The organism is Mitsuaria sp. GD03876, from assembly GCF_029840635.1.
Taxonomy (GTDB): domain Bacteria; phylum Pseudomonadota; class Gammaproteobacteria; order Burkholderiales; family Burkholderiaceae_C; genus Roseateles.
The window spans coordinates 55085-159157 of record NZ_JAOCCU010000007.1 but is presented as its reverse complement, the minus strand read 5'-3'; the positions used below and the strand labels follow the sequence as shown (position 1 = coordinate 159157).

Below are 104073 nucleotides of genomic sequence, written 5' to 3'. Positions count from 1 at the left end.
GCAGCGCGGCGCTCAGCAGCGCGGCCGCGAGGTCGGTCCGGCCGCGAGGGCCGGCCGTCGAGGTCATGGTCATTGCTTCTCTCCCGAGGCCGGCACCGAGGAGGCGTCGGCCGCCTTGTTATAGAGGAACTGGCCGATCAGGTTCTCCAGCACCACCGCCGACTGCGTCTGCGTGATGATGTCGCCCGTGGCGAGGTTCTTTTCCGCCCCGCCCGGTTCCAGTCCGATGTATTGCTCGCCCAGCAGCCCGGACGTGAGGATCTTGGCCGAGCTGTCCTTGGGGAAGGCCACGCCCTGGTTCATGTTCAGGATCACGCGCGCCTGGAAGCTCTTGTCGTCGAACGAGATCGTGCCGACCCGGCCCACGACCACGCCGGCGCTCTTGACCGCGGCGCCCGGCTTCAGGCCGCCGATGTTGTCGAACTTGGCGGTGACCGTGTACGTGTCCTGGAAGTTCAGCGTCAGCAGGTTGCCGGCCTTCAGGGCCAGGAACAGCAGGGCCGCGCCGCCCAGCAGCACGAAGAACCCGACCAGCGCGTCATAACGAGAGGATTGCATCAGGCAACTCCGAGGTATCTCTTGAATTCGGTTGTCGTTCCAGCGGTCCGCGCGCGGGGCGTCAGATCGAGAACATCATGGCGGTCAGGATGAAGTCCAGGCCCAGCACGGCGAGCGAGGACAGCACCACGGTGCGGGTGGTCGCCTGCGACACGCCCTCGGGCGTGGGCTTGCAGGCATAACCTTGCAGCAGCGCGACGAAGCTGACGGTGATGCCGAAAACGACGCTCTTGACGAAGCCGTTGCCGACATCCTTGAACACGTCCACGCCGCCTTGCATCTGCGACCAGAACGAGCCCGCGTCGATGCCGATCAGCGGCACCGCCACCAGCCAGCCGCCCATGATCCCGACCGCCGAGAACACCGCCGCCAGCAAGGGCATCGCGATGAAGCCGGCCCAGAAGCGCGGCGCGAGCACGCGCTGCACCGGGTCGACCGCCATCATCTCCATCGCGCTGAGCTGCTCGCCGGCCTTCATCAGGCCGATTTCCGCGGTCAGCGAGGTACCGGCGCGTCCGGCGAACAGCAGCGCCGCCACGACCGGGCCGAGCTCGCGCACCAGGCTCAGCGCGACCAGCAGGCCGACGGCCTCGGCCGAGCCATAGCGCTGCAGCGTGTAGTAGCCCTGCAGCGCCAGCACGAAACCGACGAACAGGCCCGACACGCCAATGATCGACAGCGAGCGGTTGCCCAGGAAGTAGATCTGCTCGCGCACCAGCGCGAAGCGGCGCAGGCAGGCGCCCAGGTGCAGCAGCAGCGCGCCCAGCAGCCGGGCCGACCAGCCCCAGTCGCCGAGCTTCAGGCGCAGGCCGCGCCCGATCGAAGTGGCCAGGCCGATCATGCGGAGGCCTCCTGCGGCAGGCCGAAGTCCTCGCGGACCGGCTTGGCGGGCTGGTGGAAGCGCACCGGGCCGTCGGACTCGGCGTTGACGAACTGGTGCACCAGCGGGTCGCGGCTCTCGCGCAGTTCCTGGGGCGTGCCCTGGGCGACGACGCCGCCGTTGGCCACCATCACGACGTGGTCGGCGATGCCGAAGGTCTCGTGGATGTCGTGCGACACGATCACGCTGGTCAGGCCGAGCGCGTCGTTGAGGTCGCGGATCAGGCGGGCGGTCACGCCCAGCGAGATCGGATCCAGGCCGGCGAAGGGCTCGTCGTACAGCACGAGGTCGGGATCCAGCGCGATCGCGCGGGCCAGCGCGACGCGGCGGGCCATGCCGCCGGAGACCTCGTTGGGCATCAGGTCGCGGGCGCCGCGCAGGCCGACCGCGTTGAGCTTCATCAGCACCAGGTCGCGGATCATCGCCTCGGGCAGCCGGGTGTGCTCGCGCAGCGGGAAGGCGACGTTCTCGAACACGCTCAGGTCGGTGAACAGCGCGCCGAACTGGAACAGCATGCCCATGCGGCGACGCTGCGCGTACAGCTGGGCCTGGTCCATCGGCGCCAGGTCCTGCCCGTCGAACAGCACCTGTCCCGACTGCGGCCGCAGCTGGCGCGTCAGCAGGCGCAGCAGCGTCGTCTTGCCGCCGCCGGAGGACCCGATCAGCGCCATCACCTTGCCGCGCGGCAACGTCACGTTGACATCCTTGAGGATGACCCGGTCGCCATAACCGACGGTCACATCCCTCACTTCAATCAGTGGACGGACGTTTTTGGATGAATTGGGATCAGAGAATGCCATTTCCTTGGGATTGATCCAGGACGTTGCCGGGCGGCAGGCGTCCGGGAGCCGGGATCATAGGGTAAAGCCCGAATTGATGCCGGAGGGTCCCTGGGGCGGGGTGGCGATATGCGACAGCCCGATCAAGGGGGATTGACGGCGGGGGTTCGCTCCCCCGCTCATCGAATCGTGACGGACGTCACGACTGGAGGCCGCGGCGAGACGGGCGGAATGCGAGGCACGACGAGCGGCCTCGCCTTCCGCGGGCCGCTGCCGATAATTTCCGCAACAAGGAGCACAACATGTCTGGGATTCTCGGGAACCGTTCGCGGCTGGGCCGCCACCTCGTCGCGCGGGGCTTCACGCTGATCGAGCTGATGGTGGTGGTCGCCATCGTCGGCATCCTGGCGGGCATCGCCTATCCGGCCTACCGGGACTACGCGATGCGGGGTTCGCTGACCGACGCCGCCACCGGGCTGACCCAGGGACGGGCGGACATGGAGGCCTACTTCCAGAACTTCCGCACCTATGCCGCGTCCGGCGGCGCCTCGCCCCCGTGCGCGACGCCGCAGACCTACGGCAAGTTCGTCGTCACCTGCGCGGTCGCGCCGACGGCCACCACCTACCAGCTGGTCGCGACCAGCTCCGACACGGTGCTCAGCGGCTTCCGCTACACGATCACCCAGGCCGACGTGCGCGCCACCACCTCGGCGCCCACCGGCTGGAACACGTGCAACGTGAAGTGGCTGATGCGCAAGGGGGACACGTGCTGAGCGTGCGCCGCGCCGGCCGCGGGGTCACGCTCATCGAGCTGCTGATCGTCATCGCGATCATCGGCCTGAGCACCGCGCTGGCCGCGCCGGCGATCCGCTCCTGGTCCGCCAACGCGCAGGTCCGCACCGTCGGCAGCACGCTGTCGACCGGGCTGCGCCTGGCGCAGGCCGAGGCCGTCAAGAGCTTCCAGCCGGTGGTGTTCTACCGCACCGACCAGGCGACCTGCGTGGGCAACGAGCCCGCGGTGGCCGACGGCGCGTACTGGATCGTCAAGACCATCCCCAACCTCGTGCTGACCCTGCCGGGCGGCGGCAACGTGATCGCGCCGGCGCAGTGCGGCGCGATCTCGGACACGACCGCCAACCTGACGATCAAGGGCCCGCTGGCGGTGTGCTTCGGCCCGAGCGGCCGCCCGCTGGCGCTGAACAACCCGGTCGCGGGCGCCGCCGCCTGCAACATGCCGGCGTCCGGCCAGATCGTCTACTGGGTCGACACCACCGTCGACGTGCGCAACATGAAGCGGCTGTCCGTCTGGGTGACCCTGGGTGGCGGCGTGCGGCTGTGCGACCGGGACCGCCTCGAGGCCGATGTGCCCGACGGCTGCCCGCGGACCAACGTCGGCTGGACCGTGTGACGCCATGAAACCCTTCCAAAACGCCCGCTCCACCCCGCGCCGCCGCGCGCGCGGCATGACGCTGATCGAGTTGATGGTCGCGATGATGGTCATGACGGTCGGCATCGTCGGCCTGGTGACGCTGATGGCGCGTGCCTCGCAGACCTCCTCGGCGACCGAGGACAACCTGCGCGCGTCGCTGCTGGCCAGCGACATGGTCAACGCGATGTGGCTGGCCAACTCGCCCAACGTCGACTCGGCGGCCTGGTCCGCCCGGGTGGCCGATGCGTCGCAGTCGGGCCTGCAGAACGCGGCCGGCGCCGTCGCCGTCGCCGCCGACCGCACCGCCACGATCACCATCACCTGGACCACGCCCACGGGTGCCGCGCGCCGCTACACCACCGACGTGCGCCTGAACTGATCATGACGATGACCCGACACCTCCCCCCTCGCCCGGTCCGCCGGGCGCAGGGCTTCACGCTGGTCGAGCTGCTCATCTCGATGACGATCGGCCTGGTGCTGATCGCCGCGCTGGGCGTCATCATGACGCGCTACGAGACCTCCAAGCGCCGCAACTCCACCACCTCCGACCTGGCGCTGAACGTGGGCTACATCGCCTACGACCTGGACCGCCAGCTGCGCAGCGCCGGCTCGGGCCTGTCGCAGAACACTGGCTCGCTGGGCTGCCGGATCAACGCCTCGCTCAACGGCACGGTGATCCTGCCGGGCCCCGGCGCCTTCCCGGCGCCGTTCGCCGGCGTCGACACGGCGGTGCGCGCGCTGCCGGTGCTCGTGTACCCGGGCCAGGGCAACAACGGCTCGGACGTGATCCAGGTGATGACCGCCTCGGCGGGCCTGAGCGAGGCGCCGATGGAGGTGCTGCTGGGCAGCGTCACGGCCAACTCGCTACAGCTGAACAACACGCTGGGCATCCGGGGCAGCGACATCATGCTGCTGACCGACCCGGCCCCGCGCGACTGCCTGGTGGTGCAGGCCAATCCGACCTATGCCGGCGGCGCCGGCAATCCGCAGGTCAACTTCGCCGGGCCGTACTTCAACGGCGCCGCCGGTCCCGGCATCACGAGCTTCGGCACGGCCGGCAGCGCGCTGATCAACATGGGCAACCAGACGGGCAACATCCCGCGGCTGCAACTGCTGGGCATCAATGGCTCGCGGCAGCTGGTCGCCTACGACCTGCTCCGGCTGAACAACATGCCGGGCGCCCCGACGACGCCGGTGCCGCTGGCCGACAACGTCATGGACATGCGGGTGCGCTACGGCATCAGCGGCGGCCAGGACGGCATCGTGAGCGCCTGGATCGCGCCCAACACCGGCGCCTTCACGACCTTGGCGATGAATGCCGCGACGGGCAATGCCTCGCCGGCGGTGAACATCGTGGCGTTGCGCGTCGCGCTGCTGCTGCGCGGCGACCGCATCGAGGACAGCGGCCCGGTGTCGCCGACGTCGTTCACGATGTTCCAGTCGCTGGGCGCCGGCGCGCAGGTGATCGTCGGCCTGCCCGCGGGCGAGGAGAAGCGCAACTACAAGGTCGTCGAGTTCACGGTCCCGTTGCGCAATCCCATCATGGCGTCGCCGTTCCGCACGCCGCCCCCCTGAACGAGCGCCCCTGTCTCCACAAGGACCCCGACGATGCGTCCCCTTCCCCCGCCCTCCCGAGCCGCGCGAGCGGCGCGCCGACAGCGCGGCGTGATCATGGTGATCGCGCTGGTCACGCTGGCCATCCTGCTGATCGGCGCGGCCGCGACGATGCGCTCGATGAGCGTGTCGATGCTGAACTCCGGCAACTTCGGCTTCAAGCGCGACATGACCAACCAGGCCGAGCGCGCGGTGCGCGCCGCCTTCACGTCGCTGACCACCGGCGGGCTCGCCGATCCGCTGAACCGCCAGGTCAGCAGCCCGACGCTGAACTACAGCGCGACGCTGCTGCCCAGCGACGCCTCCGGCATTCCGCTGGCGATGCTGAACCTGAACGACATCGACGGCCTGAACGGCCTGGGCGTCGGCGGCAACGCGATCAAGGACCAGGCCGACGGCATCGAGCTCCATTACCTGATCGACCGCCTGTGCACGACGGGCGGCACCTACACGGTGAACAACTGCCAGGTGCTCGGTCGCTCCGACAACTCGGGCTACAACCCGCGCAATCCGAAGGTCGTGCCGCAACCGACCTACCGCATCACGGTGCGTGTCCGCGGCCCGCACGATTCCTACGCGTTCTATCAGACGACCTACACGTCGACCAACTGATCGAGGTCATGATGTCCCTTTCCACACTTCGCCGGTGCCTGCTGGGCGCCGCTGCCGCGAGCGCGCTGTGCGCCGCCGGTTCCGGTGCCCTGGCCCAGACGCTGCTGGCCGACAAGCCGGTCTTCGCCTCCGTGTCCGTGCCGGGCAACCTGGCGCTGGCGCTGTCGGTCGAATTCCCGACCGCGGTCGGCAACGCCCACCTGGACACGGTCTACAACCCGGCGTCGACCTACCTGGGCTACTTCGACCCGTACAAGTGCTACGACTATGTGCTGGCGAACTCGTTGGCGGCGGGGGGTGTCGATGTCGACCACTTCGCGCCGACAGCCACGAACACGACGCGCACCTGCACCGGCAAGTGGAGCGGCAACTTCCTGAACTGGGCGACGACGCAGACGATCGACCCGTTCCGCTGGGCGCTGACCGGCGGCCAGCGCGTCGTCGACACGGCCACCGCCACAGTGATCGAGAAAGCGTGGGCCAGCGGCCAGGGCAGCACCTCCAACTTCCCGGACCGCACGCTGAGCGACATGCAGAGCGTCATCCGGGGCGCGACGCCATTCAACTGGACCGACCTGCGGCTGCGCATCCAGGGCATGGGCAACCTGCTGCGCTTCACCAGCACCGGCAACAACAACAGCAGCACGGCGCCCACGCCGTACACGCCGGGCGCCACCGTGGCCGTCGGCACGTCTTACACAGTGGCGGTGCGCGCGCGCGTCTGCGACGCGCGGCTGGGCATCGGTTTCCTCGAGGGCCGGTGCAAGCAGTACGGCACCAACTACAAGCCCGAGGGCCTGATCCAGCAGTACGCGGACCAGATCCGCTTCAGCGCGTTCGGCTATCTGAACGACGGGACCGTGAGCCGCGACGGCGGCGTGCTGCGCGCGCGCCAGAAGTTCGTGGGGCCGAGCAAGCCGGTCCCCGGCGGCGATCCGGTCGACAACGCGGCGAAGGAATGGGACTCGGCCACCGGCATCATGGTGACCAACCCCGACTCGACCGATGCCGCGGCGACCTCGACCGCCTTCAGCACGACGATCTCCAACAGCGGGGTGATGAACTACCTGAACAAGTTCGGCGCCTCGAAGACCTACAAGACCTATGACCCGGTCGGCGAGCTGTACTACACGGCGCTGCGCTACTTCCGCAACATCGGCAACGTGTCGTCGTACACCGACACCTCGGGCGCGAATGCGACGACCAAGGCGACGTGGGCCGACGGCTTCCCGGTGATCACCAGCTGGGACGACCCGATCCAGTACTACTGCCAGAAGAACTTCATCCTGGGCATCGGCGACGTCAACACCCACGCTGACCGCAACCTGCCCGGCGCCAGTGGCGCGTCCGAGCCGACCAAGCCGGGCGAGGTCTCCGCCGACACCGGCTTCAACGCCACGACCTGGACCAACATGGTCGGCACGATGGCGGGCATCAACAACCTGGCGTCGATCTCGCCCTACAACAACCCGGCCTGCTGCACCAACAACGGTGCGCTGATGGCCGGCATGGCGTACTGGGCCAACACCAACGACATCCGTCCGACGCCGGGCAACGACATTAAGACCACCGGCAAGCAGACGGTCCAGACCTACTGGCTGGACGTGCTGGAGGCCTCGACCTACAAGACCAACAACCAGTACTACCTGGCCACGAAGTACGGCGGCGCGGTGCTGCCCACCGACTTCGACCCGACCGGCCGCACGACCGACCTGCCGCAGGCGTACTGGCACACCGGCCCGTCGACCGACACCGTGGGCAGCCAACTGCGCCCGGACACCTACTACACCGCCGCGCGTCCCGACCTGATGGTCAGCGGCCTGACGTCGGCGTTCGCGAGCATCGCGTCGCGGATGAAGGCGCTGTCGACCTCGTTCACCAACGCGCAGCAGTCGGTGGCGGCGGGCACGGCCAACTACGCCTCGCAGTTCGACGCCGCGACCTGGTCCGGCGACGTGATCGCGAGCTCGCTCAACGTCAGCGGCACCAGCATCTCGGCGACCGACGTCTGGCGCTTCTCGACCAAGCTGGACGCGCAGGCCAGCGGCACCGGCTGGAAGACCAACCGCCTCATGGTGACCGTCAACGATTCGACCAAGGCGGCGGTGCCGTTCCTCCTGGGCAATCTCAGCAACGCGCAGTCGACCTCGCTGAACACCAGTTACCGCGGCGGTGACGCGCAGGACTATCTGAATTACCTGCGCGGCGACCGCACCCAGGAACAGAGCTCGACCGTCAACGGCAGCTCGAAGAAGTACCGCGACCGCTCGTCCCTGGTCGGCGACATCGTCAACGCCAAGCTGATCGTCGTGGGTCCGCCCTCGCTGAACCTGTCCGAGGTCAGCAATCCGGGCTACAGCGCCTACAAGGCCGCAAAGTCCAGGCGCCCCAACGTCGTCATCGCCGGCACCAACCAAGGCGTCGTGCATGTGATCGACGGCAGCTTGTCCGGTGCGACGGCGGGTCGTGAACTCTTCGCCTACATCCCCAGCGCGGTCTTCGCCGGCCCGACCAACACGCCGGCGGTCAACGGCCTGCAATCGCTGGGCAATCCGAACTTCAACCACTACTTCATGGTCGACGCGCCGCCGGTGACGATGGACGTGGACTTCGGCAACACCGTCGGGGGCTCCGGCTCCGACTGGCGTTCGATCGTCGTGGGCGGCCTGGGCAAGGGCGGCAAGATGATCTACGCCCTGGATGTGACCGACTTGGACCCGACCGCGATGACGACTGAAACCATCGCGGCAACCAAGGTCCTCTGGGAGTTCACCGAAGCCGACATGGGCTACACCTTCGGCCAGCCGCTGGTCACGCGGACCGCGGCCCATGGCTGGGTGGTCATCGTGCCGGCCGGTCACAACAACGGCAGCGGCAAGAACCACCTGTACATCATCAACGCCCGCACCGGCACGCTGATCACCCGCATCGACACGCCGGCCGGCGTGACCGTGACCGACGACGACGGTTCCGGCGCCAGCCCGTCGGGCATGACCCAGGTGACGGCCTTCTATCCGGACCTGACCTCGCTGGTGGCCGAGTCGGTCTACGCCGGCGACCTGCGTGGCTCGGTGTGGCGCTTCGACCTGCGCAACACGCCTTTCCCGCAAGGCATCAAGGTGGCGCGCGCGACCGACCAGGCCAACGCGACGCAGCCCATCACGACGCGCGTGCTGCCGGTCATCCAGCCGGAGACGGGCCGCCGCTTCATGGTGTTCGGCACCGGCAAGATGCTGTCCGCCAACGACATCAACAGCACGCAGCTGCAGCGCATGTACGCCATCGCCGACGGCTCGGCGGGCAAGTTCAACGTCGCCTCCGACCTGCCGGCGTCGGTCAGTTATCCGATCGGCAACGCCAAGCTGCGCCAGCTGACGGACGTGACGCAGCCGATCACGATCGACTACACGCAGCAGATGGGCTGGTACCTGAACGTCGCCAACGGCTACCGCGTCGTGACCGACCCGACGTACTTCGGCGGCATCGTGGTGTTCACCGCGACGGTGCCGAACAACAGCAACCCGTGCTCGCCGTCGGGCAGCAGCATCGTGTACGCGTTGAGCCTGGGCACCGGCCAGACGCAGTTCACGAACAACGCGGCCTACTTCGACCCGGGCTTCGGCGTGATCGACGCGCAGTTCATCTACACGCCCAATGGGCCGAAGCTGCTGATCAGCGGCACGACGCCCAGCGCGACCTGCGGAGGCGGCACGCTGTGCCTGCCGCCGACGAACGATCCGAAGGGCATCGGCAACAAGCTGCTGAACTGGCGCGAGATCCCGCTGCGCAACGCGACGGGCGGCATCCAGTAAGACGAGCGACGCTCCCAATGAAAAGCCCGGCGGTTGCCGGGCTTTTTCTTTTGTCGGGTGCGGTGAGGATCCCGCGAACCTAGCGGATCCTCACGCGCGGGATCAACGCGGCAGCGCGCTGTCTCCCATCAGGAACTCGTCGATCGACCGGGCGGCCTGGCGGCCTTCGCGGATGGCCCAGACGACCAGCGACTGGCCGCGGCGCATGTCGCCAGCGGCGAACACCTTCGCCGCGTTGGTCTTGTAGCCGCCGTTGAAGTCCGTCGTCGCCTTGGCGTTGCCCCGCGCGTCCTTGCTGACGCCGAAGGCCTCGACGATCGACGCCACCGGGCTCACGAAACCCATCGCCAGCAGCACCAGGTCGGCCTTGAGCACCTGCTCGCTGCCCGGCACCTCGGCCATCTTGCCGTTGACCCACTCGACCCGGACCGTCTTCACGCCGACGACCTTGCCCTTGTCCTTGCCCTCGCCGCCGACGAACTCCTTCGTGGCGATCGCGAACTCGCGCTCGCAGCCCTCCTCGTGGCTCGACGAGGTGCGCAGCTTGATCGGCCAGTAGGGCCAGGTCAGCGGCCGGTCCTCGACCTCGGGCGGCTGCGGCATCAGCTCGAACTGGGTGACGCTCTTGGCGCCGTGGCGGTTGCTGGTGCCGACGCAATCGCTGCCGGTGTCGCCGCCGCCGATCACGATCACATGCTTGCCGTCCGCGCGGATCTGGCTCTTGAGCTTGTCGCCGGCGTTGATCTTGTTCTGCTGCGGCAGGAACTCCATCGCGAAATGCACGCCCGCCAGGTCACGGCCCGGCACCGGCAGGTCGCGCGACTGCTCCGCGCCGCCGGCCAGCAGCACCGCGTCGAACTGCTGCGACAACTCGTCGGCCGTCACCACGTCCTTGGCCCAGTTGGTGACCTTCGAGCCCTCGGGCAGGTGCGCCACCATCACGCCGGTGCGGAACACCACGCCCTCCGCCTCCATCTGCTGGACGCGGCGGTCGATGTGGCTCTTCTCCATCTTGAAGTCGGGAATGCCGTATCTCAGCAGGCCGCCGACCCGGTCGTTCTTCTCGAACACCGTCACGTCGTGGCCGGCGCGCGCCAGCTGCTGCGCCGCCGCCAGCCCGGCCGGGCCGGAACCGACGACCGCCACCTTCTTGCCGGTTCTCAGCTTGGCCGGTCTGGGCGTCACCCAGCCCTCGGCCCAGGCGCGGTCGATGATCGCGTGCTCGATCGACTTGATGCCGACCGCGTCGTCATTGACGTTGAGCGTGCAGGCCGCCTCGCAGGGCGCGGGGCAGATGCGGCCGGTGAACTCGGGGAAGTTGTTGGTCGAGTGCAGCACCGCGATGGCGCTCTTCCAGTCCGTCTCGCCGCCCCGGTACACCAGGTCGTTGAAGTCCGGAATGATGTTGTTGACCGGGCAGCCGCTGTTGCAGAACGGCGTGCCGCAGTCCATGCATCGCGCGCCCTGCTGCTTCGCCTGCTCGACGTTCAGGCCGATGACGAATTCCTTGTAATGGCCGAGCCGCGTCTCGACGGGCGCGTAGCCCTCTTCCAGACGCTCGTACTCCATGAAGCCGGTGACTTTTCCCATGTCGGCTTTCTCCTGAATGCCTGAATCCTGATTCCTGTGATCCCGGGCGGCGGACCGCTCAGACCTTGGCCTTGGCGGCCGGCGCCTTGGCGTGCGCGATCGTGGCGGCCGTCTCCTTCGCGGCACCCAGCTCGCCGAGCGCGCGGCGGTACTCGGTCGGGAACACCTTGACGAACTTGGCGCGCGACTCGGCCCAGTGGTCCAGGATGTCCCGCGCGCGCTGGCTGCCGGTCCAGCGGTGGTGGTCCTCGATCAGCTTCTTGAGGATGGCCTCGTCGGTGCGCACCTCGCCGTCGCCGAGCTTGTGCCAGATAGCCTTGTCGACCGTGGCCTCCTGCTCGTGCGCCGGCAGCAGCTTGTCCAGCGACACCATGCTGGTGTTGCAGCGCTTGGCGAACTGGCCGTCCTCGTCGAAGACGTAGGCGATGCCGCCGCTCATGCCGGCGGCGAAGTTGCGGCCGGTCTTGCCCAGCACCGCGACGGTGCCGCCGGTCATGTACTCGCAGCCGTGGTCGCCGGTGCCTTCGACGACCGCCGTCGCGCCCGACAGGCGCACCGCGAAGCGCTCGCCGGCCACGCCGCGGAAGAAGGCCTCGCCCTTGGTCGCGCCGTACAGCACGGTGTTGCCGACGATGATGTTCTTCGTCGCGTCGCCGCGGAAGTCGATCGAAGGACGCACCACCACGCGGCCACCCGACAGGCCCTTGCCGGTGTAGTCGTTGGCGTCGCCGATCAGGTAGAAGGTGATGCCCGAGGCCAGGAAGGCGCCGAAGCTCTGGCCGCCGGTACCCTCCATCTGGATGAAGATCGTGTGATCGGGCAGCCCTTCGGGATGACGGCGGACCAGTTCGCCGGAGAGCATCGCGCCCACCGTTCTGCGGACGTTGGTCACCTCCTGCATGAACTGCACCTTCTCGCCCTTGTCGAAGGCGGGCAGGCACTTCTCGATCAGCTTGACGTCGAGCGCGCGTTCCAGGCCATGGTCCTGGCGGTCGTTGTGCAGGCGGGCGACGTCGGCCGGCAGTTCCGGACGATGGAAGACGCGGCCGAAGTCCAGGCCCTTGGCCTTCCAGTGGCTGATGCCCTTCTTGGTGTCGAGCAGGTCGGCGCGGCCGATCAGCTCGTCGAACTTGCGCAGGCCCAGCTGCGCCATGATCTGGCGCGCCTCTTCCGCGACGAAGAAGAAGTAGTTCACCACGTGCTCGGGCTTGCCGCTGAACTTGCGGCGCAGCACCGGGTCCTGCGTGGCCACGCCCACGGGGCACGTGTTCAGGTGGCACTTGCGCATCATGATGCAGCCCTCGACCACCAGCGGCGCGGTCGCGAAGCCGAACTCGTCGGCGCCCAGCAGCGCGCCGATCACGACATCGCGGCCGGTCTTCATCTGGCCGTCGGCCTGCACGCGGACGCGGCCGCGCAACCGGTTCAGCACCAGCGTCTGCTGCGCCTCCGCCAGGCCGAGCTCCCACGGCGTGCCCGCATGCTTGATCGACGACCACGGCGAGGCGCCGGTGCCGCCGTCATGGCCGGCGATCACGATGTGATCGGCCTTGGCCTTGGCCACGCCCGCGGCGATCGTGCCGACGCCGACTTCCGACACCAGCTTCACCGAGATGTCGGCGCGCTGGTTGACGTTCTTCAGGTCGTGGATCAGCTGGGCCAGGTCCTCGATCGAGTAGATGTCGTGGTGCGGCGGCGGAGAGATCAGGCCGACGCCCGGCACGGAGTGGCGCAGGAAACCGATGTACTCGGTCACCTTGCCGCCGGGCAGCTGGCCGCCCTCGCCGGGCTTGGCGCCCTGCGCCATCTTGATCTGGATCTGGTCGGCGCTGACCAGGTACTCGGCGGTGACGCCGAAGCGGCCCGACGCGACCTGCTTGATGCGCGAGCGCATCGAGTCGCCGTCCTGCAGCTCGTAGTCGACCTCGATGACGTTCCCGCCGATCACGTCGGACACCTTCGTGCCCTGCACGATCTTGATGCCCTTGAGCTCGTTGCGGTAGCGGGCCGGATCCTCGCCGCCCTCGCCGGTGTTGCTCTTGCCGCCGATGCGGTTCATCGCGACGGCCAGCGTCGCGTGCGCCTCGGTGGAGATCGAGCCCAGCGACATCGCGCCGGTGGCGAAGCGCTTGACGATCTCGGCGGCCGGCTCGACCTCCTCGAGCGGGATCGCCTTGGCCGGATCGAACTTGAACTCGAACAGGCCGCGCAGCGTCATGTGGCGCTTGCTCTGGTCGTTGATCAGCTGGGCGTATTCCTTGTACGTGTCGAACTTGCCCGAGCGCGTGCTGTGCTGCAGCTTCGCGATCGCGTCGGGGGTCCACATGTGTTCCTCGCCGCGGGTGCGCCAGGCGTATTCACCGCCGGCGTCGAGCATGTGCTCCAGCACCGGGTCGTCGCCGAAGGCGGCGCGGTGCAGGCGCAGCGCCTCTTCCGCGACCTCGAACACGCCGATGCCGCCGACCTGCGTCGGCGTGCCGCGGAAGTACTTCTGCACGAAGTCCGACTTCAGGCCGATGGCTTCGAAGATCTGCGCGCCGCAGTAGGACATGTAGGTCGAGATGCCCATCTTGGACATGATCTTCGACAGCCCCTTGCCCACCGCCTTGATGTAGTTGTAGATCGCCTTGTCGGCCGAGAGCGCCGCGGGCAGCTCGGCACTCATCGCCTGCAGCGTCTCCAGCGCCAGGTAGGGGTGGACCGCCTCGGCGCCGAAGCCGGCCAGCACGGCGAAGTGGTGCACCTCGCGCGCGGTGCCGGTCTCGACCACGAGGCCGGCGGTCGTGCGCAGGCCCTCGCGCACCAGGTGGTGGTGGACGGCCGACAGCGCCAGCAGCGCCGGGATCGCCACGCGGTTCGCGCTCAGGTGGCGGTCGGTGATGATCAGGATGTTGTGGCCGCTCTTGATCGCGTCGACGGTCTCGGCGCACAGCGAGGCCAGTTGCGCCTCGACGCCCTCGCGGCCCCAATCCAGCGGATAGGTGATGTCGAGCTCATAGGGCTTGAACTTGCCGTTGGTGTGCGGCTCGATCGCGCGCAGGCGGGCCATCGACTCGAAGTCCAGCACCGGCTGCGTCACTTCGAGACGCATCGGCGGGTTGACCGCGTTGATGTCGAGCAGGTTGGGCTTGGGCCCGATGAAGCTGTTCAGCGACATCACGATCGCTTCGCGGATCGGGTCGATCGGCGGGTTGGTGACCTGCGCGAACAGCTGCTTGAAGTAGTTGTAGAGCGGCTTGTCCTTGTCGGACAGCACGGCCAGCGGGCTGTCGTTGCCCATCGAGCCGATGCCCTCCTCGCCATTGGCGGCCATCGGCGCGAGCAGGAACTTGATGTCCTCCTGCGTGAAGCCGAAGGCCTGCTGGCGGTCCAGCAGCGACGCGGGGAAGACCGGGGCGACCGCTTCCGGCGCCGGCACCTCGTCGAGCTTGACGCGGACGTTCTCGATCCACTGGCGGTACGGACGCGCGTTCGCGTACTGCGTCTTCAGCTCCTCGTCATCGATGATGCGGCCCTGCTCCAGGTCGATCAGGAACATCTTGCCGGGCTGCAGCCGCCACTTCTTGACGACGCGGGATTCGGGGATCGGCAGCACGCCGGACTCGGAGGCCAGCACGACCAGGTCGTCGTCGGTGACCCAGTAGCGGGCGGGGCGCAGGCCGTTGCGGTCCAGCGCGGCGCAGACCTGGCGGCCGTCGGTGAAGACCATCGCGGCCGGGCCGTCCCACGGTTCCATCATCGCGGCGTGGTACTCGTAGAACGCGCGGCGGCGCTCGTCCATCCACTCGTGCTGTTCCCAGGCCTCCGGGATCATCATCATCGCGGCGTGCGCGAGCGGGTAGCCCGACATCGTCAGCAGCTCGATGGCGTTGTCGAAGGTCGCCGTGTCGGACTGATGCTCGAAGCTGATCGGGTACAGCTTCTTCAGGTCGTCGCCCAGCACCGGGGACTTCATGACGCCCTCGCGGGCGCGCATCCAGTTGAAGTTGCCCTTGACGGTGTTGATCTCGCCGTTGTGCGCGACCATCCGGTACGGGTGGGCCAGCGGCCACTCGGGGAAGGTGTTGGTCGAGAAGCGCTGGTGCACCAGCGCGATCGCGGAGACGACCCGCGGATCGGCCAGGTCCCGGTAGTACTTGCCGACCTGGTCCGCCAGCAGCAGGCCCTTGTAGATGACGGTGCGGCAGCTCATCGACGGCACGTAGTACTCGCGGCTGTGCGTCAGCTGCAGCGCCTGGATCGCGCTGGAGGCGGTCTTGCGGATCACGTACAGCTTCCGCTCGAGCGCGTCGGGGACGATGATGTCCGGGCCGCGTCCGATGAAGATCTGCCGGATGATCGGTTCCTTCTCGCGCACCGTCGGCGACATCGGCATGTCGCGGTCGACCGGCACGTCGCGCCAGCCCAGCAGCACCTGGCCCTCGGCCTTGATCGCGCGGGCGAGTTCCTGCTCGCAGGCCAGCCGCGACGCGTGTTCCTTGGGCAGGAAGATCATGCCGACGCCGTACTCCCCGGGCGGCGGCAGCGTGACGCCCTGCGTCGCCATCTCGGCGCGATAGAACTCGTCGGGGATCTGGATCAGGATGCCGGCGCCGTCGCCCATCAGCTTGTCCGCGCCGACCGCGCCGCGGTGATCCAGGTTCTCCAGGATCTTCAGGCCCTGCTGGACGATGTGATGCGCCTTCTGGCCCTTGATGTGGGCGACGAAGCCCAGGCCGCAGGCGTCCTTCTCGTTCTTGCCGTCGTACAGGCCGTGGGCGGCGAGCTCGCGGATCTCGTTCGGGGACGTGGGGGACGACGCTTGCGCGGGGCGCGGATCTTGAGCTGCCGACATCGGTGGCCTCCTGGACTCTCGGGAAAACGAAACCCGCGCAGGTTAAGGCGCGTGCCGGAACGGCACAAGCAGAACTAAATAGGGTCAGGCTCGCTTTAACGAATGCGTTGTACGCCGATGTCGATTAAATGGGGACAGATTCAACTTCAATCCGTCTGGGGTGGCGTCTTGCGTGGCCGGCCGCGGGGACGCGGGCTCATCGGGCGGGCGCTGAGTTCGCCAAGCGACTGCAGGAAACGTGCCGATCCGAGCGGCCATCCCTTCAAGGCGGAATCGATCATCTGCTGGCGCTCGGCCTCGGATTCGCCCTCCTCCAGCCAGCGGCGCCAGGCCAGTTCGCGCTCGAACGGGGTGTTGCCGAGCGCCCAGAAACCGGGCGGATCGCTGACCAGCGGGTCGCGCCGGCGTCCGAGGTGGTGCGCCGCCGAGGACCAGGCGTAGTCGCCCGGCTCGGCGCTCAAGCCGGCACGCAGGGGATTGAGCTCGATGCTGCGCATGACGGCGAGCAGGTGGTTCTCCGCCTCCAGCGGCGCGGCGCGGAAGCGCCCTTCCCAGAGCGTGCCGACGCGGCCATGGCGGAGGTTGAAGGCGCTGACGTAGCGCCGCCCGAGCGCCTGCATCATGCGGCTCAGCCCATCGTCGGCGGAGGGCGTCGCGAGCAGGTGCAGGTGGTTGGGCATGACCACGTAGGCGTGGATCGCCACCTTGTGGGTGACGGCGCTGTCCTGCAGCGCGGCCAGCAGCGTGCGGCGGTCCTCGTCGTCGACGACGATCGGCTGCAGGTTGTGGCCGCGGTGGATCAGGTGATGCAGGTGGCCGGCCAGCGCCAGCCGGGGAAGTCGTGCCATGAGGGGTCCGCCATGAGTCTGACCCCAATTATGCGATGAGCTTCTTCCCCGTCAGCCGCTCGTGTTCCTTGAGCGCGAACCGGTCCGTCATGCCGGCGATGTAGTCGGCGCAGGCGCGCGCGTGATCGTCGCTGTCGGCGAAGTCGGCGGGGAGCCGGGACGGGTCGGTCAGGTAGAGGTGGAACAGTTCCCGCAACACCTGCTCGGCGCGGTCGCGCTGCTCCTGGACGACGGGATGCCGGTACAGGTTGGCGAACAGGAAACGCTTGAGCTCGGTGCTCGCATGGCGCATCTCGGGGCTGAAGCGCACGAGCGGCCCCTTGGCGCGGGCCTCGTCGGCGTCGGCCGGCGCGGCGGACCGGATCGCGGCGCCGGTGGCGTCGATGATGTCGTAGACCTGCTGCGACAGCATGCGGCGGATCGTTTCCGCCAGCAGCCGCTTGCCGGTCAGATGCGGGTAGTCGGCCAGCGTCTCGCGCAGGTAGCGGTGCACCAGCGGCACCTGCTCCAGTTGCTCCAGCGTGACCAGCCCCGAGCGCACGCCGTCGTCGACGTCATGCGCGTTGTAGGCCACCTCATCGGCCAGGTTGCACAGCTGCGCTTCCAGGCTCGGTTGCCCGCCGGCGAGGAAACGCGCCGCGACGCCGCCCGGCTCGCGGAGCTCGATCCGCTCGGCATCCCGCCGCGTGCAGTGCTTGAGGATGCCTTCGCGGCTTTCGAAGCTCAGGTTGAGCCCGTCGAAGGCCGGATAGCGCTGCTCGAGCTTGTCCACGACGCGCAGCGACTGCAGGTTGTGCTCGAAGCCGCCATGCGTCTTCATGCAGTCGTCCAGCACGTCCTGCCCGGCATGGCCGAAGGGGGTGTGGCCCAGGTCGTGCGCCAGGGCGATGGTCTCGATCAGGTCCTCGTCCAGGCCCAAGCTGCGGCCGATCGAGCGTCCGAGTTGCGCCACTTCCAGCGAATGCGTCAGCCGCGTGCGGAACAGGTCGCCCTCATGGTTCAGGAACACCTGGGTCTTGTAGACCAGCCGCCGGAACGCGGTGCTGTGGACGATGCGGTCGCGGTCGCGCTGGTACTCGCTGCGCGTCGGGGCCGGCGCCTCGGGATGACGGCGACCGCGGCTGCGCGCGGGATCGGAGGCATAGGGCGCGCGCAGCATCGTCATCGTCGGTTCAGGGGCTCAGGGTTGTCCGGGCGCCGTGTGGGCGGCGATCACCTCGGCCACCATCGCATCGGGCGCTCCCCGCATGCCGGCCTGGCCGAGGCCCTCGATGACGACGAACCGGATCTCGCCGCCTTCATTCTTCTTGTCGACCCGCATCAGCTCGAGCCAGCGATCGATCGGCATCGGCGGCGCCAGGATCGGCAGGCGCGCGCGCTCGATCAGCCGCGTCATCCGGTCGACGAAGGCGGCCGGCACCAAACCCAGCCGGGCGGACAGCTCGGACGCCAGGACCATGCCGCAGCCCACGCCCTCGCCATGCAGCCACTCGCCATAACCCAGCCCGGTCTCGATCGCGTGGCCGAAGGTGTGGCCGAAATTCAGGATGGCGCGCAGGCCGGCCTCGCGCTCGTCCTGGCCCACGACCCAGGCCTTGATCTCGCAGCTGCGCTTCACCGCGTAAGCCAGCGCTGACTTGTCGCGCGCCAGCAAGGCATCCAGGCTGGCCTCGATCCAGTCGAGGAAGGCGGTGTCGGCGATCGGGCCGTACTTGATGATCTCGGCCAAGCCGGCCGAGAGCTCCCGATCGGGCAGCGTGTCCAGCGTGTCCAGGTCGGCGATCACGCGGACCGGCTGGTAGAACGCGCCGACCATGTTCTTGCCGCGCGGGTGGTTGATCGCCGTCTTGCCACCGACCGAGGAGTCGACCTGCGCCAGCAGCGTCGTCGGCACCTGCACGAAGGGCACGCCGCGCATGTAGATCGCCGCGGCGAAGCCGGTCAGGTCGCCGATCACGCCGCCGCCCAGCGCAAACAGCACCGTCTTGCGGTCGGCCGCGCCGGCCAGCAGGTGGTCGATGACCGTGTCCAGCGAGGCCCAGCTCTTGTGCTGCTCGCCGTCGGGCAGGACGACCGCGTCGACCTGCCGGTAATGAGGCGCGAGCTGGCGCTTGAGCCGCTCCAGGTACAGCGGCGCGACCCGGTCGTTGGTGACGATCAGCGCCGTCGCGGCGCGCGGCAGAGCGGCCCAGGACGACGGGGCGTCGAACAGGCCGGAACCGATGAGGATGTCGTAGCGGCGATCGCCGAGATCGATGGCGACCGTGGAGGCGTCGGCGGGCGTGGCCGCCGCGGAGGACGTCGGATCAGGGAGCGGAGCGGTCATTCCCGGAAGTGTACGGGGCCTCGCTCGCCCCCACGGTGGCCGCGACCCGTGCCGGATCGATCAGCCCCGCCAGCTCCAGCTGCATCAGGATCATGTTGGCCAGCCCATGCACCGACGGTCGGCTCGACTCGAGCACGAAGTGCGCGCAGCGCCGGTACAGCGGATCGCGCTGCCCATAGAGCTCGCGCAGCTTCGCCTGCGGATTGGCCACCTGCAGCAGCGGGCGTTGCGTGTCGTGCCGGAGGCGCCTGAAGAGTTCTTCTGGCGACGACCTCAGGTACACGACCGTCGAAGCCGCCTTGAGCCGGTCCCGATTGATCTCGCGCAACACGGCCCCCCCGCCGGTCGCCAGGATCATTTCCTGGCCTGCGGCCGAGCGCTCGAGCAGCCGCGCGATGACCTGCGATTCGAGGTCCCGAAACGACGATTCGCCCTCACGGGCGAAGTAGTCCTTGATCGACTCGCCGCCGAGATCCTTCTCGATCTCGGCGTCGGAGTCGATGAACGGCATGTCCAGTTGCCGCGCCAGCAGGCGCCCGACGGTGGATTTCCCCCCGCCAGGCATGCCGACCAACGCGATCACCAGCGACAAGCGTTCTCCAGTCCCGGGACTCAGTCCTGGTTGGTGCACCAGCCGATGTCCGACGTCTTGCGCACGCGGCCATACGGGCTGATCGTGAAGGCCGGGGCCACCGCCGACTGGTTGACGATCGACTGCGGGAACGGCAGCGAGTCGCTCAGCGTCGCCGGCGGGCTCAGCACGCCGAACGCATTCGCGCTGATCGTGAAGTTCACCCAGCCCGCCAGGCTGCGCGGGTACTGCAGGATGATCTCCGCCAGGCCGTTGGCGTTCGTCCGCGTCGAACCGCTCATGCTGATCGAGGCATCCGACTTGCGGGGATCCAGCTGGCTGTTGCCGTTGCGATCTTCCGTGCCGTCGATCAGGCCGTTGCGGTTGATGTCTTCGTTCAGGCACGACGGCGGCGGGTTGCTGGCATCCCACGCGACACGATTGTTGAACACGTCGCGGTCGTAGGCGCGCGACCAGGCAGTGGCGCCTTGCGGCAGGACCCAGTAGCCCTTGTAGTAGCTAGTCAGGTCGATCGACGGCGTGATCTGCACGTCGCCCTTGGGCTGGCCGGCAGCGTCGACGACCAACACGACGTACTTCTTCGTGTAGATCACCTCACCCTCCTTCGCGGTGATCTCCTCGTTCGTACCGATCGAGATTGACAGCGGGTCCGACACGACAGTCAGCGTGGTCACGACCGAGTTCGGGCAGGTGTTGATCGCGAAGTCATCCGCGGCCCAGCAGGCGCGGATCTGCACGCCCGAGGTCGGGCTGGCGCGGTTGCCCGGCACATAGCTGGTCGCGGCCGTGCCGTTCGCGTCCGAATACACCAGCGAGGTGCCCGACGAGATCGCGCCGCCGATGCTGTTCGGATCGCCGTTCAGGTCGAAGCGCACGCGGACGTTCTTCACCGGGGCGTTGCCCGCGGCCAGGAAGATCGCGCGCAGTTCGGAACGGTTGCTCGTGGCTTCGGTGTTCACCGCGACCACCGAGGGCGACGCCTGCACCGAGGCCGACACCACCGCCGGCGTGGCCGGCGGCACCGCGGAACTGCTCGACGGCACCGTCACCGTCACGACGGTGCTGACGCCGCCGGACGTGGCCGTGATGTCGATCGGGCCGGCCGTGGTCGGCGCGGTGTAGACATACGAATAGGCGCCGCTGCCGTCCGTCGTGCTGGTCGCCGTGGGCAGGCCAGGCGCGGACACGGTGATCGGCTGCGCGGTCATCGGGTTCTGGTTGACGTCGCTGACGCGGAAGTCGACGCGATTGTTCGTCGAGCCCGCCGCGGGCTGCGTCGGCACCGCGGTGCCCTGGATCTTCGCGCCGGTGACCTGGAACGAGGCCGAGCGCGTCAACGTGTTGGTCTTGGCCGTCACCGTGATCAGGCGGTTGGACTTGTCCGCGCCGCTGGTGATCTGCGCCACGGCGATGCCGGACGCGTTGGTCGTGCCGTTCACGACGGTGATGTTCGCGCCCTTGTCGTCGCCAACGCTGAACTGCACCGGCACGCCGGCCACCACGTTGCGCTGAGTGTCCACCGCGGTGACGGTCGCGGTCACGCGATCGCCGCCGGTGTTGCCGATGCTCAGCTTGTCCAGCACGATCGACATGTCATTGGCCGTCGGCACGGTGACCACCGGCGGAACAACATTCAATGAGATCGAGCGTTCCACCGTGCCGCTGGTGGCGGTGACGGTGATCGTGCGGTTCGTGTGATTGGCGCCGAGCGAGATCGTGGCGATCAACTGGCCGCTCGTGTCCGTGGTCGGGCCGGCCGTGACAAAGGCCGTTCCGCCCGGGTCGGACGTCGCGAACTTGACTGCGGAGCCGCCGACCGCGTTGCGCGCGGCGTCCAGCGACGTCACGGTCAGGCGACCGGTCTGCGAGCCGTCATTGACGATGGACGGGTTGTCCAGCACCAGCGACAGGTCGGCGACCTTGCCGCCGCTGATGCTGTCGACGATGTCGAACTTCGCGTTCTTGACGATGGAACCGGCCTTCACCGCGACGGTGATCGAGCGGTTGGTGCGGTCCGCGCCGATCGAGACGGTGGCCGTCTGCTGGCCGGTCGTCCCGTCGGTCATCGTGCCCGCGGGGGTGATGACCGCGTTGTTGTCGACGGCGAAAGTCACCGGCACGTTGCCGACCGCCGAGCGGTTGGCATCGACGGTGGTGACGGTCACCTTGACGGTGTCCGAGCCGTTGTTGCTCATCGTGGACTTGTCCAGCACCAGGGACACGTCGGCCACGTTGGCGGGCGTCGAGCCGCCGTTGTTGCCGCCGTTGACCGGCGCTCCGGCGCTGCCGCCACCGCCGCCGCAGGCGGTCAGCGTCGCGGCCAGGAAGGCCCCGAGCGTCGCGGTCGTCATCCACCGCCCGTACTTCGCGAATATCGTCATTTGCTTGCTACTCCAACCGCGCCGCGCTCAGGCGCGCGGCCTTCCCTGTACTCGGATTGCCTGGAAAGTAGGCCGCCCATCAACGGGTCGACACCCGGTCGCTGACCACCTTCGGGGTGATGAAGATCAGCAGTTCCGTTTTAGCCGTGCTTCGCGACTTGTTCTTGAACAAGTTGCCGAGCAACGGGATATCGCCCAGATACGGGACCTTGTTCTCGCTTTCCAGGTCCTCTTGCGTGTAGATGCCGCCGATCACCACGGTGCCGCCGTTCTCGACCAGCACCAGCGTCTGCACATGCTTGTTGTTGATCGCGTAACCCTGCGGGGTCAGCGTGCCGCGGCTGTCCTTGTTGACGTCGACCGTTAGGATCACGTTGCCTTCGGGCGTGATCTGCGGCGTCACTTCCAGCTTCAGCACGGCCTTCTTGAAGGTGATCGAGGTCGCGCCGCTGGAGGTCGACTGCTGGTAAGGAATTTCCTCGCCCTGCTCGATCAGCGCCTTGGTCTGGTCCGCCGTGACGACGCGCGGGCTGGACACCACCTTGCCGCGGCCGTCGGCCTCCAGCGCGGAGATTTCCAGGTTCAGGAACCGGTTGGCGGTGGCCGAGAACAGCGACAGCGCGAAGTTCGCCGCGGTCGCGCCGCCGAACACGTCGCCCGACACGTTGGCCGGCAGGCTCACGAACTGCGAGTCGTTGTAGTTGTAGGTCGACTGCTGGTTGGTCGCCGAACCGACGGCCGAGTAGTTGCCGCCGACCGTCACGTAGTTGCTGCCGCCGACGTTGTAGCCCGGGATGCCGCCCTGGCGGCCGCGCAGGTCGGTCGCGCCCAGCTTGACGCCCAGCGCGCGGCCGAACTTGTCGTCGGCCTCGACGATGCGGGCCTCGATCAGCACCTGGCGCACCGGCACGTCGATCTTGGCGATCAGCGCCTGGATCTCCTCGAGCTTGGACGGGATGTCGCTGACGAACAGCTGGTTCGTGCGGGTCTCCCAGATCACGCTGCCGCGCGGCGACAGGATGCGCGAGGTCGTCGTGTTCGAGTTCGCGCCCGGGTTGTTCTGGCCGGTCAGGCCCTTGGCGACTTCCTCGGCCTTCGTGTAGTTCATCTGGAAGGACTGCGTGCGCAGCGGTTCCAGTTGCGCCACGGCCTGCTTGGCCTCGAGCTCCGCCTTCTCCTTGTTGGCCAGCTCCTCCTTGGGCGCGATCCACAGCACGTTGCCGGACTTGCGCATGCCCAGGCCCTTGGCCTGCAGGATGATGTCCAACGCCTGGTCCCAGGGCACGTCCTTCAGGCGCAGCGTCACGTTGCCGCTGACGGTGTCGCTGGTGACGACGTTGAAGTTGGTGAAGTCCGCGATGACTTGCAGCAGCGCCCGCACGTCGATGTTCTGGAAGTTCAGGCTCAGCTTGTCGCCGCTGTAGCCCGGGCCTTGCGTCAGCTTGTTCGGGTCGACCTTCTGCGGACGCACTTCCAGCACGAACTGGTTGTCGCTCTGGTAGGCGCTGTGCTCCCAGTTGCCCTTGGGCGTGACGACCAGGCGGACGCGGTCGCCCTGCTGGGTGGCGGTCACCGTCTGCACCGGCGTGCCGAAGTCGGTCACGTCGAGCTTGCGGCGCAGGCGTTCCGGCAGCGTGCTGCGCAGGAACTCGACCACCAGGTTCTGGCCCTGCTGCTGGATGTCGACGCCGACCTGGCTGCTGGGCAGGTTCACGACGACACGGCCCGCGCCGTCGTTGCCGCGGCGGAAGTCGATGTCCTGCAGCGATTGCGCGGCGGCGTTCTGGCTGGGGGCGAAGTGCACCGGCTCGCTCGCCGCGGCGGCGGTGGCCGCCGGCGCGTTGGCGGCAGGGGCGCCGTCCAGGAAGATCAGCAACGCGTTGTCCTGCAGCTGGGCGCGATAGGTGCTCGCCTGGCGCAGGTTCAGCACGACGCGGGTGCGGTCGCCCGCTTGCGCAACGTTGGCCGAGCGCATGTTGCCCGAGTTCAGCTCGACCGCGTTCCGGCCCAGGCCGTTGGACACGCCCGGCAGGTCCAGCGCGATGCGCGGCGGCACCTGCACGGCGAAGCCGCGCGGCACTTCGGTCAGCGGTTTCGCCAGCTCGATGCGGATGATGTCCGCACCCGCCTGCTGGGTCGCGCTGATCGACCGGATCATGTTCTGGGCGAATGCCTGCACCGGCAGCAGCATGGCCAGGCCGATCGCGCAAGCCAGCGCCTTCCAGCGCGTGGCGCGCCCTTCTTCCCTCGTACGGACGCTCATCGCAGCGTTCTCCACAACCGTGTTCTTCATCGTCCCTGCTCCTGAAGCTGGAGAGTACTGGTGCGTTCGATCCATTCGCCCGCAGCGTCCTGGACGACTTCTCGCAACGTGATCTCTGTCTCGTTGATCTTGGTGATGCGGCCGAAGTTCTGTCCCAGGTAGTCGCCGACCCGTGCCTGATACAGCAGGTTGTCCACCCGCAGCAGCGCGGACGGACGACCGTCACGCGAGACGCTACCCACCATCGCCATGCTGTCCAGCGGGAAGGCCTCCAGCGGCTCGCGGCGGCGCTTCATCTCGGCGGCCAACAGCGAACTGGGCTGGGCCGCCTCGCGGCGCAGCGCGACGGTCAGCTTCTGCGTGCTGAACGGATCCACCACCGCCTGCGCCTCATAGGGCTGCGGCTGGAAGGTCTTGGGCGGCGTCAGTGGCTTGACGGTCGGGCGCGTCTGCTGGCGCTGCTCGTCCATCCACTGCTGCAGCTCGTCGGTGCCGCCGGTGCAGCCCGCCAGCATCGCGCCGGCGAGCGCCAGCCCGAGCCAGCCGAGCGCGCGGCCCGGGGCCGCCGGAGATCGGAGGACGCGCATCATTTCTTCTTCTCCGCGGCCGCGGCGGCCTTCTTCTGTTCCTCGACCTCGTTGGGGTCGAGATAACGGTAGGTCCGCGCAGTGGCCTCCATCGACAACGTGGTGTTCGTGTCGGTGCGCGGGGGCGTGTTCTGGTTGTTGCTCGTCGTGCCGGGCACGACGATCGCCAGGTCGTGCAGCGTGACGATGCGCGACAGGTTGGACACGTCCGCGGTGAAGGCGCCGATGTCGTGATAACGGCCCGAGACCTTGATCGCGATCGGCTGCTCGGCGTAATAGTCGCGCATCACGATCGCGCCGGGGCGGAACAACTCGAACTGCAGGCCGCGGCCCAGGCCGGACTGGTTGATGTCCGACAGCAGCGCGTCCATCTCGGCCTTGCCAGGCAGTTGCTTCTCGAGCTGCAGGACGTATTCCTCGACCTGGCTCTTCTGCTTGCGCAGCTCGGGCAGGTTGACCGCCTGGGTCAGCTTGTTGTTGAAGTCTTCCTTGAGCTGCGGTTCCTTGTCGCGCTCGGCGTCCAGCGCCGACTGCTCGTCGGAGAGCACCGCGACCCAGCCCAGGCCCACCGTCAGCAGCGCCACCACCACGAACGCGGCGTATCGCGGCGCCGGCGGCCACTGGCCCGGCTCCTGCATGTTCAGGTTCTGGAACTGGCTCGAGAAGTCCGCGAACCAGGCGTTGAGGTCCAGGTTTTTCAAGCTTGCCATGGGGTCCTCACGACTTCTTCGCCGGCTTGCCGCCGGGGCCGCTGGCCGCGCCCGGCGGGGGCTCGGGCGTGGCGCTCTTGATGCCGACCTTGACCGAGAAGTCGTACAGGCGGCGCGGATCGCGCGGGTTCACCGGCGCGGCCTTGATCTCGACCAGGTCCGGGTTCTCCAGCCATTCGGCGCGGCTCAGGTTGCGCAGCATCTCGGACACGCGCTCGTTGGACGCGGCCACGCCGGCGATCACCACGACCTTGTTGGTCTGGCGCACCGACTGCAGGAACACGCCTTCCGGCGTGAACTTGGCCATTTCATTGAGCAGGTGCACCGGCGTGTTGCGGTCGCTCTGCAGGTTCTCGACCGCGCGCTGGCGCGAACGCAGCGCCTCGATCTCGGCGCGCAGCGTCGCGATGTCCTTGATCTGGACGTCGAGCTTGGCGATCTCGGCCTTCAGATAGTCGTTGCGTTGCGCCTGGGCGCCGGTGAGCTGCTGCAGCAGCAGGTAGATGAACGCGGCGATCAGCGCGCCGACGGCGAAGGACATCCCCAGTCCGACGAAGAACGCGGCCTTGCGGCGCTTGCGCTTCTCTTCGCGGTGCGGGAGCAGGTTGATCAGAATCACTGAAAGAACCTCCGCATGGCGAGGCCGCAGGCCGTCAGGTATGCCGGGGCTTCACGGCGCAGCTTGGACTCGCGCACCGCCGAGCCGAGCACCATGTTCTCGAATGGGTTCACGACCATGCAGGCGAAGCCAGTCAGTTCGGTCACGCGTTCCTTGAGGCCGGGCAGCGTGGCGGTGCCGCCGGCGAGCATCACGTAATGGACCTTGTGATGCGGCGTGCTGGTGAAGAAGTACTGCAGCGCGCGCCCGATCTCCTGCGACAGCGAGTCGACGAACGGGTTCAGCACCTGCGTCTCATAGTCGTCGGGCAGTTCGCCGCTCAGCTTCTTGAGCTCGGCCTCCTCGAACGAGAAGCCGTACTGGCGCGAGATCAGCTGCGTCAGCTGCGAGCCGCCGAAGGCCTGGTCGCGGTCGTAGAGCATCTCGTCGTCGCGCAGGACCTTCAGCGAGGTCGTGTCGGCGCCGATCTCGAACAGCGCGACCAGCGCGTCCTTGCCCTCGTTGGGCAGCGTCTCGACCAGCCGGCCGACGGCCATGCGCGAGGCGTGCGACTCGATGTCGAGCACGACCGGTCGCAGGCCCGCGGCCTCGGCCAGCGCCTGGCGATCCTGCACGCGGTCCTTGCGCGAGGCGGCGATCAGCACCTCGACGTCGCCGACCGAGGTCGGGCTCGGGCCGATGACGCAGAAGTCGAGCGAGACCTCGTCGAGCGAGAACGGGATGTACTGGTTGGCCTCGGCCTCGACCTGCAGCTCGAGCTCTTCCTCGCGCAGGCCGGCCGGCAACATGATCTTCTTGGTGATCACCGAGCTTTGCGGCATGGCCAGCGCGGCCTGCCGCGTGCGGCTGCCGCTGCGGGTGACCACCCGCCGGACCGCGTCCGCGACCTCGTCGAACTTCTCGATCTGGCCGTCGGTAATCCAGCCTTTTTCAAATGGCTCGGTGGCGAAACGTTCCAGGACGTATTCGCCGCTCGAGTTTTGACTCAATTCCACAAGCTTGACGCTGGACGATGAAATGTCCAGGCCAATCATGGGTGGATGCGCGCGACCGCGCAGTAGGTCCAACAGCCCCATGATGCGTTCCCCCAACGCGCCGCTCATGCGCCGGTTTGTTAATAAGTTACTTGAATGCTATCAGCAAAGCCCTTGTCACCCCAAGGCAAAGCGGTCACAGCAAGTAACGCCGCGTTGCGTAACATACACGCCACCGTGGGGTGGTAAAGGCTCGAAAAATAGCGCTCTGACTCCCCAATCCGGGCGGTATCGCGACGGATTCCCGAAGCGTTTAATTGCCCGCCGGACATCTTCGTGAGGGATGTCTCGGGGGGTCGAAAACGCCGCCGCGGAGTGTCTGCGAAGTTCCCGACATCACCTGTAACAGTCAAGGCCGGCGATCCGGGCCCGCGGGTCCCGTCTTCGGTGCCCTTCCTATAATCGCCGCTCGCGGCCCGCATCGTCACCCGTACAGGCCCTGATAGGGGGCGGCCAGCCAAGCAAGATTGCACACTCCGTCCGGCCCATGCCCTCGAAGAAAACCCCCGAGCCCTCCGAACCCTCCTTCGATGCCCCGTCCACCCCGGACAAGGGCGCCAAGAAAGACAAAGGCGACGCGTCGCGCAAGAAGTCCAAGGGCGACGGCAAGGCGCCGCGGCCCTGGTTCGCGCGGGCGCTGGGCTGGCTCTTCGGCCTGTTGCTGGCCGGCATCGGGGCGGTGGTGCTGCTGGTCGGCATGGCGTTGGCGATGGCCTACCCGCAACTGCCCGACATCTCCGGCCTGACCGATTACCGGCCCAAGCTGCCGCTGCGCGTGATGTCCAGCGAGGGCCAGTTGCTGGCCGAGTACGGCGAGGAGCGCCGCAGCTACTCCGACATCCGCGAGATTCCCAAGGTGATGCAGGACGCGATCCTGGCCATTGAGGACGCGCGCTTCTATCAGCATGGCGGCGTCGACTACCTGGGCGTGATCCGGGCCGGCCTGGCCAACGTCAGCGAGTCCAAGAGCCAGGGCGCGTCGACGATCACGATGCAGGTGGCGCGCAACTTCTACCTGTCGACCGAGAAGACCTTCACCCGCAAGATCTACGAGATCCTGCTGGCGCTGAAGATCGAGAGCGCGCTGCCCAAGGAGAAGATCCTCGAGATCTACATGAACCAGATCTTCCTGGGTCACCGGGCCTACGGGTTCGCGGCGGCCAGCGAGGTCTATTTCGGCAAGCCGCTCAAGGACATCTCGATCGCGGAGGCCGCGATGCTGGCCGGGTTGCCGAAAGCACCATCTGCTTACAACCCGATCAACAATCCGCGCCGGGCAGTGTTGCGTCAGCAATACATCATCGACCGGATGCTGGAAATGGGCTTCATCACGCCCGAGCAGCATGCCCAGGCCAAGGCCGAGAAGCTGCGCATCCGCCCGCCGCAGGAGGCGGCGAGCCATGCCGAGTACGTGGCCGAGCTGGCCCGCCAGCTGATCTTCAGCCAGTACGGCGACGAGGCCTACACCCGCGGCCTGAACGTCTACCTGACGCTGCACGCGGACGAGCAGGAGCGGGCCTACCGCGCGCTGCGCCGCGGGATCATGGATTACGAGCGACGCCAGGTGTACCGGGGCCCCGAGGCTTACGTCGACCTGCCGGCCGACCCCAAGGAGCTGGACACCCGCATCGCCGAGGCCCTCTCCGACCACCCGGCCAACGACGAACTGCTGGCGGCGGTGGTGCTGGAAGCCAGTCCGAAGCAGGTCGTCGCGGCCCTGCAGAGCGGCGAATCGGTGACGATCACCGGCGACGGGCTGAAGCCGGCGACCTCGGGCCTGGCGGAGAAGGGCAATCCGAAGACGCGCATCCGCCGCGGCGCGGTGATCCGCGTCATCAAGCTGGTCAAGAACAACAAGGACGAGTGGACGATCACGCAACTGCCGGAGGTCGAGGGCGCGATGGTGGCGCTCAGCCCGAAGGACGGCAGCGTGCGGGCGCTGGTGGGCGGCTTCGACTACAACAAGAACAAGTTCAACCACGTCACCCAGGCGTGGCGCCAGCCGGGCTCGAGCTTCAAGCCCTTCATTTATTCAGCGGCGCTGGAGAAGGGTTTCAACGGCGCGACGGTGGTCAATGACGGTCCGCTGTTCTTCGACGCGACGACGACGGGCAGCCAACCGTGGGAGCCGAAGAACTACGACGGCAACTTCGACGGGCCGATGCCCTTGCGCCGCGCGCTGGCCAAGTCCAAGAACATGGTGTCGATCCGGGTGCTGCAGTCGGTCGGCGTGAAGTACGCGCAGGACTGGATCACGCGTTTCGGTTTCGATGCGGACAAGCATCCGGCCTACCTGACGATGGCACTGGGGGCGGGCTCGGTGACGCCGATGCAGATGGCGCAGGCGTATTCGGTCTTCGCCAACGGGGGTTACCGGGTCGCGCCGCAACTGGTGCAGCGGATCACCGATCACGCGGGCCGCCTGCTGTACCAGCAGCAGCCCAAGCAGTTCGAGGACGCGCAACGGGCGATCGAACCGCGCAATGCCTACCTGATGGACAGCCTGCTGCAGGAGGTGGCGCGCAGCGGCACGGCGGCGCGGACGCAGGCAACGCTGAAGCGTCCGGACATCTACGGCAAGACGGGGACGACGAACGACTCGATGGACGCCTGGTTCGCGGGTTTCCAGCCGGAGCTGGTGTCGGTGGTCTGGATCGGCTATGACCAGCCGCGCAAGCTGGGCGACCGCGAGACGGGTGGTGGCTTGGCGCTGCCGGTGTGGATCGAGTTCATGCAGTACGCGCTGCGCAACACGCCGGTCCAGGAGATTCAGCCACCCGAAGGTGTCGTGAACATTGGCGGCGAGTGGTACTACGACGAGTTCGCCAACAACAACGGCGTGAAGGCGCTGGGCAACGAGGAGCGCGTGCCAACGACCGGCTCCGAGGAAGAGAAGAAGAGCATCCTCGACCTCTTCAAACGCTGACGTCTCTGCCCTGCCGTCACGCCCGAATACAAAGGCCTCCCGAAGGATCAACCCGACCGGGGGCCCTTTTCGAAGGTATTAGGAGGAATTTGGCACCCGGGAGGGTGCCAAAGGGGGACACGGAGAAAAGGGCCCCCGGTTGGGTTGATCGTGCTCGGTGAGCGCAGTCAAACGCCGGAAAAGGCGAGCGCCTTCCCCCCGTGATGGGAGGCTTCTTCGGACAGCCGGGCAAAGAACTCCTTGCCGTCCTTGGTATCGACCCACTGGCCGTCGACGAACTTGAAGTGATACCCCCCGCGCCGCGACGCCAGCCACAGCTCGTGCAGCGGTGGCTGGGTATTGACGACGATCTTGCTGCGGTCCGGGAACTGCAGTTCCAGCAAACCCCCGGTGCGATGCTGGTCGACGTCGATCAGATAGCTGTCGAGCCAGGCGTCGATGTCGGATTCGATGCTGGCCAGCACGGCGTCGGTGCGGGCGTCGTAGTCGGCATCGGTCAGCGGGGTGGCGGTCATGGGCAGTCGGGGGTGGACTCGCTAGACTGCGAGCCCATGAAAAACGTGAAGACGCGAAGTGTAGGCGGTGCCTCCACGCCGACCCGCCGCTTGGCCGCCAAGGCCATGACGACCCTGATGTTGTGCGCGTTCGCGCTGGGTGCCGCGGGCTGCGGTCAGAAGCGTCCGTTGCAGTTGCCGGCCAAGCGCACGGCGCCGGCCTCGACGGCGGCGACCCCGGCGGTGGCTCCTGCCGCCTCTGCCGCGAGCGCGGCGAACTGACGGCCGGGGCCGGTTCTCAGATCCGGCCTTCCTCCACCGCGTGGCAGGCCACGCGAACGCCTTTCAGCGCGAGCAACTGCGGCCGCTCCGTGCTGCAACGCGCGTTCGCATGCGGGCAGCGGGGGTGGAAGCTGCACCCGCTCGGGGGATTCAGCGGATTGGGCACTTCCCCTTGCACGGGCGTGCGCGCACGTCCGGTCATGTGGATGTCGGGGATCGCATCGAGCAGCATCCGCGTGTACGGATGCCGCGGCGTGGCGAACAGCGTGCGCTTGTCCGCCTGCTCCACGAGTCGGCCGAGGTACATCACCCCGACCTGATCGGCGACATGCCGCACCACCGCCAGGTTGTGCGAGATGAACAGGTAGGTCAGCCCTTGCTTGCGCTGCAGGTCCTTCATGATGTTGAGGACCTGCGCCTGCACCGACACGTCGAGCGCCGAGGTTGGCTCGTCGCAGACCAGGAATTCCGGTTCGGTCGCCAGCGCGCGGGCGATCGAGATACGCTGGCGCTGGCCGCCGGAGAACTGGTGCGGGAATTTTTCGGCGTCCGCCGGCGACAGCCCCACCGACTGCAGCAGCTCGCCGACGCGCCGTTTCAGGCCGGCGGCATCGCGCACCAAACCATGTTCGCGCAGCGGTTCGGCGACGATCTCCTGCACCTTCCAACGGGGGTTCAGGCTCGCATACGGGTCTTGGAAGATCATCTGCATCCGGCGCCGCAACGCCAGCGCCTTCGGCCCCTTCAGCGTCGACGCGATGTCCTCGCCATCGAAGCGCACCTCGCCTTGGGTGGGCGCGTACAGACCGACCAGCAGCCGCGCCACGGTGCTCTTGCCGCAACCCGACTCGCCGACCAGCGCCAGCGTGCGGCCCTTCTCGATCGCGAAGCTGACGCCATCCACCGCATGGACGAATTGCTTGGGCTTGCGCTCGACGACGCGGTTCAGCCACGGCGCCGACACGTCGAAGGTCTTGGCCAGATCCCGCACCTCGACCAGCACGGCGCCGGAGCCAGCGCTCGCCGCGCCCTCGCCCGCCAGGCCGCGCGCGTCCGTCTTCTCGCTCAACACCGTCATGCCACCGCTCCCGGCACGACGGCGACATCGGCCGCATGCAACCAGCACGCCGCGTCGGTCGCGACGGCCTTCATCAATTCCGGACGCTGCGCGTGGCAGCGGTCGAACGCCCGCGGGCAGCGCGGGTGAAAGGCGCAGCCGCTCGGGATCGCGTTGAGCCGCGGCATCGCGCCGTCGATCTGGACGAGCCGTTCGCGGTCCTCGTCCATCGCGGGGATCGACCCCATCAGCCCCGCGGTGTACGGATGCCCCGGTCGATGGATCACCTCCTGCACCGGCCCGATCTCCGCCACCCGTCCGGCATACATCACCGCGACGCGATCGCAGGTCTCGGCGATCACGCCCATGTCGTGCGTGACCAGCATCACCGCCGCGCCCTGCTCGCGGCAGACGCGCTTGAGCAACGCGATGATCTGCGCCTGGATCGACACGTCGAGCGCCGTCGTCGGTTCGTCGGCGACGATCAGTTTCGGATCCGCCGCGAGCGCCAGCGCGATCACCACGCGCTGCCGCATGCCCCCGGAGAACTGGTGCGGGTACTGGTCCACCCGCGTCTCGGGCGCCGGGATGCCGGTGGCCGCGAGCAGTTCGATCGCCCGGGCGCGGGCCTGCTTTTGCGTCAGGCCCAGGTGCGTCGTGATCGTCTCCACCAGTTGCCGGCCGACGGTGTACAGCGGATTCAGCGAGGTCAGCGGGTCCTGGAAGATCGCGCCGATCTGGCGGCCGCGGATGCGGCGCATCTGGTCCGCGGGCAGGTTGTCGATGCGGCGGCCTTCCAGCAGGACCTCGCCGCCGGCGATCCGGCCGGGCGGCTCGAGCAGGCCGATGATGGCGGCGCCGGTCAGCGACTTGCCGGCGCCGGACTCGCCGACGACGCCGAGCACCTCGCCCGGCGCGATGTCGAAGGACACGTCGTCCAACGCCAGCAGCGTGCCGCGGCGGGTCGGGAACTCCACGCGCAGATGGCGGACTTGCAGCAAGGGTGCGGTCATGGGTCGGTCCGTCATGTCAGCGCAGTCGCGGGTTGAGCGCATCGCGCAGCCAGTCGCCCAGCAGGTTCACCGACAGCGCGATCAGCACCAGCATCGCGCTGGGCCAGATGGTGATCCACCATTCGCCGGAGAACAGGAAGTCGTTGCCGATGCGGATCAGCGTGCCCAGCGACGGGCTGGTCGGCGGCACGCCGACGCCGAGGAAGGACAGCGTCGCCTCGGTCAGGATGGCCGAGGCGACCTGCAGCGTCGCCAGCACCAGCACCGGCCCGGTGACGTTGGGCAGCACGTGGCGCCACATGATCGCCATCGGCTTGACGCCGATCACGCGCGCGGCCTGGACGTATTCCTTGTTGCGCTCGACCAGCGTCGAGCCGCGCACCGTGCGCGCGTACTGCACCCAGCCGGTCAGCGCGATCGCCAGGATCAGCACCGCGAAGGCGAGCGTGTCGTGCGCGTCCTTGAAGACGACGCGGCCGATGCCGTCGATCAGCAGCGCGATCAGGATCGACGGGAAGGACAGCATCACGTCGCAGATGCGCATGATGAAGGCGTCGATCCGGCCGCCGACGAAACCGGCCAGCAGTCCCAGCCCGACGCCGATGATCATCGACAGGATCACCGACGCGACCCCCACCAGCAGCGAGATGCGCGCGCCGTACATGATGGCCGACAGCAGGTCGCGGCCCTGGTCGTCGGTGCCGAGCAGGTACTTGGACGAGCCGCCCTCGATCCAGGCCGGCGGCAGGCGCGAGTCCATCAGCTCCAGCGCCGACAGGTCGAACGGGTCGTGCGGCGCGATCCAGGTCGCGAAGAGCGCGCAGACCAGGCAGCACAGCGCGACGAAGGCCGCGACCATCGCGGTCGGCGAATGGGTGAACGAGTGCCAGACGTCGCCGTCGAAGAAGCGCCGGAGCGCGTTCGGCGCGGGCGCGGCGGACACCGGGGGAGGAGGAACGGAAGCGGTCATGCGGCGTGGAGCTCGGCGTGGAGGCGGTCGATCGATGGCGGGCGGCGGCCGGCGCCGCTCAATGGGGCGCCAGGGGCAGGCCCTGCTCGACGAGCGCCGCGAACAGCGCGGAGCCCAGCGGCAGGATCTCGTCGTTGAAGTCGTAGCGGGGCTGGTGCAGGCCGCACGGGCCGCCCTGCCCCAGTCGCAGGTAGGCGCCGGGCCGCGCCTGCAGCATGAAGGCGAAGTCCTCGGACCCCATGCTGGGCACGAGCTTGTCGTCGACGTTCTCGGCGCCGACCAGCGAGCGCGCGACGTTGACGGCGAAGTCGGCCTGCGCGGCGCTGTTGACGGTGGCCGGGTACAGGCGCTGGTAGTCGACCTTGGCGCTGGCGCCGAAGCCCAGCGCGACCGATTCGACCAGGCGCGTCATCCGTTCCTCGAGCAGTTGCTGCACCTCGGGCTTGAAGCTGCGCACGGTGCCGGTGAGCTGCGCCATCTCGGGGATCACGCTGAAGGCGCTGGGCTCGCCGGCCTGCATCGAGCACAGGCTGACCACCGCCTGCTCGATCGGCGCGATGTTGCGCGACACCAGGCTCTGCACCGCGGTGATCACGTGGCCGGCGATCAGCACCGGATCGACGCTCAGGTGGGGATGCGCGCCGTGCCCGCCGCGGCCCATGATGGTGATGTTCACGCGGTCGGCGGCGGCCATCATCGCGCCGCGGTTCAGGCCGATCTTGCCGGGCGGCAGGTGCGGCCAGTTGTGCATCGCGTAGATCGATTCGACCGGGAAGCGCTCGAACAGGCCGTCGGCGATCATCTCGCGGGCGCCGCCGTAGCCTTCCTCGCCGGGCTGGAACACCAGCACCGCGGTGCCGCTGAAGCGCCGCGTCTGCGCCAGGTGGCGCGCCGCGCCGACCAGCATCGCGCAGTGGCCGTCGTGCCCGCAGGCATGCATCAGCCCCGGTGTCGACGAGCGCCAGGCGAAGTCGTTCTGCTCGCGCAGCGGGAGGGCGTCCATGTCGGCGCGCAGGCCGATCAGCCGGGGCGCGGCGCCCGGCGCGCCCGCCGGCGCGGGCTGGCCGTGGATCGTCGCGACGACGCCGGTGCGGCCCATGCCCTGGTGGATCTCGTCGACGCCGCACGCCTTGAGCGCCTGCACGATGCGGGAGGCGGTGCGGTGCTCCTCGAACCCCAGCTCCGGCATCGTGTGCAGCTCGCGGCGCAGCGCGACGAGCTCGCCGCGCGACTCGAACAGCCGTTGGTAGGTGCCTGCCGCCGGAGCGGCCAGGTGCTGGGGATCGCTCATGTCAATGCGCACCGCCGCTCACGCGCAGGCGCGGGTCGACGGCGAAGTACAGCAGATCGACGACAAGGTTGATCACGACGAAGATCAGCGAGATCAGGCACAGGTAGGCGGCCATCACCGGAATGTCGGCGAACTGCACCGCCTGGATGAACAGCAGACCCATGCCGGGCCATTGAAACACGGTCTCGGTGATGATCGCAAAGGCAATCAGCGATCCCAGCTGCAGGCCGGTGATCGTGATGACCGGCACCAGCGTGTTCTTCAGCGCGTGGCCGAAGTAGATCGTGCGGTCGCTCAGGCCGCGGGCGCGGGCGAACTTGATGTAGTCCGCGCGCAGCACCTCCAGCATCTCGGCGCGCACGATGCGCATGATCAGCGTCAGCTGGAACACCGCCAGCGTGATCCCGGGCAGCAGCAGGTGCCGCAGGCCGTCGGCGGTCAGCAGTCCGGTGCTCCAGGTGCCAAGCATCACGACGTCGCCCCGGCCGTAGCTCGGCAACCAGGCCAGTTGCACCGCGAAGACCAGGATCAGCAGGATGCCGATCAGGAAGGTCGGCAGCGCCACGCCGAGCAGCGACAGCGTCATCAGCACCTGCGAGCCGAAGCTGCCGCGCCGCAAGGCCGCGTAGACCCCGAGCGGGATGCCGAAGACCAGCGCGATCAACGCCGCCGTCGCCGACAGCTCGAGCGTCGCCGGGAAACGCTCGGCGATCAGCGCGGAGACCTTGCGGCCCTGCTTCAGGCTGACGCCGAACTCGCCCTGTGCCGCGTTGGCCGCGAAGTGGGCGAACTGCACCGCGAAGGATTGATCCAGGCCCAGGTCCTTGCGGAGTTGCTCGCGCTGTTCCGGCGTGGCGTCCTGGCCGAGCAGGTTGTTGACCGGGTCGCCGACGTACTGGAACAGCATGAAGGCGATGAAGGCCACCGTCAGCATGACGACGACGGCCTGCGCCAGGCGGCGAAGAATGAAAACCAGCATGGACGAAGGCCTCCGGCGACGGCTTGGGCGTTGGGGCTCGTGGCCCGGGCCCTGGCACGACCTGACCCCGGAGGCGAGGCACTTCAGAAGTGAACGATCATCGAGGAGCGTCCCGCCCCCGGCAAGTGGGTTACTCCTTAACGAAGCTTGAACGCGACGTCGCCGGGACCGTCGTCCGGAAACGAAAAAACCGCCCGAAGGCGGTTTCGCGGGAGAGGACGCGAGCGCGATGCCGCGCCGACTCCCCTGGCCGAGGCCGATCAGAAGCGGTGACGCATGCCGACGATGGCACCGCCGCGCTTTTCGGCGTTGTTGGCGAAGCGGACCGCGCCGTTGTGCTTCGTGTAGTCCAGCTCGACGTAGGCGTCGGTACGCTTGGAGAAGGCGTAGTCGGCGACGAAGGCGAGGTAGTGGCCCTTGCTCTTCGTGTTGGACAGCGCGGCGCTGTAATGCGTCTGCGTCGCGTACCAGTAGTGGCCGCCGAGGTTCAACTGCGGCGTGAGCTGGTAGGTGGCGCCGACCGAGATCATGTCGCGCTTCTTCACGTCGTTCGCCGCGGCGTTCAGCACGTTGCCCAGCAGGCCGGAGGTGTAGGCCGCGCCGAGCAGGCCGCCCTGGTCGAACTTGTTGCTCGCCCAGGACAGGTTCACGTACAGCGGACCGGCGGTGTAGCCGCCACCGGCCGTGTAGCCCTTGACCTTCTTGCCCAGGGTGTCCTCGACCTGCAGGTAGGCGCCGCCCACCGCGAAGGGGCCGTCGGCGTAGCGCAGCAGGCCGCCGTAGGACTTGTTCTGCGAGTTGCCTTCGCCGGCGGAGATCTGCAGTTCGCCGCGGATCGGGCCGGACTCGATCAGGTACTTGACCATGTTGTCCTGGCGCGCGCCCATGGACAGGCCGATCTCGGGCTTGTAGGCCTCGATGTAGGGCGAGTACTTGAAGGAGGCGTAGGTCGACGTGTAGATGTCGAACAGGATGTTGTACTGGCGGCCCAGCGTGATGCGGCCGAAGTCGGCCGACTGCAGGCCGACCCACGACTGGCGCCAGAACTCGGTGGCGGATTGCGCGCCGGTGTCGGAGTTCAGGCGATGTTCCAGGTTGGCGATCGCCTTGAGGCCGCCGCCCATGTCCTCGGTCACGTTGATGCCGAGACGGCTTTGCGACATGCCGCCGGGGATCACCTGCTTCTCGGAGGATCCGGCGTTGGCGTTGCTGGTCCAGCGCAGACCGACGTCCACGATGCCGTACAGCTGCACGGTCGACTGGGCCCAGGCGGCGCTGGTGCTGGCTGCCAGGATGCCCAGCGCCAAGGCGGCTTTCTTCATGTGATGTCTCCTTTGTTTGGTTTGATCGCCGAGATCGATTCTCAGCGAAGGCCCCCGACGGAGACGCTTTGTGTTGCACATCGCCCACGCGAGCAAACCCTGTCAAGTTCGTGACGACCCGTCAGAGGGAAAACCCGCAATCACTCTCTACAAAATCAACAACAGTGCGTTGCGATGACAGTGCTTGATTCGGCGTCGGGCAAGGCCCGGCACCGGCCTGTGGCGCGGTGGGCGAAAGGCGGCGGTTGCCTGCGTGGACCGGAATGAAAAAAGCCGCCCCGAAGGGCGGCTTTCTACGCAGAGCGTGTGATCCGGAGGGATCAGAAGCTGTGCTTGATGCCGACGTCGATGCCGCCCGACTTCATGCCGTACAGGGCCGGGACGGCATTGTTGGCAACGCGGAAGGTCGAGTTGTCGTTGTCGATCAGCGAAGCCGTCGTGTACAGCGCGGTGCGCTTGGACAGGTTGTGCTGATAACCGATGGTGAACGCTTGGGCATCGCCGCGGGCAGCAACCACCGAGTCGGCGGTACCGTTGGTCTCAGCCTTGGTGTACTGAGCCGTGACCGAACCTGCAGCCGTCACCGGGACGATGGCGCCGATCGTGTAGATGTTCTGCTTGCGCGAACCGAACTTCAGTTGCGAGAACAGGCCTTGCACCTTCACGATCTTGAAGTCGTAGCTGGCGCCCAGCGACAGTTGCTTGAACTTGGAGTTCAGCGAGTCCGTCGTCTGATAGCCACCGGCCACGTTCAGGTCGCCCTGCTTGTAGCCCAGACGGCCGCCGAACGACTTCTTGCCGTCGGTGCCTTCACCAGCGGCCACGTCGAACGAGCCGTACACGCCACCCAGGTCGGCCGGCAGGAAGTACTGAACCAGGTTGTCGGCACGGTTGAACGTGTCGAGGTTCGAACCCAGCATGCTGTACGTGCGGGTCACGTCGCCCAGGCCGGTGGTGGTGTAGACGTCGAAGTCGTCCACGACCAGGCGGGTCGAGGTCTTGCCACGGCCCAGACGGACTTCACCGAAGTCGCCCATCAGGCTCACCGAGGCGCGACGGCCCCAGAAGCGCGAGCTGTCGGCGGTGCCGGTGTCGGCGGACAGGGCGCCTTCCAGCCAGAAGCCAGCCTTCAGGCCGCCGCCCAGGTCTTCAACACCGCGCACGCCGATACGGCTGGAGCTGCTGCCGTCGTTGGAGAGCTGCTTGGTGTCCTGGCCGTTGGCCTTGGTGTAACGAGCTGCGACGTCGATCACGCCGAACAGGGTGACCGACGATTGAGCGGAAGCGGCACCGGCGAAACCAGCCAGCACAGCCAGCGCGACGAGAGATTTCTTCATTAGAGACTCCTAGATCTTCAATGAGGCTGCGGTCGGTACATCGTCCGCAAACCAAGCTCCTGCAATGAAGCTGTGGCGTATTGCAACAGGTCCGATCACACCTGACCAGCAGCCACCCCGTAAAAGTCCTGATTTCGTTGGATCGAAGCAACGCGTATGAGATTAAAAAATTGTGTCATCACGCATTCGCACAAAGGATCAGCCGAGGCGGTCGAACTGCTTGACCACGCCCTTCTAAACTGCGTCGCCATTGCCACGGCTCGCGCTCAAGATGCCATTTCAGCCCACGCGCCCGACGCGCATTCTTTCCCGTGCGGACTTCTGGATATCGACGCTGGACCAGAGCCTGAAGACATTGGCCGGCGTCGCGCCAATGGCGCGACCGGCGCCCGCGGCCTCGGCGCCCGACGACGCCTTGGACGAGTCGCAGCGCCGGCAGTCGGCGGCGCTGATGCGCGTCAATCACGTCGGCGAGGTCTGCGCCCAGGCGCTTTATCGCGCCCAGGCGCTGAGCACGCGTGACGACGAATTGCGCCTGCACCTCGAGCACGCCGCCCAGGAGGAGATCGATCATCTCGCCTGGTGCGCGGGCCGGCTGCGCGAGCTGAACGACCGCCCGAGCCTGCTGAACCCGCTCTGGTACGGGGGCGCTTTCGCGATCGGGGCGGTCGCCGGGCTCGTCGGGGACAAGGTCAGCCTGGGTTTTGTCATCGAGACCGAACGCCAGGTCGAAGCGCACCTTGCGAGCCATCTGGACCGACTGCCCGAAGGCGACCGGCAGTCGCGCGCGATCGTTGCTCAGATGAAGGAAGAGGAAGCGCGCCATGCGGAGGAGGCGCGAGCTCGTGGCGGCATCGACCTGCCCGCACCCGTGCGTGGCCTGATGCGCCTCGCGGCCAAGGTGATGACGCGCACCGCGCATCACCTCTGAAATCGCCAAGCCGACATGGACGTGAGGGCGCCCTCGGCGCCCCCTTCTTCCCCATCCATTGGGTGGTTCAGCCTTCCACGATCTCCACCGAAGTGGTGATTTCAGCGGTTTTTGCCAGCATGATGCTGGCCGAACAGTATTTCTCGTGCGACAGCTGCACAGCGCGCTCGACCGCGACCTGAGCCAGGCCCTTGCCGGTCACGACGAAGTGCATGTGGATCTTCGTGAACACTTTCGGATCGGACTCCGCGCGGTCCGCGCTGAGCTTCACCTGGCAGCCCCGGACGTCATGGCGCCCCCGCTTCAGGATGAGCACGACGTCGTAGGCCGTGCAGCCGCCCGTTCCGGCGAGCACGGTTTCCATCGGCCGGGGCGCCAGGTTGCGACCGCCGCCATCGGGCGAACCATCCATGTTGATCATGTGTCCGCTGCCGGTCTCGGCGACGAAGCTCATGCCGTCGGCGCCCATCCAGTTGATCGTGCATTCCATTCGTGGTTCCTCGTCATCGCGGCGCCAGCCGCCAGGGCCATGGACGGCACCTCGCCAACCACTCCGACCCCAATTCTTTCGCTCTCGGATGGGCAAGCCACCCACTCTGGCGGTGATTTTGCGCATTAGAGACCAGACTCCAGCGTCCGGCGCCCGAAAAATATTGCAGCGCAACATGCATCGCCCTAGAATTCTAGGCATGCGATAGCGCTACCCCGGCAGTGGGGTCAGCCCTCGCGCCGATTGTCTCCTCCACCGCCTCCATGGTGGATTCAGCCCGAGGCCACAAGCCTCGGGCTTTTTTTCGTCCGAACGCTCGCTCCTCCAATCGCGAACACGCGGCCGCGCACCGCGCCCCGGCCTGCATCGCGGCCCCGGCGAACCCTGGCATGATCGTCCGCCCCGGCTTCCGGCGCGTCCCGCGCGGAAGGGGGAATTGGAGGGAATTCCATGGCCGGCACCCGCCGCGCATCGCGCAAATCCACCTCGACGCGCCCATCGGCGCAAGCCCCGGCGTTACTCCCTGCGGATCAAAGCTATCTGCAACGGATTCTTAACGCGAAGGTGTATGAGGTCGCGCAGGAAACCTCCCTCGACGCCGCCCGCAATCTCTCCAAGCGCATTGGCAACAAGGTCTGGCTGAAACGCGAGGACCAGCAACCGGTATTCAGCTTCAAACTGCGGGGCGCATATAACAAGATGGCAAATCTCGTGCCCGAGCAATTGGCTCGGGGAGTGATTTGCGCGTCGGCCGGCAATCACGCGCAAGGGGTGGCGCTGTCGGCCAGGAAACTGGGCTGCCGCGCCGTCATCGTGATGCCGGTGACCACGCCCAAGGTCAAGATCGACGCGGTCCAGGCGCTCGGCGGCGAAGTGGTGCTCGCCGGGGAATCGTTCACCGACGCCTACGGGCACGCCCTGGAGCTCGAACGCGAACAGGGCCTGAGTTTCGTCCATCCGTTCGACGACCCGGACGTCATCGCGGGACAAGGGACGATCGCCATGGAGCTGCTGCGCCAGCATCCGGGCCCGATCGACGCGATCTTTGTCGCCATCGGCGGTGGCGGGCTGATCTCCGGGGTGGCGGCCTACATCAAGGCGGTGCGCCCGGAGATCAAGATCATCGGCGTCCAGACCAAGGACTCGGACGCGATGGTGCGCTCGGTGCGCGCTGGCAAGCGCGTGGCGCTGACCGACGTCGGCCTGTTCTCGGACGGCACCGCGGTCAAGCTGGTCGGCGAAGAAACCTTCCGCATCTGCCGCGAGCTCGTCGACGACTACGTGCTGGTCGACACCGATGCCGTCTGCGCGGCGATCAAGGACGTCTTCGTCGACACGCGCAGCATCCTCGAGCCGGCCGGCGGCCTGGGCGTGGCGGCGATCAAGCAGTACGCGGCGCAGCACGGCACGAAGGGCCAGACCTACATCGCCATCACCTGCGGCGCCAACATGAACTTCGACCGGCTGCGCTTCGTCGCCGAGCGCGCTGAAGTCGGCGAGGAACGCGAGGCGCTGTTCGCCGTCACCATCCCCGAGGAGCGCGGCAGTTTCCGGCGCTTCTGCGAACTGGTCGGCGGTCGCAGCGTCACCGAATTCAATTACCGCATCTCCGACCGGGACGACGCCCATGTGTTCGTCGGCGTCTCCATCTCCAGGCGCGAGGAGGTGGACAAGCTGGCTCGCAGCTTCGAGAAACATCGCTTCCCGACCGTCGACCTGACCGACGACGAACTGGCCAAGCAGCATGTCCGGCACATGGTCGGCGGGCGGACCGAGCTCGCCGAGAACGAACGCCTGTTCCGATTCATCTTCCCGGAGCGGCCCGGCGCGCTGATGCGCTTCCTCTCCAGCATGAATCCGGAATGGAACATCAGCCTGTTCCACTACCGCAACCAGGGCGCCGACTACGGTCGCATCCTCGTCGGGCTACAGGTTCCCAAGGGCGACGGCAAGGCGTTCAAGACCTTCCTCGACCAGTTGAACTACCCGTACACCGAGGAAACCGACAACCCGGTCTACCGCCTGTTCCTGCGCTGACCGCGGCGCGGTGCGGCGGCGGTGAGGCGCCGGTGACGATGCGGTCGCCGCCGTTACCGATCGTCACCAGCGACTGCCCCCGGGACAAGGGGCAGACGCCGGCCGACGGGGCAATTGCCAATGGCCGTCGCGCGGCACGGGCCCAGAATGGCGATCCCCATGTCGATTCATCAGTCCCTCATCTCGCCGACCGCCAATCCGGAGCTGGAACGCGCCCTGCGCCAGCGCCTGGAACGCCGCTGCGCATTGGCCGGCCGGCTGGGCGAGCTGGAACCGCTCGCGGTGCGGCTGGGCCTGATCCAGAACACGCAGACGCCGCGATTCCGCGACCCGACGCTGGTGCTCTTCGCCGCCGACCACGGCCTGGCCGTCGACGGCATCGCGCTGCCCAACGGCCGCAGCACGCGCGAGCAGGCCCTGCTCGCCCTTCAGCACCGGCTGCCGTCCACGGTCTTCGCGCGCAGCCAGGGCATGCATGTCACGGTGGTCGACTGCGGCATCGCCGAGCCGCTGAGCCCGCAGCAACGGCTGCTCGCGCGCAAGATCGCGCACGGCACGCGCAACTCGCGCGCCGGTCCGGCGATGACGCTGGAGCAGGCGCACGCCGGCGTGCGGGTGGGCATGGAGATCTCCGACAACCTGGCCGGTAACGTCATCGCGTGCGCCGGCCTGGGGCAAGGCTCGATGGAGGCGTCGGCGCTGGTGCTGTCGCGCCTGATGGACATGCCGGTGCAGGACTTCGTCATCTCCGGTCCCGACATGCCGCATGAGGACCTGTCGCACCTGATGCTGGTGCTCCAGGGCGCCCAGTCCCGGCATCGCGACGTCGAGGAACCGATGGCGGTGCTGGCCGCGTTCGGCGGCTACGAGCTGGCGGTGATGGTGGGGGCGATGCTGGTCGCCGCCTCGAAGCGGCAACTGATCCTGGTCGACGGCATGCCGGCCTGCGCGGCGCTCAAGGTGGCGTCGATGATCGCGCCGCCGGTCACCGACTATGCGGTGTTCTGCCGCAGCACGACGCACCGCGGCCTGGACGAGGCGCTGCAGCTGTTCCATGCCGCGGCGCTGCTGGAGCTCGGCATGGAGTGCGGCGACGGGACCGGCGCGACGCTGGCGTGGCCGCTGGTGAAGTGCGCCGCGGCGCTGCTGACCGAAGTGCAGGATCTGCCGGAAGGCTCGATCCACAGCCGGCCCTCGGACCTGCGTGACACGGGGCCGAGCAACCCGGGCGCCCTGCCGACCGGCCCTGGCCGATCGACGCTCGGCACGAAGTACTGAGGGCCCCGGCCCGGACGCCGCGTCGCCGCTTACTTGTTGGGATTGGCGCTGCCGTCGCCCTGCGGCTGGGGCAGGACGCCCGTCACGGCCGTGGGAGGCACGAGCCCTTCCGGCCCCGCCTGCGGCTGCATGTTGAAGTTGGGCGGCGGCGGGGCCATGCCGCCACCGGGCACCATCTGCGGCGGCGGCATCGGCGTGCCTTCGGCGCCCGGCGCGCCGGGCGCGAGGCTCAATCGCACCGTGACCGCGCCGCCGGCGCCGAGGCCGACGTCCCGTCGGTTGATCTCGATCAATTTCAGATCGCCGTCGAGGACCTGTCCGATGCGCACCGGCTTGGGCATTCCGCCCGCGACGGCGATCAGCGCGACGCCTTCACCGACATGGCGGCCATTCGTGGTCGGCGCGACAACCCCAAGCAATTGATAGCGGGAAGACATGGCTTCGACAGGCGCCTCTGCCATCTTTGCAGCAGCGAATAGCCTCGTCCAGTCAACGACTGCCCCTTCGCCGCCAGCGGCGTGGGTCATCGCGGGGGCCTGAGGCCCCTTGGCCATGAGCGCCAAAGCCCAATACGCGAGGCTGGCCGCCAGCAGCGCCCAGACGACGAAGCTTAACCATCGTGCATGCATCCGACGATTATGATGCAGCGCGATAGGCCGCCGAGGGCGGCTTCGCAAGGATTGCACATCATGCGCCGACCCCTGTCCCAGCGCCGCGCGCGCGGCTTCACGCTGATCGAGCTCATCGTCGCCATCACCATCGTCGCCGTCATGGGCGCGGTGGTCGTGCCGGCGGTGATGAACCACGTTTCCGAGGCCCGGCGCACCGCGGCGCGTTCCGACGTGAACACGCTGATGCAGGCGCTCAAGCTCTACAAGATGGACAACGGCCGCTACCCGAGCACCGACCAGGGCCTGGGCGCGCTGGTCGCCAAGCCGACCAACGGGCCCGCCGCTCCGAACTGGAAGGTCTACATCGAGAAGCTGCCCAAGGACCCCTGGGGCAATCCGTACCAGTACGACAACCCCGGCCTGAAGGGCGAGGTCGACATCTACAGCCTCGGCGCCGACGGCAAGCCGGGCGGCGAAGGCAACGACGCCGACATCGGCTCCTGGGAATGAGCGCGCGGCCCGCCGCTCGCCTCAGGCCTCAGTCCTGATCCCTCACCGACCGCCTCGAGCCGTGCGCGCGCGTTCGTCCCGCCGTGCGCGCCCGCGCGGCTTCACGCTGATCGAGCTGATCGTGGCGATCACCATCGTGGCGATCGCCAGCGCGACCGTCGCGGTCGCGGTGCGCGACCGCGCCGACGTGCAGCTCGAACGCGAGGCGCTCCATCTCGCTTCCGTGCTCGAGACCGCGCGCGCCGAGGCCCGGGCGGCGTCGCTGGACGTGCGCTGGATGCCCGAGCCCGCCAACGAAGGCGGCGGCTATCGCATCACCGGCCTGCCGCCCAACCTGGTCAAGCGCTTGTCGCTGGATCGCGCGTGGCTCGGCGACGCGCCGATCGTCGAGATCCAGGGCGCCACCGCCAACGGACGCACGCTGCGCCTGGGCCCCGAACCGCTGATCGGCGCGCAACGCGTGACCCTGATCCGCGGCGATCACCGCATCACCCTCCAGACCGACGGCCTGCGGCCGTTCGCGATCGCCAAGGGAGGCGCATGACCGCCCCCCGCCGCTTCCCGCGCCGGCAAGGCCTGGCCCTTCGCCCGACCGCCGGCTTCACGCTGGTCGAGGTGCTGGTGGCGCTGACGATCGTGGCGCTGTGCCTGGCCGCCGGGTTGCGCGCCGCGGGCGCGATGACCTCCAATGCAGACCGCCTCGCGGTCAATTCGCTGGCGCAGTGGTGCGCCGAGAACGAGCTCACCGAGATGCGGCTGACCAAGGCCTTCCCCGGTGTCGGCGACAACAGCTTCAGCTGCACGCAGCTCGGTCGCGACTTCTCCGGAAAGATGGCGGTGCGCTCGACGCCGAATCCCAACTTCCGCCGCGTCGAGGCGCAGGTCTTCGACGACCAGAACCGGCCGCTGCTGACCATCACCACCATCGTGGGGCGCTACTGATGCGGCGCGCCGCACGTTCTTCCCGGCGCTCGGCGCGCGGGTTCACGCTGATCGAGGTCGTCGTCGCGCTGGTCGTGATGGCGGTGATGTCGGTGATGGCATGGCGGGCGGTGTCGGCGCTGACGACCAGCCGCGCGCACAACGAGGCGTCGATGGAACGCGCCGAGACGCTGCAGACGCTGGTGCGCCAATGGGAGTTGGACCTGCGCGAAGTGCAGGACAGCAGCCAGATTCCCGCGCTCGCGTTCGACGGCGCGACGTTGCGCCTGACGCGGCGTCGCGACACCGGCCTGCAACTGGTGGTCTGGCAGCTGCGCGAAGGCCGCCTGAGCCGCTGGGAATCGGCGCCGGCCGGCACCCGCGACGCCTTGCAGGACGCCTGGTTCCGCAGCCAGCAGCTGAGCGCCGAGGAATTGCGCGCGCAACCCGGCCTCGACGGCATCGCCGGCTGGCAGATGTACTTCTTCCGTGGCAACGGCTGGAGCAACGCCCAGTCCAGCGACGACGTGACCGCGGTCAAGCCGCCCTCGCCGAGCGCCTCGGATCCGGGCGGCGGCCAGACGGTGACGCGCCGCGTGGTGCCGACCGGCGTGCGCGTGCGCATCCAGTTCGCCGAGGGCAGCGGCTACCGCGGCGAGCTGATCCGCGAGGTGCCGGTGGAGAGCAACGGCTCATGAGCGCGCGCCTCCCCTCCCCGCTTCGTCCGCGCCGCCAGCGCGGCGCGGCGCTGCTGACGGCGCTGCTGATCGTGGTGCTGGTGACCACGCTCGCCGCCGCGATGCTGTGGCGCCAGGCGCGCAGCATCCAGATCGAGGCCGCCGACCGCGGCCGCGCCCAGGCGGACTGGGTGCTGCAGGGCGCGCTCGACTGGGCGCGGCTGATCCTGCGCGAGGACAAGCGCGCCAACAACAAGGACAACGTCGACCACCTCGGCGAGGTCTGGGCGGTGCCGCTGGCCGAGGCGCGGCTGTCGAGCTTCCTGTCCACCGACGACAACAAGTCCGCCGATGCCGGTCCCGACGCCTTCCTGTCGGGCCACATCGAGGACGCGCAGTCGCGCTTCAACCTGCGCAACCTGGTCCGCGGCCAGGCGGAAGACCTGCGCGTCGCGGCGCGGATCTTCCAGGCCGCGGGATTGAACGCGGCGCTCGCCGAGCAGTTGCGGGCCACCCTGATCGGCGCCGTCGATCCCGCCAGCGCGCCGCAGGGACGGGTGCCGCTGCTGCCGGCGCGGCTGGAGCAATTGCGCTGGCTGGGCCTGAGCGACGAGCAGGCCGCGCGGCTGCGCTCGCTCGCGGTGATCCTGCCGCAGCCAACGCCGGTGAACCTGAACACGGCCTCGCGCGAGGTGATCACCGCGCTGTTCGACGGCATGGACGTGGGCAGCGCCGACCGCATCGTCCGCGCGCGCCAGGCCAAGCCGTTCCGCACGCTCGAGGACGTCAAACCCTACCTTCCGCAAGGATTGGAACTGAGCACCGAACGCACCGGGTTCACCAGCGACTTCTTCTTCGTCGAGGGCCAGTTGCGACTGGACGACCGCGTGCTCGCGCAGCGGTCGCTGGTGCAGCGGCGGGGCCTGGACATGATCGTGCTGGACCGCGAGCGGCTGCAGCGCCAGGCCGGATTGCCGTCCGGCGCCGGCGGCGGCAACGGAGCCACGCCTTGACCCCCGTCACCGGGACCGCGCGCGGTCCCGATGCCGGCATTGACACGACTGGACACACGAGGGACGGGATGCACGCAGACGTAAAGGCGCGACTAGGGGCTTGTTCGGAGGCGCGAGGCGCCGAACCGTCACGCAAGCCCTCCTAGAATCCGCGATCTCATGAGTACCCTGCTCATCCTGCTGCCCGCGAATCCGCCTCAGAGCGACGCCGGCGCACAAGACTACGAATACTGGTTCAGCCACGACGCGCAAGCGCCGGCCCATGCACGGGGCCATGGCGAGCGCGCGCCGCTGGCCGCGATGCCGCGCGCCGACCGCGTGATGGCGCTGATCGGCGACGACGCGCTCAGTTGGCTGCCGGCGCAGTTGCCCAAGGTCAAGGGCGCCAAGCTGCGCGGCGCGGTCGTCGGCGTGATGGAGGACCAGTTGCTCGACGACGCCGAGCGGCTGCACCTCGCGCTGCTCGACAGCCCCGAGGCCGACGTCCGGACGCACTGGGTCGCCGTGACCGCGCGCGAACCGCTGCGGGCCCACCTCGCGGCGCTCGAGGCGGCCGGCCTGCCGGCCGATTCGCTGCTGCCGCTGTCGTGGCCGCAGGCGGCCATGGGCGGCCACGTGTCCACCGGCGCCGACGACCGGCCGCGGCTGCGCGTGACGCGCGCCGACGGCGTCGCGACGCTGCCGCTGGACAGCGGCGGCCTGCGCGGCTGGCTGGGCGATGCCTGGTGGACCGACGCGACGGTCACCGCGAGCCCGTCCGCCGCCGCCGACGCCGAGCAATGGCTTGGCCGTCCGGTGCAGGTCGTCAACGACACCGACCGGGCCTGGGCCGCGCGCCAGGCGCCGATCAACCTGCTCCAGTTCGACCTGACGCCGCGCCAGCGCGGCTGGCAGCGTGTCTACCGCGTGTGGCAGACGCTGCAGACGCCGGCCTGGCGGCCGTTCCGCTGGGGCGTCGTCGGCCTGGTGGCGGTGCAGGTCATCGGCCTGAACGCGATGGCGTGGCAGCAAGGCCGCGCGATCGACGCGCGCAAGGCCGAACAGGAGGCGCTACTGCGCCAGAGCTTCCCACAGGTGCGCGTGATCCGCGACGCCCGCGCGCAGATGCTGCGCGAGACCGAGGCGCTGCGCGGCGGCGCCGGCCAGGTCGGACCGGGCGACCTGGAAGACCTGCTCGCCGCCGTCGCCCGCGTGACGCCGCCGGGCGAGCCGCCGCTGACGGGCCTGCGCTTCGAGCAGGGACGCCTGCAACTTTCCGGCCTCGCGCCGCCGCAGCGCGCGCAATTGCGCGAGCGCCTCGGCCAGGACGCCACGCTGCGCGTGTCCGAGGACGGCGACGTGCTTCAACTCAGCCTGCGACCGGATCAACGATGAACAGCCTCACGACGATGCGCCGGGACCTCGAGGCCCGCTGGGCCGCCGCCGCGCCGCGCGAGCGCCTGATCGCGCGCGTGGCCGCGGCCTTCATCGGGCTGCTGCTGCTGTGGCTGGTCGCGCTGGCGCCGGCCTGGTCCACGCTGAGCAAGGCGCCGGGCGAGCTCGACCGGCTCGACCGCGAGCTGCGGCAGATGCGCGCGATGGCGCAGCAGACGCAGGCGCTCAAGCAGGCGGTGCCGGTGTCGGCCGAGCAGTCGGCCGCCGCGTTGCGCGCCGCGACCGCGCGGCTGGGCCCGCAGGCCGAGCTGACGATCACCGGCACGCAGGCCCAGTTGCGGCTGCGCGGCGTCTCCGGCGCCGCGCTGGCGATGTGGATCGGCGAGGCGCGCCAAGGCGCCCGCGCCCGGCCGCAGGAAGCCGAGCTGCAGTCCACCGCGCAGGGCTACATGGGCCGGATCGCGCTGCTGCTGCCGGCCGCGGCGGGGAACTGAGCGATGGCCCGCAGTTCCCGCACCCTCCGGGCGAGCACGCCGGCGAAGGCCGCGAACGCCGCCGCGGCGACCGGCTTCGTGCGCGCGTTCCGATGGGCCGAGCTCGGCGCGGTGCTGGGCCTGCTGACGGCCGTGGTGCTGTGGGCGCCGGCGGCCTGGCTGGCCTCGACGGTGGCCGGCATGACGAATCAACGGCTGCTGCTGGCCGATGCGCGCGGCAGCATCTGGAACGGCAGCGCGCGCGTGATCCTCAGCCCCGGCCCGGGCAGCCGCGACGGCAGCGAGCTGCCCGAACGGCTGGGCTGGTCGCTGCGTCCGGCGTGGATCGACGGCGGCCTGGGCCTGCGTCTGACGCTGGCGCAGGACTGCTGCGTGAAGCCGGGCAGCCCGGTGACCGTGGGCCTGGGCATGGACCGGCTGACGGTGCGGCTGCCCGACGCGACGCCGGAGCAGCCCTGGATCCGCTGGCCGGCCGGCTGGCTGGCCGGCCTGGGCACGCCGTGGAACACGCTGGCGCCCGAAGGCGTCATCGCCATCAGCGCGCAGGGCTTCGTCTTCGACGGCCGGGGCAAGACGGTGACGGTGAGCGGCGTGGCGCAGCTCGAGCTGCGCGACTTCTCGTCGCGGCTGGCGCAGGTGTCGCCGCTGGGCAGCTATCGGATGAGCGTGGTGGGCGGCGGTCAAGCGCCGCAGCTGATCCTGATGACGCAGCAGGGTCCGCTGCAACTCAGCGGCCAGGGCACCCTGGGCGCGCGGCCGCAGTTCCGGGGCGAGGCGACGCCGGCCCCGGGGAGCGAGGCCGCATTGGCCAATTTGTTGAACATCATCGGGCGCCGCGAGGGAGCGCGCTCGATCATCTCGGTGGGATGAGCATGAACAAGCACATGATGCGACCGACGGCGCTGGCCATGGCGATCAGCCTGATCGCGGGCAGCCTGCCCCTGGGGGCGAGCGCGCAGTCGAATCCGCAGCAGAACCGCCGACAGCCGGCCGTGCGCGCGAGCACGCCGGTCACGCTGAACTTCGTCAACACCGACATCGAGGCGGTGTCCCGCGCGATGTCCGCGGCGCTGGGCAAGCCGATCCTGGTCGACCCGCGGGTCAAGGGCACGATGACGCTGACGGCCGAGCAGCCGGTGCCGGTGCAGGAGGCCTACCTGAGCTACCTGGCCGCGCTGCGCGGCATGGGCTTCTCGATGGTCGAGGCCGGCGGGTTGCTCAAGCTGGTGCCCGAGGCCGAGGCCAAGCTGCAGACCGGCGCGGTGACGATCGCCGGCGAGTCGCGCCAGCGCGGCGACCAGGTGGTGACGCAGATCTTCAAGCTCAACCACGAGAACGCGAACAACCTGGTCGCGGTGCTGCGTCCGCTGATCACGCCGAACAACACGATCAACGCCAACCCGGGCAACAACAGCCTGGTGATCACCGATTACGCCGAGAACCTGCAGCGCATCAGCCGCATCGTGGCGGCGCTGGACCAGCCGTCCAACACCGACATCGAGGTGATCCCGCTGCGCAACGCGGTGGCCTCGGACATCGTGCAGCTGGTGCAGCGGCTGAGCGAAGGCGGCTCCGGCGCGCCGGGCGCGCCGGTGGTGCAAGGCGCCTCGGCGGGCGGCGGCAGCGTGATGGCCGATCCGCGCAGCAACGCGCTGATCGTGCGGGCGTCCAACCCGGCCAAGCTGGCGCAGCTGCGCGCGATGATCGCCAAGCTCGACCAGCCCGGCACCGACAGCGGCGGCGCGATCCGCGTGATCTACCTGAAGAACGCCGACGCGGTGCGCCTGGCCACGGTGCTGCGCGCGGCCTACACGAACAACGCCGGCCCGGGTGCCGGCGGCTCCGGCAACAACAGCGGCAGCGGCGGCACCGGCAGCTTCGCCAGCGCGCAGACCGGCAGCAGCGGCTCCGGCAACAGCTTCGCGGGCAACAGCGGATCGTTCGGCGGCAGCTCGTCGAGCTCGGGCAGCAGCAGCGGCAGCTCCAGCACCGGCAGCTCCACGCAGGTCAGCCAGACCGCGCAGGTCAACACCGGCGGCTTCGTGCAGGCGGACCCGGCGACCAACTCGCTGATCATCACCGCGCCGGAGCCGATGTACCGCCAGATCCGCGCCGTCGTCGAGCAGCTCGACACCCGCCGCGCGCAGATCTACGTCGAGGCCCTGATCGTCAAGGTCGACGCCAGCAAGCTGGGCGAGTTCGGCGTGCAGTTCAACCAGTTGTTCGGCAACAAGGGCGACTCGGTGATCTCGGGCCTGGGGACCAACTTCGGCACCGGCTTCAGCAACATCCTGAACCTGTCCGGCGCCGCCGCGCAGGGCGTCAGCGCCACGACCTCCACCGGCATCGGCGCCGCGCTGTCCTCGGGCCAGATCCCGACCGGCCTGAACCTGGGCTTCCTGAAGAAGGTCGGCAACTACTACACGCTGGGCGCGGTGGCGAACGCGCTGGGCTCGATCAGCGGCACCAATGTCCTGTCGACGCCGTCGCTGGTGGTGCAGGACAACGAGGAAGCCGACCTGCTGATCGGCAGCAACGTGCCGGTGCTGACCGGCGCGCAGACCTCGAGCTCGAGCTCGACCAGCAACCCGTTCCAGACCTTCGAGCGCCGCGACGTCGGCCTGCGGCTGAAGGTGCGCACGACCGTCGGCGAGAGCGGCACGGTCCGGATGAAGGTCTACCAGGAGAACTCGAGCGTCGTGGCGACGGCGACGGCCGCGACGCAGGGCCCGACCTTCGACAAGAGCGCGGTCGAGACCTCGGTGACGCTGGAGGACGGCCAAGTGCTGGTGCTGGGCGGCATGCTCAAGGACGAGTACACCGACGGCGAGGACAAGGTGCCGGGCCTGGGCGACATCCCGCTGCTGGGCAACCTGTTCAAGAACCAGGCCCGCAAGCGGGTGAAGTCCAACCTGATGATCTTCCTGCGCCCGGTGGTGCTGCGCACGCCGGAGAGCGCGGCGGCGTTGACGACGGACCGCTACGACGCGATCCGCGCCTACCAGCAGGAAGTGCAGCCCAAGTCCAACCTGGTGCTGCCGGACACGGGCGCGCCGATGCTGCCGGAGAAGCCGGCCTCCGCGCCGCCGGTGACGTCGCCGAGCCAGCTGCCGCTGCCGGTGTATCCGGCCTCGTCGCCGGTGCCGGGCCCGGCCGCGCCGGCCAGCGCGCCGCAGGGCCGCTGAGCGGGAGCCGCCCATGGCCAGCCGCCATCCCCTTCCCTACGCCGTCGCGCGCTCGCAGCAGGTGCTGCTGGAGGACGACGGCCAGCAGCGCACGCTGTGGGCGTCGCCGTCGCTGACGCTGCCGACGCTGTCGGAGCTGCAGCGCGTGTACGCGCCGGCGCGCATCGAATGCCTGAGCGTGGCCGAGCTGTCGCAGCGCATCCAGGCCGCCTACGCGGGCGGCGAGGACAGCGCGGCGCTGGTGGTCGGCGAGGTCGAGAGCGCCGTCGACCTGTCGCGCCTGATGCAGGACCTGCCGGCGGTCGAGGACCTGCTGGAGACCGCCGACGACGCGCCGATCATCCGGATGCTCAACGCGCTGCTGACGCAGGCCGCGAACAACGGCGCGAGCGACATCCACATCGAGCCTTACGAGCGCGAGAGCTCGGTGCGTTTCCGTGTCGACGGCACGTTGCGCGAGGTGGTGCGGCCGAACCGGGCGCTGCACGCGGCGCTGATCTCGCGGCTGAAGATCATGGCGGAGCTGGACATCGCCGAGAAGCGGCTGCCGCAGGACGGCCGGATCTCGCTGCGCATCGGCGGCCGCGCGATCGACGTGCGGGTGAGCACGCTGCCGTCGGCGCACGGCGAGCGCGCGGTGCTGCGCCTGCTGGACAAGTCGGAATCGCGCTTCACGCTGTCAGCGCTGGGCATGGACGGCGAGCGGCTGGAGCGCTTCCAGCGGCTGGCGCAGCAGCCGCACGGCATCGTGCTGGTGACGGGTCCGACGGGCTCGGGCAAGACGACGACGCTGTACGCGGCGCTGCAGACGGTGGACACGTCGACGACCAACGTGCTGACCGTCGAGGACCCGATCGAGTACGAGCTGCCGGGCATCGGCCAGACGCAGGTGAACGCGCGGATCGACCTGACCTTCGCGAAGGCGCTGCGCGCGATCCTGCGGCAGGACCCGGACGTGATCATGATCGGCGAGATCCGCGACTACGAGACGGCGCAGATCGCGATCCAGGCCTCGCTGACGGGTCACCTGGTGCTGGCGACGCTGCACACGAACGACGCGGTCAGCGCCGTGACGCGGCTGACCGACATGGGCGTGGAGCCCTTCCTGCTGAGTTCGTCTCTGCTGGGCGTGCTGGCGCAGCGGCTGGTGCGCAAGCTGTGCCCGGTGTGCAAGTCGCCGGAGCCGCTGCCCGAGGGCGGCACGCGCTACCACCCGGTGGGTTGCCCGGCCTGCGCGAGCAGCGGCTACAAGGGCCGGACGGGGGTGTACGAGCTGATGGTCTGCGACGACGCGATCCGCGGCCTGATCCACAACCAGGCGCCGGAGTCGGCGCTGCTGGCGGCGGCGCGGGCGAACGGGTTGCGCTCGATGCGCGAGGACGGCGACCGGCTGGTGGCCGCGGGCGTGACGTCCGAAGAGGAAGTGCTGCGGGTCACGCGCGAGTGATCGCGGCCGAGACGCTTCCGCACACGCAGTAAACGACGAGGTTCCGAGCGATGCCCGCCTTCAAGTACGACGCCCTCGACGCGTCCGGCAAACCGAAACAGGGATTGCTGGAGGCGGACACCGTGAAGGCCGCGCGCTCGCAGCTGCGGGCGCAGGGGCTGGTGCCGATGGAGGTGAAGCCGGTGGCGGCGCCCGCGGGCAAGCAGTCGCGCTTCGCGCGGCGCGCCTTCAAGGCGGCGGGGCTGGCGGTGTGGACGCGGCAGCTGGCGGGGCTGGTGTCGGCGGGATTGCCGCTGGAGCGCTCGTTGTCGGCGCTGGCGGACGAGGCCGAGGAGCCACGCCAGCGCGAGCTGATGTCGCAGCTCAAGGCGGAGGTCAACGCGGGCTCGTCGTTCGCGCGATCGCTGGCGCTGGCGCCGCGGGAGTTCGACGACGTCTACCGCGCGGTGGTCGCGGCCGGCGAGCAGAGCGGCGCGCTGGGGCCGGTGCTGGAGAGCCTGGCGGACGACCTCGAGGAACAACAGCGGCTGCGTTCGGAGCTCTTCGGGGCGCTGGCGTATCCGGTGATCGTCTGCATCATCGCGGTGCTGGCGGTGAGCTTCCTGCTGACGTATGTCGTGCCGCAGGTGGCGGCGGTGTTCACGCAGACGCGGCAGACATTGCCGTTGCTGACGCGGATCATGATGGGCACGTCGGACGTGCTGCGGCAGTGGGGCGTGGTGATCCTGGTGGTGCTCGTGGGCGGGTTCTTCGGCGTGCGCCAGATCCTCAAGCGCGAAGGCCCGCGGCAGCGCTTCGACGCGGCGTGGCTGAACCTGCCGCTGCTGGGGCGGCTCTCGCGGGGCTACAACGCGGCGCGGTTCTCGGGGACGCTGGCGATGCTGGCGGGCGCGGGCGTGCCGATCCTGAAGGCGCTGCAGGCGGCGGCGGAGACGCTGTCCAACGAGGCGATGCGGGCGGATGCGCTGGATGCGCTGGCGCAGGTGCGCGAAGGCGCGCCGCTGGGCGCGGCGCTGGCGGGGAAGAAGCGCTTCCCGGGGCTGCTGTCGATGTTCGCGCGGCTGGGCGAGCAGACGGGGCAATTGCCCGACATGCTGCAGCGCGCGGCCAGACAGCTGGGCAGCGAGGTGAAGCGCCGCGCGATGACGCTGGCGACGCTGCTGGAACCGCTGCTGATCGTGGCGATGGGTGGGGTGGTGATGCTAATCGTGCTGTCCGTGCTGCTGCCGATCATCGACATGAACAAGCTGGCGGCGCAGTAAGCCGCCGAGGATTCATCCAAGCCTGGGGAGGCGGAGATGGGCTCAAAGGGCATGAAGCACGCGGCGCGGTGGATGGCCGCCGTCGGGATGACGGTAATGGGCGTTCAAGCGGTGGCGGAGATCGAGCAATCGGCGCCGCAGACGCCGGAAGCGGCGGCATCGGCGGTGCGGACGGAAACGCCCTTATCGGCGTTGTTCGTCGAGCGCTATCCGGAACTCGCGAAGCTAAATGGGTTCGGCGGCATTCCGTTTTCGGACGTGACCGACACGCTCGGCGAGCGGGTGTCGAAGAGCCGCAAGGTCACGCTGGTGGTGTATCCGGCGCACGCGCGGACAGCGATCGCGAACAGCTACCTGATCTACAACGTGCCCTGCGAGGACGACGCGGCTCGCAACTGCCATTACCTCGGCGTGATGACGCAGTTCGGGATGCCGATTCAGCGGATGTATGGGCCGCTCGATCTGGAGCTGCGGCCGGGTATTGAGTTGCGGCTGCAGGCGCTGAGGGATTCGCTGGCGCTGTGATCACTCGGCGTTGAGCGAACTGGCTCCTGACCACTGGAGTGCCGCTCCATTGCTATCGCCATCTCATTTAGCAACGTTGAAGCCTCGACCAATCGACTTCAGCACAGTCGCGAAACTCAGCTTGCTACAAGGCATCAACCAGTATCACGCTACAGTTTCGACCCGCTTCATCGCCTCCAAGATGGGAAAATCCGAGGAGTGTCAATGGTCGATGACTCCATTGATCTCCTTTCTGGTCCGATCCCAGTCGCTGTGCGCTCATGACGAATTCCCCTGGCGAGTCAAGTACTGCGCCCCTTTTACTACCTTGAAGTCGATCAGGTAAGCGGACTCGCACTGCGCCTCCGTCAAATCAGAACCGTCAATGGAGACGGGTGCAACAAGATTCAATTTCCCCGGTCCGAATTAGTTCATCAATCGCAACTTCAAGGGTTGCTCTGGTGATCGACTCAACGACGATCATGTCTTTCGCCCAGACATATTTACCAGCAGCACATTCTCCCGAAGCTCGATACCTGCGCATGAGCGTGGACAAGTTATTGATGGTAAAGAATGTCGCAGAGAACAACCTGCCGTCTTCAACGTCAATCAAAATATCAACGTTGTCATCGACTGCATCAACAATCTCTTGCCCGGATGGGGTTCTCAAGTGAAATTTCATAGTATTAGTTTCCAAATACGCGAAGAACTTCTTTAATTACTGACTCTTGATTGGCCTTACTTGATTTTCCGAGTATCTCAATTCCATTCTCTGTTTCTCTAAAATAAACGCGCGCTCCATCCCTGGCGCGCGCTTCGGACAAGCCGGAGCCGATTGGCTTGGTTCCAATTCCTGGATTTGTATTCCCCTTGCGAAGTTGCTCCATCAGGCGATCCAAGCTTTCCTGATGAGATTTTCCGGCAACATCTGCCTCCTTCACCAGCCGTGGCGACTCTTTGATTCGCGAGCTAACTGCCTTTGTGGCGAGTTCACATTTACAAGTGTTGTGAACAAGCGTTCGACTCTCCCCCGCGAAGTACGTATGGAAATCCGCGACCGTCAAGTTATAGGTGAGTTCCGCGCGCCCTAAGTCCTCGATACCCAGCACCCTCGCGGCCGCATTCTCAAACGTGGCGATCTTCATCCCGCGCTTGAGATGCAGCGATTCGACCCAGCCAGCTCCCTCCACCCAGTAGGGATGGTTGTCCGTGACCTCGGTCGTCGTCACGCGGCCGGACTCCTCGACCAGTGACAGGCGATAGAGCGGACGTCCTTCGTTCAGGATCACCGCGACCACTGGTTTGAGCGCCGTTCTTCCCGTCGCTTCATCCCATGACTGCACGCGAGTGCCGACCGTGATCTGTTCGATCGGAACGAGCCCAGTCTCAGCCAACACCGGCGTTCCTGGAGCGAAGCAGCAGCATCCCTTCAACACTGAAGTCGCCGCCTTGGCGCCCTTGATCTCCCGGGCCGCCATCAACGCTGTCTTCGCCAGGCCAGCGTCCGAGAAGACGCCAATCGCGGCGGCGCTCAGCCCGATCAGCGCGCCCGTGGTGTCACCCTCCATGTAAGAGACGGCCGCGTCGGCCACGGCGAAGGCGGAGCCAACCACCGGCATGAATGAACCAGCAGTCAATGCTGCATGAAGCCAGAACGCCTGACTCGCGCCCGATCCGCCTCCCAACATGGCCCTGTTGCCCGTTCCCGGTCCTGCATTCCCTCCTCGGACGAAGTCGAAGTTGTGGGTGAGCGCAACGCCGCCGTCGCCTTTCGATGACGATGACGCGTCTATGCCAGCCGTTGAGCCCGCCGTATTGCGTTTGCCGTAGACGTAGACGGTCGGCAACACCTTCACTTCTCCGCCGCTGGACTTCTCCTGCTCCGCCTTCTGTTCAGTTGGAGATTCAGCCTCGCGATTGGCCAACGTCTCCCGGGGATCGTCCGGCGTCAACCCGGTCGGGTCGACATACACCATCGCGTTGTTCAGAACGTAGCTATACCGGTTGAACGCCTGGAGGTTCTCCGGCCGAGGGATCGTCGGGTCGGCGCTCACGTGCCGCCCGATGATCGGGTCGTACAGGCGCGCATTCATGTGCACCAGCCCCAGCTGGTCCAGTTGCTCGTGCCCCGTGTAGCCCGAGTTGTCCTGGTCGTTCTTGATCGTCCCGAGCGCGCTCCAGCTGTCGTCGCTGCCGTCGACATTCCTTCGACGGCCCCACGCGTCGTAGCTCATCCGCTGAAGCAGTTGCCCCGCTTCGTTGACGACACCGATGACCGAGCCCAGGTGGTCCTTGAGATAGAACCGGGCAGTGCGTGCCCCCGCCGTCTCCGGATCAATGGAGGTCCCCGCGATGCGTTCCTCGATGTAGCCATCGCCGCCCAGACTGGTCCGGATGATGGTCACGCCCTTCTCGACATCGATCTCCTTCTCGACCGCGCCGGCGTAGACGACCGTGTTGACCATCGCCTGCGGCTGGCCTCCGCTCATCGTGCGGACGACTTGTTTGACTCGCTCGTGCTCGGGCCCGTAGACGAACTCGGTGCGTTGCACCGCCTGCCCGCCTGAGAGCTTGTCGATCGTGAGCGGCTGGTCCGCGGCGCTCCAGGTGTAGGCCCGATTCAAGCCGTTGACCAGGTTCCCGCTGGCGTCATAGCTGAACCCGGGGTTCACCAGTCCGGCCACGTTGCCGGTGATGCTCGTCACCGCATGGGGACGCACCGCGCCGTATCCCGAAGCGGGATAGGCATACGTGCCCACGTTCGCCTTGCTCGTGATGTTCCCGAGTGCGTCATAGGTGAAGCTGCGCGTCTCGCTGCCGATGTAGCTCGTCTTGAGCCGGTTGAGTTCGTCGTACTCGAAGGACTCCTGAAGCAGCGAGCCGACGCCGTTCAGTTGAGCCCGGTAGGCGACGTTGCCCAGCACGTCGTACTGGTAGACGTCGTTCTGCAGCGTCCCGTCCGCCGATCCGGAGGTCGTCGACGCACCGCTGACGACGCTCTCGAGCCGGCCCGTGTTCGCGTTGTAGCCATGCACCACCAACGCGCCGGATCCGAACTGCTGCCGCGTGTCTCGCCCCTCCGCATCGATGGCCAGCCCTTGCCACACCAACGTGTCGGTGCCATCGCTGCGGCGATAGGTCTTGTCGGCATACCCCTGCGCGTTGAACGTGCCGACGATGGCCGTCGTCACACCGCCGGACGTGGCGCCTCGCGCCCGTCGTGTATGGCTTTGCACGCTGGGACGCCCGAAGCCGTCGTAGGTGACCTGCGTGATGTAGTCCCAATCGAGACTCGCGGTCATCGTGCTGGGCCGGCTGATTGCGTCGTAGGTCACGACGCGACGGACGTCCTTCGCGCCGTTGACCCAGGTGTAGCTCTCGGCGAGCTTGCCCACGCCCTTGGCCGCCGTGTCGTATTCCCAACGCGAGTCCAGGTCCGCTTCCAGCCGCCGCACCATGCGTCCGAGCTCGTCGAACGTGAACGTCGTTTCCTGCCCCTTGGCGTCGCGTTGCTTCCAGATCTGGCCCAAGGGGTCGACCGAGTACGACATGGCGCCGAGGTCCGGATCGTTCAGCGAGGTCTTGCGCCCCAGCGCGTCATATCCGACGGAAATCTGATTCCCGAGCGGATCGCGCGTGCGCGTCGGGTTGCCGAATCCGTCGTAGAGGTAGGTCGTCGTGCTGTTCAACGCGTCGGTGACCGCCTTGAGCAGGCCCAGCCCGTTGCGCTCCTCGACGCGCTGTTGCCCCTTGGCGTTGACCATCGAGAGCAGCCGACCGTCGTAGGCGTAGGTCGTCTCCGCGTACCCGCTGCCATCCGCGGCCGGCGATCGGATCTTGCTCACGCGTCCGAGATCGTCTCGCTCGTAGTACGTCCATACCGGCAACGTTCCTTCGAAGCGGGGCCGCGCGACCGAGGCCGTGTAGCCCTGGGCGGAGAAGGCCGTCTCGGCGATGACCGCCGTGCCGTCGAAGCCCCAGGTGCGGCTCTTCACCACCCGGCCCAGCCGGTCGATGAAGTCTTCCTTGGGGACTGCCGTCTGGTTCTGCGACGTGGTCCCGAAGCCCACCCACTGCTGGGAAATGGCGACCATCGCCGCCCATCCGCAGCCGCTGACGCATTGCCGGTAAGTCCAGGTCGTGGACGTGCCGTCGGCGCGAGACTCGCTGGTCTTTCGACCCCACCCGTCGTATTGCCAGCTCGCCGTGAGCTGGTTGGGATCGACCATGCTCAGCATGGCGCCGGTCGCGGCGTCGTAGCTGCTGGTCACGGTGTGCGACTTCGCATTGGTCTGCGACACCGGGAAACGCCCCTTGGCGTCGAAGCCGGTTCGCTCCACTACGAGGCTCTGCGCCGTCCCCGTCACCGGGTCCAGCCACTTCACCGTCTTCGCGCTCACCAGGCCGAAGTCCACGCCAGACACCGGATCGCGCGTGAACTCGGTGACCTGCCGCAATGCCGGGTCGTTCGGTTGCAAGGTCTCGCGGATCAGTTGCCCATAGGCGTCGTACTCGTAGCTGACCGAACGCGTGACCGTCGTGCTCTGCGCCATCGCGGTGCCCGCCCCACCCAGCGCGCTCAAGCCGGCCAGCGCCAGCGCCGCCGCCAGCGGACGCATCCCTCCCAGGACCGCCATCGGATGCTTCATCTTGTCGATCTCCATGGTCGGCTCCTTACTGGCACAGCGTCGTGCGCTGCACGTTGGCCGACATCGACACGACGACTTGCGACGTGCCGCCATTGATCTTCATCTGCGCCGCGCGCACGCCGTGGGTCGTGCACTGCGTGTTCATCGCCCAGGTCACCGTGCAGCTCTGGTCGATGTCCAGCGCCTGGCCCGAGGTGCAGCTCGACTGCGCCGCGACCACCGAGTAGTTGCCCATGCCGATCGAGCCGCCGGTGTAGGCGAGTGTCCAGCTGAGCGTCGTCGGGGCGAGGCCGGAGTTCGTGATCGTCATCGACTTGGTCGGCGAGCCGCCCGTCAACGTGCCCCAGTCCATCGTCATCGGCGAGGCGGTGAGCGTGGTGCCGTTCGAGTACACGCGCAGGTAGTAGCCGGTGCCAACGCCGGTGCCGCTGTTGAGCGGAGTCACCGACATGGCGCCGCTGTACAGGCCCGGCGTGGAAGACGTGGTCACCACCACCGCGCCGCAGTTGCCGCTGTTGCCGGCGCAGAACGAGGGGCCGCCGATCGAAGTGCCGTTGCCCGTGGCGTAGGCGACCGACGTGCCTGTCTGGCCGTCGTTGGCCAAGTTGCAAGTCAGCGTCTGCACCGCGGTCGACGGCGATGTCGGCGAGCAGCCGGCGAAGCGCAGCGCTGGCGGCGTGAACACCACCAGCGAGTACCCCGCAGACGCGCCGCTGCCGCCGTTGGACGGCGAAGCAACCAGCGTCCCCGTGTAGGTGCCGGGACTTGCGATGGTGGTCACCGTCACGACGCCGCAGTTCGACGACCCCGCCGAGCACGTCGTGGGGCCACCGGCGCCCACACCGGCGCCCGCGCCATAGCTGACGCCGGTGGCCGTCGTTTGACCGCTGTTGATCAGCGTGCAGGTGAAATGGGCGACCGCGTTCGATGGCGCGGAGGCGACGCAATTTGTTAGTCCCAGCGCCGGTGGCGTGTAGACAGCCAGCGAGTACCCCGCCGATGCGCCACTGCCACCGTTGCCCGGTGTCGCCGTGAGCGTGCCGCCGTAGTTGCCGGCGCTGCCCGAGGTCGTGAGCGTGACCGCGCCGCAGTTGCCGGTATTGGCTGCGCAACTTGCGGGGCCGCCCGCCGATGCACCTGCGCCCGTACCGTAGCCAATGCCGCTCGCCGCCGTCTGGCCGCTGTTGCCGAGCGTGCAGCTCATCGTCGCGGCCGCGGTCGTCGGCGACGAGCTCGCGCAGCCCGCCAGCGTCAGCGCGGGCGGCGTGTAGACCGTCAGCGCATAACCCGCCGACGCGCCGCTGCCGGTGCTCGGCGTGGCCGTCAGCGTGCCGTTGTAGCCACCGGGTGACCCGGAGGTCGTCACGGTGACCGTGCCGCAGTTGGCCGTGTTCGCCGCGCAGGTCGCGGGGCCGTTGGCCGAGGCGCCCGCCCCAGTGGCATAGACGATGCCGCTCGCGGCCGTCTGTCCCGTGTTGCCCAGCGTGCAACTCATCGTCGCCGCCGAGGCCGAGGGCGACGAACTGCTGCATCCGGTCAGCGTTAGCGCCGACGAGGTGTAGACGGTCAGCGAGTAACTCGCCGACGCGGCATTGCCCCCTGACCCTGGCGTCGCGGTCACCGTGCCGCCATAGACACCGGGGACGCCCGAGGTCGTTGCCGTCACGGTCCCGCAGTCGCCCGAGCCCGCCGCGCACGACGAAGGGCCGCTCACCGTCACGCCGTTGCCGGCCGTGTAGGTGATGCCATTCGCCGCGGTCTGCCCGCCGTTGGAAAGCCGGCAGCTCATCGTCGCGGCCTGGATGGTCGGCGCGGAGCTGCTGCAGCTGGACAGCGCCAGCACAGGCGGCGTGGTCACCGTCAGCGCATAGCCCGCCGACGCGCCGCCACCCCCGTTGGCGGGCGTCACCGTCAGCGCGCCGTTGTAGGTGCCGGGCGACGCAGACGTCGTCACCATGACGGCGCCGCAGTTGGCGGAATTGCCCGCGCAACTCGCCGGGCCGCTCGCGGTCGTGCCAGTGCCGCTTGCGTAGCTGAGGCCGCTGCCGGCATCGGGCCCGCTGTTCGCGAGCGTGCAAGTGAAGGTGGCTGCCGCGTTGGTCGGCGCGGACGAGGCACATGAGACCAACGACAGCATGCTGGCCGCCGCATACGGCTGCACCGCCGTCTTGGTCACCGACGTGTTGGCCGGCAGGCCGATCAGCCACGCGGTCGTGTCGTTGAGATAGCTCGTCTGCGTGCGCGTGGCGAAGGAAGCGCCGTCCGAGGTGCTCACCGTCTCGGTCACATCGGTCACGTTGCAGTAGGCATCGATTCCGCCGGAGGCCACGCTCGACGACGTGGTCGAGATCGCCGCCCCGTTCAAGTCGCGCGTCTGCAATGTCGCCGACGTCGGATACGGGCACACCGAGCCCGCCGCCATCGCGACACTGCCATAGCTCATCGAGGCCAGGCTCAGCACCGTGCCGTTGGTCTGCGTCGAGCGCGTCTCCAGCGGCATGCCGATCGTCGGGAAGTCCTGGCTGACGGTGATCTGGGTCGTGATGCCCTTGGTGCGGTCGATGACGCGGCGCTTCTCGAAACCCAGCCCGCCTCGGCCGCTGAGATCGGTGCGCGCGGCCTCGTACTGGTAGTCGCTCGTCAGCCACCCGCCAACACCGTTGCCGACCTGGAGCGACGACACCAGCGGCGTGCCCGCGCCGACGACATTGCGTTTCGGATACGAGACGGCACTGCCCGCCGTGTAGACCGTGGGGTCGCTCTGTCGCTTGTAGACGAAACGCGCCGATTGGCCGAGCCCGTTGCTCACCGTGTCGAGCAGGTCCGCGAAGCCGACATTGCTGGACAGACTCACCCGCCAATAGCCGGACGTGCTGGACGTCATGTAGTAGGCCGCGGCGTCCATGCGGCCATCGCCGTCGAAATCGCCGACATAGCTCTGGAGCACCTGACCCGTCGGGTTCCCGCCACTGCCACTACCCGGTGGACGCTGCGCACAACTCAACGCGTACTGGTCCGCGTTGTTGGCGCCATAAGCGACAAGCTTGAGTTGGCAGATCTGGCCGCCAGCGACCACGTCGGGCTGGCCGTCACCATCGAGGTCTCGAACCATGGCAACGGGACCGGTCGCGGTGCCGGCACCGGTCAACGGCAGGCAGCTGAGGAGCTTCGTGCCATCGCTCCGGCAGATTTCCATGCGCGCCGAATGGGTGTCATCGGCGATGTACCCGTTCACGACATCGCTCAAGCTCCCATAAGGATCCCCGGTCACGTCCGTGAAGCGGGTGTCGCCCGGGCTCAGAACGCCATCCAGCATCACCTGCCCGGTGGAACTGGCGGAGAAGCTGACGAAGCCGGTGTCGGTCGGCCGGATGCCGCCCCATCCCCCTTTGGGGAACACCATCTTGTCCTTCTGGATGCCGGCGTAATAAATGATGTCCGTCTTGCCGTCGCCGTCGATGTCGCCGGCCATCTGCCCGGTCTGCATCGCCTTGAACGACTCTTCGGACGACAGCTTCCAGTAGTACATGAACAGGTAGGAGCCGGGATAGGTCTGGCAGGTGCCGCCCTGGAACCCTGCCCCTGTGGACCAGCACATCCGCTCGTTGTCGCCGTTCGCGCCGGCGATGGCGATGTCGTCACGGCCGTCGCCGTTGAAGTCCCCCACCAATGCGCCGCCGACGACGCCGTCCCCGTAATAGTTGCTGGCGCCGTAGCCGGCCCAGGCGCTGCAATTGAATCCAGTGCCGGTGGACAGGCACACCGTCCAATTGCCAGGCGCGTCGACCTTCGGATACGTTGCGACATCCAGCTTGCCGTCGCCATTGAAGTCGCCGAAGACGACCTCGCGGGTCAACGCCGTCGACGATCCCCAATTGCTGCAGTTGAAGCCGGTTCCCGTGGACAGGCAGACCTGCCAGTAGGTGCCGTCGCCCCGGAACAGGTCGGCCTTGCCGTCCCCGTTGAAATCACCCATGGCGACCTGGTTCTTCACCTGCTGCGGCTTCTCGCCGTCCCTGGCCAGAGTCGTGATCCAGACCGGGGGCCCGCCCCAGTCCCCGCTGCCGTCCGCGGCGCCCGCGCTGACGCCCGACACCGTCCAGGTGAACGTCGTCGGCGGAAGGCACGACCCGGCGCCATCGCAGTCGGTGATCCTGTCGACAAGGCTGCGCCCACTCGTCGCATTGGTCGTGTAGGCGATGCGGATCTCGCGCGCCAGGGTGCCGCCGTTGCCGTCGGCATCGGTGCCCACGTAGGCCCGCAACGCCGTCAGCCGCTTGGAATTGGTCAGCCGGCTGCCCGCCACGAAGGCGAGTTGCAGATCGGGCCGATCCTCGTAGATGAAGCGGATCGCGTTGTAGGGCGCGATGTTGCCCCCGCCGCCGCCCTGGTCGACGTGCCCGGTGTAGAGCACGCGCTCCGGATAGCTCTCGCCTTGCGTCGCGGTGTTGACCTCGCTGTAACGGACGTCGTAGTAGTTGCCCCGCCGATCCATCGCGCGCGACAACGACCAGCTCAGCACCGGCTTGCCGGTCCCCTGCGCCTCGGTCGTGGCGTCGGCGGTCCGGCCATAGGTCAGGATGAGGCCCGCCTTGCTGCGCACCTCGAAGTAGTCGGGCCCCTTGGCCGGGTCGCTGCCAAAGGACTGCACCTTGTTCTGCGCGTCGAGTTGCGTCCGGTACTCCGCCGTGGCGCCATGGGTGCCGCTGCCGGGCACCATGAGCAAGCGCTGGCCATCGAGGCAGAACTGGTCCTCGGGCGTCAGCGTGATGCCGCGCCGCACGCCGTCCTGAACGATCGTCTTCGGGCAACGGCCGATCTGCGACAAGCCGCTGACCCGCCAGCCGATGCCCATGGAGGCCATGCCCACGTGGCTCGAATAGGACAGCGACAGGCTGGGCACCATGCCTGCCGTGCCCGGCGGCGGCGTGAACGGAATGCTGTACGTGGCCGCGCCGCCCGCCGAGGTCGCCGCCTGGCCGGCCAGCGTTCCCGCGATGGCGCCGGACAGGTTGGGGGGCTGAATGGTGACCGCGGTCTGCGCCCACACGGCGAGGGTGGCAGCAGCCAGTGACGCCAGCCCGACCCGGGCGGACCAGCGCGCGAGCGTGGCGACCGTGCGGCCGATCTGCTCCTTGCCAGGAGAAACCAGGGCGGATGCGCGCACTTCCCGCGCCACGTGATGTTCGTTCTTCAAAGCGGACGGCTCCCGAGCGCCCGCTCCTGGCGAAGCCGCCCACGGACGCACGCGCGCGCCCCGGACGCGCGCGGCGTCCGGATCGGCGTGGATCCGGGTGGTCCCTCCCCTGCTGGAACGCTCTGCTTGTTGTCTTCTCTCGCCGGCCGCCGCGCACCATGGGCGCGCCCGAAGGCCCCGGCGGCGCGATGCTACGCCGCGCCCCCGGCCCGTCCCGATCGGGAGAATCCCTCGATCCCCACGCCACCCGCCCCGCCCTCCGGCCCCGGCGCCAGCCCCGCGCCTATCATCCCGACCCATGCCCGCTTCCCTCGACGGCCGCCTCGTGGTGGCCCTTTCCTCCCGCGCGCTGTTCGACTTCGAGGAAGAGAACCAGCTCTTCGAGAACAGCGACGACCGCGCCTACATGCGCCTGCAGCAGCAGCGCCTGGACGAACCCGCCAAGCCCGGCACCGCCTTCTCGCTGGTCCGGAAACTCCTGGCCTTCAACACCGCCGGCGACACGCCCCGCGTCGAGGTCGTCGTGCTCTCGCGCAACGACCCGATCTCCGGCATGCGCGTGTTCCGCTCCGCCCAGCATTACGGCCTGGGCATCGAGCGCGGCGTCTTCACCCGCGGCCAGAGCCCCTGGCGCTACCTGCGCCCGCTCAAGGCCCAGCTGTTCCTCTCCGCCAACGAGGAGGACGTGCGCTCCGCGCTCGCCGCCGGCGTCGCCGCGGCCCGCGTGTTCCCGCAGTCGGCCCGCGCCTCCGCCGCCTACCCCGACGAGCTGCGCATCGCCTTCGACGGCGACGCCGTGCTGTTCTCCGACGAGGCCGAGCAGATCTACCAGCGCGACGGCCTCGACGCCTTCCAGGCCCATGAGCGCGAACGCAAGCTCACCCCGCTGCCCGCCGGCCCCTTCAAGGACGTGCTGCACGCGCTGCAGCGCCTGCAGGCCGCGCCCGCCGCGCCGATGCGCCTGCGCACCGCCCTGGTCACCGCCCGCAGTGCCCCCGCCCACGAACGCGCCATCCGCACGCTGATGGACTGGGAGGTCGAGGTGGACGAGGCCATGTTCCTCGGCGGCCTGCCCAAGGGCGAGTTCCTGCGCGAGTTCGAGCCCGACTTCTTCTTCGACGACCAGCACGGCCACGTCCAGAACGCCGTCCCCCACGTGCCCGCCGGGCACGTGGCCATGGGGGTGACGAACCGCTGACCCCGATCGCGGCGCCAGAATCGCCGCCGCATGACTTCCGGCTGCCGTCCGGCCGGGTTCCCCCTTCACGCTCCGCCACCGGACTCCCACAAGGAAGACGCAATGCGCATCACCGTCCGCCGCCTGGCCATCGCCACGGCCTGCTCGCTGGCCACCCTGGCCATCGCCGCCGAAACCACCGGCTCCGCCACCGCGACCGCGACCGCCGCCGCCAGCGCGGGCAAGGCGCCCGCCGCCGGGAACGACACCGCCCCGATGCCCCGCGTCGTCGACCCGACGCAGAACTTCTACCGCATGCCCGCCGTGCGCGGCGACCGCGTCGTGTTCGTCGCCGAGGGCGACCTCTGGCAGGTCGCCGCCGCCGGCGGCACCGCCCAGCGCCTGACCACCCACGGCGGCGCCGAGACCTTCCCCGCCGTGTCGCCCGACGGCCGCTGGATCGCTTTCGTCGGCCAGCAGGAAACCACCGGCGACGTCTTCGTCATGCCCGCGGCCGGCGGCGTGCCGCGCCGCCTGACCTGGGACACCGCCGGGGTGCGCGTCTGGGGCATCACCGCCGACAACGAGGTGCTGTACTCCGGCGCCACCGAGCGCGGCGAACCCGGCACCCAGCTGCACCTGGTCAACCTCGTCACCGGCAAGCACCGCGCGCTGCCGGTCGGCCAGGCCAGCGACGGCGCGCTCAGCCCCGACGGCAAGACGCTCTACTTCACCCGCAACGGCCTGCGCGGCGACAACGCCCGCCAGTACCGCGGCGGCGCCCTCGCCCGGCTCTGGGTGATGGACCTGGCCGGCACCGCCGAAGCGAAACCGCTGTTCGCCGAAGGCGCCAACGACCGCCGCCCGATGCCCTACACCGACGCGTCCGGCACCGCCCGCGTCGCCTTCCTGTCCGACCGCGACGGCACCTTCAACCTGTGGTCGGTGAAGGCCGACGGCAGCGACCCGCGCCAGCACACCCGCCACAAGGGCTGGGACGTCCGCCACGCCAGCCTCGACGGCACGCAGGCGGTCTACGCGCTGGGCGCCGACCTCTACCGCGTCTCGCTCGACGGCACCGCCGCCGAACAGAAACTCGCCATCACGCTGGGCGGCGACTACGACCAGCAGCGCAAGCGCTGGGTCGGCCGCCCGCAGGACTTCCTCAGCGGCGTCTCGCTGTCGCCCAACGGCGAGCAGGTGGTGCTGACCGCCCGCGGCCGCCTGGCCACGCAGGGCGTGGGCCCGTTGCGCCGCGCCGAACTGCCCGTCCCGGCCGCCGCCGGCGACGCCGGCCGCTGCCGCGACGCCGCCTTCAGCGGCGACAGCCGCGAGGTCTTCGCGCTGTGCGACTACAGCGGCGAGGTGGAACTCTGGCGCTTCGCCGCCAACGGCGCCGGACAGCCCAAGCAGGTCACCGAAGGCGCCACCGCGATGCGCCGCAGCCTCGCGCCGTCGCCCGACGGCCGGTGGATCGCGCACACCGACAAGGAAGGCCGCCTCTTCCTCACCGACCTGAAACACCCCGCCCGCGCCACCGCGACCCGCGAGGTCGACCGCGACCAGCTGGGCGACGGCGCCGCCGCGCTCACCTGGTCGCCCGACGGCAAGGCCCTGGCCTTCGTCCGCGCCACCGACAACCCCTACCGCGAGCAGCTGATGCTGCTGACCGTGGCCGACGGCAAGGTCCACCAGCTCGGCAGCGACCGCTACGCCGCCACCGCGCCGGCCTTCAGCCCCGACGGCCAGTGGCTCTACTTCCTGTCGCGCCGCACCTTCAACGTGACCGGCAACCCCGGCCCCTGGGGCGACCGCAACATGGGCCCGTTCTTCGACAAGGGCTGGAAGATCTACGCGCTGGCGCTGCAGCCCGGGCTGCGTTTCCCCTTCGCCGCGCCCGACGAGCTCCAGGGCCTGAAGGCCAAGGAGGAAGCCGAGGTCCGCGAGCAGGAGAAGGACAAGCCCGACAACAAGGAATCCAAGCAGAAGGTCGAGGAGGCCAAGGCCGACGCGGCCAAGGAAGCCAAGCCCGCGGCCAAGGGCGGCAAGCCCGAGATCCAGATCCCCGGCCTGGCGCTGCGCCTGTATGAGGTGCCCGCCGCCGCCGGCAACTACGGCGCGCTGGCGGTCGACTCCAAGCGCCTGTACGTGCAGGAAGGCAACACGCTGCGCCAGCTGCCCATCGGCCCGCAGGAAACCAAGCTCGAGACCTTCGCCGACGGCGTCGCCGGCTGGGACCTGAGCGCCGACGGCAAGAAGCTCCTGATCCGCCGCACCGCGTCGGGCGGCGCCGCGCCCGAGATCCTCATCGTCGACGCCGGCCCGCGCCTGCCCGGCGAGCTCGACAAGTCGCGCGTGCGCTGGTCCGACTGGCAGATCGCCGTCGACCCGCGCGCCGAATGGCGCCAGATGTTCAACGACGCCTGGCGCATGCAGCGCGACTTCTTCTACGACAAGGACATGCACGGCGTCGACTGGGCCGCGATGCGCGCCAAGTACGCGCCGCTGGTGGACCGCGTCACCGAGCGCGGCGAACTCGCCGAGGTGATGGCGCAGATGGTCGGCGAGCTCAGCCTGCTGCACAGCCAGGTCGCGCCGGGCGAGCTCCGCAAGGGCGTCGAGGAACCCGGCTATGCCGGCCTGGGCGCGCGGCTGGAACCCGTCGCCAACGGCTGGAAGATCGCCCGCGTCTTCGCCGGCGACCCCGAGCTGCCGTCCGAGGCCGGCCCGCTCGCCGCGCCCGGCCTGAACATCGCCGTCGGCACCGTCATCACCCAGGTCAACGGCCGCCCGGCGACGGCCGTCCCCGACCTCAGCGAACTCATGCGCGGCCAGGCCGGCAAGCAGGTGCTGCTGCAGCTGCGCGAGGCCTCGGGCAAGGAACGCGCCGTCGTGGTGACCCCGGTCGACGTGCGCCGCGAAGGCCAGCTGCGCGTCAACGACTGGCGCTACGGCCGCGCCCGCGCCGTCGACACCGCCGGCGGCGGCAAGATCGGCTACCTGCACCTGCGCGCGATGACCCGCGACGACATCGGCGACTTCGTCCGCGAGTTCTACGCGCAGAGCGAGCGCGAGGGCCTGATCATCGACGTTCGCCACAACAACGGCGGCAACATCGACAGCTGGATCCTGCAGACGCTGCTGCGCCGCGCCTGGGCCTTCTGGCAACCGCGCTCGCCGTACGCGAGCAAGCCCTACCCCAACATGCAGCAGGTCTTCCGCGGCAAGGTTGTCGTGCTGGCCAACGAGGAAACCTACTCCGACGGAGAGACCTTCTCCGAAGGCTTCAAGCGCCTGGGCCTCGGGCCGGTCATCGGCACCACCACCTCGGGCGCGGGCGTGTGGCTGTCGGACCAGAACCGGCTGATGGACAACGGCCTGATGCGCGCGGCGGAGAACGGGCAGATCACCGTCGACGGCCAGTTCCTCGTCGAGGGCAAGGGCGTCACGCCCGACATCACCGTCGACAACCTGCCCCGGGCGACCGCCAATGGGCAGGACGCGCAGCTGGACGCGGCGATCGCGTGGCTCAAGGATGCGATCGCGAAGGACCCGATCAAGACACCGAAGCCGGGGCCCTATCTGCGGCCGATCAAGCAGTGACCGCGCGACAGTGAGCGCGGCCCATCACGGGGCATGAGGGCTCCCTCCAGGACCCTCACGCCCTGTTCCGGGCCCGGGACCGCTCGCTGACTTCATGCAAAACGGGAGGCCTTGGCCTCCCGTTTTCGTTGGGTGCGGGGGTGGGGTCAGCTCAGCGTGACGCGCGCGAACTTGCGCTTGCCCACCTGCAGCACCATGGTGCCGGCCTCGACCTTCAGGCCCTTGTCGCTGATCGTCGTGCCATCGATGCGCACGCCGCCCTGCTCGATCATCCGGTTGCCCTCGCTCGTGGACGGCACCAGGTTCGCCGCCTTCAGCAGCGCCGCGACGCCGATCGGCGCGCCGCTCAACGCCACCTCGGGAATGTCGTCGGGAATGCCGCCCTTGGCCCGGTTGTTGAAGTCGGCCTCGGCCTCCTCCGCCGCCTGCGCGCTGTGGAAGCGCGCGGTGATCTCCTTGGCCAGCATCACCTTCGCTTCTTTCGGGTTGCGACCGCCTTCGATCTCCCGCTTCAGCGCCGCGATCTCCTCGATCGACTTGAAGCTCAGCAGGTCGAACCACTTCCACATCTGCACGTCGCTGATCGACAGGATCTTGGCGAACATGCCGTTGGCCGGCTCGGTGATGCCCACGTAGTTGTTCTTGGACTTGGACATCTTCTCGACGCCGTCCAGGCCCTCCAGCAGCGGCATCGTCAGGATGCACTGCGGCTCCTGGCCGTACTCGGCCTGCAGGTGCCGCCCCATCAGGAGGTTGAACTTCTGGTCCGTGCCGCCGAGCTCCAGGTCCGACTTCAGCGCCACCGAGTCATAACCCTGCATCAGCGGGTAGAGGAACTCATGCACCGAGATCGGCGTCCCGGCCGCGTAACGCTTGGTGAAGTCGTCGCGCTCCATCATCCGCGCCACCGTGTACTTGGCGGCCAGCTGGATCATGCCGCGCGCGCCCAGCGGGTCGGACCACTCGCTGTTGTAGCGGATCTCGGTGCGCGCCGGGTCCAGCACCAGGCTGGCCTGCTTGTAATAGGTCTCGGCGTTGTGCTTGATCTGCTCCGGCGTCAGCGGCGGACGCGTCGCGTTGCGGCCCGACGGGTCACCGATCATCGAGGTGAAGTCCCCGATCAGGAAGATCACCTGGTGCCCCAGGTCCTGCAGCTGGCGCATCTTGTTGAGCACCACCGTGTGACCGATGTGGATGTCGGGCGCCGTCGGGTCCAGGCCCAGCTTGATCCGCAGCGGCTGCCCGGTCGCCTCGGACCGCGCCAGCTTCTTCAGCCACTCGTCCTGCGGCAGCAGTTCCTCGCAGCCGCGCAGCGACTGCTGCAGCGCATGACGGACCCGGTCGGTGATCGGAAATTCGGCGGTCGACGAGGTCTCGGTTCGGATATCAGACATGGCACTTCAGAACCCGCACGGGCTTGCGTAAAGTCTTGATTTATCGGGTTTTCTTGCATTCGTTACCCGACGCGGCCGGTATACTGCCGGCTGTTTTTGCGGGGCGCCAGGAGGGCAATTCACATGCCTGATCGGACGCTGCAACGCAAAACGGCGATTCTAGTGGACGCTCTTCGCAGCATCGGGACGCCCCAGGCGGGCGTCCTTCGCTTTACAGGGCGGTGAATCGCCGGTCCGGGCCATTCGAGCCACGCGCTTTTACCGGCGTGGCGGCGGATGGCGGTCCCCAGGCTCCAGAAAGAAGGTCTTTGGCGCGTGATGAATTGGACTGACGAATGGCAGCGCGTGCAGCGCACGCTCGCTCGCGCCGAATCCTTCGCCGCCAGGCACCCACGCGCCTTGACCGGCACCGTCGTCGGTGTCCTGAGCTGTTTCGCCGTGACCGCCTTCGGCGTCGCGCCGATGGCCCCTGACGCGGCGGACCTTCCGCAACGCGTCGTCAACGAATCCATCCCGCTGCAATCGCTGGACGAGCAACTGGCCGAGCTGGCCGCGTTCGATCCCGGCCTCTCCCGCAGCGAACTGACCCGCGCCGCCGACACCGCCGATTCGCTGCTCAAGCGCATGGGCGCGTTCGACGCCGCCGCGGCCGCGTTCCTGCGCAGCGACGACACCGCCAAGAAGCTGCTGTCCGGCCGCGTCGGCAAGCGCGTGCAGGTCGTCGCGACCGCCAGCGGCGAGGTGCAGAGCCTGGTCGCCCGCTACGCCGCCGAGTCGGCCGAGCAACTGGACACCCACTTCACCCGCCTGAGCATCACCCGCCAGGGCGACACCTTCGTCTCCAAGCTCGAGACGGTGCCGCTGGAGGCGCAGACCCGCCTGGGCAGCGGCACGATCCAGTCGTCGCTGTTCGCCGCGACCGACGAGGCCAACGTGCCCGACGCGATCGCCACGCAGCTGGCGGACATGTTCTCCGGCGACATCGACTTCCATCGCGAGCTGCGCAAGGGCGACCGCTTCTCGATGGTCTACGAGACGCTGACCGCCGACGGCGAACCCATCACCTGGGGCAACCGCTCGGGCCGCCTGCTGGCCGCCGAGTTCGTCAACGCCGGCAAGAGCTACCAGTCGGTCTGGTTCCGCGACTCGGCCACCGGCAAGGGCAACTACTACGGCTTCGACGGCGAGAGCAAGCGCCGCTCGTTCCTGGCCAGCCCGATGGAGTTCTCGCGCGTGACCTCCGGTTTCGCGATGCGCTTCCACCCGATCCTGCAGACCTGGCGCCAGCACCAGGGCATCGACTACGGCGCGCCCACCGGCACCGCGGTGCGCAGCGTCGGCGACGGCAACGTCGAGTTCGCCGGCTGGCAGAACGGCTTCGGCAACGTGATCCAGCTCAAGCACAGCGGCAACCGCATGACGGTCTACGCGCACCTGAGCCGCATCGACGTCAAGAAGGGCCAGAAGATCGAGCAGGGCCAGAAGATCGGCGCCGTCGGCGCGACCGGCTGGGCCACCGGCCCGCACCTGCACTTCGAGTTCCGCGTCAACGGCAAGCAGCAGGATCCGCGCGTGATCGCCCGCGCCTCCGAGGCCGTGACCCTGCCCGCGACCGCCAAGGCCGCCTTCAAGTCGCAGGTCGCCAGCGCCAAGGTGCAGCTCGAGGCCGCCGCCTCGATCAACGAAGGCGTCGTCGGCGAGTAAGCCGGCCGCGCCCCGCCCGGCCATGACGACGCCCGGCGCCGAGCGCTACATCGGACTGATGTCCGGCACCTCGCTCGACGGCGTCGACGCGGTGCTCCTGAGCGCCGAGCCCGATGGGCGGGTTCGCGCCCTCGCCCATGGCTATGAAGCATTCGGCGCGGAATTGCGCGCCGAGTTGCTCGCTCTCAACAGCCCGACCGACCATGAACTGCAGCGCGCGGCGCTGGCCGCCAACGCGGTCGCGCGGGCCTATGCGCAGGTGTGCCGCTCGCTGCTGACCTCGCAGCGCCTGGTGCCGCAGCAGATCCGCGCGCTCGGCGCGCATGGGCAGACGGTGCGACATCGCCCCGGCGAGTTCGACGGCACCGGCTTCACGTTGCAGCTGCTGAACGCGCCGCTGCTGGCCGAACTCAGCGGCATCTCGGTCGTCCACGACCTGCGCGGGCGCGACATCGCCGCCGGCGGGCAAGGCGCGCCGTTGGTGCCGGCTTTCCATCGCGCGGTGCTGGCGGAGGATGGCGCGGATGTCGTCGTGCTGAACGTCGGCGGCATCAGCAACGTCAGCCTGCTGTGGGCGGACGGCCGCAGTGGCGGCTTCGACTGCGGGCCGGGCAACTGTCTGATGGACGGCTGGATCCATCGCCATCAGGGCGCGAGCTACGACGCCGGCGGGCAATGGGCGGCGCAAGGCCACGTGCATGCGGGGCTGCTCGAGGCGCTGTTGGCCGAACCCTACTTCCGCCAGCCTCCGCCGCGCAGCACCGGGCGAGACCTGTTCCACCTCGGCTGGCTGGACGAGGCCATCGCGACCCACGCCGCGGGGCTGTCCGCGGTCGACACGCAGGCCACGCTGCTCGAGCTGAGCGCCCGTTGCGTCGTCGACAGCCTGGCGGCCTTCGCGCCGGGCGCCTGGCGCGAACTGCTGGTCTGTGGCGGCGGCGCCTTCAACGACACGCTGCTGAAGCGCCTGCAGGCGCTGCTTCCCTCGACGCAGGTCCGCACGACCGACAGCAAGGGGTTGCCGCCGATGCAGGTCGAGGGGGCGGCCTTCGCGTGGCTGGCGATGCGGCATGTGCGCGGGCTGCCGGGCAACCTGCCGGCCGCCACCGGTGCCTCGGGCCCGCGGGTGCTGGGCAGCTACACGCCGGCCTGATCGCCGAAGTCCCCAGCGGATCCCGGCGCACCACGCGCGACCCGGAAATGAAAAGACCGCCTGAAGGCGGTCTCTGTCATTCAGCGCGGAACAGGCCGCGCGTTCGGCGCTCAGACCGAGAAGCTCGAGCCGCAACCGCAGGTGGTTTGGGCATTCGGGTTCTTGATCACGAACTGCGCGCCTTGCAGGTCTTCCTTGTAGTCGATCTCGGCACCGACCAGGTACTGCAGGCTCATCGCGTCGATCAGCAGCGTCACGCCGTTCTTGGCCATCTGCGTGTCGTCGTCGTTCACCGCCTCGTCGAAGGTGAATCCGTACTGGAAACCGGAGCAACCGCCGCCCTGCACGAACACGCGCAGCTTCAGCTCAGGATTGCCTTCTTCCAGCACCAGCTCGCGCACCTTCTCGGCCGCGCTGTCGGTGAAGACCAGCGGAGCCGGCATGTCGCCCATGCCGGTGGTTTGGGTTTCGAGGACTGCGCTCATCTTGGATCCTGTTGTGTCGGAGGAATGGCGGAATTATCTCAAAGCGTCCGCCATCCGGTAGACGCTTGGGGATAGCCCCTTCGGCAGGAGGTGCAGCCGGCCGCATAAAAAACAAGGCCGCTGAACCCAGCGGCCTTGTGCAGAGCTTTGTCGCCGGCGGAATCCCAACCCGGATTCCACCAGCGAACAGAAGTCGATCAGCGCTTGCTGAACTGCTTCCGACGACGGGCGCCGTGCAGACCGACCTTCTTACGCTCGACTTCACGCGCGTCACGCGTGACGAAGCCGGCGCGGCTCAGTTCGGGCTTCAGGGCCGCGTCGTAGTCGATCAGCGCGCGGGTGATGCCCAGGCGGACGGCACCGGCCTGGCCGGACTCGCCGCCGCCGTGCACGTTGATCTTGATGTCGAAGGCTTCGCCATTGTTCGTCAGCAGCAGGGGCTGGCGAGAAATCATGATCGACGTCTGACGGCCGAAATATTGCTCGATCGAGCGGCCGTTGACGGTGATCAGGCCAGTGCCCTTCTTGATGAAGACACGAGCCACAGACGACTTGCGACGGCCGGTACCGTAGTTCCAGTTTCCGATCATCTCCGCTCCTTAGATTTCCAGAGCCTTGGGCTGCTGGGCGGTGTGCGGATGCGTGTCGCCCGCGTACACCTTCAGCTTCTTGATCATCGCGTAGCCCAGCGGACCCTTGGGCAGCATGCCCTTGACGGCCTTTTCCAGGGCGCGGCCCGGATGCTTGGCTTGCATGTCCTTGAACTTGGTGGCGTAGATGCCGCCCGGGAAACCCGAGTGACGGTAGTACACCTTGTCCGTGGCCTTGTTGCCGGTGACGCGGAGCTTCTCGGCGTTGATGATGACGATGAAGTCACCGGTGTCGACGTGAGGCGTGTAGATGGCCTTGTGCTTGCCGCGCAAACGGAGTGCCACTTCGCTGGCAACACGTCCGAGCACCTTGTCGGTGGCGTCAATCACAAACCACTCGTGCGTCACTTCGGCCGGCTTGGCGCTGAAGGTCTTCATGAGGTTCTTTCAAAAGGCTTGATTCCGGGCGATCTGCCCTCGTTCGCTCGGTGCACGCTTGTGGGCGATGTGAATCGCGCGGCCTCTCACGGACGTTCCCCCGCTGCCTTGGAAACGGGAAAGCCGGCGAGTCTAGCAGAAACCCCTGGAAAGGCCAAATCAGGGCCCGCCCGGCCCCTCCCGGACACCGTTTCTCCCCGGAACGCCGCTAGCATCCGAGGCCCATCGCCGCATCGCCATGCCGACCCCGCCCGACCCCCACGCCAAGCGCCCCTCGCCCGCCCCGGCCGACGAGGGTCCGCGCTCGCGCTGGAGCCCGCGGTCGATGCTGGCGCGCTGGACCGGCTGGGTGCCGATCCGCTCGCTGGGGCGGCGCCACCGCAAGCGCATCCTGCAGCACCTGCTGGCGCTGGGCGAGCGCGACCGCTACCTGCGCTTCGGCTACCCGGCGCGCGACGAGCAGATCGAGAAATACGTCACCGGCCTGGATTTCGTCCGCGACGAGGTGCTGGGCATCTTCAACCGCCGGCTGCAGCTGATCGCCGTGGCCCACCTGGCCTACGCGCCGGCGCCGCAGATCAAGGGCCGCCCCGCGATGGCCGAGTTCGGCGTCTCCGTCGCCACCACGGCCCGGGGCAAGGGCTTCGGCCGGCGGCTGTTCGAGCGCGCCGCGCTGCACGCCCGCAACCGCGGCATCGACACGCTGTTCATCCACGCGCTCAGCGAGAACGCCCCGATGCTGAAGATCGCCCGCAACGCCGGGGCGACCGTCGAGCGCGACGGCGGCGAGTCCGAAGCCTGGCTGCGGCTGCCGCCGGACTCGGTCTCCTCCCACGTGGACGAGGCCCTGGAGCGCCACATGGCGGAATGGGACTTCCAGTTCAAGCGCCACATGCGCACCGTCGGCGAGTTCCTGGACGGCGTCGCCGAGGTCAAGTCGCGCATCCGCAAGGTCCGCGACCGCTCGGACGACGACCCGAAACGCTGATCGCACATCCGCCGGTTTATTCGCGGCGCCCCCACCCGATTCCAGGGGGGAATGCGGATGCATTTTGTAACGAGTTTCCGCTACATTCGCGCGCATCGCCGGTACGGTGCACGGTAGTCCGCCGTGGTCGACACCGCCGCGCGACCGCCTGGCGCCCGAGGCGCCTCTCCTCTCCAGCTCGTTGGGATATGCAGAACACGCTGCCGTGGATCATCGCGGGACTGTCGGCGTTGGCCGTGGTGGGCCTGCTCGCCGCGCTGCTGCTGCGGCGTCCGCGCCGGGAGCGCAAGCCGCTGCCCAGCGAATGGTCGCTGAGCCCGCGCCCGGTCTTCAGCGCCGACGAGCGCCGCGTGTTCCGCCTGCTGCGCGAGGCGCTGCCGCACCACGTCGTGATGTGCAAGCTGCCGATGGTGCGCTTCTGCCAGCCGACCGAGGCCCGCGACGTGCGCTACTGGTATGAGCTGCTGGGCGGCATCAGCGTGAATTTCGCGATCTGCAGCCCCAACGGCCGCGTGCTGGCGGCCATCGACATCGAGACCGAACGCGCCGGCTCCGCCCGCAGCCTGCAGATCAAGCAGGCGGTGCTGGCGGCCTGCCGCATCCGTTACCTGCGGTCCTCCGTGGACAACCTGCCCAGCGCGACCGAGCTGCAGCTGCTGGTGCCCTACAGCAACCAGGGCAGCCGCGCCGGCATGGCCGCGATGCCGCGCGCCGGCCACGGCGTCGCCCACGCGCCGAGCGCCCCGGCCGCTCCCGCGCGACGCGGCGCCCCGGCCGCGCCGACGGCGCGCAACACGCTGTGGAACGACTCGCCCGTGTTCAGCGATTCCTTCTTCGCGCCCGACAGCCGCTACGACGCCTACGGCGGCGACACGACCCACTCGGCGCTGTCGCCGCTGCCGCCGGCCGAGCCGCGCGCCCGCGGCTACCGCCCGCGCGCCGGCGCGCCGGACCCGTCGGGCTTCCGCGACTCGCAGCTGCGCGATCCCCAGGCGCGCGAGCCGCAGTACCGCGACTCCCAGTTCGGCCGCGACTTCCCCACGCTGCCGGGCGACGTGCCCGACCCCGACATCGGCGGCGTGGTCGTCGACTCGCCGCGTTACGGGCGGCGCTAAGCTACGCGCCCTGCCCGCTTTCCTGGTGGACCTGACGGCGCTTCGGCGCCGTCGTCGTTTCCGCCCCGCCTTCGATGACTGATTTCCCGCCCGGCTTCGGCCTCCTCACGCCCGAACGGATGCTGGACGCGCTCGAGCACGCCGGCCTGCGGCCCGACGGCCGGCTGCTGCAGCTGAACTCCTACGAGAACCGCGTGCTGCTGGCCCACCTGGAGGACGGCGCGGCGGTGGTCGCGAAGTTCTACCGGCCCGGGCGCTGGAGCGACGCGCAGATCCTGGAGGAACACGCCTTCGCCCGCGCGCTGGCCGAGGCCGAGGTGCCGGTGGTCGCGCCGCTGGCGCTGACGGTCGACGGCGTCACCGGCACGCTGGGTCACTTCGAGGACCAGCGCTTCGCGGTGACGCCGCGCCAGGGCGGCCGCGCGCCCGAGCTCGAGGATCCCGAGGTGCTGCGCTGGATCGGGCGCTTCCTGGCGCGGCTGCACGACGTCGGCGCGGGCGAGCCCTTCCGCGAGCGCTTGTCGTGGAACAGCGCGGCCCCGGCGCGCGACGCGCGCGACTGGCTGCGCGCGCACGACACGCTGCCGCCCGAGCTCTCGGCGAACTGGCATGACGCGGCGGCGCGCTGCATCGACGCGATCGACGCCGCCTTCGACCGGTTGCCCGACCGCCGCGTGCTGCGCCTGCATGGCGACTGCCACCCCGGCAACATCCTGTGGACGCCCGACAAGGGGCCGCACTTCGTCGACCTCGACGACGCCGCGCAGGGCCCCGCGGTGCAGGACCTGTGGATGCTGCTGTCGGGCGAGCCCGAGGCGGCGCGGCGACAACTCGACGCGCTGCTCGACGGCTACGAGAGCGTGCGCGAATTCGACTGGCGCGAGCTGCGCCTGGTCGAGGCGCTGCGCACGCAGCGGATGATCCACCACAGCGCCTGGCTGGCGCGGCGCTGGGACGATCCGGCCTTCCCGATGGCCTTCCCGTGGTTCGGCACGCCCAACTACTGGAGCGACCAGGTCGTGAAGCTGCGCGAGCAGCTCGAGGCGATGCGCGAGGCGGCCGAGCGCGGCGACGGCGGGCCGGCCTTCCTCGACTGACAGTCCCCGCGGCGGCGGCTGACACCGACGCGAAGGAGCGGCGCGAAGAAGCGGCGCGACGGGACGGCACGACGGGACGGCACAACGGCGGCGACGGGGCACTGAGCGGCCCCGACCTCCCCGCCGACCGACCATGCCGCAAACCCCCGTCCCGCCGGACGCGAACGTCAACCCGCGCCAGTCCCCGCCCCAATTCCCGCCGCAGTCCCCGCCGGTTTCCACGCCGCCGCAGCTACCGCCCGACCTCGACGACCTGGACGCGCTGTCGCCGCCGTCCACGCCGCCGCGAACCCCCGCCGGCCTGACGGACGCCGCGACGCTGGACACCTCTGCGAGCCCCACCGACGCGGCCGGTTCCTCCACGTCGCCGGACACCCCAGCCAGCCCGGCCACCCCGGACAGCCCGACCAGTCCCGCCAGCCCAGCCAGCCCAGCCAGCTCGGCCACCCTCGCCAGTCCCGCCAGCCCGGCCAGCCCCGCGTCCCCGACCACGCCGCCGGACGCGACGCCGCCCCGCCCCCGCTTCCAGGTGCTGCCCGCGACGGTGCCCACGCCCCGGTCCGAGCGCGGCCGGCTGCGCGTGATCCTCGCCACCGTCGATGCCGTCATGGCCGGCTGGACGGCGCCGGACGTCCCCGATCCCGCCGTGGGCGACGCGCTGGCGCGGCGCATCCACCTCGCGCTCGCGGCCGAACTGCCCGACGCGCGCATCGGCGAGCAGGAACTCGCCTTCCTGGACCGCGTCGCCCGGCGCGTGGCCGACAGCCTGCTGAACGGCCGCTTCACCGACGCGCTCGGCGACGGCGCCCGGCGCGGCTCCTTCGACGAACAGATCCTCAAGCCGCAGAAGCTGTCCAACGTCGTCGACATGCAGGGCGCGCCCTACGGCGTGGTGGCGCCGGCGGTGGCCGGCCGGCTGGCCGCGAGCGGCCTGCTGGACGGCGCGCGGGTGCAGCGCGCCGACGCGATGGTGGTGCTGGCGCTGGTGGCCGGCGCGGGCGCGCTGCACGACATCGCCGAGGAATACGCCAGCCGCGCGGAGCCCGACACCTCGCTGGACACCCCCGCCTGGCAGGTGCGGCGCGCCACCGCCGCGCTGGCCGCGAAGATCGCCGCGGCCCAACTCAGCGGCGATCGCCTGCGGGTGGACCTCGACCTGGTCGCCGCCATGGCCCGGGCGTCCGAGAGCGAGACGCTGGCCCGCCTGGCGGCCTTGCGCGGCCTGTCCGGCCCGATGCGGCGGCTGAGCCGCGACGGCATCGTCGCCGCGCCGGTGTTCCTGCGCCGCGCGCCGGCCGCCGACGCGTCCTGGGACTCGCTGGGCGCCGGCTACAGCGCCACCGACAGCGACCAATGGGGCGCGGTCGCGCCCGGCGCCGCGGCCCGCAAGGACCTCCACACCGGCGTCGCGGCGGGCATGCGGACGGCGGTGACGCCGCTGCTCGGCCCGGTCCTGGCGCTGGCGCCCGACGGCCTGCCGCTGGCCGACGAGACGCGCCCGCTGCGGATCCTCGGCGCGCTCGCGTCCGACGTGACGCAGCACCTGGACCGCGCCGCCGGCCAGGTCCGCTTCACCGCGCTGGGGGACGTGCGCCAGGAGATGGTCGTCCGCTTCACGCCGCTGGCCGAGGCCGGCGCGACCGACGTGCTGGCCCAGGCGCGCCAGGACGACGAACTGGCGCTGCTGGACGCGCTGTGCGTCGCGATGTTCGAGGACGACCTGCCGTTCCGCTTCGAGCGGCTGCCGGCGGCCATCGCGCTCGCGGGCGACACCGTCAAGGTGGGCGGGATCGAGGTCGCGCGCCGCGTCGACGGCGAATGGCGCATCGACCCGCACGGCGAGGCGACCGTGCGCGCCCTCTTCGGCGACGACGCCTTCTCCGAGGCCAAGGCCACGCCGCTGGCCCAGTGGAGCGAGTACAGCTCGATGTACCCGATGCCCCCGGACGTGGCGCCGACCGCGCGCGGCGACACGCCGCGGATCTTCATGCAGGTCCAGGACGACCAGTCGATGTACCGCTTCGGCGTCACGCTGAGCCGCCAGTTCCCGCGCGACCTGATCTGGATCCAGGTCGACCGCCGGGGCGACTTCCGCTTCGTCCGCGGCCAGGCGCTGCTGCTGAACATGCCCGACGGCGCGCGGCCGAAGCTCTACATCAGCGGCCATGGCGGCACCTCGTGGCGGACCAAGGAGCGCCTGATCGGCGGCCTGACGGCGACGCGCACCGTGGAGACCGTCGACGACGTGTTCCGGCGGGCAAGGCCCGGACGGCCGCTGCCGCGCGTCGAGAGCACCGAGGTGATGGGCTGCGCGCTGGAGAGCCGCGCCATCGCGGGCAGCTTCGGCACGACCTTCACCGCGGGCGCCTCCAGGGCGCGCTGGGCCCGCCCCGGCATGGAGACGACGGTCTACGTGGACTACCTCGTGGGCCAGCTGGGCCGCTGGTCGCTGGTGCGCCGCACGGAGCCCTATCCGGGCGGACCGAAGACGCGCCGCGGCGCCGGGACCGCCCGGGTGTTCTGGACCGATGCCGACAGCGGGGAGGTGCGATCCCGCGACCGCTACCCGGCCGGCGACATGGTCGAGTGGAGCGGCCCGGTGTGCTGCGCGACGGACTCGTCCGACACCACCGCCACGCCAGAAAGCGCCGGGTCGGACGGCACCGCCGAGGAACTCGCCGCGCCGACCCGGCTGCGGCAGCTGCGCCGCTCGGCCTTCGAGAGCGAACTGGTGGAGCTGCAGTTCCTCTTCCGCCAGGTGGTGCGCCAGGAGCGGCGCGCGGGCTGGTACCTGCTGCCGGTGGCCGAGGAGCTGGCCAACGGCGACCTGCAGCTCAGCCACATGCGCCTGACCGGGAAGACCGCCCTCCTGCGGACCACCGCGTCCGGTCGATCGCGCGCCAGCACGCTGCGACGGGGATTCGCGATGCTGCGCGAGCTGATGCGGGAGGACTGGGGCCCGCCGCGCGAGACGGCCGGCGACGTCGCCGCGCGCGACATGGCCGGCCCCGACCTGCTGGGGCCCGCGCTGCTGGCGACCTCGCTGCGGGACCTGTCCGGCCAGGACGCGGAGGCGTCCTCCTACCAGAAGGGCGTGCTGGGCCTGGCGGCGGCGTCGGGCGGCTTGCAGGCCGGCGCCGATGCGACGGCGCTCGCGCAGGGCGTGCGCCAGCTGCTGGCCGACAGCGCCGGCGCCGACCGCGCGGCCGCGCGGCTGGCCCGGGTGACCGGGGTGCTGCGCGCCGCGGGCCTGGTCGCGCAGGTGGGCCTGACCGGCCTGGACCTGCGGGCGCTGCTGCGCGCCCGCCAGCCGGAGGTCCGGACCCGGGCCGCGCTGCGCGTGGGCGGCGACCTGCTGCAGCTCGGCCAGGCGGGCCTGGCCGCCGGCGCGGAAGCGATCGGCGAGGCCACGATCGCCGCGGCCGCGTCCGCGCTGATGGTCCCGACCAGCGGCCTGATCCTGGGCGTCGAGTACCTGCACGACGCCGTCTCCGGCGAGACCGCCCGGCTGCGCCGCAACCTCGCGCCCCTTCATCGGATCGAGGCCGGTTTCCTCCACCCGCTGGTCACGAAGGCGTTCGCGTCCCTCGACGGCCGGCCGGGCGGCACGCTGCTGGCGGTCAACGGCTGGGCCGCGCTGTCGCGCATCGACTTCGCCGCCGGCACCGTGCACTTCGCGCCGTCGACCGTCGGCAGCTCGGCGCTGCACCGGCTCCACCTGTACCGGCTGATGGTCGGGGGGCCGTGGCACCAGTGGGACATCGCCGACGGCTCGGACCGGCAGGCGGAAGTCGCCCGGGCCGGCCAGCATCGCGACCTGTGGGCAATGATGCGGACCGAGGCCTGGCCGGAGCGCCCCGAGCGGCCGATGGAAGCGGCCTGGCGCGACCCCGCGGCGGTGCTGCTGCTGCGCGCGCCGCCGCGCTGGGAGATCGATCACGAGGGCTATTCGCCGTCGCGCATCGGCGGCGGCTTCGTGACGCTGGACGACCCGGTGGCGCAGCGGATCACCGAGAACAGCGGCCACCGCTTCGTCGGCGAATACATCACCTCGAGCAGCTTCACGAAATCGGCGGACCTCTGGCGCTATCGCGCCCAGGCCACCACGGTGGACGTCGTCCTGGACGGCGCGACCCGCGCGCTGGCGCTGCCGTCGCCGTCGAGCTCGGAGGCCACCTTCACCTTCCAGGACTACCGCGTCGGCGGCCCGCACCGGATCCGGCCCTTCGATCCGGACCAGGTCCACTACCGGATCGTCGGCGGCGGCGGCCGCTGCACGCTGTCGTTCATCGTCGACGGCCGGCCCGGGCTGCCGCTGACCCTCGTCGCGTCGGGTGCCGCCGCCGAACACTGGACCATCGCGGCACGGCACGCGCTCAGCGGCAAGACGGTGGTCGAGTTCCTGGAGGGCGGCACCGGCGGCCTGCGGATCGGCGGGCAGGAGATCCGCTTCGAAGGCGCGAGCACGCCGACGCTGTTCATCGTCGACCCGGACCAGCCCCAGGTCGGCGTGTCCATCGGCGCGGCGATGGCGCGCGAGGCCCTGGTGGTCCACCTGGGCGAGTTGAAGACGGCGAACTCGCCGATGCCCGCCACCCGGATCGCCGAGGTGCTCCAGGCGATCGGCGCGGCCGACGGCGCCGAGGGCTCCCTCGGGCGCCGGCTGGCCAACACCGGCGTCGTGCAGCTGTCCGCCACCGTCGACGGCCGGCAGTTGAGCGGCAGCCTGTTCCGGGACACCGGCGAGGCCGTGCTCGTCGGGGGCACGCGGGCCGCGCTGTACCGGCCGGCGGCGGCCGACGCCAAGGCCGACGCCAACGCCAACGCCAACGCCAAGGCCAAGGCCAAGGGGAAGGCCGGGCCGGGGACGACGGCGGGCACCGGGCAGTGGATCCACCTGACGCAGGAAGGCGCGCGGATGACGATCGCGGGCCGCGACGCGGTGGCGACCTACGAGGCGACCTACCCGCACCTCGCGCCGGTGAGCTTCCGCTACGACGCCGCCGCGGGCGACTTCCGCCATGAGCCGCTGCTGCTGGACCGCAGCGGCGAACGGACGGTGCTGCGCTGGCTGCGCCGCAACCCCCACTGGACGGCGTCCCGGCTCACGCGCTTCGTCACCGGCCTGGCCGGCGCGCGGGCGCTGGCGGGGCCCTGGCCCGAGGGCTGGCCGCAGGAGGCCGGCCAGGCCCATGTGCGGCTGAGCCTGCGCGCGCCGTGGAGCACGGCGCCGCGCCGGCACCGCGACGACGGACCGGTGGACGAGGTGCTGCTGCGGCTGTGGGCGCGGGTGGAGCGCCTGCGGCTCGACCGGCCCCAGGGCGACCTGTCGCTGGACAGCGACCCGCACCTGAGCGTCGACCTGGCCGAGCTGGGCCTGGGCCTCACGCTCAAGTTCAGCGGGGAAGGCAAGCGGCTGCCGCCCTTGCGCGCCTCGCCCACCCTGCTGCGCGCGGCGTCGCAGGCGCTGCTGCTGCTGCATGCGCGGGTGTCGGGCCGCCTGGGCGACGGCCGGCCGGTCCCGGGGCTGACGGTGGCGATGAGCGTCGAACGCCGCACCCGCCTGGCGCGCCTGAGCCAGGCCGTCGAGGCGGCGCTGAAGGCGTCGGCGTCCGCCAAGGCCGGCGCCCTGATCCCGCTGGCGGCCACGGCGGCGGACTCCGAACGGATCGCGCGGCAGCTGCGCGACGAACTCGACGTGCAGCTGGACGTCGACGCGGGCGCCACGCGCCTGGCGGTGTCCCGCGACGGCGCCGGCAAGCCCTATGGCGCGCCGGCATCGGCGCTGCGGCAGATGGCCACGCGGCTGCGGGCGTTGATCCCGACCGGCCTGCCGGTCCCGCTGGACGCGGCCAGGCGCCGCGAGGCGATCGAGCAGTCGCCGCTGTCGCGCAGCCTGGAGGTGCTCGCCGCGTCGACCCCGGGGGCCGACGGCCGGCTGCCGCTGACCCGTCGCCTGCTGCAGGAGGTGCTGCAGCAGGGGCTGACCGTGTTCAAGAGCATGAATCCGGCCCTGTCCGACCGCCCCGGGCTCATCTGGATGCCGCCCCGCGACGCCGCCGTCGCCGCCCGGCCCGAGGACGAGGCCGGCCGCATCACCGCCATGACCGCCCGGCTGTGGCGGCAGCAGCTGGTCGCCTCGGGCCCGCCGCTGGACCTCTGGGTGGCGCGGCACGCGCGCGCGAAGGACACGCTGCGCGCCGAGCTGCGCGAGATCGCCACCGCCGCCTTGCTGGAGCGCCTGTCCGACACGCTGGCCTACGCCGACCGCCAGCCGCCGGGCGCCAGTCCGCGCGAGACCGGCCCGCTGTCGCGCGACGCGATCGAGAACGCCGAACTGATGCGCCTGGTCGAGGACTGGCTGCCGGTGCGCGAGCCGCTGTCCACGCTGCCCGAGGCCATGCATGTCTCCCCCGGCGAGGTGGTCGCCTTCGACGACCCGCGCACGCCGGGACGGCGGCTGTATTACCAGCTGCTCGGCGACGGCCGGACGCTGTCGGGCCCGTGGGCGCCGGCCGATGCCGACGACGAGGAATCGCCCTGGTCCTACCTCGGCGACTCCGCGCTGCTGACCGATCGCCTGCGGCTGCGCCGGCCGCCGGTGCCGGGCGCGCAGGTGTTCGAGCCCGCCGCCTACGGCGAGTGGCGCCGGCCCGATGCCGATCCGCGGCCCGGCAAGGCCTACTTCTACGACAACCCGTTCAGCGGCCGCGGCGAGCTGTTCCGCCTGGAGGAGGCGCCGGACGCGCCGGGCCTGCGCAGCTACGCGTCCTTCCCGACCAACGGGACCAACTCGGACGACTGGACCTACCTGGGCCCGGTCAACGCGCTCAGCGCCGCGGAGCTCGGCGCGCTGGCCTGGCGGCAGCCGTCGGCGCTGACGCCGCAGGCCTTCCCCAGCGGCCTGGTGCGGTGGTGGATCAGCCAGTTGTCGCCCGCGTGGCGCGACGTGGACTTCGAGGAGCTGCACCTGTTCCCCGGCGGCTTCCGATGGATCGGGCGCTCCCAGATCCGCTACCAGTTCCAGGACGGCGGCCTGACGATCACCTTGTCGAGCACGCCGCGTCCCTACGCGCCGGCGTCGGATCCGGACCTGACGCGGCTGCGCCGGCGCGGGCTGCTCGACGGCCCGGCGGCGCTCCGGCACATCCTGGTCCAGAGCAACGGACGGCCGGTGGACCTCGACGGCATCGAGGCGTTCAGCCGGCGCGGCGTGCTGGCGATCGAGGTGGCGCCGGAATTCGCCAGCGGGCCCCGCACGGTGGACCTCGACGACCTGCAGCCGGGCGACGTGCTGGGGACGCTCGAGGGCCCCGACCTGCGCATCCGTCACCGCCACGGCCCCGACGTGCTGGTGCGCGACGCGCTGGTGTCGGAAACGGACGAGCCCTGGCTCGACACGATGGTCGACGACACCGCCCTGCGCTTCACGCGCCAGGGCGGCAAGACCGCGTGGCGCCGGCCCCAGGCCAGCCGGTCCGCCCCGGTGCTGGACCTGGCGAAGGCGGCCTTCAGCGTGACGGTGAAGGACGACCGCGCGGTGCTGCGCGCGTCGGACGACTGGGACCAGGTCGTGCTGGATGAGCTGCGGGAGCGGCTGGACGACACCTCGCAGCCCGACGCGGCGCCGCTGGTCGCCCTCCGGTTCCGCGAAGGCGGGCGATGGACCGAGGCCGGACTCACGCGCGTGGCGATGCGCCGGCTGATCGGCCTGCCGCAGCGGGTGCCGGCGCGTCCCGCCGCGACGCCCGGCTGGGGCGCGCTGAACGAGGACGAACTGGGCAACCGGAGCGCCACGACCGCCACCGCCGCCACCGCCACCGCCACCGCCGCCACCGCCACCGCCACCGCCGCCACCACCACCGCCGGCGCCACCAGCGCCGCCGCCATCAGCGCCGCCGATGCCGATGCCGATGCGGATGCGGATGCCGACGGCGGAGGCGGCGGAGGCGGCGACGCATCGGCCGGTCCGCCGTCGGCCAGGCGCGAGGGGCGATGGCACGTGACGCTGTTCAACGAACCCGCGCCGCCGGGCGGCCGGACGCCGCAGCCGATCGCGCGGGTCACGCCGGACCAAGGGCCGGCGGTCACGATCCATCTCCGGGCCCTGAAGCTGACCGACGCGATGGCCGCCTTCGAGCCGGTCGAAGGCGGCGGATCGGCGCTCCTCGCGGGCGCGACCCCGACCGCCTCCCCGGCCCGCTCGGCCGCGGCGCTGATCGCGCCGCCGGTGCCGGCCTGAAGCGGGCGCTCAGCCCAGCAGCAGCGCGTTGACGCGGCGGACGTAGGCGGCCGGGTCCTCGAGGACCCCGCCTTCGGCCAGCAGCGCCTGGTCGAACAGCACCTGCGCCAGGTCGGCGAAGCGCGCGTCCTCGGCCTCGATCGCGCCGAGCTTCTTCACCAGCGCGTGGTCGGGGTTGACCTCCAGCGTCGGCAGCGACACCGGCGCGGCCTGGCCGGCCTGTTTCAGCATGCGGGCCAGGTGGCCGCTGATGTCGCCTTCCTCGACGACCACGCAGGCCGGCGAGTCCACCAGCCGCGTCGTGACGCGCACGTCCTTGGCGCGGCCCTCGAGCGTCGTCTTCAGGCGCTCCAGCATCGGCTTGAACTGCTCGGCGGCTTCCTCGGCCTTCTTCTTCTCGTCCTCGTCCTGGAGCTGGCCCAGGTCGACCGAGCCCTTGGCGACGGACTGCAGCGCCTTGCCTTCGAACTCGTACAGGTGGGACAGCATCCACTCGTCGACGCGCTCGGTCAGCAGCAGCACCTCGATGCCCTTCTTGCGGAAGATCTCCAGCTGCGGGCTGTTCTTCGCGGCGGACAGGCTGTCGGCGGTGATGTAGTAAATGGTCTCCTGGCCGTCCTTCATCCGCGACACGTAGTCGGCGAAGGACACGCCCTGGTCGGCGTGCGTCGACGCGAAGCGAAGCAGCTTGACCAGGCGTTCCTGGTTCGCGTGGTCCTCGCCGACGCCTTCCTTGAGCACCTGGCCGAAGTCGGTCCAGAAGCGCGCGTACTTGTCGCGCTCGGCCGCGTCCTCGCTGTTGGCCAGCGACTCCAGCATCGCCAGCACCCGCTTGGTCGAGCCCTCGCGGATCGCCTTCACGTCGCGGCTTTCCTGCAGCAGCTCGCGGCTGACGTTCAGCGGCAGGTCGGCGGAGTCGATCACGCCCTTGACGAAGCGCAGGTAGACCGGCATCAGCGCCTCGGCGTCGTCCATGATGAACACGCGCTTGACGTAAAGCTTCACGCCGCCGCGCTTGTCGCGGTTCCAGAGGTCGAACGGCGCCTTGGCCGGGATGTAGAGCAGCTGGGTGTACTCGCTGCGGCCCTCGACGCGGTTGTGGGTGAAGGCCAGCGGCGGCTCGGTGTCGTAGCTGATCTGCTGGTAGAAGGCGTCGTACTCGGCCTGCGTGACGTCGCTCTTGCTGCGGGTCCACAGCGCGGAGGCCTTGTTCACCGGCTCCCACTCGTCCTTCAGTACCTGTTCGGCCTTGTCGGCGTCCCACTCCTCGGCGCGCATCAGGATCGGCAGCGAGATGTGGTCCGAGTACTTCGAGATGACCGACTTCAGGCGCCAGGTCTTGAGGAACTCCTCCTCGCCCTCGCGCAGGTGCAGCGTGACGTCGGTGCCGCGGCCGGGCTTGTCGATGGTCTCGACCTCGAAGTCGCCGGTGCCCTCGGAGCTCCAGCGCACGCCCTGGTCGGCCGGCAGGCCGGCGCGGCGCGATTCGACGGTGATGCGGTCCGCGACGATGAAGCCGGAGTAGAAGCCCACGCCGAACTGGCCGATCAGGTTGGCGTCCTTCTTCTGGTCGCCCTCGAGCTTGGCCATGAACTCGCGGGTGCCGCTCTTGGCGATGGTGCCGAGGTGGGCGATGGCCTCTTCCGCGGACAGGCCGATGCCGTTGTCGCTGATGGTGACGGTGCGAGCCTCGGCGTCGAAGGCGACGCGGATGGCCAGGTCGGGCTGGTCCTCGAACAGCTGCGGATGGTCCAGCGCCTCGAAGCGCAGCTTGTCGCAGGCGTCGGAGGCATTGCTGACCAGCTCGCGCAGGAAGATTTCCTTGTTCGAGTAGAGCGAGTGCGTCACGAGGTGCAGGATCTGCTTGACCTCGGCCTGGAAGGAATGAGTTTGCTTGTCCATATGGGGTCTGGATTATCGCGGCGGGAGATGGGATCGGCCGTCGCCGATTTCAAGGGGCGGCCTCTACACTCCGCGCCCTATGCCGATGATCTATTGGTTCGACTTGTTGGGCGTGGCGGTGTTCGCCGTCAGCGGGGCGCTGGCCGCGATGCAGGCCGGGCTGGACCTGTTCGGGCTGATGGTGATCGCGGCGATGACGGCGGTGGGCGGCGGCACGCTGCGCGACCTGCTGCTCAACCGCCATCCGGTGTTCTGGATGAAGGACACCCGCTACCTGGCCGTGATCGTGGCCAGCGCGCTGGCGGCGCTGGCCGTCGGGCCGTTCCCGGAGCACGCGATCGCGGTGCTGAAGGTCGCCGACGCGCTGGGGCTGGCGCTGTTCGCGCTGTGCGGCACCGAGATCGCCGAGGAACACGGCGTCAAGCCGATGCCCGCGACGCTGATGGGCACGCTGACCGCCTGCGGCGGCGGCGTGCTGCGCGACGTGCTCAGCGGCCAGGCGCCGCTGCTGCTGCGCAAGGACATCTACGCCACCGCCGCGATCGGCGGCATCGCGCTGTACTTCCTGCTCAAGGCGATCGGCGTGCCGATGCGCTGGGCCTTCGTGCTGGGCATGGTCGGCGTGGCCGCGCTGCGGCTGGCGGCGCTGGCCTTCGGCTGGCAGCTGCCGGCGCTGCAGATGCTGCGGGTGCACTGACCCGCCGGGTCCTCCCGGCGCCGGGCCTACAGGAAGCGCTCGAGCAGCTTGCGCGAGTGCCGGTCCAGCGCGAAGCGGTCCGGCACCAGGAAGTGCAGCCCGTGCGAGCTGGCGATCAGCAGCCGGCCCTCGCCCAGGCGCCGGATGTCCTCCTCGCTCTTGAGGATGAACTCGGCGCGGCCGCGGTCGGTCTCCACCGCCCATTGCGACGGCGTCGAGAAGGTCGACACCGACAGCAGCCGCTGCACCGTGGGCGTCATCTCGCGCTGGGCGAGCTCGTCGCGCAGCAGCTCGCGCTGCTCGGCCGGCAGCGCGTCCAGGCGGTCGATCCAGGCGATCTCGTGGCCGTCGGTGCCGACCAGGGACAGGCCCTCCTCCGGCGCCGTCAGCGGATGCGCCCGCACCGGGGTGACGTTCTCGTGGGTCTGGCCGGCCGCGTCGACCAGCCGCAGGCGGCCGAAGGCGTCGCGCGCCAGGGTCTGGATGTTGCTCATGAAGGGGACCTCGGCGCGGTTCAGGCCTGCGTGGCCGTGTGGACGTTGACGTTGGGCGGGACGACGACCACGTTGTCCTGCTCCTCGGCGTCGACGCGGCGGGCCTGCGCCTCCCACAGCCGCCAGTAGGCGCCCTGCTTGGCGATCAGCTCGTCGTGCGGGCCGACCTCGACGATCTCGCCGCGGTCCATCACCACCAGGCGGTCGGCCTTGCGCAGCGTCGAGAGCCGGTGCGCGATCGCGATCGTCGTGCGGCCCCGCACCAGGTTGTCCAGCGCCTTCTGGATCTCCTTCTCGGTCTCGGTGTCCACCGCCGAGGTGGCCTCGTCCATGATCAGGATGCGGGGATCGATCAGCAGCGCGCGGGCGATCGAGATCCGCTGGCGCTCGCCGCCCGACAGGCCCTGGCCGCGCTCGCCGACCAGCGAGTCGTAGCCCTGCGGCAGCCGCAGGATGAATTCATGCGCATGCGCGGCGCGGGCCGCGGCGACGATCTCCTCGCGCGTGGCCTCGGGCTTGCCGTAGGCGATGTTCTCCGCGATCGTGCCGAAGAACAGGAAGGGCTCCTGCAGCACCAGGCCGATGTGGCGCCGGTAGTCGGCCAGCTTGAAGCGGCGCAGGTCGACGCCGTCGAGCTTGATCGCGCCCTCGGTCACGTCGTAGAAGCGGCAGATCAGGTTGACCATCGTGCTCTTGCCCGAGCCGCTGTGGCCGACCAGGCCGATCATCTCGCCGGGCTTGATCTCGAGGTTCAGGTCGCGGATCACCGTCCGGTTGCCGTAGCGGAAGCCGATGTCCTGCAGCGTCAGCCCGCCCTCGACCTTGGCCAGCGTGACGGGCTGCTGGGGCTCGGGCACGTTGGAGTGGTGGTCCAGGATGTCGAAGATGCGCTTGGCGCCGGAGGCCGCCTTCTGCGTCACCGAGACGATGCGGCTCATCGAGTCCAGCCGGCCGTAGAAGCGGCCGATGTAGGCCAGGAACGCCGTCAGCGTACCGACGGTGATCTGCGAATGCGCGATCAGCCAGATGCCGAAGGCCCAGACGACCAGCAGGCCGATCTCGGTCAGCAGCGAGACGCTGGGCGTGAACAGGCTCCAGGTCTTGTTGAGCCGGTCGTTGACGACCAGGTTGTGCTTGTTGGCGGTGCGGAAGCGCTCGGCCTCGCGGCGTTCCTGGGCGAAGGCCTTGACCACGCGGATGCCGGGGATGGTGTCGGCCAGCACCGAGGTCACCTCGCCCCAGACCCGGTCGATCTTCTCGAAGCCGGTGCGCAGCCGGTCGCGCACCAGGTGGATCAGCCAGGCGATGAAGGGCAGCGGCACCAGCGTGGCCAGCGCCAGCCACGGGTTGGTCGAGAACAGGATCACCGTGATCATCATCAGCATCAGGCAATCGGTGATGAAGTCCAGCGCGTGCAGCGACAGGAAGACGCTGATGCGGTCGGTCTCCGAGCCGATGCGGCTCATCAGGTCGCCGGTGCGCTTGGAGCCGAAGTACTCCAGCGACAGGCCCAGCAGGTGGTCGAAGGTGGCGGTGCGCAGGTCCGCGGCGATGCGCTCCGAGACCAGCGCCAGGATGTAGGTCTTGGCCCAGCCCAGGATCCAGGACACGATCGCCGCGCCGAACAGGCCGCCCAGGTAGAGCATCACCAGCCCGGTGTCGATCTGCTTGCCCTGCTGGAACGGGATCAGCACGTCGTCCATCAGCGGCATCGTCAGGTAGGGCGCCACCAGCGTGGCGCCGGTCGCGCCCAGCATCAGCAGGAACCCCAGCAGCAGCTGCCCCTGGTAGGGCCGGGCGAAGCGCCACAGCCGCGCCAGCACCCAGGTCGACGGCGGCGTGTGCAGCTCGCGGGCGCAGGACGGGCATTCCTCGCTGTCCTCGGGCAGCACGGCCTGGCAGCTGGGGCAGAGCTCGGGCTCGTCGGCCTGGTCCAGCGTGGCCTCGTCGCGGCGGTTGAAGGCGTCCTGGAAGCGCTGCGCCTGCAGGTTGGCCTTCATCGTGAAGCGCCAGGCCGCCAGCCGGCCGCCCGCGTTCACCAGTTCCAGCAGGCCCAGGCCGGCGTGGTCGCTGAGCTGCAGGCGCAGGTCGGGCGTCAGGGGCCAGTCCCGGACCGCGGGGGCGCCCCCCTCGGCCGTCTCGGCAGCGCGCAGCCGCTGGTCGGTGAGTTGCAGACCGCCCGCCGAGAAGCGCAGGCGGGTGTCGAGGTCAACCTCCAGCGAGGCCCGGACGTTCTCGCCGGGCCGCAGGCCCGACAGCAGGGCCGCGGTGGCCGATCCGGCGGCACCGGCCGACGCGACAGGATGTGGATGCTGCATTCGTGATTCTTCTGAAGAGACTTCTGGCCACGCCGCTCCCCGGGCAAATCCCGGTCCGACCAGAGCGTGGCATGTTTCGCGGGATTTTCGCTTAAGCGCACAATTGTCATCCGCAACGCGTTCCGGTCGCCCGCCGCCGGTCCCCCTCCACGTCTCTTCCTCCCAATGAGCCGACACGACGACATCAAGCTCCTGCGCATCAACTACCTGCGCGGCCCCAACATGTGGACCTACCGTCCGGTGCTGGAAACCTGGCTGGACCTCGGCGGCCTGGAAGAACATCCCTCCCATCTGATCCCCGGCTTCACCGAGCGCCTGTGCGCCCGGCTGCCGGCGCTGGTGGAGCACCACTGCGGCGTCGGCGAGCGCGGCGGCTTCCTGCAGCGCCTGACCGAGGGCACCTGGATGGGCCATGTGCTGGAGCACATCGTCATCGAGCTGCTGAACCTGGCGGGCATGCCCACGGGCTTCGGGCAGACGCGCTCGACCTCGCGGCACGGCGTGTACCGGATGGTCTTCCGCGCCCGCGACGAGCAGGTCGCCCGCTGCGCGCTCGAGCAGGGCCATGCGCTGCTGATGGCCACGATCAACGGCGACGACTTCAACGTCGACGCCGCCGTCGAGGCGATCCGCGACAAGCTCGACGACTGCTACCTCGGCCCGTCGACCGCCGCCATCGTGGCCGCGGCGACCGACCGCCGCATCCCCCACATCCGGCTCAACGACGGCAACCTGGTCCAGCTGGGCTACGGCGCGCGCCAGCGCCGCATCTGGACCGCCGAGACCGACATGACCAGCGCGATCGCCGAGGGCATCGCGCGCGACAAGGACCTGACCAAGGAACTGCTGAAGTCGGTCGGCGTGCCGGTGCCCGCGGGCCAGGCGGTCGAGACCGCGGCCGAGGCCTGGGACGTCGCGCAGGACCTGGGCCTGCCGGTCGTGATCAAGCCGTCGGACGGCAACCACGGCCGCGGCGTCACGCTGGACCTGCGCCACCAGGCCGACATCGAGGCCGCCTTCCACCTGGCCGACAAGGAAGGCTCGGAAGTGCTGGTCGAGAGCTACATCCCGGGCATGGAGCACCGGCTGCTGGTGGTCGGCGGCCAGGTCGTCGCCGCCGCGCGCGGCGAGGAGGCCTGGATCACCGGCGACGGCACGCACACCGTCATCGAGCTGATCGACCTGCAGATCAACACCGATCCGCGCCGCGGCACGACCGAGGACTTCCCGCTCAACCGCATCGACATCCGCGACGACCCGGTCGTGCTGCTGGACCTGCAGCGCCAGGGCCTGGCCGGCGACGGCGTGCCGGAAGCCGGCCGCCGCGTGCTGATCCAGCGCAACGGCAACGTCGCGATCGACTGCACCGCGCAGATCCATCCGGAGGTGGCGCACGCGGTCTCGCTGGCGGTGCGCACCGTCGGGCTGGACATCGCCGGCGTCGACCTGGTGACCGCCGACATCTCGAAGCCGCTGTCCGAGACCGGCGGCGCGATCGTCGAGGTCAACGCCGGCCCGGGCCTGCTGATGCACCTGAAGCCGGCCGAGGGCATGCCCCAGCCGGTGGGCCAGGCGATCATCGACCACCTGTTCGCCGAGGACGAAGGCGGCCGCATCCCCGTGGTCGGCGTGGCCGGCTCGCGCGGCACCGCGCAGGTCGCGCGCCTGGTGGCCTGGCTGCTGCACCTGAACGGCCGCTGCGTCGGCCTGGCCTGCGGCGACGGCCTGTTCCTGGGCACCCGCCGCGTCGAGCGCAAGGACAGCGCCACCTGGGCCGCCAGCCACCGCCTGCTGATGAACCGCGCGGTCGACGCGATCGTCGTCGAGAACGGCGCCGGCACGATCCTGGGCGACGGCCTGGCCTACGACCGCTGCCAGGTCGGCCTGGTCACCGACCTGGGCCGCGTGCCCGAGCTCGACAACCACGACATCCAGACCGAGGACCAGCTCTTCAAGGTGTTGCGCACGCAGGTCGACGTCGTGCTGTCCGACGGCGTCGCGGTGCTCAACGCCGACGAGGCCAAGGTGGCCGAGATGGCCGAGCTCTCCGACGGCGAGGTGATCTTCTACGCGCAGGACGCCGGCAACGCCGCGCTGGCGGCGCACCGCGCCGACGAAGGCCGCGGCGTGTTCCTGCGCGGCGGCGCCGCGATGCTGGCGCAGGGCGGCTCGGAGACCTCCGGCGCCAACGTCGACTCGCTGCAGGCGCGTTTCCGCGCCGCCGGCCAGGAGATCGCCACCGACTCGGTGCTGGCGGCCGTCGCCACCGCCTGGGCCATGGGCATCTCGCCCGAGCTGATCTCCGCCGGCCTGGACACCTTCGTGCCGGAGCTGCCGAAGTAAGCCGGCGCCCGCCGCCCCGGCCGCCCGACCCGCCTCCGCCTCTTCAAAGAACAGTCGAACCGAAAGACGACAGATGGAAGTCTCCCGCACCCGCGCCCTTCGCGGCCCCAACATGTGGAGCCGCCACACCGCCATCGAGGCGGTCGTGCATTGCAGCGAGACCGAGCGCGCCCTCGCCGACATGGAGGGCTTCGAGGCCCGCCTGCGCGAACGCTTCCCCGGCATCGGCCCGCTGCGGCCGGCCAGCAGCGCCAAGTCGCCGATCTCGCTGGCCCACGTGCTGGAGCAGGCCGCGCTGGCGCTGCAGGCGCAGGCCGGCTGCCCGGTGACCTTCAGCCACACCCACACCACGTCCGAGGACGGCACCTACCAGGTCGTCGTCGAGTACAGCGAGGAAGACGTCGGCCGCGCCGCCTTCGACAAGGCGGTCGAGCTGATCGCCGCGGCCCAGGCCGGCACCGCCTTCGACGCCGACGCCGCCGTCAAGGCGCTGCGCGAGACGGACGAGGACATCCGCCTGGGCCCCTCGACCGGCTCGATCGTCGAGGCCGCCGTCAAGCGCGGCATCCCGTACCGCCGCCTGACGCAGGGCTCGCTGGTGCAGCTGGGCTGGGGCGTCAAGCAGCGCCGCATCTGGGCCGCCGAGGTCGACGCCACCAGCGCCGTCTCCGAATCGATCGCGCAGGACAAGGACCTGTCCAAGCGGCTGCTGCAGTCCGCCGGCGTGCCGGTGCCGATCGGCGCGCCGGTGGAGTCGGTCGACGAGGCCTGGGCCCTCGCGCAGGAGATCGGCCTGCCGGTGGTGGTCAAGCCGCTGGACGGCAACCAGGGCAAGGGCGTGACGGTCAACGTCGCCACGCGCGAGCACCTGGAGATGGCCTACAAGGCGGCCGACGAGATCGGCACCGTGATGGTCGAGAAGTTCCTGCCCGGCAGCGACTACCGGCTGCTGGTCGTCGGCGACAAGCTGGTGGCCGCGGCCCGCCGTGACCCGCCCAACGTGATCGGCGACGGCGCGCACACGGTGCGCCAGCTGGTGGACAAGGTCAACGAGGACCCGCGCCGCGGCGACGGCCACGCGACCTCGCTGACCAAGATCCGGCTGGACGACATCGCCATCGCGCGCCTGGACCTGCAGGGCCTGACGCCCGAGTCGGTGCCCGACAAGGGCCGCCGCGTGATCCTGCGCAACAACGCCAACCTGTCCACCGGCGGCACCGCCACCGACGTGACCGACGACGTCCATCCGGACGTGGCGGCGCGCGCGATCGCGGCGGCCACGGTCGTCGGGCTGCATGTCTGCGGCGTCGACGTGGTGGCCGAGAGCGTGCACAAGCCGCTCGAGGAACAGAGCGGCGGCATCGTCGAGGTCAACGCCGCGCCGGGCCTGCGCATGCACCTGAGCCCGTCCTACGGCAAGGGCCGCGACGTCGGCGAGGCCATCATCTCCAGCATCTACGGCCACGGCAGCCGCGGCGCGGCCAGCGAGGACGGCCGCATCCCGATCGTGGCGGTGACCGGCACCAACGGCAAGACGACGACGTCGCGCCTGGTGGCGCACATGTTCGCGACGCAGGGCCTGCGCGTGGGCATGACCAACACCGACGGCGTCTACGTCGACGGCCGCCAGACCGACAGCGGCGACTGCTCCGGCCCGAAGAGCGCGCGCAACGTGCTGATGCATCCGGACGTCGAGGCGGCGGTCTTCGAGACCGCGCGCGGCGGCGTGCTGCGCGAGGGCCTGGGCTTCGACCGCTGCCAGGTGGCGGTGGTGACCAACCTGGGTGAGGGCGACCACCTGGGCATGAACTTCCTCAACACGGTCGACGAGTTGGCGCTGGTCAAGCGCGTGATCGTGCAGAACGTGGCGCCCAACGGCTACGCGGTGCTCAACGCGGCCGACCCGGTGGTGGCGCGGATGGCCGACGTCTGCCCGGGCCAGGTGATCTATTTCGCCAGCGACCGCCATCACCCGCTGATGGCCACGCACCGCGCGCAGGGCAAGCGCTGCGTCTACGTGGACGGCGACGCGCTGGTCGCGGCGCAGGGCGCGTGGCGCGAATCGATCCCGCTGCGCGACATCCCGTTCACCCGCGGCGGCGCGATCCCGTTCCAGAACGAGAACGCGATGGCGGCGGTCGCGGCCGCCTGGGGCGTGGGCCTGGACTGGGACACGATCCGGCGCGGCCTGGCCAGCTTCATGAGCGATCCGGACAGCGTGCCGGGCCGCTTCAACGTGATGGACTACCGCGGCGCGACGGTGATCGCCGACTACGGCCACAACGGCGACGCGATGCGCGCGCTGGTGCAGGCGGTGCAGGCGCTGCCGGCCAACAAGCGCTCGGTGGTGATCTCGGGCGCCGGCGACCGGCGTGACGAGGACATCCGCATCCAGACGCAGATCCTGGGCGAGGCCTTCGATGAGGCCATCCTGTTCCAGGACGCCTGCCAGCGCGGACGCGAGGACGGCGAGGTCCTGGCGCTGCTGCAGCAGGGCCTGAAGGGCGCGACCCGGACCAAGCACATCGAGGAGATCCGCGGCGAGTTCGTCGCGATCGACCGCGCGCTGGAACGCCTGCAGCCGGGCGACCTGTGCCTGGTGCTGGTCGACCAGGTCGAGGAAGCCCTGGCGCATCTGAACCAGCGCGTCCGGGAAGCCTGATGGCGGCCGGTCGCTGGCGTCACTGGCCGGCGCACTGGTGGAACGGCTTCAGCGTCGCCCTCGGGGTGATGCTGGTGCAGGTGATCGTGTCGCACGCGGCCCCGGCCGCGCTGTCGCACGTCGCCTCGCAGCTGGCGATGGCCTGCGCCATCTGCGCCAGCCTGGCCGATCTGCCGGGCAGCGTCCGGCGCAACCGCAACCGCGTGCTGACGGCCGGGGCGATGACGCTGCTGGCGGTCGGCCTGGTGGCGGTGCTGCATCCCTACCGCGCCGCGATGGGCGCATTCGTCGCGGCGCTGGCCTTCGGCAGCGCGATGCTGCTGAGCTGGGGCCCGCGCGCGGGGCCGGTGTCCTTCGCGCCGATCCTGGCGATGGTGTTCGCGCTCGCGTGGCCGCCGCAGCCGCTGCCCATCGTGCTGGCCAGCGGCGCCGCGGGCATCGCGATCTACCTGGCGTGGAGCGTGCTGTCGAGCGCCGTGCTGCAGCGCCGCTTCCACCGGCTGGCGCTGGGCGACGCGCTGCACGGCCTGTCGCGGCTGCTGGGCGCGCGCGCCGAGCTGCTGGGCAGCGGCGGCGCCGCGCATGCGATGCGCGACTGGCTGGGCAACGAGGCCCAGCTCGCCGAGCTGCTGCAGACGGCGCGCGACCAGGTCTTCCCGCGCGCCAAGACCGACCCGCGCAGCGCCGCGGTGCTGCTGCACGTCGTCGAGCTGCGCGACCTGATGCTGGCGAGCCGGCTCGACCTGGAGCTGCTCGGCGAGGATCCGCTCGGGCAGGAGATGCGCGCGCAGCTGGTCGGCCGGCTGAAGGCGCTGTCGGTGCTGCTGGACGAGTACCGCGACGCGCTGCTCGACGAACGCGCGCCGGCCACGGTCACGGTCAAGCCCACGCGCTGGCCCGACCTGCCGCCGCAGGATCCGCGCGTGCGGCTGCAGCTGGTGCTGCAGGACCGGCTGTCGCACCTGGACGGCGAGGTGCTGGCGATGGGCCGGGCGCTGGACATCGCGCAGCCGCTGCCGCCGCTGCCGCTGGACGCCGGGCCGCTGCGCCATTTCGTGACGCCGGTCGGCTGGCCGATGGGGCTGCTGAAGGCGCAATGGCACCTGGACTCGCCGGTGATGCGGCATGCGCTGCGCAGCGCGCTGGCGCTGTCGGCGGCCTACTTCATCGCGCTGGCGCTGCCCTGGGCGTCGCATCCGCACTGGCTGGTGCTGTCGGTGGCCGTGGTGCTGCGCGGCAGCCTGGACCAGACGCTGGAGCGGCGCAACATGCGGGTGCTCGGCACGGCCATCGGCTGCGGGTTGATGCTGGGGCTGGCGCAGATCCAGAACATCACGCTGTGGATCGTCGTGCTGCAGGTGGCGGTGGGCATCGCGCATGCGTTCGTGACGCGGCGCTACCTGATCACCGCGATCGCGGCGACGGTGATGGCGCTGCTGCAGTCGCACCTGGCCGATCCGTCGCACGGGATGGCGATCTCGGAACGGTTGGCCGACACGGTGCTGGGCGCGATCCTGGCCTGGGCGTTCAGCTACGTGCTGCCGTCGTGGGAGCGGCGCAACCTGCCGCGCGCGCTGAGGCGCTCGGTCGACGCGTTGCAGAAGTACGCGACGCAGGCGATGACGGCGGCGATGACGCCGGCCGGGGCGCTCGCGCAGCGGATGGCGCGGCGGCAGGCCTACGACGCGCTGGCGGCGCTGTCGGCGGCGCTGCAGCGCAGCGCGGCGGAACCGCGCCGCGTAAGGCCGCCGCTGCAGGAACTCAACACGGTGCTGGACCACGGGTACCGGCTGATGGCCCACCTGTCGATGATGCGGCAGAGCCTGATGCGCCGGGCCAAGGACCTGGACGGGGCCTTCATGGCCGAGATGCCGGAGGCGGCGGGCCGGCTGCAGCGCGCGCTGGCCGGCGACGAGCCGGTGCCGCACGCGGTGCAGGCGCTGCAGGACTGGAGCCTGCTGCCCGACGTCGGACCGCTGGAGGACCTGCGGCCGTGGATGCGGCGGCGGATGCAGGTGAGCCTGGACGACGCGGCCCGCGCGGGCCAGGCAGCGCAGGCCGCTTTCGAGGCGATGGCGGCACCGCCGCCCGAGGCGGACGAGGTGCCGGTGTCGCGGCTGCAGTAGCCGGCACCGCGCACTGCCACGACCCTCACCCCCGCCCTCTCCCGCAGTGCGGGAGAGGGAGTTGCGAGAGACCGAGCGCTGGTCGCCCCGCAAAAGCGAGCCGGTGCCACATGGCTCCCTCTCCCGCACCGCGGGAGAGGGCGGGGGGTGAGGGTCTCTCCCGCAACTGCGGGAGAGGGGGCTGAAGGTCTCAGCTCAGCTTGACTTCGATCTTGCGCGGCTGCGCATGCGCGGCCTTGGGGATGCGGACCCGCAGCACGCCGTTGTTCAGTTCGGCGGCGATCTGGTCGGCGTCCAGCTCCTTGCTCAGCGTGAACACGCGGCGGTAGAACTGGCGCGACACCTCGACATGGCCGGCCTTCAGCCCGGCGGGCAGGTCCAGCTGGATGTCCGCCTCGATGACCAGGCGGTCCTTGTCGACGCGCAGCTGCAGCTGCTCGCGCGGCGCGCCGGGCAGGTCGGCGTACAGCGTGATGCCTTGCGCGTCCTCGAGGACGTCGACGGCGGGCTGGATCGCGTAGTCGTCGCGGCGGCGCGCGGCCTGCGCGGCGGCGGTGGACGAAGCCGTCGAGGCGGACACTTGATCGGCGTCGGCGGCGGGGGTGTGAACGGCGGTCGTGCTCATGGTGTGCTTTCGTCTCGAAGGGCGGATCAGTGGATATCGATGCGGCGCGGCTGCGGCGCGGGACGGCGCTGGACGCTGACGCGCAGCACGCCGTCCTTGTAGGACGCCGTCACCTGTTCCGGATCGATGTCGTCGGGCAGGCTGACCACGCGGCGGAACTTGCCGGCGAAGCGCTCGCGCTGGTGGACCAACGTCTTGCCGGCGGGCGGGGCGGCTTCGCCCTCGGTGGCGGAACCGGCGGCGGCCGGCGGCGAGAGCGGCGACAGGCGCTCGCCGGACAGGCTCAGGACGCCGCGGTCCAGGTCGACGCCGATCGTGGCCGGGTCCAGGCCCGGGGCGAAGGCGTAGACCTCGACCGCTTCCGGCGACAGGCCGACGTTCAGGGCCGGATAGCCGCCGCGCGGCGTGCCGCGGCCGGCGGACAACTCGAACAGGCTGCTCATCTCGCGCTGGAAGCGGTCGAGGTCGTTGAACAGCGCACGGGCGGACAGGGGACGGGACATTGCGGGGCTCCTTGGCTTCGCGGATGGTTCGCGGCGGGGCGGGCCCGCCATGACTCCCAACCTAGGAGCGCCAAGCCGCGCTTCAAGATCTTGAAATCGAGGGGGCGGCGTCCCCATATGCCGCGCCCGCCGCGCGACAGAGGGTCTCCCGACCCCCCTGTCGCGTGGTGGATGTCACGCCCCTCGGCTCACTTGAGCCGCAGCACGTCCTGCTCGGTCACCGCCGGGGCCTGGTTGCCCCAGCTCTGCCGGATGACGGTGGCGACGGCCGCCATCTCGGCCTCCGTCAGCACCTGCTTGAGCGGCGGCATGCCGAACGGCCGCGGATGTGCCGCGGTGGTCGGCGCGTAGCCGCCGCCGGCCAGCATCTGTAGCACGTTCTGCGGCGCGTCGAGCGTCACCGCCCGGTTGCCGGCCAGCGGCGGATAGGCCGGCTGGCCGTCGATCCGGCGGCCCTGCCCCTGGTCGCCGTGGCAGTCGGCGCAGTGCTTGGCGTAGACCTGCCGGCCGAGGTCCATCTGCGCCGGCGGCGCCGGCTTGAAGGCCTCGGCGGGCGAGCCCTCGCGCGGCAGGCCGTGCAGGTAGGCGGCCATCGCGCGGGCGTCGTCCTCGCTCAGGTGCTGGAGGCTTTCCGCGACCACGTCGGCCATCGGCCCCAGCGCAGCGCCGCGCGGCGACCAACCGGCGCGCAGCCACTGGCTGACCTCCGCCTCGGTCCAGTCCTGCACCCCGGCCGCCTTCGGATCGGCCAGCGACGGCGCGATCCAGCCCTGCACGCCGACCCAGCCGCCGCGCAGCCCGGTCGCGTCCTCCAGCGCGCCGAGCCGGTTGCGCGGCGCATGGCATTCGGCGCAGTGCCCGACGGCCTGCACCAGGTAGCGGCCGCGCGCCGCCAGGGCTTCAGCGCCGCTGGCGCCACTGGCGCCGCTTGAGCCGCTTGAGCCATTGGCGCCGATGGCGCGGGCGGTGTCTCCGCTGCCCTCCGCCCCGCGGACGCTGGTGCCTGGCTCGCGCGCCTCGTCATGCGAGGGCGCGTCCCCGGGCGTGAAGTACATCAGCCGCCAGACCGCGAGCGCGGTCTGCCACCGGTACGGCCAGCCGAGCTGGTGCGCCGGCGTGGTCTGCCGCACCGGCGGCAGCTGTCGCAGCCACGCGAAGATCGCATCGGCGTCCTCGCGCGACATCGCCGTGTAGCTGGTGTACGGGAAGGCCGGATACAGCAGCCGGCCGTCACGGCTGCGGCCGTGGTGCATCGCGCGCCAGAAGTCGTCGGCGGTCCAGCGGCCCAGGCCGGTCTCCGCGTCGGGCGTCAGGTTGCTGCTGAACAGCGTGCCGAACGGCGTGCCCAGCGGCAACCCGCCCGCCATCGGCGCCGCGCCGCGCGGGCTGTGGCAGCCGGCGCAGTTGGCGATGCGCGCGAGGTAGGCGCCGCGCGCGAGCAGCGCCGGGTCCGTCCCGCCGACGCCGGGCTGGACCGGCCGCGCCACCAGCCAGGCCTCGCGCGACCAGGCGCCGGCCACCAGCAGCAGCGCCATCAGCGGCACCGCGATCGCCAGGCCGATCAGGCCACGCACGAAGGTCCTCATCGGCGCGGACGCCGCCGAGGACCCGGCGTCCGATGCACCGGTCGACGTGCCGCGCGACGAGTCGCGCTCCGGGACGTTCGGGCCGCTCATGGCGCGAGCCCTCCGCAGGCGACCGGCAACGGCGCGGACGACACCGGCTCTGGATGCGCGCCGGCCGGGCGCGCCGCGAGCCAGCTCGCGACGGCGGCGATGTCGTCCGTCGACAGCGCCTTGGCCACGTCGGCCATGCAGTCCGGCGCATGCGCGCGGCGCAGGCCGTTGCGCCAGGCGCCGAGCTGGCCGACGAGGTAATCGCGCGGCAGCCCGATCAGGCCGGGGGTCGCCGGCTCGCGGCCCGCCATCGCGCTGCCGTGGCAGGCGGTGCAGGCCGGCACCTTGCGCGACGGATCGCCCTGCGTCACCAGCCGCTCGGCCCGCGCCTGCTGCGCCGTCGTCAGGCCCGAGGGCGCCGGCGCCGGATAGGGCACGTCCAGCGCGGCGAAGTAGCCGGCGATCTCATGCAGGTAGTCGTCGCTCATGTTGCGCAGCAGGCCCGCCATCAGCGCGTGGTGCCGGCGGCCGTCGCGGAAGCTCTGCAGCTGGTTGAAGAGGTAGCCCGCCGGCTTGCCCGCCAGCCGCGGGAAGTAGCCCTGCGGCGTCGCGCGGCCCTGCGGCCCGTGGCACAGCGTGCAGGCCTGGATGCGCTCGGCGGTGTCGTTGGTCAGCGGTCGCAGCGGTCGAGGACCGCCGTCGGCCGCCGATGTCGATGTCGATGTCGATGTCGACGCCGATGTCGACTGGGACGTCGATGCTGTCGACGATGTCGGCGGCGCCTTCGTGGAGGCTACGGCGGAATTGTTGGCAGACGCGGCGCCCGCTTGCGCGAGGGCCGTCGAGGCGGCGGACAGTCCCAGGCCCAGCACTGCGGCGATCAGGACGCCCGGCAGCGGACGTGGGATCTTCATCGCTTCATCATCGCCGAAGCGCCCCGTTCAGCGGCGCTGGTCCGGGCCGGGCCATCGCAAGGCCGCCCAGCCGTCCCGCCCCTGGTGCTTGGCCTGGTACAGCGCGCGGTCGGCCAGCGCGATCAGGTCCATCGCCGGGACCTCGCCGTCGGCGATCGTGGCCACGCC

The 104073-nt window shown here is 69.6% G+C and carries 75 protein-coding genes (1 of these 75 running past the window's edge); 35 read left to right on the top strand and 40 right to left on the bottom strand.

Annotated features, from left to right (window positions below):
* Positions 1–69: 69 nt before the first annotated feature.
* The 3 genes from mlaD to N5D62_RS06750 all read right to left on the bottom strand — a co-directional run bounded on the left by mlaD (position 70) and on the right by N5D62_RS06750 (position 2238).
* On the bottom strand, positions 70–558 hold the full coding sequence (gene mlaD / locus N5D62_RS06760; protein ID WP_279756891.1) for an outer membrane lipid asymmetry maintenance protein MlaD: 489 nt from the start codon (positions 556–558) through the stop codon (positions 70–72).
* A 61-nt stretch (positions 559–619) separates the two neighbouring features.
* Positions 620–1399, bottom strand: a complete 780-nt coding sequence (gene mlaE / locus N5D62_RS06755; RefSeq protein ID WP_279756890.1) for a lipid asymmetry maintenance ABC transporter permease subunit MlaE — start codon at positions 1397–1399, stop codon at positions 620–622.
* Positions 1396–2238 (bottom strand): ABC transporter ATP-binding protein, encoded by an 843-nt coding sequence (locus tag N5D62_RS06750; protein WP_279756889.1) that lies wholly within the window; start codon positions 2236–2238, stop codon positions 1396–1398. Before N5D62_RS06750 ends, mlaE begins: the two co-directional genes overlap by 4 nt.
* 281 nt (positions 2239–2519) lie before the next feature.
* Here N5D62_RS06750 and N5D62_RS06745 point away from each other — a divergent pair, with 281 nt between their 5' ends.
* From N5D62_RS06745 to N5D62_RS06720, 6 genes are read left to right on the top strand one after another with little or no spacing between them, the layout of a single operon-like run.
* On the top strand, positions 2520–2990 hold the full coding sequence (locus N5D62_RS06745; protein ID WP_279756888.1) for a prepilin-type N-terminal cleavage/methylation domain-containing protein: 471 nt from the start codon (positions 2520–2522) through the stop codon (positions 2988–2990).
* A complete protein-coding gene (locus N5D62_RS06740) occupies positions 2984–3625 on the top strand; it encodes a prepilin-type N-terminal cleavage/methylation domain-containing protein (RefSeq protein WP_279756887.1) in 642 nt (213 codons plus the stop codon). Before N5D62_RS06745 ends, N5D62_RS06740 begins: the two co-directional genes overlap by 7 nt.
* Before the next feature lie 4 nt (positions 3626–3629).
* Positions 3630–4025 carry a prepilin-type N-terminal cleavage/methylation domain-containing protein gene (locus N5D62_RS06735; protein ID WP_279756886.1) on the top strand — a complete coding sequence of 132 codons (396 nt, stop codon included), beginning with the start codon at positions 3630–3632 and terminating at the stop codon, positions 4023–4025.
* Positions 4026–4033: 8 nt separating this feature from the next.
* On the top strand, positions 4034–5221 hold the full coding sequence (locus N5D62_RS06730; RefSeq protein WP_279756885.1) for a PilW family protein: 1188 nt from the start codon (positions 4034–4036) through the stop codon (positions 5219–5221).
* A gap of 33 nt (positions 5222–5254) precedes the next feature.
* Entirely contained in the window at positions 5255–5872 is a 618-nt protein-coding gene (locus N5D62_RS06725) for a hypothetical protein (RefSeq protein ID WP_279756883.1), read from the top strand.
* 11 nt (positions 5873–5883) lie between these two features.
* On the top strand, positions 5884–9684 hold the full coding sequence (locus tag N5D62_RS06720; RefSeq protein ID WP_279756882.1) for a PilC/PilY family type IV pilus protein: 3801 nt from the start codon (positions 5884–5886) through the stop codon (positions 9682–9684).
* 102 nt (positions 9685–9786) lie between these two features.
* Here the strand turns inward: N5D62_RS06720 and N5D62_RS06715 are convergent, their stop codons facing one another.
* The 12 genes from N5D62_RS06715 to N5D62_RS06660 all read right to left on the bottom strand — a co-directional run bounded on the left by N5D62_RS06715 (position 9787) and on the right by N5D62_RS06660 (position 27510).
* Positions 9787–11274, bottom strand: coding sequence for a glutamate synthase subunit beta (locus N5D62_RS06715; RefSeq protein ID WP_279756881.1), 1488 nt, complete (start codon positions 11272–11274; stop codon positions 9787–9789).
* A gap of 58 nt (positions 11275–11332) precedes the next feature.
* A complete protein-coding gene (locus N5D62_RS06710) occupies positions 11333–16108 on the bottom strand; it encodes a glutamate synthase-related protein (RefSeq protein ID WP_279756880.1) in 4776 nt (1591 codons plus the stop codon).
* Between the two features lie 146 nt (positions 16109–16254).
* Positions 16255–16956 (bottom strand): transposase, encoded by a 702-nt coding sequence (locus N5D62_RS06705; protein ID WP_279756879.1) that lies wholly within the window; start codon positions 16954–16956, stop codon positions 16255–16257.
* 28 nt (positions 16957–16984) lie between these two features.
* Positions 16985–18115, bottom strand: coding sequence for a deoxyguanosinetriphosphate triphosphohydrolase (locus tag N5D62_RS06700; RefSeq protein WP_279756900.1), 1131 nt, complete (start codon positions 18113–18115; stop codon positions 16985–16987).
* Positions 18116–18136: 21 nt separating this feature from the next.
* Positions 18137–19282: a 3-dehydroquinate synthase gene (aroB, locus tag N5D62_RS06695; RefSeq protein WP_279756877.1), complete on the bottom strand. Its 1146-nt coding sequence runs from the start codon at positions 19280–19282 to the stop codon at positions 18137–18139.
* Positions 19263–19868: a shikimate kinase gene (locus N5D62_RS06690; RefSeq protein ID WP_279756899.1), complete on the bottom strand. Its 606-nt coding sequence runs from the start codon at positions 19866–19868 to the stop codon at positions 19263–19265. The genes aroB and N5D62_RS06690 overlap by 20 nt, the downstream gene beginning before the upstream one ends.
* Positions 19869–19894: 26 nt before the next feature.
* Positions 19895–22255, bottom strand: coding sequence for a hypothetical protein (locus N5D62_RS06685; RefSeq protein ID WP_279756876.1), 2361 nt, complete (start codon positions 22253–22255; stop codon positions 19895–19897).
* A 79-nt stretch (positions 22256–22334) separates the two neighbouring features.
* Entirely contained in the window at positions 22335–24446 is a 2112-nt protein-coding gene (locus N5D62_RS06680) for a type IV pilus secretin PilQ (RefSeq protein ID WP_279756898.1), read from the bottom strand.
* A gap of 98 nt (positions 24447–24544) precedes the next feature.
* Positions 24545–25105: a pilus assembly protein PilP gene (locus N5D62_RS06675; RefSeq protein WP_279756875.1), complete on the bottom strand. Its 561-nt coding sequence runs from the start codon at positions 25103–25105 to the stop codon at positions 24545–24547.
* Positions 25105–25815 carry a type 4a pilus biogenesis protein PilO gene (locus tag N5D62_RS06670; RefSeq protein ID WP_279756874.1) on the bottom strand — a complete coding sequence of 237 codons (711 nt, stop codon included), beginning with the start codon at positions 25813–25815 and terminating at the stop codon, positions 25105–25107. Before N5D62_RS06670 ends, N5D62_RS06675 begins: the two co-directional genes overlap by 1 nt.
* A 7-nt stretch (positions 25816–25822) precedes the next feature.
* Positions 25823–26434 (bottom strand): PilN domain-containing protein, encoded by a 612-nt coding sequence (locus tag N5D62_RS06665; RefSeq protein ID WP_279756873.1) that lies wholly within the window; start codon positions 26432–26434, stop codon positions 25823–25825.
* Positions 26431–27510 (bottom strand): pilus assembly protein PilM, encoded by a 1080-nt coding sequence (locus N5D62_RS06660; RefSeq protein ID WP_279756897.1) that lies wholly within the window; start codon positions 27508–27510, stop codon positions 26431–26433. Before N5D62_RS06660 ends, N5D62_RS06665 begins: the two co-directional genes overlap by 4 nt.
* Positions 27511–27955: 445 nt before the next feature.
* Here N5D62_RS06660 and N5D62_RS06655 point away from each other — a divergent pair, with 445 nt between their 5' ends.
* Entirely contained in the window at positions 27956–30394 is a 2439-nt protein-coding gene (locus N5D62_RS06655) for a PBP1A family penicillin-binding protein (RefSeq protein ID WP_279756872.1), read from the top strand.
* Between the two features lie 167 nt (positions 30395–30561).
* On the opposite strand, the gene cyaY is transcribed toward N5D62_RS06655, so the two are convergent.
* Positions 30562–30909 carry an iron donor protein CyaY gene (gene cyaY, locus N5D62_RS06650; protein WP_279756871.1) on the bottom strand — a complete coding sequence of 116 codons (348 nt, stop codon included), beginning with the start codon at positions 30907–30909 and terminating at the stop codon, positions 30562–30564.
* A 36-nt stretch (positions 30910–30945) separates the two neighbouring features.
* Here cyaY and N5D62_RS06645 point away from each other — a divergent pair, with 36 nt between their 5' ends.
* Complete coding sequence (locus N5D62_RS06645; RefSeq protein WP_279756870.1) at positions 30946–31170, top strand: hypothetical protein; 225 nt, start codon at positions 30946–30948, stop codon at positions 31168–31170.
* 16 nt (positions 31171–31186) lie between these two features.
* On the opposite strand, the gene N5D62_RS06640 is transcribed toward N5D62_RS06645, so the two are convergent.
* The 7 genes from N5D62_RS06640 to N5D62_RS06610 form a co-directional block, all read right to left on the bottom strand.
* Positions 31187–32248 carry a dipeptide ABC transporter ATP-binding protein gene (locus N5D62_RS06640; protein ID WP_279756869.1) on the bottom strand — a complete coding sequence of 354 codons (1062 nt, stop codon included), beginning with the start codon at positions 32246–32248 and terminating at the stop codon, positions 31187–31189.
* The gene (locus N5D62_RS06635; protein WP_279756868.1) at positions 32245–33240 is read right to left on the bottom strand and encodes an ABC transporter ATP-binding protein; all 996 of its coding nucleotides are present in this window, start codon (positions 33238–33240) and stop codon (positions 32245–32247) included. The genes N5D62_RS06640 and N5D62_RS06635 overlap by 4 nt, the downstream gene beginning before the upstream one ends.
* 16 nt (positions 33241–33256) lie before the next feature.
* Positions 33257–34210, bottom strand: coding sequence for an ABC transporter permease (locus tag N5D62_RS06630; protein ID WP_279756867.1), 954 nt, complete (start codon positions 34208–34210; stop codon positions 33257–33259).
* Between the two features lie 58 nt (positions 34211–34268).
* Positions 34269–35501, bottom strand: a complete 1233-nt coding sequence (locus tag N5D62_RS06625) for a M20 family metallopeptidase (RefSeq protein ID WP_279756866.1) — start codon at positions 35499–35501, stop codon at positions 34269–34271.
* Position 35502: 1 nt separating this feature from the next.
* The gene (locus N5D62_RS06620) at positions 35503–36480 is read right to left on the bottom strand and encodes an ABC transporter permease (RefSeq protein ID WP_279756865.1); all 978 of its coding nucleotides are present in this window, start codon (positions 36478–36480) and stop codon (positions 35503–35505) included.
* A gap of 260 nt (positions 36481–36740) precedes the next feature.
* Entirely contained in the window at positions 36741–37802 is a 1062-nt protein-coding gene (locus N5D62_RS06615; protein ID WP_279756864.1) for a porin, read from the bottom strand.
* Between the two features lie 320 nt (positions 37803–38122).
* Positions 38123–39139, bottom strand: coding sequence for a porin (locus tag N5D62_RS06610; RefSeq protein WP_279756863.1), 1017 nt, complete (start codon positions 39137–39139; stop codon positions 38123–38125).
* Positions 39140–39410: 271 nt separating this feature from the next.
* Here N5D62_RS06610 and coq7 point away from each other — a divergent pair, with 271 nt between their 5' ends.
* The gene (gene coq7, locus N5D62_RS06605) at positions 39411–40070 is read left to right on the top strand and encodes a 2-polyprenyl-3-methyl-6-methoxy-1,4-benzoquinone monooxygenase (RefSeq protein ID WP_279756862.1); all 660 of its coding nucleotides are present in this window, start codon (positions 39411–39413) and stop codon (positions 40068–40070) included.
* Between the two features lie 67 nt (positions 40071–40137).
* Here coq7 and N5D62_RS06600 read toward each other — a convergent pair whose 3' ends face one another.
* Positions 40138–40560, bottom strand: coding sequence for an OsmC family protein (locus N5D62_RS06600; protein ID WP_279756861.1), 423 nt, complete (start codon positions 40558–40560; stop codon positions 40138–40140).
* A 450-nt stretch (positions 40561–41010) separates the two neighbouring features.
* On the opposite strand from N5D62_RS06600, the gene ilvA reads away from it, so the two are divergent.
* Positions 41011–42597 carry a threonine ammonia-lyase, biosynthetic gene (gene ilvA / locus N5D62_RS06595; RefSeq protein WP_279756860.1) on the top strand — a complete coding sequence of 529 codons (1587 nt, stop codon included), beginning with the start codon at positions 41011–41013 and terminating at the stop codon, positions 42595–42597.
* 159 nt (positions 42598–42756) lie between these two features.
* Positions 42757–43875 (top strand): nicotinate-nucleotide--dimethylbenzimidazole phosphoribosyltransferase, encoded by a 1119-nt coding sequence (locus tag N5D62_RS06590; protein ID WP_279756859.1) that lies wholly within the window; start codon positions 42757–42759, stop codon positions 43873–43875.
* Positions 43876–43904: 29 nt separating this feature from the next.
* Here N5D62_RS06590 and N5D62_RS06585 read toward each other — a convergent pair whose 3' ends face one another.
* Positions 43905–44504, bottom strand: coding sequence for a hypothetical protein (locus N5D62_RS06585; protein WP_279756858.1), 600 nt, complete (start codon positions 44502–44504; stop codon positions 43905–43907).
* A 60-nt stretch (positions 44505–44564) separates the two neighbouring features.
* Here N5D62_RS06585 and gspG point away from each other — a divergent pair, with 60 nt between their 5' ends.
* From gspG to N5D62_RS06525, 12 genes are all read left to right on the top strand, one after another.
* On the top strand, positions 44565–44996 hold the full coding sequence (gene gspG / locus N5D62_RS06580) for a type II secretion system major pseudopilin GspG (RefSeq protein WP_279756857.1): 432 nt from the start codon (positions 44565–44567) through the stop codon (positions 44994–44996).
* 61 nt (positions 44997–45057) lie between these two features.
* Positions 45058–45540, top strand: coding sequence for a type II secretion system protein (locus N5D62_RS06575; RefSeq protein ID WP_279756855.1), 483 nt, complete (start codon positions 45058–45060; stop codon positions 45538–45540).
* A complete protein-coding gene (gene gspI / locus N5D62_RS06570) occupies positions 45537–45938 on the top strand; it encodes a type II secretion system minor pseudopilin GspI (RefSeq protein WP_279756854.1) in 402 nt (133 codons plus the stop codon). The genes N5D62_RS06575 and gspI overlap by 4 nt, the downstream gene beginning before the upstream one ends.
* Complete coding sequence (locus N5D62_RS06565; protein WP_279756853.1) at positions 45938–46615, top strand: prepilin-type N-terminal cleavage/methylation domain-containing protein; 678 nt, start codon at positions 45938–45940, stop codon at positions 46613–46615. Before gspI ends, N5D62_RS06565 begins: the two co-directional genes overlap by 1 nt.
* Positions 46612–47607, top strand: coding sequence for a type II secretion system minor pseudopilin GspK (gspK, locus tag N5D62_RS06560; protein WP_279756852.1), 996 nt, complete (start codon positions 46612–46614; stop codon positions 47605–47607). The genes N5D62_RS06565 and gspK overlap by 4 nt, the downstream gene beginning before the upstream one ends.
* A 159-nt stretch (positions 47608–47766) precedes the next feature.
* Positions 47767–48981 (top strand): type II secretion system protein GspL, encoded by a 1215-nt coding sequence (gene gspL / locus N5D62_RS06555; protein WP_279756851.1) that lies wholly within the window; start codon positions 47767–47769, stop codon positions 48979–48981.
* The gene (gene gspM, locus N5D62_RS06550) at positions 48978–49475 is read left to right on the top strand and encodes a type II secretion system protein GspM (protein ID WP_279756850.1); all 498 of its coding nucleotides are present in this window, start codon (positions 48978–48980) and stop codon (positions 49473–49475) included. Before gspL ends, gspM begins: the two co-directional genes overlap by 4 nt.
* A gap of 3 nt (positions 49476–49478) precedes the next feature.
* A complete protein-coding gene (gene gspN, locus N5D62_RS06545; RefSeq protein WP_279756849.1) occupies positions 49479–50345 on the top strand; it encodes a type II secretion system protein N in 867 nt (288 codons plus the stop codon).
* Between the two features lie 2 nt (positions 50346–50347).
* On the top strand, positions 50348–52660 hold the full coding sequence (gspD, locus tag N5D62_RS06540) for a type II secretion system secretin GspD (RefSeq protein ID WP_279756848.1): 2313 nt from the start codon (positions 50348–50350) through the stop codon (positions 52658–52660).
* Positions 52661–52673: 13 nt separating this feature from the next.
* Positions 52674–54107 (top strand): type II secretion system ATPase GspE, encoded by a 1434-nt coding sequence (gspE, locus tag N5D62_RS06535; protein ID WP_279756847.1) that lies wholly within the window; start codon positions 52674–52676, stop codon positions 54105–54107.
* A 50-nt stretch (positions 54108–54157) separates the two neighbouring features.
* Positions 54158–55369 carry a type II secretion system inner membrane protein GspF gene (gspF, locus tag N5D62_RS06530; RefSeq protein WP_279756846.1) on the top strand — a complete coding sequence of 404 codons (1212 nt, stop codon included), beginning with the start codon at positions 54158–54160 and terminating at the stop codon, positions 55367–55369.
* Positions 55370–55420: 51 nt separating this feature from the next.
* A complete protein-coding gene (locus N5D62_RS06525) occupies positions 55421–55894 on the top strand; it encodes a hypothetical protein (RefSeq protein ID WP_279756845.1) in 474 nt (157 codons plus the stop codon).
* Between the two features lie 361 nt (positions 55895–56255).
* On the opposite strand, the gene N5D62_RS06520 is transcribed toward N5D62_RS06525, so the two are convergent.
* Genes N5D62_RS06520 through N5D62_RS06510 form a run of 3 tightly spaced genes read right to left on the bottom strand, consistent with a single transcriptional unit; the run spans position 56256 to position 65719 of the window.
* Positions 56256–56555, bottom strand: a complete 300-nt coding sequence (locus N5D62_RS06520) for a hypothetical protein (protein ID WP_279756844.1) — start codon at positions 56553–56555, stop codon at positions 56256–56258.
* Positions 56556–56559: 4 nt separating this feature from the next.
* Entirely contained in the window at positions 56560–60537 is a 3978-nt protein-coding gene (locus N5D62_RS06515; RefSeq protein WP_279756843.1) for a polymorphic toxin-type HINT domain-containing protein, read from the bottom strand.
* 10 nt (positions 60538–60547) lie between these two features.
* Positions 60548–65719 (bottom strand): FG-GAP-like repeat-containing protein, encoded by a 5172-nt coding sequence (locus N5D62_RS06510; protein WP_279756842.1) that lies wholly within the window; start codon positions 65717–65719, stop codon positions 60548–60550.
* Positions 65720–66017: 298 nt separating this feature from the next.
* On the opposite strand from N5D62_RS06510, the gene N5D62_RS06505 reads away from it, so the two are divergent.
* Both N5D62_RS06505 and N5D62_RS06500 read left to right on the top strand, forming a co-directional pair.
* A complete protein-coding gene (locus tag N5D62_RS06505) occupies positions 66018–66917 on the top strand; it encodes a 5'-nucleotidase (RefSeq protein WP_279756841.1) in 900 nt (299 codons plus the stop codon).
* 102 nt (positions 66918–67019) lie between these two features.
* Positions 67020–70499: a S41 family peptidase gene (locus N5D62_RS06500; protein ID WP_279756840.1), complete on the top strand. Its 3480-nt coding sequence runs from the start codon at positions 67020–67022 to the stop codon at positions 70497–70499.
* A 146-nt stretch (positions 70500–70645) separates the two neighbouring features.
* On the opposite strand, the gene tyrS is transcribed toward N5D62_RS06500, so the two are convergent.
* A complete protein-coding gene (gene tyrS, locus N5D62_RS06495) occupies positions 70646–71893 on the bottom strand; it encodes a tyrosine--tRNA ligase (RefSeq protein ID WP_279756839.1) in 1248 nt (415 codons plus the stop codon).
* 318 nt (positions 71894–72211) lie between these two features.
* Here tyrS and N5D62_RS06490 point away from each other — a divergent pair, with 318 nt between their 5' ends.
* Together N5D62_RS06490 and N5D62_RS06485 are read left to right on the top strand one after the other, a co-directional pair.
* Positions 72212–73597 carry a M23 family metallopeptidase gene (locus tag N5D62_RS06490; RefSeq protein ID WP_279756838.1) on the top strand — a complete coding sequence of 462 codons (1386 nt, stop codon included), beginning with the start codon at positions 72212–72214 and terminating at the stop codon, positions 73595–73597.
* Positions 73598–73619: 22 nt separating this feature from the next.
* A complete protein-coding gene (locus tag N5D62_RS06485; protein ID WP_279756837.1) occupies positions 73620–74750 on the top strand; it encodes an anhydro-N-acetylmuramic acid kinase in 1131 nt (376 codons plus the stop codon).
* Positions 74751–74860: 110 nt separating this feature from the next.
* On the opposite strand, the gene erpA is transcribed toward N5D62_RS06485, so the two are convergent.
* The 3 genes from erpA to rplM form a co-directional block, all read right to left on the bottom strand.
* Positions 74861–75235: an iron-sulfur cluster insertion protein ErpA gene (gene erpA, locus N5D62_RS06480; RefSeq protein WP_279756836.1), complete on the bottom strand. Its 375-nt coding sequence runs from the start codon at positions 75233–75235 to the stop codon at positions 74861–74863.
* 197 nt (positions 75236–75432) lie between these two features.
* Positions 75433–75825: a 30S ribosomal protein S9 gene (rpsI, locus tag N5D62_RS06475; RefSeq protein ID WP_279756835.1), complete on the bottom strand. Its 393-nt coding sequence runs from the start codon at positions 75823–75825 to the stop codon at positions 75433–75435.
* A gap of 9 nt (positions 75826–75834) precedes the next feature.
* Positions 75835–76263, bottom strand: a complete 429-nt coding sequence (gene rplM / locus N5D62_RS06470) for a 50S ribosomal protein L13 (protein ID WP_067065533.1) — start codon at positions 76261–76263, stop codon at positions 75835–75837.
* Between the two features lie 238 nt (positions 76264–76501).
* Here rplM and N5D62_RS06465 point away from each other — a divergent pair, with 238 nt between their 5' ends.
* From N5D62_RS06465 to N5D62_RS06450, 4 genes are all read left to right on the top strand, one after another.
* A complete protein-coding gene (locus N5D62_RS06465; RefSeq protein ID WP_347881806.1) occupies positions 76502–77251 on the top strand; it encodes a GNAT family N-acetyltransferase in 750 nt (249 codons plus the stop codon).
* A 188-nt stretch (positions 77252–77439) separates the two neighbouring features.
* Entirely contained in the window at positions 77440–78366 is a 927-nt protein-coding gene (locus N5D62_RS06460) for a DUF2726 domain-containing protein (protein WP_279756834.1), read from the top strand.
* A gap of 74 nt (positions 78367–78440) precedes the next feature.
* Positions 78441–79463, top strand: coding sequence for a serine/threonine protein kinase (locus N5D62_RS06455; protein WP_279756833.1), 1023 nt, complete (start codon positions 78441–78443; stop codon positions 79461–79463).
* Between the two features lie 133 nt (positions 79464–79596).
* Positions 79597–87705, top strand: a complete 8109-nt coding sequence (locus tag N5D62_RS06450; RefSeq protein WP_279756832.1) for a hypothetical protein — start codon at positions 79597–79599, stop codon at positions 87703–87705.
* 9 nt (positions 87706–87714) lie between these two features.
* Here N5D62_RS06450 and htpG read toward each other — a convergent pair whose 3' ends face one another.
* Positions 87715–89607, bottom strand: coding sequence for a molecular chaperone HtpG (htpG, locus tag N5D62_RS06445; RefSeq protein ID WP_279756831.1), 1893 nt, complete (start codon positions 89605–89607; stop codon positions 87715–87717).
* A 79-nt stretch (positions 89608–89686) separates the two neighbouring features.
* Between htpG and N5D62_RS06440 the strand changes: the two genes are divergently transcribed.
* Positions 89687–90304, top strand: a complete 618-nt coding sequence (locus tag N5D62_RS06440) for a trimeric intracellular cation channel family protein (RefSeq protein ID WP_279756830.1) — start codon at positions 89687–89689, stop codon at positions 90302–90304.
* Positions 90305–90330: 26 nt separating this feature from the next.
* On the opposite strand, the gene N5D62_RS06435 is transcribed toward N5D62_RS06440, so the two are convergent.
* Together N5D62_RS06435 and N5D62_RS06430 are read right to left on the bottom strand one after the other, a co-directional pair.
* Positions 90331–90798 (bottom strand): DUF1854 domain-containing protein, encoded by a 468-nt coding sequence (locus N5D62_RS06435; RefSeq protein WP_279756829.1) that lies wholly within the window; start codon positions 90796–90798, stop codon positions 90331–90333.
* A 20-nt stretch (positions 90799–90818) separates the two neighbouring features.
* Positions 90819–93116, bottom strand: coding sequence for an ABC transporter ATP-binding protein (locus N5D62_RS06430; RefSeq protein ID WP_279756828.1), 2298 nt, complete (start codon positions 93114–93116; stop codon positions 90819–90821).
* A gap of 165 nt (positions 93117–93281) precedes the next feature.
* On the opposite strand from N5D62_RS06430, the gene cphA (N5D62_RS06425) reads away from it, so the two are divergent.
* The 3 genes from cphA (N5D62_RS06425) to N5D62_RS06415 all read left to right on the top strand — a co-directional run bounded on the left by cphA (N5D62_RS06425) (position 93282) and on the right by N5D62_RS06415 (position 100247).
* Positions 93282–95459: a cyanophycin synthetase gene (gene cphA / locus N5D62_RS06425; protein WP_279756827.1), complete on the top strand. Its 2178-nt coding sequence runs from the start codon at positions 93282–93284 to the stop codon at positions 95457–95459.
* Between the two features lie 73 nt (positions 95460–95532).
* Complete coding sequence (gene cphA, locus N5D62_RS06420; protein ID WP_279756826.1) at positions 95533–98121, top strand: cyanophycin synthetase; 2589 nt, start codon at positions 95533–95535, stop codon at positions 98119–98121.
* Positions 98121–100247 carry an FUSC family protein gene (locus N5D62_RS06415; RefSeq protein ID WP_279756825.1) on the top strand — a complete coding sequence of 709 codons (2127 nt, stop codon included), beginning with the start codon at positions 98121–98123 and terminating at the stop codon, positions 100245–100247. The genes cphA (N5D62_RS06420) and N5D62_RS06415 overlap by 1 nt, the downstream gene beginning before the upstream one ends.
* Positions 100248–100437: 190 nt before the next feature.
* Here N5D62_RS06415 and N5D62_RS06410 read toward each other — a convergent pair whose 3' ends face one another.
* From N5D62_RS06410 to N5D62_RS06390, 5 genes are all read right to left on the bottom strand, one after another.
* On the bottom strand, positions 100438–100872 hold the full coding sequence (locus N5D62_RS06410) for an Hsp20/alpha crystallin family protein (protein WP_279756824.1): 435 nt from the start codon (positions 100870–100872) through the stop codon (positions 100438–100440).
* 26 nt (positions 100873–100898) lie between these two features.
* Positions 100899–101375 (bottom strand): Hsp20/alpha crystallin family protein, encoded by a 477-nt coding sequence (locus N5D62_RS06405; RefSeq protein WP_279756823.1) that lies wholly within the window; start codon positions 101373–101375, stop codon positions 100899–100901.
* Positions 101376–101563: 188 nt separating this feature from the next.
* Complete coding sequence (locus N5D62_RS06400; RefSeq protein WP_279756822.1) at positions 101564–103051, bottom strand: c-type cytochrome; 1488 nt, start codon at positions 103049–103051, stop codon at positions 101564–101566.
* Entirely contained in the window at positions 103048–103905 is an 858-nt protein-coding gene (locus N5D62_RS06395; protein ID WP_279756821.1) for a c-type cytochrome, read from the bottom strand. Before N5D62_RS06395 ends, N5D62_RS06400 begins: the two co-directional genes overlap by 4 nt.
* 27 nt (positions 103906–103932) lie before the next feature.
* Positions 103933–104073: the end of a diguanylate cyclase gene (locus tag N5D62_RS06390; protein ID WP_279756820.1), read on the bottom strand. The gene runs 1776 nt beyond the window's last position; the window shows 141 of its 1917 coding nt (coding positions 1777–1917); its start codon lies beyond the right edge, outside the window; its stop codon occupies positions 103933–103935.

Coding starts and splice junctions, on each gene's coding strand:
- mlaD (WP_279756891.1), bottom strand. CDS start 558: ATGCAATCCTCTCGTTATGACGCGCTGGTCGGGTTCTTCGTGCTGCTG.
- mlaE (WP_279756890.1), bottom strand. CDS start 1,399: ATGATCGGCCTGGCCACTTCGATCGGGCGCGGCCTGCGCCTGAAGCTC.
- N5D62_RS06750 (WP_279756889.1), bottom strand. CDS start 2,238: ATGGCATTCTCTGATCCCAATTCATCCAAAAACGTCCGTCCACTGATT.
- N5D62_RS06745 (WP_279756888.1), top strand. CDS start 2,520: ATGTCTGGGATTCTCGGGAACCGTTCGCGGCTGGGCCGCCACCTCGTC.
- N5D62_RS06735 (WP_279756886.1), top strand. CDS start 3,630: ATGAAACCCTTCCAAAACGCCCGCTCCACCCCGCGCCGCCGCGCGCGC.
- N5D62_RS06730 (WP_279756885.1), top strand. CDS start 4,034: ATGACCCGACACCTCCCCCCTCGCCCGGTCCGCCGGGCGCAGGGCTTC.
- N5D62_RS06725 (WP_279756883.1), top strand. CDS start 5,255: ATGCGTCCCCTTCCCCCGCCCTCCCGAGCCGCGCGAGCGGCGCGCCGA.
- N5D62_RS06720 (WP_279756882.1), top strand. CDS start 5,884: ATGTCCCTTTCCACACTTCGCCGGTGCCTGCTGGGCGCCGCTGCCGCG.
- N5D62_RS06715 (WP_279756881.1), bottom strand. CDS start 11,274: ATGGGAAAAGTCACCGGCTTCATGGAGTACGAGCGTCTGGAAGAGGGC.
- N5D62_RS06710 (WP_279756880.1), bottom strand. CDS start 16,108: ATGTCGGCAGCTCAAGATCCGCGCCCCGCGCAAGCGTCGTCCCCCACG.
- N5D62_RS06705 (WP_279756879.1), bottom strand. CDS start 16,956: ATGGCACGACTTCCCCGGCTGGCGCTGGCCGGCCACCTGCATCACCTG.
- N5D62_RS06700 (WP_279756900.1), bottom strand. CDS start 18,115: ATGCTGCGCGCGCCCTATGCCTCCGATCCCGCGCGCAGCCGCGGTCGC.
- aroB (WP_279756877.1), bottom strand. CDS start 19,282: ATGACCGCTCCGCTCCCTGATCCGACGTCCTCCGCGGCGGCCACGCCC.
- N5D62_RS06685 (WP_279756876.1), bottom strand. CDS start 22,255: ATGACGATATTCGCGAAGTACGGGCGGTGGATGACGACCGCGACGCTC.
- N5D62_RS06680 (WP_279756898.1), bottom strand. CDS start 24,446: ATGCTGCTGCCGGTGCAGGCATTCGCCCAGAACATGATCCGGTCGATC.
- N5D62_RS06675 (WP_279756875.1), bottom strand. CDS start 25,105: ATGCGCGTCCTCCGATCTCCGGCGGCCCCGGGCCGCGCGCTCGGCTGG.
- N5D62_RS06670 (WP_279756874.1), bottom strand. CDS start 25,815: ATGGCAAGCTTGAAAAACCTGGACCTCAACGCCTGGTTCGCGGACTTC.
- N5D62_RS06660 (WP_279756897.1), bottom strand. CDS start 27,510: ATGGGGCTGTTGGACCTACTGCGCGGTCGCGCGCATCCACCCATGATT.
- N5D62_RS06655 (WP_279756872.1), top strand. CDS start 27,956: ATGCCCTCGAAGAAAACCCCCGAGCCCTCCGAACCCTCCTTCGATGCC.
- cyaY (WP_279756871.1), bottom strand. CDS start 30,909: ATGACCGCCACCCCGCTGACCGATGCCGACTACGACGCCCGCACCGAC.
- N5D62_RS06645 (WP_279756870.1), top strand. CDS start 30,946: ATGAAAAACGTGAAGACGCGAAGTGTAGGCGGTGCCTCCACGCCGACC.
- N5D62_RS06640 (WP_279756869.1), bottom strand. CDS start 32,248: ATGACGGTGTTGAGCGAGAAGACGGACGCGCGCGGCCTGGCGGGCGAG.
- N5D62_RS06635 (WP_279756868.1), bottom strand. CDS start 33,240: ATGACCGCACCCTTGCTGCAAGTCCGCCATCTGCGCGTGGAGTTCCCG.
- N5D62_RS06630 (WP_279756867.1), bottom strand. CDS start 34,210: ATGACCGCTTCCGTTCCTCCTCCCCCGGTGTCCGCCGCGCCCGCGCCG.
- N5D62_RS06625 (WP_279756866.1), bottom strand. CDS start 35,501: ATGAGCGATCCCCAGCACCTGGCCGCTCCGGCGGCAGGCACCTACCAA.
- N5D62_RS06620 (WP_279756865.1), bottom strand. CDS start 36,480: ATGCTGGTTTTCATTCTTCGCCGCCTGGCGCAGGCCGTCGTCGTCATG.
- N5D62_RS06615 (WP_279756864.1), bottom strand. CDS start 37,802: ATGAAGAAAGCCGCCTTGGCGCTGGGCATCCTGGCAGCCAGCACCAGC.
- N5D62_RS06610 (WP_279756863.1), bottom strand. CDS start 39,139: ATGAAGAAATCTCTCGTCGCGCTGGCTGTGCTGGCTGGTTTCGCCGGT.
- coq7 (WP_279756862.1), top strand. CDS start 39,411: ATGCCATTTCAGCCCACGCGCCCGACGCGCATTCTTTCCCGTGCGGAC.
- N5D62_RS06600 (WP_279756861.1), bottom strand. CDS start 40,560: ATGGAATGCACGATCAACTGGATGGGCGCCGACGGCATGAGCTTCGTC.
- ilvA (WP_279756860.1), top strand. CDS start 41,011: ATGGCCGGCACCCGCCGCGCATCGCGCAAATCCACCTCGACGCGCCCA.
- N5D62_RS06590 (WP_279756859.1), top strand. CDS start 42,757: ATGTCGATTCATCAGTCCCTCATCTCGCCGACCGCCAATCCGGAGCTG.
- N5D62_RS06585 (WP_279756858.1), bottom strand. CDS start 44,504: ATGCATGCACGATGGTTAAGCTTCGTCGTCTGGGCGCTGCTGGCGGCC.
- gspG (WP_279756857.1), top strand. CDS start 44,565: ATGCGCCGACCCCTGTCCCAGCGCCGCGCGCGCGGCTTCACGCTGATC.
- gspI (WP_279756854.1), top strand. CDS start 45,537: ATGACCGCCCCCCGCCGCTTCCCGCGCCGGCAAGGCCTGGCCCTTCGC.
- N5D62_RS06565 (WP_279756853.1), top strand. CDS start 45,938: ATGCGGCGCGCCGCACGTTCTTCCCGGCGCTCGGCGCGCGGGTTCACG.
- gspK (WP_279756852.1), top strand. CDS start 46,612: ATGAGCGCGCGCCTCCCCTCCCCGCTTCGTCCGCGCCGCCAGCGCGGC.
- gspL (WP_279756851.1), top strand. CDS start 47,767: ATGAGTACCCTGCTCATCCTGCTGCCCGCGAATCCGCCTCAGAGCGAC.
- gspM (WP_279756850.1), top strand. CDS start 48,978: ATGAACAGCCTCACGACGATGCGCCGGGACCTCGAGGCCCGCTGGGCC.
- gspN (WP_279756849.1), top strand. CDS start 49,479: ATGGCCCGCAGTTCCCGCACCCTCCGGGCGAGCACGCCGGCGAAGGCC.
- gspD (WP_279756848.1), top strand. CDS start 50,348: ATGAACAAGCACATGATGCGACCGACGGCGCTGGCCATGGCGATCAGC.
- gspE (WP_279756847.1), top strand. CDS start 52,674: ATGGCCAGCCGCCATCCCCTTCCCTACGCCGTCGCGCGCTCGCAGCAG.
- gspF (WP_279756846.1), top strand. CDS start 54,158: ATGCCCGCCTTCAAGTACGACGCCCTCGACGCGTCCGGCAAACCGAAA.
- N5D62_RS06525 (WP_279756845.1), top strand. CDS start 55,421: ATGAAGCACGCGGCGCGGTGGATGGCCGCCGTCGGGATGACGGTAATG.
- N5D62_RS06520 (WP_279756844.1), bottom strand. CDS start 56,555: ATGAAATTTCACTTGAGAACCCCATCCGGGCAAGAGATTGTTGATGCA.
- N5D62_RS06515 (WP_279756843.1), bottom strand. CDS start 60,537: ATGGAGATCGACAAGATGAAGCATCCGATGGCGGTCCTGGGAGGGATG.
- N5D62_RS06505 (WP_279756841.1), top strand. CDS start 66,018: ATGCCCGCTTCCCTCGACGGCCGCCTCGTGGTGGCCCTTTCCTCCCGC.
- N5D62_RS06500 (WP_279756840.1), top strand. CDS start 67,020: ATGCGCATCACCGTCCGCCGCCTGGCCATCGCCACGGCCTGCTCGCTG.
- tyrS (WP_279756839.1), bottom strand. CDS start 71,893: ATGTCTGATATCCGAACCGAGACCTCGTCGACCGCCGAATTTCCGATC.
- N5D62_RS06490 (WP_279756838.1), top strand. CDS start 72,212: ATGAATTGGACTGACGAATGGCAGCGCGTGCAGCGCACGCTCGCTCGC.
- N5D62_RS06485 (WP_279756837.1), top strand. CDS start 73,620: ATGACGACGCCCGGCGCCGAGCGCTACATCGGACTGATGTCCGGCACC.
- erpA (WP_279756836.1), bottom strand. CDS start 75,235: ATGAGCGCAGTCCTCGAAACCCAAACCACCGGCATGGGCGACATGCCG.
- rpsI (WP_279756835.1), bottom strand. CDS start 75,825: ATGATCGGAAACTGGAACTACGGTACCGGCCGTCGCAAGTCGTCTGTG.
- rplM (WP_067065533.1), bottom strand. CDS start 76,263: ATGAAGACCTTCAGCGCCAAGCCGGCCGAAGTGACGCACGAGTGGTTT.
- N5D62_RS06465 (WP_347881806.1), top strand. CDS start 76,502: ATGCCGACCCCGCCCGACCCCCACGCCAAGCGCCCCTCGCCCGCCCCG.
- N5D62_RS06460 (WP_279756834.1), top strand. CDS start 77,440: ATGCAGAACACGCTGCCGTGGATCATCGCGGGACTGTCGGCGTTGGCC.
- N5D62_RS06455 (WP_279756833.1), top strand. CDS start 78,441: ATGACTGATTTCCCGCCCGGCTTCGGCCTCCTCACGCCCGAACGGATG.
- N5D62_RS06450 (WP_279756832.1), top strand. CDS start 79,597: ATGCCGCAAACCCCCGTCCCGCCGGACGCGAACGTCAACCCGCGCCAG.
- htpG (WP_279756831.1), bottom strand. CDS start 89,607: ATGGACAAGCAAACTCATTCCTTCCAGGCCGAGGTCAAGCAGATCCTG.
- N5D62_RS06440 (WP_279756830.1), top strand. CDS start 89,687: ATGCCGATGATCTATTGGTTCGACTTGTTGGGCGTGGCGGTGTTCGCC.
- N5D62_RS06435 (WP_279756829.1), bottom strand. CDS start 90,798: ATGAGCAACATCCAGACCCTGGCGCGCGACGCCTTCGGCCGCCTGCGG.
- N5D62_RS06430 (WP_279756828.1), bottom strand. CDS start 93,116: ATGCAGCATCCACATCCTGTCGCGTCGGCCGGTGCCGCCGGATCGGCC.
- cphA (WP_279756827.1), top strand. CDS start 93,282: ATGAGCCGACACGACGACATCAAGCTCCTGCGCATCAACTACCTGCGC.
- cphA (WP_279756826.1), top strand. CDS start 95,533: ATGGAAGTCTCCCGCACCCGCGCCCTTCGCGGCCCCAACATGTGGAGC.
- N5D62_RS06415 (WP_279756825.1), top strand. CDS start 98,121: ATGGCGGCCGGTCGCTGGCGTCACTGGCCGGCGCACTGGTGGAACGGC.
- N5D62_RS06410 (WP_279756824.1), bottom strand. CDS start 100,872: ATGAGCACGACCGCCGTTCACACCCCCGCCGCCGACGCCGATCAAGTG.
- N5D62_RS06405 (WP_279756823.1), bottom strand. CDS start 101,375: ATGTCCCGTCCCCTGTCCGCCCGTGCGCTGTTCAACGACCTCGACCGC.
- N5D62_RS06400 (WP_279756822.1), bottom strand. CDS start 103,051: ATGAGCGGCCCGAACGTCCCGGAGCGCGACTCGTCGCGCGGCACGTCG.
- N5D62_RS06395 (WP_279756821.1), bottom strand. CDS start 103,905: ATGAAGATCCCACGTCCGCTGCCGGGCGTCCTGATCGCCGCAGTGCTG.